76 protein-coding genes and 10 pseudogenes (1 of these 86 cut by a window edge) are annotated in these 88,958 nt (G+C 65.9%); 42 read left to right on the top strand and 44 right to left on the bottom strand.

From position 1 onward, the window contains the following. The first annotated feature begins 41 nt into the window (after window positions 1-41). The 5 genes and pseudogenes from MNOD_RS47605 (at window position 42) to MNOD_RS38485 (ending at window position 2,427) form a co-directional block, all read left to right on the top strand. A complete protein-coding gene (locus MNOD_RS47605) occupies window positions 42-182 on the top strand; it encodes a hypothetical protein (protein WP_015934339.1) in 141 nt (46 codons plus the stop codon). Window positions 183-271: 89 nt separating this feature from the next. After that, window positions 272-412, top strand: a pseudogene (locus tag MNOD_RS49710) (recombinase family protein); the annotation flags it as partial. A gap of 133 nt (window positions 413-545) precedes the next feature. Next, window positions 546-995 carry a hypothetical protein gene (locus tag MNOD_RS38495; protein ID WP_015934337.1) on the top strand — a complete coding sequence of 150 codons (450 nt, stop codon included), beginning with the start codon at window positions 546-548 and terminating at the stop codon, window positions 993-995. 121 nt (window positions 996-1,116) lie between these two features. Beyond that, window positions 1,117-1,548 (top strand): Ros/MucR family transcriptional regulator, encoded by a 432-nt coding sequence (locus MNOD_RS38490; protein WP_015934336.1) that lies wholly within the window; start codon window positions 1,117-1,119, stop codon window positions 1,546-1,548. 351 nt (window positions 1,549-1,899) lie between these two features. Then, window positions 1,900-2,427, top strand: coding sequence for a Ros/MucR family transcriptional regulator (locus MNOD_RS38485; RefSeq protein ID WP_015934335.1), 528 nt, complete (start codon window positions 1,900-1,902; stop codon window positions 2,425-2,427). 639 nt (window positions 2,428-3,066) lie between these two features. Here the strand turns inward: MNOD_RS38485 and MNOD_RS38480 are convergent. After that, the gene (locus MNOD_RS38480; protein ID WP_341874503.1) at window positions 3,067-3,312 is read right to left on the bottom strand and encodes a DUF4113 domain-containing protein; all 246 of its coding nucleotides are present in this window, start codon (window positions 3,310-3,312) and stop codon (window positions 3,067-3,069) included. 6 nt (window positions 3,313-3,318) lie between these two features. Between MNOD_RS38480 and MNOD_RS45050 the strand changes: the two genes are divergently transcribed. The 4 genes from MNOD_RS45050 to MNOD_RS38470 all read left to right on the top strand — a co-directional run bounded on the left by MNOD_RS45050 (window position 3,319) and on the right by MNOD_RS38470 (window position 4,768). Beyond that, entirely contained in the window at window positions 3,319-3,453 is a 135-nt protein-coding gene (locus MNOD_RS45050; protein ID WP_083786733.1) for a recombinase family protein, read from the top strand. Between the two features lie 12 nt (window positions 3,454-3,465). Then, window positions 3,466-4,248 carry a dienelactone hydrolase family protein gene (locus MNOD_RS38475; RefSeq protein WP_015934333.1) on the top strand — a complete coding sequence of 261 codons (783 nt, stop codon included), beginning with the start codon at window positions 3,466-3,468 and terminating at the stop codon, window positions 4,246-4,248. Window positions 4,249-4,281: 33 nt separating this feature from the next. Next, window positions 4,282-4,437 (top strand): recombinase family protein, encoded by a 156-nt coding sequence (locus MNOD_RS50205; RefSeq protein WP_015934332.1) that lies wholly within the window; start codon window positions 4,282-4,284, stop codon window positions 4,435-4,437. A gap of 100 nt (window positions 4,438-4,537) precedes the next feature. Continuing rightward, on the top strand, window positions 4,538-4,768 hold the full coding sequence (locus tag MNOD_RS38470) for a hypothetical protein (RefSeq protein WP_015934331.1): 231 nt from the start codon (window positions 4,538-4,540) through the stop codon (window positions 4,766-4,768). Window positions 4,769-5,181: 413 nt separating this feature from the next. On the opposite strand, the gene MNOD_RS38460 is transcribed toward MNOD_RS38470, so the two are convergent. Then, window positions 5,182-5,814 carry a hypothetical protein gene (locus MNOD_RS38460; protein ID WP_015934330.1) on the bottom strand — a complete coding sequence of 211 codons (633 nt, stop codon included), beginning with the start codon at window positions 5,812-5,814 and terminating at the stop codon, window positions 5,182-5,184. Between the two features lie 650 nt (window positions 5,815-6,464). Next, the gene (locus MNOD_RS48540; protein ID WP_198157691.1) at window positions 6,465-6,629 is read right to left on the bottom strand and encodes a hypothetical protein; all 165 of its coding nucleotides are present in this window, start codon (window positions 6,627-6,629) and stop codon (window positions 6,465-6,467) included. Between the two features lie 292 nt (window positions 6,630-6,921). Between MNOD_RS48540 and MNOD_RS50425 the strand changes: the two are divergent. Continuing rightward, a pseudogene (locus tag MNOD_RS50425) lies at window positions 6,922-7,005 on the top strand (DUF5681 domain-containing protein); the annotation flags it as partial. A 20-nt stretch (window positions 7,006-7,025) separates the two neighbouring features. Here MNOD_RS50425 and MNOD_RS50420 read toward each other — a convergent pair. The 3 genes from MNOD_RS50420 to MNOD_RS38445 all read right to left on the bottom strand — a co-directional run bounded on the left by MNOD_RS50420 (window position 7,026) and on the right by MNOD_RS38445 (window position 8,301). Next, window positions 7,026-7,376 carry a site-specific integrase gene (locus tag MNOD_RS50420; RefSeq protein ID WP_341874507.1) on the bottom strand — a complete coding sequence of 117 codons (351 nt, stop codon included), beginning with the start codon at window positions 7,374-7,376 and terminating at the stop codon, window positions 7,026-7,028. Between the two features lie 345 nt (window positions 7,377-7,721). Then, window positions 7,722-8,057 carry a hypothetical protein gene (locus MNOD_RS38450; RefSeq protein ID WP_015934328.1) on the bottom strand — a complete coding sequence of 112 codons (336 nt, stop codon included), beginning with the start codon at window positions 8,055-8,057 and terminating at the stop codon, window positions 7,722-7,724. A 22-nt stretch (window positions 8,058-8,079) separates the two neighbouring features. Continuing rightward, entirely contained in the window at window positions 8,080-8,301 is a 222-nt protein-coding gene (locus tag MNOD_RS38445; RefSeq protein ID WP_015934327.1) for a hypothetical protein, read from the bottom strand. Window positions 8,302-8,537: 236 nt separating this feature from the next. On the opposite strand from MNOD_RS38445, the gene MNOD_RS48535 reads away from it, so the two are divergent. Continuing rightward, complete coding sequence (locus MNOD_RS48535) at window positions 8,538-8,693, top strand: hypothetical protein (RefSeq protein WP_015934326.1); 156 nt, start codon at window positions 8,538-8,540, stop codon at window positions 8,691-8,693. An 881-nt stretch (window positions 8,694-9,574) separates the two neighbouring features. Here the strand turns inward: MNOD_RS48535 and MNOD_RS45030 are convergent. The 3 genes from MNOD_RS45030 to MNOD_RS38435 form a co-directional block, all read right to left on the bottom strand. Then, on the bottom strand, window positions 9,575-9,922 hold the full coding sequence (locus MNOD_RS45030) for a hypothetical protein (protein ID WP_015934324.1): 348 nt from the start codon (window positions 9,920-9,922) through the stop codon (window positions 9,575-9,577). A gap of 355 nt (window positions 9,923-10,277) precedes the next feature. Then, window positions 10,278-10,442, bottom strand: coding sequence for a hypothetical protein (locus tag MNOD_RS47600; protein ID WP_015934323.1), 165 nt, complete (start codon window positions 10,440-10,442; stop codon window positions 10,278-10,280). A 428-nt stretch (window positions 10,443-10,870) separates the two neighbouring features. Beyond that, window positions 10,871-11,128 (bottom strand): hypothetical protein, encoded by a 258-nt coding sequence (locus MNOD_RS38435; protein ID WP_015934322.1) that lies wholly within the window; start codon window positions 11,126-11,128, stop codon window positions 10,871-10,873. A 236-nt stretch (window positions 11,129-11,364) separates the two neighbouring features. Between MNOD_RS38435 and MNOD_RS38430 the strand changes: the two genes are divergently transcribed. Both MNOD_RS38430 and MNOD_RS38425 read left to right on the top strand, forming a co-directional pair. Next, window positions 11,365-11,574 carry a hypothetical protein gene (locus tag MNOD_RS38430; protein ID WP_043753655.1) on the top strand — a complete coding sequence of 70 codons (210 nt, stop codon included), beginning with the start codon at window positions 11,365-11,367 and terminating at the stop codon, window positions 11,572-11,574. 326 nt (window positions 11,575-11,900) lie between these two features. Continuing rightward, window positions 11,901-12,107, top strand: a complete 207-nt coding sequence (locus MNOD_RS38425) for a hypothetical protein (protein ID WP_015934321.1) — start codon at window positions 11,901-11,903, stop codon at window positions 12,105-12,107. A gap of 824 nt (window positions 12,108-12,931) precedes the next feature. Here MNOD_RS38425 and MNOD_RS38420 read toward each other — a convergent pair. Further along, complete coding sequence (locus MNOD_RS38420; RefSeq protein WP_015934319.1) at window positions 12,932-13,474, bottom strand: hypothetical protein; 543 nt, start codon at window positions 13,472-13,474, stop codon at window positions 12,932-12,934. Between the two features lie 218 nt (window positions 13,475-13,692). Beyond that, on the bottom strand, window positions 13,693-14,697 hold the full coding sequence (locus MNOD_RS45015; protein WP_157091812.1) for a hypothetical protein: 1,005 nt from the start codon (window positions 14,695-14,697) through the stop codon (window positions 13,693-13,695). A 320-nt stretch (window positions 14,698-15,017) separates the two neighbouring features. Here MNOD_RS45015 and MNOD_RS38405 point away from each other — a divergent pair, with 320 nt between their 5' ends. Next, window positions 15,018-15,503: a hypothetical protein gene (locus MNOD_RS38405; protein WP_157091811.1), complete on the top strand. Its 486-nt coding sequence runs from the start codon at window positions 15,018-15,020 to the stop codon at window positions 15,501-15,503. Between the two features lie 106 nt (window positions 15,504-15,609). Next, complete coding sequence (locus MNOD_RS38400) at window positions 15,610-16,890, top strand: IS66-like element ISMno2 family transposase (protein ID WP_012631399.1); 1,281 nt, start codon at window positions 15,610-15,612, stop codon at window positions 16,888-16,890. Window positions 16,891-17,217: 327 nt separating this feature from the next. On the opposite strand, the gene MNOD_RS38390 is transcribed toward MNOD_RS38400, so the two are convergent. Both MNOD_RS38390 and MNOD_RS38385 read right to left on the bottom strand, forming a co-directional pair. Next, the gene (locus tag MNOD_RS38390) at window positions 17,218-17,826 is read right to left on the bottom strand and encodes an NAD(P)-dependent oxidoreductase (RefSeq protein WP_015934316.1); all 609 of its coding nucleotides are present in this window, start codon (window positions 17,824-17,826) and stop codon (window positions 17,218-17,220) included. Window positions 17,827-17,858: 32 nt separating this feature from the next. Next, entirely contained in the window at window positions 17,859-18,524 is a 666-nt protein-coding gene (locus MNOD_RS38385) for a DsbA family protein (RefSeq protein ID WP_015934315.1), read from the bottom strand. Window positions 18,525-18,615: 91 nt separating this feature from the next. On the opposite strand from MNOD_RS38385, the gene MNOD_RS38380 reads away from it, so the two are divergent. Continuing rightward, window positions 18,616-19,530 carry a LysR family transcriptional regulator gene (locus tag MNOD_RS38380; RefSeq protein ID WP_015934314.1) on the top strand — a complete coding sequence of 305 codons (915 nt, stop codon included), beginning with the start codon at window positions 18,616-18,618 and terminating at the stop codon, window positions 19,528-19,530. Window positions 19,531-19,762: 232 nt separating this feature from the next. Here MNOD_RS38380 and MNOD_RS38375 read toward each other — a convergent pair whose 3' ends face one another. Further along, on the bottom strand, window positions 19,763-21,202 hold the full coding sequence (locus MNOD_RS38375) for an IS1182-like element ISMno15 family transposase (RefSeq protein ID WP_015934223.1): 1,440 nt from the start codon (window positions 21,200-21,202) through the stop codon (window positions 19,763-19,765). Window positions 21,203-21,376: 174 nt separating this feature from the next. Between MNOD_RS38375 and MNOD_RS38370 the strand changes: the two genes are divergently transcribed. The 3 genes from MNOD_RS38370 to MNOD_RS38360 all read left to right on the top strand — a co-directional run bounded on the left by MNOD_RS38370 (window position 21,377) and on the right by MNOD_RS38360 (window position 23,757). After that, window positions 21,377-21,589: a DUF2934 domain-containing protein gene (locus tag MNOD_RS38370; RefSeq protein WP_015934313.1), complete on the top strand. Its 213-nt coding sequence runs from the start codon at window positions 21,377-21,379 to the stop codon at window positions 21,587-21,589. Window positions 21,590-21,711: 122 nt separating this feature from the next. Beyond that, window positions 21,712-22,710 (top strand): alpha/beta fold hydrolase, encoded by a 999-nt coding sequence (locus MNOD_RS38365; protein WP_015934312.1) that lies wholly within the window; start codon window positions 21,712-21,714, stop codon window positions 22,708-22,710. Between the two features lie 858 nt (window positions 22,711-23,568). Then, window positions 23,569-23,757, top strand: a complete 189-nt coding sequence (locus MNOD_RS38360) for an SPW repeat protein (protein ID WP_015934311.1) — start codon at window positions 23,569-23,571, stop codon at window positions 23,755-23,757. A gap of 240 nt (window positions 23,758-23,997) precedes the next feature. Here MNOD_RS38360 and MNOD_RS38355 read toward each other — a convergent pair whose 3' ends face one another. From MNOD_RS38355 to MNOD_RS38340, 4 genes are all read right to left on the bottom strand, one after another. Beyond that, entirely contained in the window at window positions 23,998-26,286 is a 2,289-nt protein-coding gene (locus MNOD_RS38355; protein ID WP_015934309.1) for a glycoside hydrolase family 65 protein, read from the bottom strand. Next, on the bottom strand, window positions 26,283-27,011 hold the full coding sequence (locus MNOD_RS38350) for an HAD family hydrolase (protein WP_015934308.1): 729 nt from the start codon (window positions 27,009-27,011) through the stop codon (window positions 26,283-26,285). The genes MNOD_RS38355 and MNOD_RS38350 overlap by 4 nt, the downstream gene beginning before the upstream one ends. A 192-nt stretch (window positions 27,012-27,203) precedes the next feature. Beyond that, on the bottom strand, window positions 27,204-30,086 hold the full coding sequence (locus tag MNOD_RS38345) for a cation-translocating P-type ATPase (protein WP_015934307.1): 2,883 nt from the start codon (window positions 30,084-30,086) through the stop codon (window positions 27,204-27,206). A gap of 131 nt (window positions 30,087-30,217) precedes the next feature. Further along, window positions 30,218-32,548: a heavy metal translocating P-type ATPase gene (locus MNOD_RS38340; RefSeq protein WP_043753642.1), complete on the bottom strand. Its 2,331-nt coding sequence runs from the start codon at window positions 32,546-32,548 to the stop codon at window positions 30,218-30,220. 394 nt (window positions 32,549-32,942) lie between these two features. Here MNOD_RS38340 and MNOD_RS38335 point away from each other — a divergent pair, with 394 nt between their 5' ends. Further along, entirely contained in the window at window positions 32,943-33,785 is an 843-nt protein-coding gene (locus MNOD_RS38335; protein ID WP_015934305.1) for a universal stress protein, read from the top strand. Between the two features lie 109 nt (window positions 33,786-33,894). Beyond that, complete coding sequence (locus tag MNOD_RS38330; RefSeq protein WP_015934304.1) at window positions 33,895-36,396, top strand: phosphoketolase family protein; 2,502 nt, start codon at window positions 33,895-33,897, stop codon at window positions 36,394-36,396. Between the two features lie 309 nt (window positions 36,397-36,705). Here the strand turns inward: MNOD_RS38330 and MNOD_RS38325 are convergent, their stop codons facing one another. The 4 genes from MNOD_RS38325 to MNOD_RS38310 all read right to left on the bottom strand — a co-directional run bounded on the left by MNOD_RS38325 (window position 36,706) and on the right by MNOD_RS38310 (window position 41,867). Beyond that, a complete protein-coding gene (locus MNOD_RS38325; RefSeq protein WP_015934303.1) occupies window positions 36,706-36,918 on the bottom strand; it encodes a hypothetical protein in 213 nt (70 codons plus the stop codon). A 945-nt stretch (window positions 36,919-37,863) separates the two neighbouring features. Continuing rightward, a complete protein-coding gene (locus MNOD_RS38320; RefSeq protein ID WP_015934302.1) occupies window positions 37,864-40,032 on the bottom strand; it encodes an acetate--CoA ligase family protein in 2,169 nt (722 codons plus the stop codon). 168 nt (window positions 40,033-40,200) lie between these two features. Continuing rightward, complete coding sequence (gene frc, locus MNOD_RS38315; RefSeq protein ID WP_015934301.1) at window positions 40,201-41,478, bottom strand: formyl-CoA transferase; 1,278 nt, start codon at window positions 41,476-41,478, stop codon at window positions 40,201-40,203. Further along, window positions 41,475-41,867: a PAS domain S-box protein gene (locus MNOD_RS38310; protein ID WP_015934300.1), complete on the bottom strand. Its 393-nt coding sequence runs from the start codon at window positions 41,865-41,867 to the stop codon at window positions 41,475-41,477. The genes frc and MNOD_RS38310 overlap by 4 nt, the downstream gene beginning before the upstream one ends. A 456-nt stretch (window positions 41,868-42,323) precedes the next feature. Here MNOD_RS38310 and MNOD_RS38305 point away from each other — a divergent pair, with 456 nt between their 5' ends. Next, the gene (locus MNOD_RS38305) at window positions 42,324-42,863 is read left to right on the top strand and encodes a DUF2243 domain-containing protein (RefSeq protein ID WP_012631169.1); all 540 of its coding nucleotides are present in this window, start codon (window positions 42,324-42,326) and stop codon (window positions 42,861-42,863) included. Between the two features lie 121 nt (window positions 42,864-42,984). Here the strand turns inward: MNOD_RS38305 and MNOD_RS38300 are convergent, their stop codons facing one another. Then, the gene (locus MNOD_RS38300; protein WP_063748609.1) at window positions 42,985-43,236 is read right to left on the bottom strand and encodes a hypothetical protein; all 252 of its coding nucleotides are present in this window, start codon (window positions 43,234-43,236) and stop codon (window positions 42,985-42,987) included. 363 nt (window positions 43,237-43,599) lie between these two features. Then, on the bottom strand, window positions 43,600-43,995 hold the full coding sequence (locus MNOD_RS47595) for a hypothetical protein (RefSeq protein ID WP_043753634.1): 396 nt from the start codon (window positions 43,993-43,995) through the stop codon (window positions 43,600-43,602). A 251-nt stretch (window positions 43,996-44,246) separates the two neighbouring features. On the opposite strand from MNOD_RS47595, the pseudogene MNOD_RS38290 reads away from it, so the two are divergent. Then, a pseudogene (locus MNOD_RS38290) lies at window positions 44,247-44,837 on the top strand (helix-turn-helix domain-containing protein); the annotation flags it as partial. Between the two features lie 971 nt (window positions 44,838-45,808). Here the strand turns inward: MNOD_RS38290 and MNOD_RS38280 are convergent. From MNOD_RS38280 to MNOD_RS38255, 7 genes and pseudogenes are all read right to left on the bottom strand, one after another. Continuing rightward, window positions 45,809-46,281: pseudogene (locus tag MNOD_RS38280) on the bottom strand (IS6 family transposase); the annotation flags it as partial. Between the two features lie 143 nt (window positions 46,282-46,424). Then, the gene (locus tag MNOD_RS50875; protein WP_198157690.1) at window positions 46,425-46,856 is read right to left on the bottom strand and encodes a helix-turn-helix domain-containing protein; all 432 of its coding nucleotides are present in this window, start codon (window positions 46,854-46,856) and stop codon (window positions 46,425-46,427) included. Window positions 46,857-47,134: 278 nt separating this feature from the next. Next, complete coding sequence (gene repB / locus MNOD_RS38275; protein ID WP_015934296.1) at window positions 47,135-48,073, bottom strand: plasmid partitioning protein RepB; 939 nt, start codon at window positions 48,071-48,073, stop codon at window positions 47,135-47,137. Window positions 48,074-48,127: 54 nt separating this feature from the next. Next, entirely contained in the window at window positions 48,128-49,339 is a 1,212-nt protein-coding gene (gene repA, locus MNOD_RS38270) for a plasmid partitioning protein RepA (protein ID WP_015934295.1), read from the bottom strand. Between the two features lie 2,046 nt (window positions 49,340-51,385). Then, entirely contained in the window at window positions 51,386-52,015 is a 630-nt protein-coding gene (locus tag MNOD_RS50870; protein WP_425277531.1) for a zincin-like metallopeptidase domain-containing protein, read from the bottom strand. A gap of 331 nt (window positions 52,016-52,346) precedes the next feature. Then, the gene (gene repC, locus MNOD_RS38260) at window positions 52,347-53,492 is read right to left on the bottom strand and encodes a plasmid replication protein RepC (protein ID WP_015934293.1); all 1,146 of its coding nucleotides are present in this window, start codon (window positions 53,490-53,492) and stop codon (window positions 52,347-52,349) included. Window positions 53,493-53,679: 187 nt separating this feature from the next. After that, a complete protein-coding gene (locus MNOD_RS38255) occupies window positions 53,680-53,880 on the bottom strand; it encodes a hypothetical protein (RefSeq protein ID WP_015934292.1) in 201 nt (66 codons plus the stop codon). A gap of 1,099 nt (window positions 53,881-54,979) precedes the next feature. On the opposite strand from MNOD_RS38255, the gene MNOD_RS38250 reads away from it, so the two are divergent. Next, window positions 54,980-55,219 (top strand): hypothetical protein, encoded by a 240-nt coding sequence (locus tag MNOD_RS38250; protein ID WP_015934290.1) that lies wholly within the window; start codon window positions 54,980-54,982, stop codon window positions 55,217-55,219. Window positions 55,220-55,471: 252 nt separating this feature from the next. Here MNOD_RS38250 and MNOD_RS38245 read toward each other — a convergent pair whose 3' ends face one another. Next, window positions 55,472-56,419: an IS110-like element ISMno7 family transposase gene (locus MNOD_RS38245; protein WP_012631098.1), complete on the bottom strand. Its 948-nt coding sequence runs from the start codon at window positions 56,417-56,419 to the stop codon at window positions 55,472-55,474. 455 nt (window positions 56,420-56,874) lie between these two features. Next, window positions 56,875-57,628: pseudogene (locus MNOD_RS38240) on the bottom strand (IS6 family transposase). A 702-nt stretch (window positions 57,629-58,330) separates the two neighbouring features. Here MNOD_RS38240 and MNOD_RS38235 point away from each other — a divergent pair. Continuing rightward, window positions 58,331-59,353: a lytic transglycosylase domain-containing protein gene (locus MNOD_RS38235; protein WP_015934288.1), complete on the top strand. Its 1,023-nt coding sequence runs from the start codon at window positions 58,331-58,333 to the stop codon at window positions 59,351-59,353. A gap of 153 nt (window positions 59,354-59,506) precedes the next feature. Here the strand turns inward: MNOD_RS38235 and MNOD_RS38230 are convergent. Continuing rightward, window positions 59,507-60,494 (bottom strand): annotated as a pseudogene (locus MNOD_RS38230) (DDE-type integrase/transposase/recombinase). Between the two features lie 478 nt (window positions 60,495-60,972). Continuing rightward, a complete protein-coding gene (locus tag MNOD_RS38225; protein WP_157091595.1) occupies window positions 60,973-62,244 on the bottom strand; it encodes a glycosyltransferase family 4 protein in 1,272 nt (423 codons plus the stop codon). Window positions 62,245-62,640: 396 nt separating this feature from the next. Here MNOD_RS38225 and MNOD_RS38220 point away from each other — a divergent pair, with 396 nt between their 5' ends. The 3 genes from MNOD_RS38220 (at window position 62,641) to MNOD_RS38210 (ending at window position 65,896) form a co-directional block, all read left to right on the top strand. Next, entirely contained in the window at window positions 62,641-63,621 is a 981-nt protein-coding gene (locus MNOD_RS38220; RefSeq protein WP_015934286.1) for a phytanoyl-CoA dioxygenase family protein, read from the top strand. 139 nt (window positions 63,622-63,760) lie between these two features. Then, window positions 63,761-64,801 carry a phytanoyl-CoA dioxygenase family protein gene (locus MNOD_RS38215; protein WP_015934285.1) on the top strand — a complete coding sequence of 347 codons (1,041 nt, stop codon included), beginning with the start codon at window positions 63,761-63,763 and terminating at the stop codon, window positions 64,799-64,801. 30 nt (window positions 64,802-64,831) lie between these two features. Further along, window positions 64,832-65,896 (top strand): phytanoyl-CoA dioxygenase family protein, encoded by a 1,065-nt coding sequence (locus MNOD_RS38210; RefSeq protein ID WP_015934284.1) that lies wholly within the window; start codon window positions 64,832-64,834, stop codon window positions 65,894-65,896. Window positions 65,897-66,145: 249 nt separating this feature from the next. Here the strand turns inward: MNOD_RS38210 and MNOD_RS38205 are convergent, their stop codons facing one another. After that, window positions 66,146-66,379 (bottom strand): DUF6489 family protein, encoded by a 234-nt coding sequence (locus MNOD_RS38205; RefSeq protein WP_015934283.1) that lies wholly within the window; start codon window positions 66,377-66,379, stop codon window positions 66,146-66,148. Between the two features lie 502 nt (window positions 66,380-66,881). On the opposite strand from MNOD_RS38205, the pseudogene MNOD_RS38200 reads away from it, so the two are divergent. Continuing rightward, window positions 66,882-67,366, top strand: a pseudogene (locus tag MNOD_RS38200) (VOC family protein). A 255-nt stretch (window positions 67,367-67,621) separates the two neighbouring features. Here MNOD_RS38200 and MNOD_RS47590 read toward each other — a convergent pair. Continuing rightward, the gene (locus MNOD_RS47590) at window positions 67,622-67,777 is read right to left on the bottom strand and encodes a hypothetical protein (protein ID WP_244424848.1); all 156 of its coding nucleotides are present in this window, start codon (window positions 67,775-67,777) and stop codon (window positions 67,622-67,624) included. Window positions 67,778-67,981: 204 nt separating this feature from the next. On the opposite strand from MNOD_RS47590, the gene MNOD_RS38190 reads away from it, so the two are divergent. Continuing rightward, window positions 67,982-70,117, top strand: coding sequence for a hypothetical protein (locus MNOD_RS38190; protein ID WP_015934281.1), 2,136 nt, complete (start codon window positions 67,982-67,984; stop codon window positions 70,115-70,117). A gap of 363 nt (window positions 70,118-70,480) precedes the next feature. On the opposite strand, the gene MNOD_RS38185 is transcribed toward MNOD_RS38190, so the two are convergent. The 7 genes and pseudogenes from MNOD_RS38185 to MNOD_RS38160 form a co-directional block, all read right to left on the bottom strand. After that, complete coding sequence (locus tag MNOD_RS38185; protein ID WP_015934280.1) at window positions 70,481-71,059, bottom strand: peroxidase-related enzyme; 579 nt, start codon at window positions 71,057-71,059, stop codon at window positions 70,481-70,483. Between the two features lie 144 nt (window positions 71,060-71,203). Continuing rightward, a pseudogene (locus MNOD_RS50865) lies at window positions 71,204-71,425 on the bottom strand (PaaI family thioesterase); the annotation flags it as partial. A gap of 676 nt (window positions 71,426-72,101) precedes the next feature. After that, a complete protein-coding gene (locus MNOD_RS38180; RefSeq protein ID WP_015934278.1) occupies window positions 72,102-72,950 on the bottom strand; it encodes a nitroreductase family protein in 849 nt (282 codons plus the stop codon). Window positions 72,951-73,017: 67 nt separating this feature from the next. Further along, window positions 73,018-74,236: pseudogene (locus MNOD_RS38175) on the bottom strand (MFS transporter). Between the two features lie 237 nt (window positions 74,237-74,473). Further along, window positions 74,474-75,031, bottom strand: coding sequence for a c-type cytochrome (locus MNOD_RS38170; RefSeq protein ID WP_015934277.1), 558 nt, complete (start codon window positions 75,029-75,031; stop codon window positions 74,474-74,476). Further along, on the bottom strand, window positions 75,012-76,301 hold the full coding sequence (gene soxC / locus MNOD_RS38165) for a sulfite dehydrogenase (protein ID WP_015934276.1): 1,290 nt from the start codon (window positions 76,299-76,301) through the stop codon (window positions 75,012-75,014). The genes MNOD_RS38170 and soxC overlap by 20 nt, the downstream gene beginning before the upstream one ends. A 507-nt stretch (window positions 76,302-76,808) precedes the next feature. Further along, window positions 76,809-77,720, bottom strand: coding sequence for a LysR family transcriptional regulator (locus MNOD_RS38160; protein ID WP_015934275.1), 912 nt, complete (start codon window positions 77,718-77,720; stop codon window positions 76,809-76,811). Between the two features lie 122 nt (window positions 77,721-77,842). On the opposite strand from MNOD_RS38160, the pseudogene MNOD_RS38155 reads away from it, so the two are divergent. The 12 genes and pseudogenes from MNOD_RS38155 to sorA form a co-directional block, all read left to right on the top strand. Continuing rightward, a pseudogene (locus MNOD_RS38155) lies at window positions 77,843-78,070 on the top strand (aldehyde dehydrogenase family protein); the annotation flags it as partial. A gap of 381 nt (window positions 78,071-78,451) precedes the next feature. Then, window positions 78,452-79,372 (top strand): LysR family transcriptional regulator, encoded by a 921-nt coding sequence (locus MNOD_RS38150; RefSeq protein ID WP_015934274.1) that lies wholly within the window; start codon window positions 78,452-78,454, stop codon window positions 79,370-79,372. Between the two features lie 100 nt (window positions 79,373-79,472). Continuing rightward, a complete protein-coding gene (locus MNOD_RS38145; protein ID WP_015934273.1) occupies window positions 79,473-80,207 on the top strand; it encodes a succinate dehydrogenase/fumarate reductase iron-sulfur subunit in 735 nt (244 codons plus the stop codon). Next, window positions 80,204-80,533: a succinate dehydrogenase membrane anchor gene (locus tag MNOD_RS38140; protein ID WP_015934272.1), complete on the top strand. Its 330-nt coding sequence runs from the start codon at window positions 80,204-80,206 to the stop codon at window positions 80,531-80,533. Before MNOD_RS38145 ends, MNOD_RS38140 begins: the two co-directional genes overlap by 4 nt. Next, entirely contained in the window at window positions 80,530-80,877 is a 348-nt protein-coding gene (locus MNOD_RS38135) for a succinate dehydrogenase, cytochrome b556 subunit (RefSeq protein ID WP_015934271.1), read from the top strand. Before MNOD_RS38140 ends, MNOD_RS38135 begins: the two co-directional genes overlap by 4 nt. 8 nt (window positions 80,878-80,885) lie before the next feature. Then, entirely contained in the window at window positions 80,886-82,625 is a 1,740-nt protein-coding gene (locus MNOD_RS38130) for an L-aspartate oxidase (protein WP_015934270.1), read from the top strand. Between the two features lie 157 nt (window positions 82,626-82,782). Further along, the gene (locus tag MNOD_RS38125; protein WP_015934269.1) at window positions 82,783-83,742 is read left to right on the top strand and encodes a fumarate hydratase; all 960 of its coding nucleotides are present in this window, start codon (window positions 82,783-82,785) and stop codon (window positions 83,740-83,742) included. Window positions 83,743-83,747: 5 nt separating this feature from the next. Further along, window positions 83,748-84,419, top strand: coding sequence for a fumarate hydratase C-terminal domain-containing protein (locus MNOD_RS38120; protein WP_015934268.1), 672 nt, complete (start codon window positions 83,748-83,750; stop codon window positions 84,417-84,419). A gap of 156 nt (window positions 84,420-84,575) precedes the next feature. Continuing rightward, entirely contained in the window at window positions 84,576-85,415 is an 840-nt protein-coding gene (locus tag MNOD_RS38115) for an amidohydrolase family protein (RefSeq protein WP_015934267.1), read from the top strand. 164 nt (window positions 85,416-85,579) lie between these two features. Beyond that, complete coding sequence (locus tag MNOD_RS38110; RefSeq protein ID WP_015934266.1) at window positions 85,580-86,980, top strand: dicarboxylate/amino acid:cation symporter; 1,401 nt, start codon at window positions 85,580-85,582, stop codon at window positions 86,978-86,980. Between the two features lie 87 nt (window positions 86,981-87,067). Continuing rightward, a complete protein-coding gene (locus tag MNOD_RS38105) occupies window positions 87,068-88,150 on the top strand; it encodes a YeiH family protein (protein WP_015934265.1) in 1,083 nt (360 codons plus the stop codon). Window positions 88,151-88,209: 59 nt separating this feature from the next. Continuing rightward, a protein-coding gene (gene sorA / locus MNOD_RS38100) for a SorA family sulfite dehydrogenase catalytic subunit (RefSeq protein WP_015934264.1) crosses the window boundary here: on the top strand, window positions 88,210-88,958 show its 5' portion. The gene runs 457 nt beyond the window's last position; the window shows 749 of its 1,206 coding nt (coding positions 1-749); the start codon lies at window positions 88,210-88,212; its stop codon lies beyond the right edge, outside the window.

Below are 88,958 nucleotides of genomic sequence, written 5' to 3'. Positions count from 1 at the left end.
AGGAGCCTATTGCGAAACATCATCGGGTTGGGAGTACTGTCATGGGCCGTCTCGTCTTCGCGCTTTTACTTGTGCTCGTCTCGACCTGGGCCGGCGCCGAAACGGTCTATCCGGGGGAATTCAAGAAGCTGACGATCATCAGGCCGGGCTCGACAGGTGACGTATCGGTCATGTCCGTATAAGAGGCTTCCCCCCGCGCAGCACTTTCAGGGAGACGAGCCCAGGCGGCAGGTCGGGCAGGCGCGGCGCGTCTACGAGGTCGGGGAAGTGGCTCTGGAAGCTCGACCGCCTCGGTCGCTCTTTCATGGAGATGATGCGCACCATCGATGACCTGCGCCGGCAGAACGTCCACTTCCGCAGCGTCACCGAGCAGTTCGACAGCGACACCGCGCACGGGCGCTTCGCCCTGCAGACACGGTGCACCATCAGTTCGCTTAGGATGGTTCAGTGATCTTCGGTTCGCTTTGAATGGTCAAGTTGGCTGTAATGAACCAGTTCCGCGCTGGTTCGCCAGGGGCATATCCATCCTGAACTGACGCGGACGCATGACTGCCGCAGCCGAGGCCGACTTCCGCTGCCTCATTCAGGCTCCAGCTGGCGGCAAGCTCCACAACACCGCGCGGCCGTACAGGGCCGCCATGCCGATCACCAACGCGCCCACCGACCCCGCCGGCCTCGTCCAGGAATGGAGCCGCGGCCTCGCCTCTCTGTCAGCCGGCCAGCCGCCGTGCCCCGGGTTTAAGCCGGACGAGTGGATCGAGACGCTCACGAACGCCCGCCGCTTCGTGGAGGACTTCGGCCTGCAAGCCGCCGAGCTGGGCTGGGACCCCCTCACGCTGTTCGGGGTGGGGCCGACGACCGGAGCGATCCGGGCGGACTTCTGCCAGCGCTGTCACATGCTGCACGACCGATCGGAGCACCAGCGACGACGCCGGTTCACATTGCTCCGCAGGAAGGCCATGGGCGACCTATTCCACGGTCCATACTCACTCTGAGTATCCAATTCGCCGTGAACCGGCCATCTTGGGCCAAATTTCTAACCTGATGATCGGCTTACGTATTGACGCAGCTTTGATCACGCTTCAGGTATGCTGTCCTTCGAAATCAGGATCTTCAATGAGCGAAGAAACTGCGGCTGGCCACATCGAGTTGGTCAGCGACATCGTTTCGGCCTACGTGTCGAAGAACAGCGTACCGCCTAGCGAGCTGCCGGCCCTCATTCAGAGCGTCTACCAGAGCCTCGGCGCCCTCGGGAGACCCGCCGAGCCGGAGCCGGTGAAGCTCACGCCTCCCGTGCCGATCAAGAAGACCGTGACGCCGGATCACATCATCAGCCTGGAGGACGGCAAGCCGTACAAGTCACTCAAGCGCCATCTGACGACGCGCGGCCTGACGCCCCAGCAGTACCGCGTGAAATGGAGTCTGCCACCGGATTACCCGATGGTGGCGGCAAACTACGCGGCGCAGCGCTCGGAACTGGCCAAGAGCATCGGGCTTGGCCGGTCGCGGCAGCAGGCTGCGCGTCCTCGTAGGACCGCCTCGAAGTAGCGGCACGAGAGAACGCCGGCTCGAGCTGGTGAGAGTTGAGCCGGCGTCAAAACAGAAGACCCGTATCTGGCGGGCTGCTAATTTTGTGACCGCACGCTCCGGACTTGCAAAATCGGTGGGACTGGGTCGGCGTAGGTAATAAGCGATAGAAGATGCAGGGATGCGGTAACCGTTATGGTTGCCGTAGCTCACCGTCTAGCGGTGATGCAACTGCGTACGTAGTTTGATGCACTGCACCGAATGCAACCTCTGGATGAGAAAGTTGCAAAAAAAAGCTGTGGGTTGTTTTCAGATCGCATTGATCATGGCTGCGGTTATTAAGACACCTGCCTCACCGCGGAGGATATGTCCATGGGTGAAGAGGCAAAATCGATCACGCTCAAGCCCGAAACCGAGACGATAGGACTAACCGCCAACATCGTTTCTGCGTACGTATCAAACAATGTCGTGCCCGCAGCCGAATTGCCCGAACTGATCGCAATAGTTGACCGGGCACTTGATGAACTCAGCAAGCCCGCTACACCTGTTGTCGAGGAAGTGCTGAAGCCGACCGCCGCCCAGATCCGGAAGTCCATCACGCCAGACCACCTCATCAGCTTCATCGACGGCAAGCCGTACAAGTCGATGAAGCGGCACCTGACCAAGAACGGCCTGACCCCTGCCGAGTACCGCCAGCAGTACGGCTTGCCGGCCAACTACCCGATGGTGGCGCCGAACTATGCGGCCCAGCGCTCCGAACTCGCCAAGAGCCTTGGGCTGGGCCAGATGCGCCGTCAGCGTGCTGCTGAGAAGCGTGCTGACACTGACGCGAAGGTGAGTGCGCCTGCGGAGCCGAAGAAGGGGCGCGGACGGCCAAAGAAGGCTGCTGCGTCGGAGTAGGGCGCGTGAGGCTGGCAAGCCTTCGTCAAGGTTCGTTGCCCTGCCGTTCACTGCGCTTTTTAGCTGACGGTTCAAGGTTGCCGCCTACTCTGCCCTCATGACTTCGGGGCTGGGAGGCAGAACCCGAGGCAGCCGGGCAACGACCCGGATCGACAGAGATCAGTCATGGAGATGGCCTTCGTGCGCTCGGCACCGACCGGCGGCGGGGCCTTCTTCTTTGGCTCGCAGATGGCACTGACGGGACTGCGGCGAGGCAACCCCCGCCCGTACACCTGGAGCAGGTTCGCGATGCTCAGCCCCGGGCAGCAATAAGTTCCATAAATGCAACACCCGGTCGCATGCCACTTTGAGCCGATTGAGTTGTGCACTGCAACATGGCACAAAGCAGATGCACCGCCGCGATGGCGTCGCGGCCGTGCCTGCCCTCCTTTGGGCGCTTCCTCCCTAGACTTCGGGCCGTTCCGCAAGGGCGGCCTTTTTTGTGTCTAGGCGCGTCGTTGACAACGAAAAGCCCGCTTGCCTGCAACCTCGCCCCCGCCTCACGTATAATCGTGCCGGTTAGGCCGGAAACGACATTTTTCTATACGGCGGCATAAGCATTCTGGCCCGATAGACTGAGCTGGTATGCTAAGGCGCCGCTTACAGTTGTGCTGTCGCGACCGGCAGCTCGGCTAGCCTTGTGTAGCGCGGCGTGCGCATCTCGAACTTCGTCGACCAGGTGCGCTTGTCCACCAAGCCCGCCCGGGCCGGCACGACAGCGCCCCGGCCGAAGCGGGCGTTGCAGGCGTCCATCGCCGCCATCAGCGCTCCGCCACGCTCCCGGTCCAGCGAGCCGAACAGTGCCCGCGGCGCGTCCACGAGCGGCACGAGGTCAGTCGTGATCACGCGGATATGCAGGCATCCGGGGCGGCATCACTCCGGCAGATTGCGACGGGGCTAAACCAGCGGGGCATCCCAACCGCACGGGGCGGAGCCAAATGGACCCCGGTTCAGGTCGCCCGCGTTCTGGCGCGGCATCATGCTTAAGGGATGATTGCCATGCCCACGCTGCCAGACTTTACGACCTTCGCGTTCACGCACGCGGGTCGCGAGCGAACCATCTACCGAAAGGGCGAAGGTCCACCGGTGTTGATCATGCATGAGGTGCCCGGGATCTCGGCCGAGGTCGTGCGGTTCGCCCGGCGTGTCGTCGACGCAGGCTTCACTGTGTTCATGCCTCGCCTGTTCGGTCCGGTGGGGGTCAAGACGACACCGGTCAACCGTGTGGCGGAGCTGCTGAGGATCTGCATCAGCCGCGAGTTCCAGGTGCTTGCAGAAAATCGGTCGAGCCCGATTGCGGACTGGCTGCGCGCGCTTGCTCGCCACATCCATGACGAGATGGACGGCCGCGGCATCGGCGTAGTCGGCATGTGCGTCACCGGCAACTTCGCGCTGACGCTCACCCTCGATCCGTGGGTCCTGGCGCCGGTTATGGGGCATCCGTCGTTGCCGCTGCCGATTACGCGCGCCAAGGCTGCCGCTGTCCACGTCACGCCCGAGACGTTCGCCAATGCGCGCCGCCGGACGACCGAGGAGGGGCTGAAGGTGCTGGGTGTGCGCTTCCACGGCGACATGCTGTTCTGTCGAGCGGCGCGGTTCGAGACCTTGCGCCGCGAACTCGGCGACGGTTTCGAGGGGATTGAGCTTCCAGCTGCATCGGCAAAGCCTCAGTTTGAGCCGCCGCACAGTGTGCTCACCATTGGCCTGATCGATCGCGAGGGCGAGCCGACGCATGAGGCCGTTGAGCGTGTGCTGCGTTTTCTCTCAGAGAGGCTGCACTAACCGCAAACCTTCGTCTGCCTGTGACACAGGCCGATGACCCACAAGTCCGCCATCGCCTACGTCCGGGCGTCGGGAGCGTCGTCTTTTCGGCAGATTGCGGCGGGCCTCAACCAGCGTGGCATCCAGACCGCGCAGGGCGGGACGTGGACAGCGATGCAGGTTAAGTGGGTGCTGGAGCGGGCTCGCTGACACACGCGAGCTGTTCGGCAAGCCGGACCTGTGTGCGCTTCGAAGGCAACCCGCTCGTAACCTCCTCTGTTGACTTGGCATGAACGAGGGAGGGTTCATCATGGCAGGCTCAAAGAGCAGCAGTTCGGACCGCCAGGAAGCTCGCGCGGTCGACTACGTCAAAACGAGCCAGGAAGCCGAGGCGGCGTTGGAGAAGAGAGCCGCTGAGATAAAAGCGAAGAAGGCTTCGCGCCGCTCGGATGCGCCAGAGACTGATGATAGCCCCAAGCGGCAGGGCGATAAGCTGGAGCACGCCCGTGATGCGGCAGCCGGATCAGGCAAGCGCAAGTAGCGCGTAGGCCAAGTGTTTCGAGAACCAGCGCCCTCCGGGGCGCTTCTTTTTTCTGGCGACCGCGGCAGGGCTCGACCCTGCACCCCTCAGCTTCGAAGGCTGAGGCTCTCTCCGGTTGAGCTACGCGGCTGACTTCGTGCGCAGGGCCACGCCGGTCGAAGCGCCTGTCGGGAACTCGATCCCCGCTCATTCCAGCACGCCCCGGATCAAGCTCGCATGCGCCACCGTAATCGGCGGCTCACGCGCGCGTGGAGGGTGCGTACTTGTCCGCGTACCAAACCGCGAACCATGCCCGGCGGCTCCGTGCATAGAGGGTGGAAACCAGCGGAAACCAAGCCGCCTCGTGCGCGCAGAATGGCCTGAAACCGGCGCTGAAACCACGAGCGCTCTTCGAACCGTAGCGGGCCGCTGCTCTATGGTTCGAGCCGCGGATTGAGCTTTTTGAGCAGCTGCCAGGAGAGAGCCGTGACCGTGGCCTCAGCCGCGCCGACCTTCGCCATCTCGCGCTCGAAGGTGGCCCAGTGCATGCCCTTGGGTTTATCGATGTAGTCACCGATCCCGTCCTTGGCGCCAAGACGGTCGCGCAGTTTGAAAGCGCGGCTGATCGCGCGGTCCGTCGGCGTCTCCCGCTGAGAGCGATAGCCGAGCCTGTAGGCTTGGCGCGAAGCGAAGGTCGAAGCCCCGTTCGGGAGGTGAAGCTTGGTAACCCGCGCTCCCGTGTGCGGGCAGATGAACCACCAGCGCCGGCCGCCGAACGGCTGGGCCGTGGTCGTCAGCTTAACCCAGTAGTCCGCCCGCTGCTTCTCGCCGTTCCAGCGCGTCGTGGTGTAGTGCAGCCGCATCCAGCCGGGCTCAGTGCCGAGATGGGCTTCGTAGCCGATGGAGCCGACCGGCGTGCCGGTGCGCGAGTTGGTCCAGACCAACGACCCGGCCCGGCTCTGGCCCGGCTGGCAGAAGCCGTCGCGCAGGAGTTTGCCGAGGTTGAGGGTCAGTCCGCTCTCGACGGTCGGCCGTCCGCCCCATCGTCCACTGCCGGTCCCGCCCATGTGCGCACCTGCCTTTTTGTCCCTCAGGATTTTGCGAAATTTCGTGGCAGGTTTTGATTTCCACGCCGCCGCTCGAAGGGACGCGGTTGCCGGTTTCCAGGGCTACCAGGGTCAGGTCGTCGGGTGTTCCACCTAGCCAATCTGTCTGGTCCCTGATGGGATGGTGGGCTGGGGAGAGAGCATAGCTTCGCCTAGCAGGGGCGAAGCCTGACTGGCCTGACAGGACGGAGCCGCCGTACGAGCCGGTCACAGATCGATGGACGAAACCCTCATCGGGGAGGCCGGGGTCAGGCGGTCGGCCTTTACTCACCGCTTCACCTCTCGCGAGGTCTGACGCGGAACCACCGGGAGGCTCATCGATCGGCCGCCCGGCTGTCTGTGGGGTCGGGGCAACCCGTTCCCACTCCTGCGGCGCAGAGCGCCACTTGCTGCCGGTGCCCTCCGGCTTGTTCTACGGCTCCCCGGATCTGGCTTGGCTAACCACCCGGACCGCAGCTCCGTCGGGGAGCGGCTATCCCTTAAGCATAGCAGTTCTAGTTAGATTCTTAATATGGACTTTGTTTGTTCCCGTACGAGGGCTCCGCCGGTCGGTCCGAGCCCTTCTTGCTCGAAGAGCCGCTCGGCCACTCGCGCGCGCATTGGAGAGCCGCTCAGCCGATATAAGGCCAAGCCCGCAGGGGGCAGCTCTTCTCCGTTGAAGGCGCCTCGCTGGTCGTCTGCTCGACAGAGGATTCGATGGCCGACAGGGCGGGAACGACGTGGCTCCACACGACCAGAACGGCACCTGCGGCGATGATCCTGATGATGTTCAGCATGGCTCGGTCTCCCTTCGCGGTCGTTGATGACCATTCGCTGAAGCAGACGTCTAAAGCTGAGCCGTTGCAGAACGATTACGTGGAATATTGCTACGCTTGAGAGATGCCGGTGATGCCGGAACCCCTAACTGCGCTGGTACCGCGCTCGACTTCTCTGGAGATGGGCGCCCCAGGCTGTTTCCTGGCAGATATCAACAGCCAATGGCCTGCTGACCATGTTGTCTGCAGACGAGCCGCTGGCGGATGTTCTACGCGATCTACAATGAACATAGCGGAGTACGAGGGTTAGCTGATGCCGGCTTCAGGCAAGCCTTTCGAGAAGGGGCGGAGCGGCAACCCGGCCGGCCGCCCCAAGGGCTCGCGCAGCAAGGCGACGCTTGCGCTGGAGGCCATCTTTCAGGGCAAGGGCGAGCAGATCAGCCGCAAGGCCATCGAGCTGACGAAGGCGACACGGTCGCGTTGCGCCTCCGGCCCGCAGCGAGTGCGCCCCGAACAACGAGGCCTCGAGGCCACCCGCACCCGCAGACCCTCCAGATCCTCCTGCAGGTCCGCGACGTCGAGGGCGACGAGCTCAGAGCGGCGAAAGGCGCCCGCGAAGCCGAGCGCCAGCAGCGCGCGATCGCGCTGGCCGGCGAGCGTCTGGGGCGTGTGCACCAGCATGGCCGAGAGCACGTCGACCGTGGCAGCCGCCTTGCGGGTCGGGACCGTGCCGATCCTGCGGCGGATCCCCTTCACGGCCGCGCGCACAGCCTCGTCCTCGGTTGGGTCCGGCAGCGTGGTGAGCTTGTGCGCATAGCGGATGGCGGCGCAGCGCCGGCCAATCGTGGAGGCGGCCCGCCTCGGCCTCCGACCAGGAAGCCCGCCACGGCCTCGGGGCAGGCCGGCAGGGAGCGGAAGCCGTAGCGCGAGCACCAAGCCTCGAACACCGCAGCGTCGCCCCAGTAGCCCGCATGGTCGCATCCGCCTTGCTGGCGCGCTGATAGGCGTGGACGAGGGCCGCGGCCTCCACCGGCAGGGTGCCCTCATCCGGTAAGGGCGCCACCGTCGCGCGCTCCGGTGCCGGCAGGGCGAGGCGATCAGGGATCATCGGCATCACGCGTCCGCCCGCTCCACCAGCCGGTCGACGATCAGGGTGAGGGTATCGAGCCGGCGGGCCTCGCTCACATCGGACGCGATCGCGGCCAGGACCTTCGGGTCGCGCGGGATCTGCAGCCTGACCTGCGTGCGCACTGCACTCAGGAACCACGCGCCTTGGATCTTGCTCGGGAGTGCCCTCGCCCGCGCTCGGACCTCCGCGAGGTAGGTGTCGACACTCGCCGCGATATCGACGCTCGGCTGCGCCCGGTGCTGGGCGGCGAGTTCGAGCGCCCAGTTCACGTAGTGACCGATGAGGCCGGGAGAGACGGCGAGCGGATCGGGAGGGGGCATGCTGGAACCCTCGCGTAGGAGGTCAGGGGTTCTCCCGGCCGACCTGCCGGGTCAGGCGCTCGCGCCAGTTCTCGGGCAGGTCGACCCCCTTCATCCGCATCCGGGCTTCGACGGCGGCGAGCACGCGCTGCCAGTGCTCGGCCGGGAGCCCGGTGAGGTCGCGCCCGAAGCCGAGATTATGCGCGGCGGTGTCGGCGGCGTCCCGCCAATCCCGCGGCAGGGGCGACCCAAACTCCTCCGCCATGCGCCGCTCCGAAACCAGCGGGAACACCCGTTCTCGAAAGTTACGGCCGGTCACATGCGCGGGCAACAGCCCAGGCTGGCGCGGCGCCCGGTGGGTGGCCCGACCGGGTCGGCGGAGGGGACAGAGGGCCGGTCATACCAATGCTGCATGCCAGCCATCTGGTATTCCACATTCCAAAGCGCATTGTGCATTGCCATAGATGGTGCATCGCACAACGCCACACGGAACCGCCGCAGATGACCGCTCTCGTCCTCCTCAGCCTCGTCGCCGCCGCTGCCGTGAACGCGTCGCTCGTCCTGGGCGTTGCGGACCGGCTGACCCCGAAGGCTTCTGCGTCCACGCTGGTCGCCAGCAACGAGAACGAGATCCTGACCGCGAAGCTGGCTGCCTAAGCGGTTCCGCATCGGCTCAGCCCATCAACCCCGCCCAGCACGGCTGCGAGCGGGGTTTTGTTTTGCCTGCCGTCACCTCTTTCCAACCGCCACGTTTTCGCTAGGCTCCGGCTAAGCTGAGTTGCGGAGGGCCATTCCCATGAGCCTAGCAAGCACGCGGCGGGCGAAGCTCTCCGAGAGGCGCCCAGCACAAGGCGAGAGTGGTCATCGGGCATCCCTCGCCGCCTACAAGCTGCTGAGCGTGCCGCCGGCCGACCGCAGCCTTACTCCTCAAGAGCTGATCGCGATGGCGCGTGCGGCGCGGGCACGGACGAGCTGGCATTGACACAGCAGTGGGCCGGCGGCCGGGCCGACAGGTCGATCAACCCGGCCGCCAGCTACAGCGACCACTCCGCCTGGCCCTCGTGGCGGTCTGCCGGCCGCTGCCTTCGCCCGCTCTGGTACGCAACGCGAGCAGGCGGTCTCGGAAATTCAGGAGCGACGGCCCGGCGCTCTGCGAACGAGTTGATGCCGGGCCGCCGCCTTTGCCGGTTCGGGATCTCCGGGTCGGCTGTCGGCAGCCTGCGGCGGAATGGTTGACGAAATACTGCCTGCTGCCAACCGCCTGACAGGGTTCAGAACCTGCCCTGGCTCACTCGTGGATGCCGGGCCGCAGCGGCTGCGGTTGAAAGCCTCTCTAGCTCTCAGCCTTGCTTCAAGCGCAAGGGCCGCCCTCTCGGCGGGACCTGCTGGCGGAGAGCGGAGAGGGTGTCCCTGTGGCTCGCGGTGGTGAGTGGTCAGCCACGCAAGTGGCGAGGGTCCGCAATAAGATCGGTGGTGGGTCTCAGTGAGATGCACAGAGAAACGCCGGCCGAGGAGAGAGCCCGGACCGGCGCCTTCCGCTAATAAGGTGTCGGAGAGCCTGAAAGGTACTCGCTCGGATCAATGTCGAAGAGCGATGCAGCAGGGCCCGTCAGCTGGTCTGTGTGCTGGTAACTGCTGGAGTTGAAGTGGAGGACACCAACGTCTGTATGAGCCACAGCATTCAAGGTGTTGAAGCTTGGGTTATCATGCAGAATGAAGTTCACGGTCGCCTGAAAGCCTTCGTCAGTCGTGATCTGGCCCTGACCAACGGCATGAAATTGCGTCCCCGTGAGAACATTCAGATGAGCATCGGGCCCAAGGATATAATCGGTGACATTTGATGGAGAAGTAAAGTTCGTATCGTTGATGACGTTAGCGCGTGGCATGTCCATCATCTCCCTTATTGTTCGCCAGACGATAGGAGGTCGCCATCGAAACATGCAGCAATCGTGCATCCTGGATTGCCGACAAGCTTAGCGCCTACTTACCATCCAGGCAGCACATATTTCATCACATCGCCCTATGCTATGCAACGCTCATTTGAACCACACCAGCATCGTCAGCCCTCTTGCTGCTGCTCTCGTACGTGGCTCGATTGTGCTGGCATTCGGGCTACAGAGACTGAGCCCGCCAGCTTTGGCCGTGCAGGTCCCTTTCTTTTCTGAGCAGGCAGCCGCCGCTCCGGTGGTCTGCGCTGCTGACCCTGTCGGCCGGCGTGCACTCTCGGGTGCTGTCAGGTCCTCAGTTCAGGCGCGAGCGGAGTTGCTCAAGCGCTTCGATTGTGCCGGTCCCGTCCAGAATGGCGAAATACGCCCCGATCACAAGGAGCGTGAGGTTCACGACGATAAGACTGATGGCTCCGGCGCGACTAAAGCCCTGCTCGCGAAGGTGGTGGTAGAGGATCATCTCCTGCTCGGTGTGAGAACTGGTCCGGGTTGGAGAGCGGCGGCCGGGCCGGCGGGTTCAGACCACCCGGCCACCGATCATGGCACCCCGCCAGATCGGGAGATGGAGGAGCCATGATGGGGCAGGCCTATTTTGCCGCGCCAAGCAGGTTCAATAACAAATGAAAGCGCCCGGCCGGGGGTCTAGACCCGCCAAGTGTTCGCTTTGGAGCGACGGCTCTTGACCACAGGTGCAGTCCATTCAGGACCGCGCTCTTATAGCGTGCACTCAGCATGCCTTTATAGCGCCACGGTCTCTGTGTGGCGCAGACCGCGCCGGCCGTCCTTCACACAGGTTGAGCGGAACGGCAAAGGGCGGCGCTCACGTGCTTGTCAGGGGCAGGATCTCCCGGCCGTGCTCGTCGTAGGCTCGGCGGGGATTGCGACGTCTCATGTGGGCCTCGCCAGCAGCATCGAGGTCCGAACCAGAAGCCGCCGTGTGCTCTCTTCGAAGCTCTGTTCCGCTGCCAAGCCCTTGGCGGTCGAGTAGGCTTGGACAGCCGCCGCGATGTCGATTGTGACCCCATTGCCGATCTCTCTCGGGCCCGACGTCGGATCGGAGAGGTAGGCTTCGACAGCAGCGTCGAGTTGGTCGAAAGTCACAACGTTGCGCACGATCAGCGTGCTGATGGTGGGGTGGTCAGGCATCCCAGAGAACTAGCGCCCGAACTCCCAGACGGGGATGCTCCATATGGGTATGGGCTAGAGGACGAGATGACGGACAGGGTTCCGCCTCATCCGGGACGGCAGGAATTCTCAACGGCTCCAGGACAGCAACAGGCCCGTTTGCTCGGGGCGACAGGAGGCGTCTCAATCGAAGCCTGATCTTCGCCCTCACAGGTGGCCCCGGAGGTGCCACACTGCCGTGTGGCCAAGTACACGACATGGTGCCCTGGATCGGTGACCTTCACGCAGCAGATGCAACCGGCGCGACGCGTGGCGTTCTCGCCTTGCACCATGGCATCGAGAAGCTTATCCGCCTCGACCTGAGCGTCTTGGATCGACGCACAGTCCGTGCTGACAGCGATCTGCACGTCAGCGTCTGCCTGCAGGACGAACAAGAACTTGGCCATTCATACCAACTGCGTGTTTAATGCACGTATTCGTAGGCATTAAATATGCCATAATTGTGACGTTTCCAGTCCAATCGGCTTGAATACCTGAGAATCTGGACAGTAGAACTTCTGGACGAGGCTCTGATCTTGCCGGGCGCCTGAGCCCAAGCTTCGCGAAGACGCTCTAGCCGCGGAACAGACCTCACCGCCCCTCGATTGACTCATCGGGCCACTCGACCGTCTCTTACCGGTGGCCCGTTGGCACTGCCGGCCGGATCCACGCATCTCCGGCCGGCTTCTTTCTTGTCCGGCGAGTGACAGCGCGGCGGCAGGTTCATAGGCTCGGGCGCCTGCGAGGAGCCCCCATGCCGGATCAGCAGCCCTTCGACATCGTGGCCGAGTTCAACGCCCTCCTCTTCGAGGCCGGCAGCATCTGGGACGTGATCGACAGGCGCCAGGGCAACAAAGTGACCCTGACCCTCCTGACGGAGCACGAGGCCCGCGTCATCTGCGAGGAGTGGAACCGGCAGGAAGGCCGGGAGCGGTTCAAGGTCGTGAAGCGGGCGGCCTGAGGGCCCCGGAACCATCGCGGGCCGCCGCGCGCTGGATATACGCAAGCGATACCTCGACGTCGGCCGGGTTCCCCCACCCGAGCCGGCGGCTTTGTGCCGGAGGCGTAGAGGCCCCCAGTGAACGTACGGGTTGCGCGAGGGGGGAACTGCCGGCAACGAGCGGTGATTGACCTGCAGGGTTGCGATCTTTCCATCGCACCCTTGCGCATACTTGGCACCCCTTGCGCATACCTTGAGTGCCGGCCGGACCTCCCGCGCCGGCGTTCCTTTGCCCGGCCTCTCCCTGGTCCAGGCCGACATCATTGCCGGCGACAACGTGATTTTGTCGCCGACAATCCCGGCTTCGGCGCGCTGAAGACGCTGCCGCCGGAGCACTGGCAGAAGGTCGTCGCCAGCCTGGAGGCCAGGCTACGAATGAAGGGGATTGCGCCGCCCCCCCGATCAGCCGGCGCTGCGCCGCCATTCGCCGCGATCGTGAAGCGGTACGCCACGGCGGCCGGCCTCGACGCCTCGTCGTTCGGGGCACACTCGCTGCGCGCCGCTACATCACCACGGCCGCGGAGCGTGGCGCCGACATGGCCCGCATCATGGACCAGAGCGGGCACCGCGATCCGCGGACCGTGGTGGGCTACATTCGGAGGGCTAGAGCGCTCCCCGCCAAGCTGGAGGCCGGTTCGGCGCAAGGGAGCGCATGAAATCAAGACCTTAGAGCCGTGATCCGACCCAACCGGAGCGGGCACGGCTCTAATGCCTTCAAGGGGCACTCAGGGGCGGGGTTTCTCTGATTGTCCGAAAGAGTTGCCGCGGGTCGGCACGGAAGTTCGCTACCGCCGCAGCATGGTCGGGCACATGCTCGTCATCCGGCCGAAAGCGTTGCTCGCGTCGTAGCCGCCCAGCTTCGGATTCCAGGGGTTTAGGAGCCACAGGCCGCTGATCGTGTGCCCGTCCTTAATCTCCACAGTGATCGCGACGGACCGAAGGTCGTAGAGGCGGCGCAGCAGCTCCAAGAACTCCTTCTCCTCGAAGTTTTTGCTGCTGCCAACGAGGATGGTCTCACCTATGATGCTGCCGCTGGTATTGAAGGTCTGGTCGCGGGTCCGGAGCTCGATCTGGGCGCTACGGATCTTCTTGAAGTCGGCATCGCCGAGCGATTTGGGTCTCAGCGAAAACCCGATGTGGAAGCCGTCGGCTCCGCAGGAGATCTCCATCATTGAGAGCGACATGGCGTCGTCGCCAAAATTTGCCGAAGCCGTTAGTTTCAGCCCGTCGTGCTTCAGCGTCCATCCGTCGTCACGGATGCTGTATTGTGCCGATACGGAGGACGTCATCCCAATAAACACTGTAAGCAACGTTGCCTTGAGCTTCATCTAGCCCTCTACGTGTATAGCTTCTCCGAACTCCTAGAGAGGCCCAGGATGGCGACCGCGTGCTCGTGGGCAACGTGCTCCGGCGCAACTTTCACTTCGTGGTGCCCGTCACTGCCGGCGTGGTGCTCCACGTCGACCAAGACCGCGGCGTGGTCGCCGACGACCTGCCGACGCTCCGCTCAATCGGCTTCGCCTACAGTCGCCTGTTCCGCCGTCGCTCAGAACCGATAGCCCACCGCGCCCATGATCTCCGTCGTGTAGGAGGTGCTGCTGGTGGTCTGGGCGACCAGCGAGGGCGGCAGGTTGATGTAGAGATTGCCCTCCACGCGAGCGAAGACCGGGCCGAAGTTGCGCTCAATACCGAGTCCGACGACGGCGTAGGGCGAGACCAGTGCGTCGGAGAGCTTGATGACCTGCCCGGTGCTCACGACGCCGCATCCAACCACCGAGGAGGATCGCGCGCCCCCCGGTGTCGTGGCTACGCTGACAGTCGGATCGACGCATGTGACAGTTCCGCGGTTGTCGCGGGTCGTGACAGAGCGCAGCACATCTGCACCGGCACCGAACCGGCCATAGAACAGCCAATCATCCCAGATGAGACCTGCTCGCACGGCAGCGTCCCCGCTCACGATGCGGTTCAAGACGGCGCTACTGATCACGTTCTGTGACAGCGCGAAGTTGCCGAAGGAGGTAGGCACAGCAGCGTTCGGCCCGCAGCACGAGGTCGCGAACACGAAGGGCAGTGGGCGTGACGGCGCGGTTGAAGAGACTGTTGCGGTCGTCTGCCCGAATGCTGCCCGGACCCGCCCCTCGGCGCCAATAAGCAAGTCGCCGAAGGTCCGATTGTAGCCCAAAGCGGCACCGACCCGAGCGTCTGATAGCGCCGAGAGGCGCGAGGTGTTCTGGGACAAGGTGCCAGGGACCCCAAACGGCTGGGGAGCCGGCTTGGCGTCCGGGCCAAAGCCATACCCGGCCAGGAAGGCGGCATAGGGCCCAGCGAACCCGTTCACCGGTTCTGGTGCGACAGTGGCCGGCGCCAGAACTGCCTCAGAGGACTTTGAGACTACAACCCGAGTCGGCTCTGCCGATGTGACTGCTGCTCCGCGCGCCCGGCGCATCGCCCGCAGCTCCGCGCGCGCGGCTTGTGCCTCGGCCCGATCGCGGCGGGATCGCTCCTCCAGCGCCTCGACACGTGCTTGGAGAGTCTGGATCATCGCGGCCATCTGCTCCGGCGTGGGGCTCTGCGCATGAGCTGTCCCGAGCACACCAACCCCAGCGCAGGCAGCAATGCCTGCTCCCAGCACACGTCCGATCATCGTCGCCCCTGACCTGTTACGGCCATCAAAGCCGCACAGCTGGGCCGAGAGTCGAGTGTATCGTTGCCACAGTGTGACGTGAAACACGCATCGTGTGAGTTCGGCTGCCCGGCAGCCATAACACCAAGGAGGACGGCTGGCGCCCGGTCGAGGTGATCGAGGCGAGGTTCGAGCCCCGGTACGAGCTTGAGGAGCTAGAAGACTTCGCGGCCCGGCAGAGCCCGGTCATGCACAGGCGTGCGCCGGAGGCCCGCAAGGCCCTCCCGAAGCTCGATGACAACCCGTTCACCCGGGTCGCCGCGCAGTTCGGGCTCAAGATGCCGATGGACATCAACGCCCGGCTCGCCGCGATGACCTACCAGGGCGCGGGCTCGGACAGCATTCACGCGACACAGCTTGAGGTGTCGGCGGCCCTGATCAACCGCGGCCACTCGATCGATGAGGCAACCGAGATCCTCCTGACCGCGACGAAGGCCGCGGCCGGTGACTACGGCGCGCGCTGGAACTGGACCCGCGAGGAGCGGGCGATCCGCAAGCACCCGGAGGTGCTCGAACAGGAGGCCGAGGAAGCCATGGACGAGGCCGACGAGGGCGACGACGCACACGAGAGCATCGAGACCGCCGAGGAGCGCGCAGAGGCCGCTGAGGCGGCCCGGGAGCAGCGCCAGGGCGGCCCAAGGTGCACAGCCTCGCGGCAGAGCGCGCGAAGGTAATTACCCACGGGGTGCGCGCGAGCGCGGCGTGACCCACAAGCGAGGCCGCTAGAGGGAGTTCGCCGCGCCTCTTGCCGGGAGGCGATTTGGCTGATTCCCTCGTGGGATGGGCCGCAGCGAGCTGGAACGCCTGAGCAAGCAGGAGCTGATCGAGCTGGTGCTGCGGCTGCAGCGCCCCGAGAAGACCTCGCGCACCTCGTCCAAGCCGCCCTCGACCGACCGCAAGGAGCGGCGCGAGCAGGCCAAGCCCGGCGGCGCCAAGCCGGGTCACGAGGGACATAGCCGAACGCTCAGCCCCGATCCCGACGAGATCGTCGCTCACCGCCCGGGTCACTGCCCCTGCTGCGGAGGTGTTCTGGCTCCGGATCTGCCGGCCGAGATCGTCAGCGTGTGCGAGCAGATCGACTTGCCCGCGGTGGCACCGATGGTCACCCAGCATCAACGGCTCGCCGTCCGCTGCCCGGCTTGTGGCACGCGCGTCGTCGCTCCAGTGCCGCAGGCCGCACGCGGCACGCCGTTCGGCCCGCGCCTGCACGCGGTGGCGGTGTATCTGAAGACCTTCCAGGCTCTGTCCTACGAGCGGCTGCAGGCCGCGTTGTCGGACCTGTTCGGGCTCACCTTGAGCCAGGGCGGGCTGATGAACCTGCTGCGTCGGGCCCAGAGGCAGTTCCGTGCCGATCGCGAAGCTGCGGTCTCGGCGCTGCGCCGGGCCGCGGTAGTCGCCTCGGATGAGACCGGCGTGCGCATCGAGGGCAGCAACTCGTATCATTGGGTGTTCCGCTCGGACGCAGCGGTCGTTCATCACGCGGCCTCGACGCGGGCCGCCGCGGTGGTGCACGCGATGATGGACGGACACCGGCCGTCCGTGTGGCTGTCGGACCGCTACACCGCCCAGCAGGGCCACGGTGAGCATCACCAGACCTGCCTGGCGCATTTGGCCCGTGACGTCGCCTACGCGGTCGAGGTCAGCGACGACCCCGTGCCGCTGCGCCTACAACTCTGGCTGGGAAGCGTGTTCAGCCTGGCCGAGCGCGTCACCGACCTGGCCGCCTCGACGCTCTCGGCCAAGCGCCGGGCCCTGGATCGGCAGCTGTCCGCCATCCTCGCTGCACCAAGCCGCTGCGATCTGACCCGCGCTCTGCAAGCCAAGATCGGCCGAGCCCGCGACCAGCTCCTGGTCTTCCTCGACCATCCCGGCCGCGTGGCGGTCACCAACAACGCTTGCGAGCGCGCGCTGCGCCCGGCAGTGGTGCAGCGGAAGGTGACGAACGGCTATCGGGCCATGTGGGCGGCCGCGGGTGAGGCGGACGTGCGCACCGTCGTCGACACGGCCCGCCTCTCGGGGGCCGGCACCTTCGCCACTATCCTCAACATCATCCGCGCCTGATCCTACCGCCACGGGCGTGGGTAATTACGCGCGAAGCGCAAGGCCAAGGGCGGGGGCGAGAAGAAGGAGAAGAAGCCCAAGGCGTCGATCCATCAGGCGCTCGGCGCGGGCGTGCTGGAGGCGATCAAGGGCCGCGGCGAGGCAATCATGTTCATCGCTCATCTGCATACTATATGCAGTGCACTCGACGAGCGTTGGAGAGTTTTTCAACAGCATCGATCCTTTCCGGACGTTCGGACCGTCAGCTTTGGGGCGAGACGGCCATCCATCACCTGCTGTCCTCGCCGCGAGGATCCGTCGAGCCGACCTCGGGGGCTCCGCGACCCCTCAGTAGCCCACGGTGAAGCGCTGGCGAACGTGGCGCGGCTGCTCGATCTCGTCGGCGAGCGCGATGGCATAGTCCTCGAACGAGATGATGCTGCCGTTCTCGTTGGTGAGCAGCTGATCCGTGCCGAGACGAAACCGGCCAGTCCGCTCGCCTGCAGTGAACAGCGCCGAAGGCGAGAGGAAGGTCCATTCCAGCGTGTCGTTGCGGCGCAGCCTTTCGAGGAAGGCGACGCCGCCCAGGGCCTCGTCGCGATATTGCGCCGGGAAATCAGGGGTGTTGACCAGCAGCTGACCCGGCGCGACCTCAAGGCTCCCGGCCCCGCCAACAACCAGATAGCGGCGCACACCCGCACCCTCGACGGCAGCGATGAGCTTGTCGGGATCGCTCGCCGAGAAGTGGACCGCGCTGATCACGGCGTCATTGCCGCGCAGGATCGCGGACAGCTTCGCCACATCCGCGATGTCGACTGCAGCCGCGGTGACGCCGGGAGCGGTGGGGATTTTGGAGGTATCGCGGGCAATGGCCGTGACCTGATGCCCGCGCCGGGACAGCTCCGCCAGAATACGCGAGCCTGCGTTACCTGAGGCGCCGATGAGTGCGATTTTCATGGAATGATCCTTTCGACGGGGAGGGTGTGTGATCAGGATGCGAGGGACGCTTGCTCGACGGCGGCGAGTATCGCGTCGCGGCCCGCGTAGAGGGTCTGCCCGCTGACCGCGTGAGCCTTGCCGCCCACACGGACGAGGAGCTGCGGCACGCCGCCTCCCGGTAGCCCATGCATCTCGGCCTGCGCGGCCGTGATCCGGTCAGCGACCCGCTCGGCGAGCGCGGCATCATTCCGGAGCCGGGCGCCGAGCCCGTCTGGATCGAGCTTCAGTCCGGCCTCGGTCGCCACCGCAATGGCAACCGGGACGACCTCCGCGACCTGCGACGTATCGCGGCCCTCGACGTAGCGGGCGCGCTGCGCCGCATGAAGGAAGCGCGGTTCGAGAGCGGCATCGGTCTCGCCCAAGGCGGCCAGCGCCAGCGTGAGCGGACCCGAGGTGAACACGCCGTCCGGGGCCTGCAGCACGTTGCGGTGGTACGCTTCGCTGAACGGCTGGCCGGTCAGCCCGCCGATGCGCTGATCGTTCCGCCACGCATGGTCCGCGATCGCGCTGACTGGGCGGGGCTCGAAGAACAGCCCCACGGGCATCATGCGCAGCTGGCTGCCGTGTCGTTCAGCAAGCGCCGCCAGCGCCTCTGCGCTGGCATAGCACCAGCCGCACAAGGGGTCGAAGTAGTAGCGGAGTTCGAGATCCGACATGGCCGTCCCTTTCGACAGCCGATTTAACGTTGCACGAAACGAACATATAGAGCCATTATGTAGACACACTGTTGCACGGATCGAGCGTTTGATGGATCGCCTTACCGCCGCACAGGTTTTCGTGGAGACGGTCGAGCGCGGAAGCGCGACGGCGGCTGCCGATGCGCTCGGCATGTCGCGGGCCATGGCGTCGCGCCATCTCGGCGCACTCGAGGATTGGACCGGGACGCGCCTGCTCCACCGGACCACCCGGCGGCTGAGCCTCACGTTGGCGGGCGAGCGCGTGCTCGAACTCTCGCGCGAGATGGTGCGCCTTGCCGCCAACCTTCACGCCGTCGCGGGTGAGGGTGACAGCCCGAATGGCCTGCTCAGGATCGCTGCCGCGACGATCCTAAGCGAGGAGCAGCTTACCCCGCTGCTGGCAGACTTCCTGCGGGCGCATCCCCGGCTCTCCATCGACCTGCGCGCCTCGGACCGGCCGGTCGATTTGGTCGAAGACCGGATCGACGTTGCGATCCGCATAGGCAACCAGCTCGACCTGGGCTGTGTCGCTCGGAAGCTTGGAGAATGCCGCTCGGTCCTGTGCGCTTCGCCGCGCTACCTGGACGAACGCGGAACGCCGCTGCAGCCCTCTGAGCTGCACGCGCACGCCTGCCTCACCTACACCAACTTCGGCGCAGCCGAGTGGACGCTACAGGCTGGCGGCGAGAGTGTAACCGTGAAAGCGAACGGTCCTTTCCGCACGAACGAGGCCCTTGCCCTCAGGCGAGCGGCGCTCGCAGGCCTCGGGATCGCCATGCTCCCGGACTTCGCCGTAGTGGGCCACTTGGCCAGCGGTGCCCTCCGGGTCGTGCTTCCAGCCTGGAGGCCACCACCTCACCCCATCCACGCCCTCTATCTGTCGCGGGTCCATCTCCCGGCGGCCGCACGCGCCTTCATCGATTACCTGGCGAGGCGGTTGCTCCAGGAGGGTGCTGGCACCGCAGGCCAGGGACGCGCGGGGTGATGTTTTCCAGCGCAGAGCTGCGCCCGGAATGTCCGCTTGTGGGCCCAGCAGCAACGGCCGGTACCCACCTTGAGCGGCCATTCGGGCTCGCGGTCGTTTATGGGTATACCCATCCTGGACGCGGCGGTGAGACGCTTTTTGCGTCTCGTATGGGTGCAGGCTGTGTGAGAACGCGGGTTTTGTCGACGTGGCTCATGGGTGAGCCTTGGCGGCGGGCTCGCGCGTACGGGGCTTAGGCCCGGATCGCCGTGATCAGCGCTCCGACCCCGAAGATCTGGATCATCCGCTTCATGTTGTAGGCGAGAACCTGGAGGCTCATCTCGGTTCTGACCTTCGCTAGCGTTCGGGTCAGGAAGTGCGTAGCCCCCATCCAGGCCTTCAGCGTGCCGAATGGGTGCTCCACGGTCTGGCGGCGGACCTTCATCGCGTCCGGCATCCCATCAAGCCTCGCCTGCATCGCATCGAGCACGCCCTCGTGCACCCACCGCTTGATCCGCCGCGCCGCCTCCGTCGTGCAGCGAGGCTTGAGCGCGCAGGCCGGGCACGCCGTCCGGTTGCGATAATGGTCGATCTCGTCCCGACGATCGGATCGGGCGGGGGCCTTCGTCAGATGCTGACCGGCAGGACAGGTGTAGTGGTCCTTCTGAGCGTCGTAGATGAAGTCCTGCCCGGTGAAGAGCCCGCGTTTGACGTTGCCCGAAGTCAAGGTTTTGGGCACGCACGGCAGCACTCCGGTGCCCTCGCAGACCAGCACCTGATCGCCGTTGAGGTAGCCCCGGTCGGCCAGCACCGTAATCGGCTCGCAGCCGGTCGCCTCCTGCGCCAGGACCCCCATCGGGGCGAGCTGGGCCCGATCGCTGCCGACGTTGGTCACGGCGTGAGCCACGATCAGGTGGTGCTCGACATCGACCGCCGCCTGAACGTTGTAGCCGACGAGACCGGTTCCCTTGCCGCGGGTGGCCAGCGAGCGCGCGTCGGGATCGGTCAGCGCGACCTGCTGGTCGGGCGCCTCCTCGACCCGCTGCCGCATCGCCTGCAGATCCTGCATCTGCTCGCGCAGGGCTGCGATCTTCTCGGTGAGCCGTGCGGTCCGAGCCTCGGCCACATCGCTTGGCTCGCGGTCGGCCCGGTCCAGGGCGGCGAGGTAGCGGGCGACGCTCGCCTCGACCTGGGCCACACGGGCCTCGAGCTTGGCCACCGTGAAGTTCTTGTCGCGGTTGTTGACGGCCTTGAACTTGCTGCCATCGACCGCGACGATGGCCTTGCTGAACAGGTTCAGCCGACGGCACAGGACGACGAATTGCGCGCAGGTGGCCTGGATCGCGGGTCCATTGTTCTTGCGGAAGTCGGCCAGGGTCTTGAAGTCCGGCATCAGCCGGCCGGTCAGCCAGATCAGCTCGAGGTTGCGCGGGCTCTCGCGTTCCAAGCGGCGGCTCGACGGGATGCGGTTGAGGTAGCCGTACAGGTAGAGCTTGAGCAGCGTCGCCGGATCGTAGGCCGGACGGCCGGTCGCCTCCGGCACAGCTCCCGCACAGCCGAGAGCGGCGAGGTCGAGTTCGTCAACGAACGCCTCGGCGAGGCGGACCGGATTGTCCGCGGCGACGTAGTCGTCCAGGCAATCGGGAAGGAGCGTGACCTGCTGACGATCCTCACCTGCGATGAAGCGGGTCATCCCGACCTCCTCAGAGCGGTGACAAGCTTAGCAGATCAGGCGTTCTCACACAGCCTCGTGCAATGGCTGACCTTGCAGCCGGTAGAAACCAGCAGATTGGTGCTTGAGGGCCGCTGTGGTCATCCACCCCGCCTGATGGGCCCCTCTGATCGGCTCAAGAAGGAGCAACAACCGATGGAAGCTCCAGACGAGATCACGCCCGAGCAGATCCGCGAGCGCGCCTACGACCTCTGGGAGCGCAACCACCGGCCCGAGGGCTTCGAGATGCAGTTCTGGCTCATGGCCGAGCGGGAACTCAAGGCCGAGCGTGACAGGAAGCAGGCGCGGGTGAGGGCCGATGCGGCCAAGAGCCCGCCCACCGCGCCCGCGGTTCATGGGCGGGAGTAGGACCAGCACTCGCCATCGGGCGTGTCTGACGCTGCTCGCCCGCAAGGGCTTCTGCCGTCACCGTCCTCTCGGAACAAATCGCAGAACTTCGGCTTGACCCCGCTCGGACCAAGCGAGGATGTATGCACACCGACAGCACCCCCATCACGAAGCCGCACACCAACCGCCGGAAGTGGTTAGCTCCCGCCCTGATCGGGTCAGCGGCTGCCCTCGGCGCCTCGGCGCTGTACGCGGTCGCGAAAGCCCGGGAAGCCGAGCGGCGCCACCCGCCGGTCGGCCGCTTCATGACAGTTGATGGTGTGTGCCTGCACTACATGGAACGTGGGCGGGGCGAGCCCTTGGTGCTCATCCACGGCAACGGCACCCTGATCCAGGATTTCCTCGTCAGCGGCATCGTCGAGGAGCTCGCCAAACGTCACCGCGTCATCCTCATCGACCGGCCCGGCTACGGCTACAGCGCGCGCCCGCGGGCTCTCTGGACACCCAGGGCACACGCGACGCTGTTCCAGAAGGCGCTGGAGCGTCTTGGTGTGTCGCAGGCCGTTGTGCTCGGGCACTCGTGGGGCAGCTTGGTCGCTGTCGCCCTGGCGCTGCAGGCGCCGCAGCTCGTGCGCAGCCTCGTGCTCGCCTCGGGCTACTACTACCCGACGCTGCGGGCCGATGTGGCTGTGTTCTCGCCGCCGGCGATCCCGGTGCTCGGGGATGCGCTGCGCTACACTGTGTCGCCGCTGCTCTCTCGGCTCATCCTGCCGGGCTTGATCAAGGCCATGTTCGCGCCCGCTGACGTGCCGGAGCGCTTCGACGAGCAGATGCCGAAAGAGCTGATGCTCCGCCCCTCTCAGCTCCGCGCTGCGGCCGAGGATGCGGCGCTGATGACGCCCGTCACCATAGAGCTTCGGGAGCACTACCGCGACTTGAAGCTGCCGGTGGTGATCATCACGGGCGCGGACGACCAGATCGCGGATGTCGCGCGTCAGTCGGAGCGACTCCACCGCGAGTTGCCGCACAGCGAGTTTATCGTCGTTCCGGGACAGGGCCACATGATCCATCACTTGGCGCCAGATCAGGTCGTCAACGCCGTTGAGCGCGCGTCAGCGCGGTTTTACGCCAAGGCCGCCTGAGCGTGGGATGACACCTGGTTTGAGCTCCCGAAGGCCCAGCCGCTGGCTCGTGAAGGGCCGTGGGCCTTCATGTTCGGCCCGCCGCTTGGATGGGTCCTGTACTTCCCTGGGCAGCTTGTACATGGTCACGTTGCGAGGCGTGCAACATCCTGGATCAATGCCGCTAGTCTTGGTTCTGGACCAGCACGGCCGCCGCCTCGCTGCTGATCCGGTAACGCGGGTGAAGGCGCCGCGCCGGCCGGCGTGGTTGTCTGGCGCTCCTGCAATAGTGCCCTTCTCAGCCTGCCCGGCTCCCGCCGTGGCGCGCTTTTCTCGTCTGAGACGCGAGGGGCGATGGCCAGCCGGCGCTGATCCTCGGCGAGGTCTGCGCATGGCGCTGCGGCCATGGCGCCCCTCAGGAGGTCTCTCGTGCCCACGACCGGTGGGGGGCGGCCTGTCCGGAACCGGTCGTTTTCTGCGCACGTCCTGTTGCCGATAGTTCGCTCAAGCCTCAACCAGCAGGCGCGCGCTCCAGGCTGATCCACATCTGCCGAGGTTGGCGCCTCAGGATGCCGCCGCAGCGATGACCGCCCTCCAGTCGAGCCGGAGCACGGGACGACAGCTTTTGCGGTGTAGCCACGGCGATCGATCATCAAACAGACCTGCGGCTGGATCGCTCGCTGCCGCCATGATCCTCGTCAGACGCCTCGCAAGATCGCTCTGAAACGAGGTCTAGCTTACGAAACTTTCGGCCAGGTTCTGCGTTTCGCGCGCGAGTGAGCATGCGCTCGCTAAGTGAAAGACAGGTGCTCAACGAGGCCTGTCTAATGCGGTGTTTCACGCGCAGCAATGACCTTTGCTTTCTGAAGGAGGGTCATCATGACGAACGATAGAACACAGGCTCGGCTTCTGCCGTCCATTGTACGACTCAGCCTGGGCGCGCTCCTGATCATCTCGCCTTGGGTCTGGGGGTACGCCCAGCAGAGGATGCCGGCCGCAAGCGCCATCCTCAGCGGCACCATTATCGCTCGCCTCGGCTTGTCGGGTAACAGCCGGCTGCGCGAGTAAGCGTTCGGCGGCGCCATTCGCTTGATCCTGCAGGATGCGCGCGTCCGCTGCTTGATGAGCCACTGACGCGCAGACGGCGATCGTCCGCAAAGGCGCTGAGGAAGGTGGGTTGGCCCACATGCGGCTGCATGCATGGAGGTGGAAGGGAGCCTTCCCGGGGGTCGGGCAGCACGAACCCGCGAGGCCCGTTTCCCTGCCCGACATTCACCACGACGCCGTCTTCGCGGACCCGTACAATCTCTAAGGATCGAGCGGCACGGCGAGGGCTTCGTCGGCTGAAACCAGATACCGGCTTCCCCGCACGTAAACCGGCATGCCGGAGCCCGTCTCAAGGGCCACTCTGAAAACCCGCGCAGCAGGATCGATGGTGACGATCAGGTGCCGTCCTCTCCAGTGGAGGCGGAATTCGAGGCTGCGCCAAGCCTCAGGGAGTTGCGGGTCGAAGGCCAAGCCATCGGGGCGCAGCGACAGCCCGGCAATTCCGAAGATCGCGATCAGCCACACACCGCCAAGAGCCGCAATGTGAATACCGCCACTGATCGCCACATGAGTATCGGCAAGATCGATGGCTGCACTCTGGCGGAAGTATTGCAGCGCCGTCTCGGAGCGCCCGAGTCGTGCCGCAGCGATACCGTGCATGGCCCGGCTCAGCGAACTGCCGTGCCCGCACCGCGGTTCGTAATGGTCGAAGTTCGTTTCTGCGGCCCTCCCGGCGAACACCTCCGGCAGCAGCGCGAGGAGGGCGACCACATCGGCTTGCTTGATCACCTGCGTCAGTTGTGTCCGTTCGCGTCCGAGCACCACATCCATCGGAACCGAGCGTCCCGAATAGGCCGCCAGATCAATCTCCTCCAGGGCCGAGAAGCCCGCGAACTGCTCGAACAGGCCCGTTGCCGGGTCGAAACCGGTCACGATCGTCTGCGCAGCCTCGCGCCACTGAATCAACTCCGGTTCATCAAGACCGAGACGCTCTGATAAGCCGTCCCAGGTCTCGGGCCAAAGTTCTTGCAGCAGGGCTGCTACGTCGAGCCCCCGCTCGATGTTCCACCGGGCCATCATGTTGGTGAAGGCGTTGTCATCCACCGCCTCATGGTACTCGTCCGGCCCGATGATGCCGCGGATGTGGCGTAGGCCATCCGCCTCAGGTTCGGCTCGGGCTGCCCAAAACCGGGCCGTCTCCAGGATGATCTCGGCGCCTGCCTCCCGGAGGAAGGTCTCGTCCTCTGTCGCCCGCCAGTACTGCCAGACCGCATAGGCGACATCGGCGCTGATGTGCTGCTCTTGGCTACCGCAGAGAATGTCGAGGATCTTGCGGTCTGGGCCGACCGTTTGCTTAGGTGTGACTTCGTCCCCGATATCCGCAGATTCCCATGCATAGAGGGCTCCCCGCCAGCCCATCGCGGCAGCCTTGGCTCTAGCGGCATCCAACGTGCGAAAGCGGTACATCAGGAGCGTACGCGCCGCCTCCGGCCAGGTCAGCGTGTAGAAGGGCAGCAGGAAGATCTCGGTGTCCCAGAAGACATGGCCGCGGTAATCGTCGCCCGTGAGGGCGCGGGCCGCGACAGAGACCTGTGGGTCTGACGGGTTCACGGCTCCGTTCAGGTGGAAGATGGCGAACCGCAAGGCGGCCTGCGCAGCCGGGTCGCCCTCGACCCGGACGTCGCTGCAATGCCATCGTCCAGCCCAGGCCGCCTCATGCCGGGCGATGAGGCCTTGCCAGCCCAGCGTGCGTGCGGCGGCCAGTTCCTTGCGCGCCCTGGCGCCAGAGTGAACATCCACGGAATGGTGCCGCGTCACCGCGATGATGCGTTGGAAGCTTACGACCTGGCCCGGACTGGCTGTCCAACTCCAAGACCAGCTCAGGTCTCCGCGTGCAGTGGGCTGGCGCTCTGTGCCGTCGACCTGAAGCGAAGCCGCCGCCGCAATGGCAAGGCTCCTGCCGGACCGCCAAGTGCGCCAGGCCTTCAGATCGAGATCCGCTCGCTCCGGTGCGAGTTCGAAGTCTGTCGGTCCGAAGCTGGCTTCGAGCGTGAGGTCACTGACACCGTTCTCGATTTCCAGCTCGATCAACTGCATCCCAATGGCGCGTAAGTCCAACGAAACCAAGCGCAGCGTGCGGAGGCGAACATCGAGAGGGGCGTTGCAGGTTTGTCGCGCTTCCGTGAACAGCGTGCCGCGCCGCATGTCCAAGGTGAGCGCGCGCGAGGACCGGTTCGGGCAGCGCATCAGAGGACCGTCCGGCAGCAGGATGCGGACCTGCAGCCAGTCGGCGGCCGGCACGAGTTCCGGCACCGCACTGTCCGGGGTCGGCGTGTCGAACAGCCCGGCCACATAGGTGCGTGGCGGGATGGCCCGGCAGGCTCCGAGATGGGTCGCGAGCCCGCCCCGCACGCCCAGAAAGCCATTGCTGATGGCAAAGCGCGTCTCGAAGGTGCTTTCGCGCAGGAGTTCGTATCCTGTCTCGCGCAGGAGCCAGGACGGATCCGCGGTTGGTACGAGTGCCTGGGCTGTGGTGCCGGACACGATCATGCCGCTTCTCCGGAAGGCTGATGCAGGACGAGGTCGTCGATGCAGAGTTCGTCGAGGCTCGCCACGACGCGGTGGGCGCCGGCTGCCCACAATCCCGCTGCATCGCCGAGCCTGGCGACGCCAATCGCGGTCATATGGCCCGCGCGCGCGGCCTGGATGCCCGCAGGCGCATCCTCGAACACGATGCATCGCATCGGACCGACCTGCAATTCGGCGGCGGCCAGGAGGAAGATCTCCGGGTCGGGTTTGCCGTGCCGCAGGTCGCGACCGCAGACGGTCACCACGAAGGCATCGAGGAGCGTCCGGCCCTCGTGCAGGAGCACCAGCCGCATCATCCTCTCGGCATTCTTCGAGGATGAGGCTGCCGCCAACCGCCAGCCCCGCTCGGTGAGGGCTCGGACGAAGCGGAGGGCATCGGGAAATGCCGCGACGCCCTCGGCTGCGATGATCCTGTCCAGGCAACGCTGCTTTGCCTCGCCATATGCCGCCGCAAGGCGCTGCGCATCGGGTAAACCCAAGGCGGTCAGGCCCGCAAAGGCGCCGTCGAGCCGCGGCTTGCCGGCGACATAGGCCTGATACAGGGCGGTGGTGAAGCGCGATGGATCGGCGAAACCGCGGAGCGCCTCGCGCCACGCACGCTCGTGCGGGGAGGCAAGCAGGACACCATCGACGTCAAAGATGCAGGCCCTGTCGACGGCATCCGGCTTTGTCTTGGACGATGTCATCGTGACCTCCTCCAATGCGCGTGCTTGTCAATTGGCGATCCTTGTCCCTCTTCCCAACGCGGGCGTCCGGCTGACGAGAGCCGTGCCCGTTTCAACGGAAACGGGCACGGCTCCTAAGCCTTTTATTTTTCGTGCTCCCTCACGCCGAACCGGTATCCACTTCGGCGGGGAGCGCTCTAGTGTCGTCATCCTTCAGCTATTCATCGATCCTGCGCCCCTCAGTCGATCTGGTATGCAGCTGTGGCGCCTGTCCATCGCGCGGGTCACCACTTTACTCAGCTCGCGCAGTAACAGCACCGAGCTTGCGACAGCCGTACAGAACAACCAGTCACAGACGCTCAGGCTCACGGTCGAGAACGCCTTCTGAAGGAAGGGAATGTAGATGACCGCGATTTGCAGGAGGAGCGCCAATGCGATCGCGCCCCAGAGCCAGGCATTCCGATCAAGCCCCTCAAATGCGCTTCCCTCGTCCGAGCGCGCGTTGAACACGTTAAAAAGCTGAAACAACACGAGCGTCGTGAACGCCATCGTTTGGGCATAACGCAATGTGCCCGACCCTTCGACAAGCCCTCCGGGAAGAGAGGCATCGAGCACGAACAAGGTGCCGACCGCCGTCACCACACCAACAAAGATGATGCCTGCCCATGTCCGGGGGGTGAGTACTCCCTCTTCCCGCGGCCGAGGGGGCCGCCTCATCACCGCCGGATCCACAGGATCGACACCAAGGGCGAGAGCAGGTGCGCCGTCGGTGACGAAGTTGATCCAGAGGATCTGCGTGGCCAGCAGCGGAAGGACGACTTTGTCACCGCTCGCCCCGGATAGTCCGAGCGCCTCAATCAGCACGACTCCGAAGAACATGGTCATGACTTCACCGATGTTCGACGAAAGAAGGTATCGCAGAAACTTACGGATGTTCGAGAAGATTCCTCGGCCTTCCTCGACAGCTGCGACAATGGTTGCGAAGTTGTCGTCGGCAAGCACCATGTCGGCCGCTTCCTTGGACACATCGGTGCCGGTCATGCCCATGGCCACGCCGATATCAGCGGCTTTCAACGCGGGAGCATCATTCACTCCGTCTCCGGTCATGGCCACGGTCAGGCCGTTACGCTGCAGCGCCTGCACGATCCTCAGCTTGTGCTCGGGATTGACCCGCGCATAGACCGATACGTCGCGCACGGCATGGTCCAGCGCCTCGTCCGACATCCCTTCGAGTTGGGCACCCGTGACGGCGCGGGTGTCAGCCATGATGCCAAGTTCGACAGCGATCGCCGAAGCGGTTCTCGGATGATCGCCCGTGATCATGATGGGGCGAATGCCGGCCGCTCTCGCACGCGCGACCGCCTCACGTGCCTCCTCACGGGGCGGGTCGATCATGCCGATCAGGCCCAGGAAGACGAGATCCTGCTCGACGGCGTCGTCCGGAGCGGAGCTCCCGAAATTGTCCTTCGGGAGCGAGCGGGAGGCGACCGCGAGCGTCCGGAGTGCTTTGCCGGCCAGTTCCTCGTTCGTTGCCAAAATCTCGTTGCGACGCTCCTCCGTCAGCGCGCGCGGGTGCCGACCCACGAACTCGTGTGAACAGCGTGCGAGCAGAACATCCGGAGCGCCCTTCGTGGCGATGAAGACATGCTCTTGGTGTTCGGCATCGCTGTGAACCGTGCTCATCAGCTTGCGCTCGGATGAGAACGGAATCTCGGCTATGCGCACGAAGCGATTGCCGAGTGCCGCGGCCTCCAGGCCCGCCTTGCGCGCCGCAACGATCAGCGCACCTTCGGTCGGATCACCCTGCACGATCCAGCGCCCGTCGTGCTCCTGCAGGGCAGCATTGTTGGCCTGTTCAGCAGCGAAGAGAGCACACTCAACTTCGGACCGAAGCAATTCGTCGAGATCACCGCCATCGTCCCGGGTAAGCTGTCCCACGGGAGCGTAGCCGATACCGCTGACGGTGACGTGCCCGCTTGCCGTCGCGACGGCGCGCACGGTCATCTCGTTCTTGGTGAGCGTACCGGTCTTGTCGGTCGCGATGACTTCGGCCGAGCCGAGGGTCTCCACGGCCGCGAGGTGGCGCACGATGGCCTTCTTCTGGGCCATGCGTTGCACGCCCAGGGATAGCGCCGCGGTGACAATCGCCGGCAAACCTTCGGGAACCGCCGCGACCGCGAGCGCCACACCCAGGATGAGCACATCGAAGAGGGCGGAGACTCCCTGGATATCCTCGACGAAGAGGATCGCCGCGATCATCACGACGGCAATTGCAATGACGACGAGCCCGAGCAGCTTGCCAACGCGAGTGAGTTCCGTCTGCAGAGGCGTGGTCTCGTCCTGCGCAGCCCTCAGCATTCCCGCGATGCGCCCCATCTCGGTTCGCATTCCGGTTGCTGTCACGGCGGCCAGCCCACGCCCGTAGGTCACTGCAGTGCCGCTGTAGATCATGTTATGGCGGTCGCCGAGTTCCACCTCGCCAGTGACGGTCGCAGTGTCCTTGCGCACCGGCAGGCTCTCGCCTGTCAGGGCTGCTTCCGCGGTTTGCAGCGCGGTCGACTGGATGAGGCGTGCGTCGGCCGGAACGGTGTCGCCCTCTTCGAGAAGGATGATGTCACCCGGCACAAGTTCCGCTGCCGGAACGGTCTGGTGCACCGCGTCCCGAATGACCCTCGCCTGCGCGGCCGACATCTGCCGCAAGGCAGCGATGGCCTGCTCGGCACGTGCCTGCTGGCAGTAGCCCATCACCGCGTTGAGAAGCACGATGGCGAAGATCGCGATGGCTTCGTAGGGCAGAGCGGCATCGCGCTCGTACAGCCACAGCCCTGCGGAGACGACCGCAGCGACGAGGAGCAGCACGACGAGGACGTCCGTGAACTGGGCGAGGAACTTGCGCCATGCGGGCACGGGCTCTTCAGCGCGCAGTTCGTTCTTGCCGCAGCGCTCAAGGCGCGAGCGTGCTTCTCTCCGGCTCAGCCCAGCGCCTTTATCGACGCACAGGACCGTGAGGACCTCTTCCGTGCCGAGGCGATAGGGCTCTGCCGGTTGCTGCTCGAGATACTCGGTGCGGGCCTCCGGCGACCAGATCTCTGTCATTTCATTGCCCACCGAGGTGCTCAGTTGATCGGCCGGATTTGGACCGGGCGGAGTAAGAGGGCTTGCCCTAGCCCGGGGGGCCAGGATGACACCCGTAGTGTCAGCCGGCTTTAAGCCAAAGCCCGGCATTGTCAGGCAGGCGCCGCTTGGCTTTCGGGCCGGACGGCTTCGGTGCTGGCGAGGCCGTGGTACAGTTCGTCCTCCTGCGCAAAGTGGAGCCGCAGTATGGCGTCGAGCCCGTAGAGCACGCGCCGGAAGTCGTTCAGCGCAGGCAAGTCGATGCCTTCGGGTGGCAACTCCCCCACCATCCGGGTCAGCACGCTGCCCAGTTCCTGCACCTCGCGATGGGTTCGGTGCATCGCCGCGATCGGATCGTCGCCCCCGAGCGCCCGCTCGATGCGTGGATAGAGCTGAAGGTCATCCTCGCGCTCGTGCCGCAGAAGCCGTTCGCGCACGAGGTTCTCGACCTCCCTCAGCGCCACGGCCGCCTCGTCGGGCGGCAGTGTTGCCAGTTGGTCCGCGACCGCGCGCAGCCGGGCGAGAGGGCCGATGAGGCGCTCGTGCTCCTCCTTCAGGCGCGTGACCTCCGCAAGTGGAAGGCTGACCTGAGGACGCCCGGGAATGCGGACCCGCAGCACCCGGAGCGCGTTGAAAATGGCGGCGACGTCGATGGCCTCCTGCAGCAGAGCTCCGGCCACGGGCGGAAGGAGCCCGAGAGCAGCCACGACCATGGCTGCGATGGACAGTCCCATGCCGATCCACACGCTCCGGAGGGCAATTCGACGGGCCCCTTGAGCGATGGCAAGCGCGTCTGCCAAGCGATCGAGACGGTCGACCAGGAGGACGACGGACGCTGCCTCCGACGAGGCACCCGAGCCGCGCGCGCCCATGGCGATCCCGATATCGGCGGCGGCCAGAGCGGGAGCGTCGTTCACGCCGTCACCGACCATGGCGCAGATCCCCTGCGTCTTCGCCTCGGCAATGGCCGCGAGCTTGTCCTGCGGCTGCTGCTCGGCCCGGACCTCGTCCACGCCGAGAGCTGATCCGATCCGCTCGGCGGCGTCGTGCCGGTCGCCGGTCAGCATGACCACACGGCCGATGCCGGCCCGGCGCAGCAGGCGCAGAGCCCGGGCGGAATCCGCGCGGATCTCGTCGGCGAGCAGGATTGCGCCCAGCATCCGGCCCTCCGCGGCGACGAAGACGCCCGTTGCCCCTTCATAGCCCATGCGCCTCAGGAAGCGCCCGCTCCAATCGGACTGCCCGGCCCGGGCCGAGACGTAGGCGTAGCTCCCCACCGAAACGCACCGGCCCTCCAGGTTGCCTGTCAGACCCGCACCGGGCTCCTCTTCCACATTCGTCGGGAGGCACAACTCCAAGCCGCGGCGACGGGCCGCCGCGACAACAGCCTCGGCGATCACGTGCTGGGAGAGTTGGTCGAGGCTCGCAGCGACCCGCAGGACCTCGTCGCTCGCCACTCCCGTCTCCGTCTCGACGGCAACCACCCGGGCTTGGCCGCCGGTCAGCGTACCGGTCTTATCCAGGTACAGCGTCCGCAACCGCGCCAGTTGCTCCAGCGCACCGCCGCCCTTGACCAGCACGCCACGTCCGGCGCAACGCGACAGGCCCGAGACAATGGCGACGGGCACAGCGAGGATCAGCGGACAGGGCGTGGCAACGACCAGGACGGCGAGACCACGCACCGGGTCTCCGCTCCAGGCCCAGGCAGCGCCGGCGAGGGCGATCGCCAGCGGCGTGAACACGAAGGCGGCTCGATCGGCGAGGCGGGCCGACGGCGCTTTGGCTTCCTGCGCGGCTTGGACGAGGCGGACAATGCCGGCGAAGGTGCTGTCGGCCGCGCTGGACGTTGCGGCCATGTCGAACGGGGCGCCGGCATTGATGCTGCCGCTGCGCAGACGCTCGCTCCGGGCCCGCGTCACAGGCAGCGACTCACCCGTCAGAGCCGCCTCGTCGAGCACGGCCGTGCCTCCGCTCACGATGCCGTCGACGGGAACTGTCTCTCCCGCTCGCACGAGGAGGCGGTCCCCGGCTCGCACGCTCTCGAGCGGCACGGCCTTGAGCTGCTCTGCCTCGTAGAGGTTTGCCGTTCTCGGCACGCGAGCGAGGAGTGCGGACATTTCCCGGCGCGCCCGCGCATCGGCGAAATCCTCCAGTGCCCGGCCGCCCGAGAGCATCAGTCCGATGACGGCTGCGGCGACGTACTCGTGAAGCAGGAGGGCCCCGCCGATGGAGACGAGTGCGATGATGTCGAGCCCAACCTCTCGCCGCAGCAGGCTCGCGGCGCTGTCGGCTAGGACGGCGACGAGCACCGGCACGGTACCGGCCAGGAACAGCCAGGCTGCCCAGTCATCCTGGTGCAGCCCTCGTGCCACCAGTCCGGCGGCCAGTCCCGCAAGAGCGAAGGCCAGCAGTGCGAGATCCAGGATGCGCTTGTGCTCGGCCATGACCGGAGTTGGCTCCGCCTGACGGATGATCCCTGACCGCCCCCGCATCACCTCTTCCAGGCGCAAGTCCAGCGGCATCAATGCATCGCCGCCTTCCGCCACTGGCCTGCCGCTCCGATCGGGCTCCTTGCGGCAAACGTTAGGAGCTGCGATCGAAACGCAGCTTGATCTGGATCAGATCGCCGCCCCGGGCTCTTTGCTTCTGACGGATGCCTGGCTCCGGTCGGTTCGCACGTGTCTGGGCTGGGCGGACACGCGATAGCCACACTGCAACCCCTGTTTGGTGGGGCTTGCGCAGGATCAATGCCCGGCGCCGCGGACACGGCATCATCGCGGTCGGTGCGGGATATGGGCCCGTCGGAACGGGCGCCGTGCTGGGGAAGGCAGCGTCGCGATGATTGCATCGATCAAGAGCGTCCTCATCGGAGTGACGGAGGCCATCGGCACACAGGAACCCTCGGCGGCGCTCGCCTATGGCTTCTCCCTGGCTCTGCAGGCCGAGGCCCACGTCACCGTGCATGCGATGACGGTGGACATCGTCGTGCCGAATGCCTGGATCAGCGGCTTTGCGGCCTCGCTGGTGGCCGCCGAGAACCGCCGGCTGCGCAGCCTCGCCGCGGCGGCGGCGGAGCGGGCGCGGGCCGACGCGTCGGCGGCTGGCCTGCGCTGCACCACACGGGCGCGGCACCTCACCGCGAACGAGCTCTTCGGGAGCCTCGCCGCCCAGGCGCGCATCCACGACGTCACCGTGCTCGATGCGGAGCCGAATTTCGTTGCGGCGCGGCGCGGCCTGATCGAGGATCTGATCCTCTATTGCGGCCGCCCCCTGCTGGTCGTCCCGCCCGCCGCGGAGGCGTTCACGGCGGAGCGGATCGTGGTCGCCTGGGACGGCAGCGCCCCCGCGGCGCGCGCGGTCGGCGATGCGCTGCCCTTCCTGCGTGGGGCCCGCGAGGTCCACGTCGTGACGGTCACCGGAGAGAAGGACCTCTCGGAGACGGTTCCCGGCGCCGAACTCGGCCCCTATCTCGCGCGCCACGGCGTGCCCGTCACGGTCGTGGATCTGCCCATGGAGGAGGGGAGCGTCGCCGAGACGCTGCGGCGCCATGCGATCCTGTCCCGCGCCGACCTGATGGTGGCGGGAGGCTTCGTGCATGCCCGCCTGCGCGAGATGGTGCTCGGCGGGGTGACGGAGGCGCTCCTCACCGCCTGCCCGGTCCCCCTGCTCCTCTCGCACTGAGGTGCCCGATCGCCGCGGACGGTGATCCATCAAGACGGAAGCCGTCCCGACCATAAAACTTCCGGCTGAGGCCGCGCGACATTTGCCGGCCGGTGTGGTGGAGGACGACATGACAGTCCTGACAGGATCGCCTCGGAACGATGCGCACCCCGCGCAGCCGGATGCGCGCGACGACTTCGTGCCGGGTCCGCTCGGCCCCCAGGAGCTGGTGGGCCTCGATGCCTATTGGCGGGCCGCGAACTACCTGTCGGTCGGTCAGATCTACCTTCTCGACAACCCGCTCCTGCGCGAGCCGCTCGCCCCCGCGCATGTCAAGCCGCGGCTGCTCGGCCATTGGGGCACCACGCCCGGCCTCAACTTCATCTACGCCCACCTGAACCGGGTGATCCGGCGGCGCGACCTCGACATGATCGCGGTCTGGGGGCCGGGCCACGGGGCGCCGGGGCTTGTCGCCAACGCCTATCTCGAAGGAACCTACAGCGAGGTCTACCCCGACGTCGCGCCGGACGCGGAGGGAATGCGCCGGCTCTTCCGCCAGTTCTCGTTCCCGGGCGGGATTCCGAGCCACGCCTCGCCCGAACTGCCCGGCTCGATCCACGAGGGCGGAGAGCTCGGCTACTCGCTCGCCCATGCCTTCGGGGCCGCCCTGGACAATCCGGACCTGATCGTCGCCTGCGTGGTGGGCGACGGCGAGGCCGAGACGGGGGCGCTCGCCGCCTCCTGGCACTCGGCGAAGTTCCTCGACCCGCGGACGGACGGCACTGTCCTGCCGATCCTCCATCTCAACGGCTACAAGATCGCCAATCCGACGATCCTGGCACGCATGCCCGGGGCTGAGCTGACGAGCCTGCTCGTCGGCTACGGCTACGATCCAATCGTCGTCGCCGGCGAGGAGACGGCGCCGATGCATCAGGCGATGGCGGCGGCGCTCGACCGCGCGCTCGACCGCATCGCGCAAATCCGGCGCGAGGCCGGCTGCGAGCGGCCGCGCTGGCCCATGATCGTGCTGCGCAGCCCGAAAGGCTGGACCGGCCCGAAGGTCGTCGGCGGCCTGCCCGTCGAGGGGACGTGGCGCTCGCATCAGGTTCCAGTGGCCGCCATGCGCGACAACCCGGAGCACCTGGCGATCCTCGAGCGCTGGATGCGCTCCTACCATCCCGAGACCCTGTTCGACGCCGCGGGACGTCTTATGCCGGACCTGGCCGCCCTGGCGCCGGCGGGCGAGCGGCGGCTCTCCGCCAACCCGCAGGCGAATGGCGGGCGCCACGCCCAGCCGCTCCGCCGGCCCCCCATCGCCGCTCACGCGGTCGCGGTCGAGGCGCCCGGGGCCGCCACGGCCGAGGCGACGCGGGTGCTCGGCGCCTATCTGCGCGATGTCGTCACCCTCAACGCCGCGAGCCGGAACTTCCGGATCATGGGTCCCGACGAGACCGCCTCGAACCGCCTCGACGCCGTTCTGTCCGTGACGAACCGGGTCTGGCAGGAGGAGATCCTGCCGGGCGACGACCATCTCGCCCGGTCCGGGCGGGTCATGGAGATCTTGAGCGAGCAGCTCTGCGAGGGCTGGCTCGAAGGCTACCTGCTGACCGGCCGCCACGGCCTGTTCGCGAGCTACGAGGCCTTCATCCACGTGGTCGACTCGATGGTGAGCCAGCACGCCAAGTGGCTCAAATCCTCCCGCGCGCTGCCCTGGCGCCGGCCGGTCCCGTCGCTGAACCTCCTGCTGTCCTCCCATGTCTGGCGCCAGGACCACAACGGATTCAGCCATCAGGATCCCGGCTTCATCGACTTCATCGCCAACAAGCGCGGCGACACGGCTCGGGTCTACCTGCCGCCGGACGCCAATTGCCTGCTGTGGGTGATGAATCACTGCCTGGGCACGCATGACCGCATCAACGTGGTCGTGGCCGGCAAGCAGCCCGCGCCCCAATGGCTCGCTCTCGACGCAGCTTTGCGCCATTGCGAGGCGGGCATCGGCGTCTGGGACTGGGCCTCGTCCGAAGGGGAGGGCGAGCCCGACGTGGTGATGGCCTGCGCGGGCGACGTGCCCACGATGGAGACCCTGGCAGCGGTGGACTGGCTGCGCCGGGTCGTTCCCGATCTACGGGTGCGGGTGGTGAACGTCGTCGACCTGATGACGCTGCCCTCGCCCGACCTCCACCCGCACGGGCTCGACGATGCGACCTTCGACGGCCTGTTCACGCGGGACCGCCCGGTGGTGTTCGCCTATCACGGTTATCCCTGGCTGATCCATCGGCTGACCTACCGGCGCACCAACCACGCGAACCTGCATGTGCACGGTTTCATGGAGGAGGGCACGACGACGACGCCCTTCGACATGGCTGTGATGAACCGTCTCGACCGTCACCATCTCGCGATCGCAGCCTTGCGTCGGGTGCCGCGCCTCGGCGCCCGGGCGGACCGCGCCGAGCGCATGCTGCAGGAGCGGCTCGCCGTCCATCGCGCGCATGTCTGTCGGACCGGCGAGGACCTGCCGGAGATCCGGGACTGGCGCTGGCCGCAGCCGGGCATGGTGAAGCCGGACGAGGCGGGCGCCCGCGCAACCATGGGGCGGACCGGGGGGAGCACGAAGCCGGCTGGCAGTCCATGAGCTGACGGATCAGGCGAAGGGCCACGGCGTGTTACCGTTGAGGGCCTTCGCCGCCGGTATCCCGACGCTCAATGAGTCGAGGCTGCGTGAAAACGGCGCTTCGCCTGGACAGCATAGTAGGATGATTCCCAAGATGGCCGGTGCGTAGAAGTGCGCGCAGAAGTGTATGTGCTCTCGCCCTTCGCCATCGTCTCCCGCAAATGTTCGGCGCCGCTGCGGCCAAGCGGATGGTGGAAGCCTGAAGGGCAAGGCTTGAAGTCCTGGACGCCGACGCTGGTGCAGCCTGTGCTCGCCCGCCTCGCCGCCTCCTTAGTGGATGATGGGACGATCGGTGATCACCCAACGGGCGCTCTCGGCGTGGAGGAAGTCCATGATCTCCAGCGACGCGGCGAGCCGCGCGGCAGTCTCAAGAGGCAGCCCTGTCTGCGGGCGTCCGTTCAGCACAACGGGTTTGCCCGTATGTGAAACGTAGACGTCCCAGCCCTTACGCCCCTCACGAATATTGTATACCAACTTCTGCATGGCGCCCCTCCGATTGTCGTTTCTTACCGGCCTGAAGACGCCACTGTCGGCAACAAATGTCAGATCTGAGCGCTCACGCATGAATGGCGTTGCCAATTCGCGGTGTCTGGATGCGAAATCTCCTTAGCGTCATCTTGGACGTAGATCAGGAACGCCGACCGGGTCATCGGGTCGGAGATCAGGTGCGGCACCAGATCCCGCTCTGGCGCCGGCCCGCCACGCCGGTGGTGGTGTGCCAATGCCCGAAGGAGCAGCCGCGATCAGGCGCTGCCCCACCGGCGCCCAGCCCGACCGACGGGTCATCATGGTGGAAGCGGCGGTCTCGTCCAGGAACACGAAGCGAGCCAAGTCCATGAAGCGCTGCCAGACGCGAAAGCGGTGCCGATGGCGCGCGACGTCAGGCCGGTCCTGCTCGGCGGCGCGCAGGACTTGTTGTGTGACGCAGCCCCAGCCGGTTCACGGCCGCAGGAGCGGCGGTGAGCCCGACCACTAAGCCAAGACGGGTCTGCAGTTCCTGCCGGATGCTCGACGCGTGATGGGCCTCGTCTCGGCCAGAAGCGCCCGCAGGATCTGCTCGTGCGCCTCCAACGGCGAGCGGCGATGGCCGCCGCTCTGGCCGGGCTCAACGCTTCCAGTCTCAGCCACACGCGGCATCAGGCGCACCGCACTGGCGGGGCTGACCGCAAACCGCGCGGCGGCACGGCGCGAACTACCCGCCTGCACGCAGGCACGATCCGGCGACGCAGGTCGGCTGAGAGAGAGGCTGCCATCGTGAGTTCTCCCGCTCACCATCAGCTCCTCGGGAGCCAATCACCCGACTCCGCGCAACCCGAATTGGCTCTAGAGCAGGATCCGTTCACGTTGGGACGGATCCTGCTCCAGGTGTTTGATTGTGCCGCATTTTCTGCGACGAACCGGTATCCACTTCGTCGGTCGGAAAATGCTCTAGAGCAGGCCTGCGCCGCGCGCCCACCTGTACTTCGCCCCTAACACCTCGACGGGCAACTCGGTGGAGTAGGGATAGGACGGGATACCGTGGTCATAGAGGTACTGTGAGGCCTCCTCGACCTGCACGTCTCCGGCGAGCGAGGCAACGATCGGCTTCTCTATGCCCTTGGCGCGCATCTCATCGCGGACGTCCACGACATTCTTAGCAAACACCATCGGCGGCGTGATGATGGTGTGCCAGTAGCCCAGAATGAGCGCATGAATGCGCTCGTCCTCAAGCCCGAGGCGGATAGTGTTCTTGTAGGTAACCGGCGGCTCGCCGCCCGTGATGTCGACGGGGTTGCCAGCCGCTCCGAAGGGCGGGATGAATTTCCGAAACGCAGCATCGAGATCCTCGGGCATCGTCATCAGCGACAGGCCGTTGTCGACGACCGCATCGGACAGGAGCACGCCGGAGCCGCCCGCGCCCGTGATGATGACCACGTTCTCGCCTTTCGGGGTCGGCAGCACCGGCACGCCACGGGCGAATTCGAGAAGCTGGCGAAGCGAGCGGGCCCGGATGACGCCGCACTGCTTGAACACGTCCTCGTAGATCTTGTCGTTACCGGCTAGCGCTCCTGTGTGGGAACTCGCCGCCTTCGCACCCGCCGAGGTGCGGCCGGCCTTCAGCACGATAACGGGTTTCTTCTTCGAGACACGACGCGCGACCTCGGCAAAGCTGCGGCCATCCTTCAGATCCTCGCAGTGCTGAGCGATGACTTTGGTCGAGTCGTCCTGCTCGAAGAAGGCGAGCAGGTCGTCCTCGTCGATATCGGACTTGTTACCGAGGCCGACGATCGCCGAGACGCCCATCTTGGTCGAGCGCGAGAAGCCGATGATGGCCATGCCGATGCCGCCGGATTGAGACGACAGTGCCGCCTGGCCCTGCACGTCGAAGGGCGTGCAGAAGGTCGCGCAGAGATTTTTCGCCATGTAGTAGAAGCCGTAGATATTCGGCCCCATTAGGCGGATGTTGTAGCGGCGCCCGATCTCCTGGATCTCCTGCTGACCCGCCTCGTTGCCGGTCTCGGCAAACCCTGACGGGATGAGGACCGCGCCCGCCACACCCTTCTCGCCGCATTCCGTGAGCGCCGCGGCCACGAACTGGGCAGGGATCGCGAAGACGGCTACGTCGATGGGGCCCGGCACGTCCCTCACCGACCTGTAGGCCTTCAGGCCCAGGATCGTGTCGGCCTTTGGGTGAATTGGATAGATCGTGCCCTTATAGCCGCCACTGATGAGGTTCTTCATCACGGAATTGCCGATCTTGCCATCCTCGGCCGAGGCGCCGATCACCGCCACTGTTTCCGGGCGCATGATGCGGTTCATCCCGGCTACGATCTCATCTTGCGACCGCGTCTGAGACTTGGGCTTCTCCGAAAAATCCATGACGATGCGTACGTCCGCGGCAGTCGCACCGCGCGCTGAGGCGAAGACCGGGTTGAGGTCGAGCTCCGAGATCTCGGGAAAGTCTGTAACGAGTTGCGAGACCTTGACAATGACATCGACCAGCGCCGCGCGGTCGACGGGTTCGGAGCCGCGAACGCCTTTCAGCATTTCGGCGGCTTGAATGCCGTCGAGCATCGAAAGGGCGTCCTCACGAGTGGCGGGCGCGAGCCGGAAGGTGATGTCCTTCAGCGCCTCAACCAGTATACCGCCGAGGCCGAAAGCGACGAGCTTGCCGAAGGATCCGTCCGTGACCGCGCCAATGATGACCTCGGTGCCGCCCTTCAGCATCTGCTGAATCTGCACGCCATCAATGCGTGCGTCGGCTTTGTAGCGCTTTGCGTTCGCCAGGATGGTCTTGTAGCCGTCGGCCACGGCCTGCGCGGACGAGACGCCCACGATGACGCCGCCGGCTTCGGTCTTATGCAGGATGTCGGGCGAGACGATCTTGAGGACGACGGGGAAGCCCATTTCCTCCGCAGCCTGCACTGCGGCTTCGGCCGAGGTCGCGACAGCCTCCTTCGGCACCGGAATGCCATAGGCGTCGCAGACGAGGCGACCTTCGGGGGCAGTGAGCGAATCGCGGCTTTCCGCCTTCACACGATCCAAGATAGCGCGGACTTCGGCGTGGCCGTTAGCGTACACGTGCGGTGTCGGGTGCTTCCGAGCTACAAGGGCCATCGTCGTTCCTCCTGTATCGCAATCGTGCCGAGATCTCGGCCTCTTGTTTTGGGCCAAATACCGATACATCTGACGTCCATCACCGCATCATCGTCCAGGCAATGCGGGTCATCTTCCGCACAGGCGGGCGCTCTGAGCAGAGAAATGGTGCCGTTGGTGTTGCTGTTGTTACTCGGCGGCTGCCATCCTTACCACGCCGATCGCGCCGGAGCTGGAAATCTCCACGATTTCCTTGTCCGTGTACTTGAGAACGTCGCGCAGCACCTCGTCGGTGTGCTCGCCGAGCAGCGGCGAACGCTTCACCTCGGTCGGGCTGTCGGAGAGCTTGATCGGGTTGCCGACCGTCAGGTAGGGGCCGCGCACCGGGTGCTCGACCTCCACCACCGTGCCGGTCGCCCGCAGCGAGGGCTCCTCGGCCAGTTCCTTCATGGACAGGATCGGCCCGCACGGGATGTCGTACCGGTTCAGGATCTCCATCGCCTCGAACTTCGTCTTCGTCATCGTCCAGTGTTCGATGCGGTCGAAGATCTGGTTGAGGCGGGGCAGGCGGGCGGCCGGCTTGGCATAGTCCGGGTGCGTCTTCCAGTCCGGCTCGCCGATCACGTCGCAGATCTTCTCCCAGACCGGGGCCTGCGTGATGAAGTACAGGTAGGCGTTGGGGTCGGTCTCCCAGCCCTTGCACTTCAGGATCCGGCCGGGCTGGCCGCCGCCGGAATCGTTGCCGGCCCGCGGCACGGCATCGCCGAACGGAATGCCCTCGCCGTACTGGCTGTACTCCTTGAGCGGCCCATGGGCGAGGCGCTGCTGGTCGCGCAGCTTCACGCGGCAGAGATTGAGCACGCCGTCCTGCATGGCGCAGTCGACCCGCTGGCCGCGGCCGGTCCGGGTGCGCTGGTAGAGGGCCGTGACGATGCCGAGGGCGAGGTGCAGGCCGGTGCCCGAGTCGCCGATCTGCGCGCCGGTCACCAGCGGAAGCCCATCCCGGAAGCCGGTGGTGGAGGCCGCGCCGCCCGCGCATTGCGCCACGTTCTCGTAGACCTTGCACTCCTCGTAGGGCCCCGGGCCGAAGCCCTTCACCGAGGCGACGATCATGCGCGGGTTGAGCGTCTGGATGCGCTCCCAGGTCAGGCCCATGCGGGCGAGCGCGCCGGGCGCGAAGTTCTCGACCAGCACGTCGCAGGCGCGGACGAGATCCTCCAGGACCTCCATGCCCGTCCGGTTCTTGGTATCGAGCGTGATCGAACGCTTGTTCGAGTTCAGCATCGTGAAGTAGAGGCTGTCGGCATCCGGCACGTCCTGCAATTGCGTGCGGGTGATGTCGCCGACGCCCGGGCGTTCGATCTTGATGACGTCGGCCCCGAACCACGCGAGGAGCTGGGTGCAGGTCGGCCCGGACTGGACATGCGTGAAGTCCAGGATTCTCACACCTTCAAGTGCCTTGGTCATCGGGTGCTCTCAGCGCTTAGCGTTGCAGGACGTCCGGTGCAGTTCCGGCCGGTGCCGCCAAGCAGTCCCCATGGCGGCTTAGAGGTGGTGCGGACTTCGAGGGAGATTTGCCGGCGGCCCTTGCAGAGGTCCGGAACCGGCAGGTGCGCGCCCTCACCGTAACGGCTCTCTCGCGTTGTCATCGTGAGGTGAAAGCTCTCCCGGCGGCTGACCCCCGGTCGCTCTAGCGTAACAATGTCGAGTGAGTGCCCGACTACTTCTGCCTCGCTGTAGCCGAAGATTCCTACAGCACCCGGATTCTCGAGGCGGATGATACTGTCCTGACCTGCGGCGACCACGGCATCCGCCGAGGCAATCTGGACGATATCGGTGAAGCGAGAGAACTCCATTTGGTTCTCCAATCGGCTCAGAAGGTGCATACCCTAAGCACCTTTAGCGCTTTGAGCCGGAGGGCGCAAGCTTGGTATGCAGTATGCCTGATTTTGAGCCGCTATGCGGCTGACCCCTTCACCGGGCTTGTCATATTGGGAACCAGCGCGGCATGCGGGCGGGCCCGCATCGCCGTAGCCGGTCGGCATGACCCCGCCTGTTGCTGCTCTTCAGGCCCACCTTGCCTGACGCAGCCACGTCCGAACTCCCACACCGGCACACCACGATACTGCCCAGGCTTGTTCTTCCGGAGCGCCTCGGCGCCGATCCGGCCAGGGCACGTCCCGCCCGACCTGACACATGGTACCCGCTTTCAGAAGCCGTTCTCGAAATCCGCCATTGGGCATCCGGGAACACCCCTGCTGCACCACATGGTGTCAGGAAGGTCAGGTCGTCACCATCGTCGGGAGGGGGCCATGGATGGAAGCGGCAGCCGGCATTCGCGCGGTCCAACCGCGGCGGCCATTCTGTTCGGGCTGGGTCTCGGCGGCTTCTTCGATGGCAGCGTGCGGCACCAGATCCTGCACGGGCCCCACATGCTGACAAGCGCCGGCTACCCGGCCGACAGGGTTGGGAACTTGAAGGCTAACACGCTCGGGGACGGCCTCTTTCACGCCAGCACGTCTCTCGTCACATGGGCCGGCCTGTTCATCCTGTGGCGCGACGCCCGGCAGAACCACATCCGCTGGTCGGGGCTTCTCCTCCCGGGTGGGATCCTGATGGGCTTCGGGATCTTCAACCTCGTGGAGGGCACGGTCGATCATCACCTGCGTGGTCCTCACCAGGTGAACCAGACGGTCCCGCGCGAGACATGGATCTACTGGGATGGAGGCTTCTTGCTCTGGGGCGCTGCGATGCTGATCGGCGGATGGGCTATGCTCAGGCAGGGTCAAGCCAGCACGAGAGCAAAGGCGGCCTCCAAGCCCCTTTGGACTGCAAAGATCACGTCAGACTAGCTACCGCCGCGAAGCGCCGCCGGAGGCCGGTAGGCTGGCCTTCGACTGGCGGCCGGGAAGGCCTGCGCGAAATCTTGCGAACCCTGTCCGGAGGAGTTGCTTCGCGTTCCATAAAGCCGCCTTACGCGCCCCGCAACGCCTCACGCGCGCGAGGGCGAATGATGGTGTCCGGCATCGGGGCCAGCGCCTGGAGCCTGCGCCTCGCCAACCAGTCAGTCACGACTTCCTGCCGATACGCCTCCACCTCTTCACGGATGGCGCAGGAAGCGAGAGTTGTTTGCTGCGCGAGCGCTCGGATCCGCAGCGTGTTCTCGCAGAGGCGGCGGGCCTCTTCGATCGCCCGGTCTGACCGAGCAAACAGGTGGTTGGACATGGGCTCCTCCACACGGGATGGGAGGAATTCACTCATGTTAACACCCCAGAGGTCCGCGGTCCCGACCTTCAGCATCCTCTGTCCCTACCCTGCGTTGCTTTCGGGCGGCAACCCAAGCCACTCTGACTATATGCCACACCGATCTGTCTCGGCCGCAAGTAAGGCAAAGGCTGCGGCACCTGCCCCACTCCCGTGGGAGTGGGGCAGGACCGCCACGCTGGTTCTGCAATGCGGTGGGCCACACGGCCCGCCCTACTGCTGGTACTCTCGGAGGCCCAGTCGACGTGGGCATTTGTAATGGTGGCGTTCGGGCCGGTGCCGACCGTGCCACTTAGACCAAGTTGCGTGCCCGCTCGGCTGCTGTCAGAGTCGACGAAATCGGAATTCGTGGCCGAGAACGTCGTTCGGTCGTCGGCGCCGAAACTGTACCCGAAGGCCGCGGTGCCCGTCCGGGTCGGCCGAGTGGCCATGAAAGATCGGCACGTAGGTGACCAGGTGGAATGTCACCTGATCGCTCGTCTTGTCAGTATTGAAGACGTCTGTCTTGCGGATGACGAAGGCGATCGCGTCGAGACTCCCGTTGTCATCGCTGCCGTATTTGCCGATCACGGTATCGGCGCCATCCGCAACGAGCAGGATGCTTTTGCCATCGACGGTATCGAGCCCGCTGTCATCCGTTGCCGGATCGCCGGTGAGCGCGCCACCGGCCCCGTCGGTGAAGTTGATGCCAGTTAGCTGGGCGCCGGCCGACGCGGTCACGGTAACTGAGTTCGTCTGAGTCGCGGCAAAGATGCTGGTCGGGAATGTGCTGCTCAGCCCGAGCGTCGTCTCGAGGTAGCTCCGGAATGTCGCCGGCAGGGATGAGTATGCGACATCGGTATCTATGAAACTGCAGTAGTCAGGACTTGATCTGACGGACGGTGTCGCGAAGCTGAGGCGCGAGCCGAGGCCGGGCGCGCAGTGGTCGGGGTGCGCAGCGCCCGGCCTCGGCGTTCGAGAGGACACCGGCCCTGACGAAGGAGCGGAAGGTCATCCGGGCCAAGGTCGGCCTGCTGGAGCTGGCCAAGCAGCTCGGCAACGTCAGCCAAGCCTGCAAGCTGATGGGCTACTCGCGCGACAGCTTCTGCCGCTTCCGCGAGCTCTACGCGACCGGCGGCGAGGTGGCGCTGCAGGACCTGCGCCGGCGCAAGCCGCTCCTGAAGAACCGCCCCGCGCCGGAGGCGCTGATCGTCGAGCTCGCGCTGGAGCAGCCGGCCTTCGGGCGCGTGCGCGGGGTCTGGCAGCGCCATGATCTGGAAACGATGAAGAAGCGGCTCAGGGCGCTCAAGGCCAAGGTCGCCCAGGACGGGCTGGTCCTCACCGAGAGCCAACTGGCCGCCCTGGAGAAGGCCGAGACGGAGACCCACGGCGAGTTCGAGAGCGCGTGCCCGGGCGATTGCGGAGCGCAGGACACCTTCTACGCTGGCACGATGAAGGGGGGCGGGCGCAGCTATCAGCAGACCTTCCTCGACACCGACACCAAGGTGGCCGTTGCCCAGCTCTCCGACCGCAAGACGGCCCTGACCGCGGCCGACCTGCTCAATGATCGCGTGCTGCCGTTCTTACCGTGACGCCACCACCCGCAAGCGTGGGGCGGCGACCTGGCCGATCGGCGTGACGATCCCGGACGGGCGGCAGGTCTGGCTCCTGCGCGAGGACCTGGCCCAGGGTTGCACTCATGTCGCGACCGACCCGGAGTGGCACGCCCAGGCCATCGAGCGGCTCGTCTTCGGCGCCTGCCTCAACTGGCCCTGGTCATCCAGGACCCTGCCGCGCCGTTCTTGTGCTCCCGCCGCACCGCGCTGGCCGCCCCCTTCGGGCGCGACGCCGAGATCGCGGCCGTCGACCTCGCCGATCTGCTCACCCCGCCGCTCCGGATCACCGTCACGGCGATCGATGCGGCCCTGGCCGATCGCGGGGTTTCTGCACCGGCCCGGGCGCTCAACACCGCTCTCGCCCCGATCATCGCCATGCTCGGCCGCTGCTCCGACAGAGACCCCCCTCCCCTACTACTGGGGCCTGCTCCAGCCAGAGACCCTCAAGCATCTCTGGAGGGCGCTGCGCGGCTTGGTGCGATCGCGTCAGTCGCGCTGACGGGCACGTGCGAGACACCGGAGTTCGTGCCGGTCTCGAGGCGTGCCGCCTGTGCGTTCAGGTGCGTGACGCCGGCCGTAGCCCTGAGACCTTTCTGGAGTCGACCCTGAAGGACTGCCGGTTTGGTTTGGTCATCCAGCCCTTCGATCCCTGCTCCACTGCCGGGGATCCTGCCTCGGAGACATCCTCGTGAGCGGCTGTATCGCTCCGTCTCCCGTCCGGCGACAGGGCAAGCAGGTCAGACCGCGGCTGAACGCGACCATCCTGTCAGAACGCGATTCGCCGGACTTCCTGATGAGCCGTGGAACGGCTATGCGTACGCGATCGCTGCGCCGCTTCACAGCTACGTGGGGGGACGAGGAACAAGCGGGGCTTCGCGCGCGAGGGGCGTGTCGCAAACTCGGAGACAAGCCGCAGAAGGGGCTTTGCTGCCCCGCTTTCACGTTTTGTTCGCGATAGGAAGCCCAAAGCAGGAGGCCAGCAGCTGGTTCTGCTCGCGCATGGTCCATGCTCCGGCGAACCCGATGCCCTTGCGCAGCCACAACATCGCCTCGAAGCCCTGGATCGTGCGCTGCGCCGTGTTGAATGAGCGGAAGCCCCCGACCCGCGGCATCGGCGTTTTCACCCGGAAATGGTCGCTTTCGATCCCATGCTGCAGGGGCTTGGTCACGGAGTGCGTGGGCGCGCGGGGCAGCAGGCCCTCCTCATGGCTATCGGCGAGGGCCGGCGGGTCGAGACCAGCCCCGTCCGTGCCAATCCGGTCGGGGGCAAGCAGTGGCTCGGCCGAGAGCATCTTGCGGCAGAAGCGCTTGGCGGCGTCCAGGTCGCGGTGGGCGGTGAGGAGGAAGTCGACCGGCTCGCCGGGCTTGTCGATGGCCCAGCCAGGGAGCGCCACTGACCCCGGATCCGGATAAGCGCCTGCTGCTCCTGGTCGCGTACGGCGCGCCGTGTCGGGGCAGGCCGCCCCACCTGTCTCTCGGCCGTGCGATGCGCAAGCACTTCAGACGCATGCACGGGCACGCACGGTCAACCGCGATCAGCTTCGCGATGTTGCATTAGAGACGGGAGATCCGATCGCGGGCGAGTGGTGCGGTACGATGCCGACGACGCGCTTTGTCCGCGAGGTCTTCGTTCTCCTCCGCAGGTGACCAAGGGCGTCCGGTCAGGCCCGAACGTCTGCTCGATCTCCCCTCCCCTCCTCTGCCGCGCCGCACCGATCGCTGCCCGTTCGGGTTATCACGGCGAAGGACCAGTCCTGCCTGAACCAGGATCTGGGGATGCCGGCGCAGCGTCGCCTCGGACAGGCCGCGGCGCGCAGCGTCGGCTCTGCGCGCGACGCAAAACAGGTCAGATCGGGGCCGGGGATCAGTGGTATGTCCGGCAGGCAGGTCAGCAGGGCGTTCCGCACTGATAGGCGCGGTCGGTGAGCCCGAACTTGCCCCAGGCTTCTGTTGCTCACAGCAGCACCGTCCCCTGATGCGCGTCATGTCTGAAGGACTGGCCCGCCTTGCGCGGTGGGCGGCCACGGCGGCACGCGTATCGTTCGCCGTCTGAAGGGCGTCGGGTGGGTACGCCTGGTGCATCGTCGGTGCCGTCACGCGAGCAAAGCACATCCGCGCCGGATCGGCGTCCGACACTCGACGGCGACGGGCGGAAAATGTGCTCCCCCAGGTCGCCAATCACGAGAAAGGCTTCCAGGACGATCGATCTGGGGGCATTTGACCGATGCGTCGGCGCGGTGGCGAGGGACGATGCACGCCGCCGGTCAGCGCGCTTTCTCCTTCTTGAACGCGTCGTAGAGCTGTCCGAGCTGCGCCGCGAGATAGGCGCCAAACTCGCCGGCGTCGGCCGACGACAGCGAGAGGCTGAAGGTCTTTCCGGATTTGCGGAAGCGGGCCTGGATGCCCTCCCCGCTCCACCGTTCCGGCTCCGCCGGTTTGCGAGCGGCCCTCCGGCCGGATTTCACCTGAGCGCACAGATGAGTGAACCGCTCGGCCCCCTCTTTGCTCAGAAACACGTCGGACTGAATGACCTCCGCCGCAAGCGCCGCCTTCGCGGGATGCGCGAGCAGCTTTTTGAGCTCCTCCCACCGATCACGGCCGACCGTCCGTGCGGCGCCGATGGCCTCAAGGACGGGAGGCGGGATCGTCTCCACCACAGACAGCATGCGTGAGAGCAGCGTATCATCGAGGGTCAGCGCCGATTTGATGGTGGCCTTGGACTGCCCCATCGCGAGGAGCTTTTGGGCGAAGAGCGCCTTCTCGATGAAGGAGAGGTTCGCGCGCGCCGTGTTCTCCTGCCCCTGGGCCAGGATATGCGCGATCTCTTCGAGCTGCCGGACGACCGCCTTCACCGGCCGGCCGAGCTCCCGGGCGGCGCGCAGCCGTCGGTGCCCGAACACCACCATGTATCGACCGTTCTCGATGGGGCGCACCAGGATCGGGGTCGCCTGGCCATGGGCCTCGATCGCCGCTTTCAGCTGTGCGAACTCCACTTCGTCATCCGTCAGGCGGTCGGAGACGAAGGACGCGTCGATCAGGGATGGATCGAGGCTGACGATAACCTCGCCGTCGATCATCCGCTTGGCATTCTCCGCCATCTCATCGATCGACATCCGCATCGATCGGGACGCACCGCGCCGGGCATAATCGGTGCGCGGCTCGCTCGGCGTGTCGAGGACATTGGCTAGCAGGTTCTTGCGCACGCTAGGCTCCTAACGCGTTGTGAGAGCGATGGAAAATTCCATTCTGCACGGCTGTCAAACCCGGCGCCCCCAGGTCTGATGGATGAGGCTGGTAATCTCCTCGTTGACCGCATTCATGGACTCAAGGGCGCGGTCATAGGTGGAGCGGATCATCTGTCCCCGCTCCACCTCGTAGAGCGACTGGTTGGTGATGCCGGCGTCCGAGATGGCCGTGGACTTGAGCATCTGGTTTTTGAGCATCTGCTTGGGGAACAGGACATGCATGAAGCCGACCATCTGGGCCTGGGGGCCGTCGGTCGGCTCGTAGCGGGTGACGAGATACCGGAACCATTTCAGGTTCACTGCGGCGCCCGCATCGGTGATCGATTTGAGGATGCCACCCAGCATCAGGAGAAACTGCGCCATCGACATCACGTCCAGCATCTGCGGATGGATGGTGATGATGACCGAGGTCGACGCTGTCAGGGCGGTCAAGGTCAGGTAACCGAGCTGGGGCGGGCAGTCGATTACGACCACGTCATAGCGCTCATCGACCTCCTTGAGAGCATTGGTGATCCGCGTGAAAAACAGCTTGCCCTCGGGGTTGTTGTTCGATGCCTCGAGCGGGGTGTCGTACTCGTACTCTTGGAGTTCCAGATTGGCAGGAATAACGTCGAGCCCAGGAAAGTTGGTGGGCTGGATCACCTCGCTGATGGGTTTGCGCGCCGTGTCATATCGCAGCGCGTCGTAGATCGAGGGCACCTTGTCCAGCTCGGGCTGGATCCCGTGCAGGGCGGAGAGCGAGGCCTGCGGATCCAGGTCGATTGCCAAAACGCGATGCCCGGTCAGCGCAAGATGCTGGGCCAAGTGCGCGGCGGTCGTGGTTTTGCCGGAGCCGCCCTTGAAGTTGATGACGGAGACGACCTGGATCTTCTCGCCGGGGCGGCGATGCGGGACGTATTGCTTGACCTCGGCGCGGCCGTGGCGATCGAGATAGTGGCGCAGTTCCAACATTTGCGCGGCGGTGTAGGAGCGCCGACCGGACGGCGAGGTCGCGGGGGTCGGCCCCTTGCCCTCAAGGTGGAGTTTCTTGACGTTGGATTGCGTGACACCGAGAAAGTAGGCGACCTCGGCGAGCGAGAACGGCCGCAGCCCCTTCATGGCATTGGGCGGATAATGCTCCAGACGGAGCATGTTCAGCTTGTCCGAGATCAGTTCTCCCTGCTGGAGGATGGTCTCGTGGAAGCTGAAGGCCTCCCCGTCCCTGGCTGGCACCGACATGTCCATGCTGGCAATCCCGAATAACGCTTTTTGGGATCATTCCCGATTCCAAGCGGGAATTATGCCCGATTGCCAAGCTTGAGCAATTCGTTTTCCGTTAACAGACTCTTACCTCCGCGGGCGCTCCCGCGAGCGCGCCAGGTTCGTCCCTTACGCTCTGGCAAATCAGCAGTTTTTGCCCATCTGCACGGCTGTCAAAGTGCCGCCTACGACCCGTGGTGGCGCGCCGGCCCCTGCCCTGTGACACGCAATCAGTGACAGCGCCTCGCGCGTCGGCCATCCGGCGTGAGAAGCACACCATCCGGTGCCACATCGGCCGGATGGCGATTGTGGGCAAGGGATCGCGCCGGCGATCCCCTCGGGACGGAACGCGGCTGCGCGGCCCCGCGGTGGACCCAACCCGTCCCTCACGCCTGCGGACGTCCTGGATCAAAGCGGGTCCGAGGTGCGTGCTGCGCGCGGCCGGCGCGGCGCGTCACGCCGAAGGGGACGTCCATCGCCGGTGCGACCGGGCCGCCGCACTCCTGACCCGCGGTCGACATGTCTCTGAGGCAGGGGCGCGTGCCGGGACCGCAGCCCCGGCCGCGTGATCGCGCCGGGAGCGGCACCGGCATCGGCTCCTCGCCAGTGCCCCTGGTGCGCCCTCGCCGTCCCGGCGCTCCGGTTGGCGACGGCGCGACCCGGCAACATCCCGCTGCCGGCCGGAGGTCCGATCGGCACGGAACGAGCAACGGCTCCTGGGGGGAGCCTTGCACGCGGAACCGTGGCCTCGGCCGCTGTCTGATCCGCGACACTCATCATGGTCGACGCCTTTGCTGAAGCCGAGACAGGACCACGTCGCCGGCCCTCGAGCAGCTCCGCCCGTCGAGATCCGCCGCTCACGCAAGCAGGTCAGCAGGCCCCATGCGTGAGGACCAGCCCCGCTCGGGAGTCAATCGTACGGGCGGGATGCAGCCGGATGGGAGCCTATCCGCGTAGTCGGGACGTGGATCCCTATCCTGCGCAATGGGCCACGGCCACCGGTCGGCGACCGCGCAGGACAAGCGATCACTCCCGACCTCGCGCGCTTCGGCGCGAGCGGCCAGCGCAGGTCGATCTCGGGTGTTCGCGATCCGCCGGGCGCGCCCGAAGTCGAAGCTACTCGCCTCGACGCACGACACTGCCTCCCAGCTTTGGGCATCGAACGCCGATAGAGCGCGCAGCCCCCCGCCGCACGCGCGCGGGGGTCGCCAATGTGGGAGCCGCGTCGGCCCGGGCGCGTTGCGCCCCCGTCCATTGGGCCCGGACGGACCCAGACATAGCGGCAGACGCCGCCGGAGAGGACGCCGGATGAGGCTCGTCGCAGGCCCCGTCCTCAGCCCGTATCGCCTCCGCCGCGGTCTGCCTCATCTCCACCGTGAGCCACAGCAGGTCGCAGGTCGGCCAGGAGCACCCGGCCCGCATCGCCGAACAGCGCGCGGGTGACGGCACCATCGGTCTCGGTGCAGGCCGCGCGCCTGATAAAGCGGACGGGCTTGTCCGCCGTGGGCACGTGGTCGGACAGGAGCAGCGCGCGAACGCTGCGGGGTGACAGGCTGGGTCCGCCGCCTGCGCCCGTCCAAGCGGCTTCCGGCCGGGCAGGATCGTGCATGATGGCGAGGGAGGTGAGGCTGATCCAAGGTTGGCGCGCTGGCCCGGGACGTCCGGGCCGGGGCAGGGGAGACGGTGACACACCACGGGCGCGGCTTACCTGGGCGCAGTATTGCTCCAAGGCTCCGGGCCACCGCGGGCGGCCCGTGCCCGTACTCGGTCAAAGCCGCGAAGACCTCGGCCGCGGCGGCCGAAGGCTGCGACGGCCCGCACCACCGCCCGGCCTTGGCCCAGCGCACAAGCGCGGCGAGGTGGCGTCCGCCAGCCGGGTCCCCGTTGCGGTCCGCTCCGGCCGCAACCACACCAAGGGCCTGCAGGTGCCCCTCGGCCGCGGTGCTTCCGGTCGAGCCTTCGCCTCGTCTGTCCGGACGGAACGGCCGACGGTCTCGGGAACGACCGCGACCGGGGCGACCAGGATGATCGTCATCGCGGGCGCGTCGGTCGCGGCGGGGAGGGCGTCTCACCACAAGCGCTCATCGGATCAGCCCTTTTCAGGATCAGGCGACGGGGTGATGAGGATCGGATGAGGAGAGGCCGCCTCGGGCGGCAGCGTCGGGGGCGCGGCTGGATAGGCGTAGAGCGCCGGTCCGTTCGCGGTATGGGCCCGGCGGTTTCTGATCTCCCTTGAGGGCGCGCCAGGTTGCAGGCCGTGGAGTTCCTTGACCGTGCGGCAGGCACGGCAGCCGAAATGATCGCGCGTGTGTCGCCGCTCAGGACGGAGATCCAGGACGCGCTGTCGCGCACGGCTCCAGGGACAGATTGGCCTCGGCGCACCAGAACCACGGCCCCGCGGTCCGCCACACGCGCCGCGCGGGCGTGGCCCGCGTCACCGCAATGCTTGCGCCCGAAGGTTCTATCAAGCCGAGACGGTTGGCGGCTCCCGCGGACCGCCGCGTGGCCGAGCGTGGCATGGTCGCTCTCGGCAGCGTGGACCGCAGTGACCCGGGGCAGGCCGGCCGCATGGGTTGTCACGGCAGCGACGGCTCGCGCGGCCACGGACCGGATCCTGGCATCGCTCGCTTCGGGGCAGGGGACGGGAGGCTCACCTGGGATGTGACGAGCCGCGGGCCGGCCGCCGACCGGGGCGATCTTGAAAACGGCCTCGGTCGTCAGGACGCGAACGCCGAGCTCGGTCTCATCGCCCGTCGCGACCCAGATCGTTCGCCAGCGGACGCCGCTGAAGACGATCGTGCAGTCGATTCTGCGCGTGCATCTCGTGCCGCCCTGTTCGGACCGCGGGGCCGAGCCTGGCTCCCCGTAGGCTGCGCCCCCGAGATGCCACCAGAAGGTGGCCAGCCGCTCCCAATGGTCAAGGTGACGTACACAGGAAATCAACGACGCAGCACCATCACATATTGAACGATCTTTTCTGACATCATGGCCTCTATGTCAGGCGGCGTCGGCGCATGGCCAGGAGCTCAGCCTCGGGACTGTAGCGGTCTTCCGCAGCAAGGCGCACGAGACGCCGGAAGTAACCGCCTGGATTGCGAATCCGGTTCTGGCCCGACGAGACATCATCGTCGTGGAGCTGCGCAACGATGAGCACGAGGAGAGCCGCCTGATGTGGTCCCAGCGCCTTGCACGCCTCGACCCACGCGCTCTGGTGCGCCCCGATCGAGGCCCGCAGCTGCCGGCCGGCATCGAGAATGTCGTGCTCTTCGCGGATCTCCCCGCTCACCAGATCGCGCACCACAGGGCAGGCTTCCATCACCAGCGATGGCTGCAGACCCACGGTCGGCCGTTCGATGTAGCGGACGGCCCCAACCGTTCCCGGTGAGCTTTTGCTCCAAGACTCACTGGGGGATCCGTTGTTTGTTTCATTGTGGCGGCAGGGCTTGCCGTCATTGCCGGCTGCGTAGAAGCGTTCCTCGACCATCTGGCGCAGTTCGACCCAAGCCTCGAGCACGAACGTCGGATCGCCGCTGCCCCGGCGGCTGGGCGAGGACGCTTCGAGGCTTGCCCGGACCTCGGCGAGGTCGGCGATTGGCGTTTCGGGGTAGCGGCTCGCGAGCGCGCGCAGCGCCTCGGCGACGGCACGCTGGTGGATCGTCAGCAGATCGAAGGCGCGGCGGCGGCGCTCGAGTTCCTCGGCGCGCGCCTTGATCGCGGTCGCCCATTCACCCCGTCGCGCATAGAGCGGCGTCAGGTCGAACCCGAACGCGTCGACGATCGCGCCGTCTGGCGCCCGAATGGCGTAGCGCTTGCCGTTGGCGGAGTCCTTCGGCGTCATGAGCTCCAGGGCCACGAGATCGCGCAATGCGTAGCGCACGGCGCGCTCAGATAGCCCAGTCCGCGACACGAGGTACTCGTTCGAGGGCCACACGATCAGGCGCGACCACGCCTGCTCGCCCCACGCGGCGACGAGCTCGGAGAGCACCAGGCGCAACGCCGGGCGCAGGCTAAGCGCCTTGGCGGCCTCCCGGGCGGATGCAGACAACTCCCTGCGCGTCACCGTCCGCCCATCATCGAGGGCGCGTCTCCTCCCTGCGAGAGCGGCGCGCGTCAGCGGCCGGCTCCCGGTCTGAACCATCTCCACTCCACACCTCCTTGAGGGAGGCAAAGCGGGACCGTTCGCCCGAGTCGGGCGTCATTGACGATGCAGGAGGGAGGCGCTAGAAGGAGGGTGCTAATCCGGTCTTCTAGGTGCTCCCCAGCACCCTATGAGATCCAAAAGGCCTCGAGGTCCCCACCTCGGGGCCTTTTTGCTTTGCCGACGCCTACATGTCTCGCTCCGCAAAGGTCTGCTCCAAGGCGTGAATGATCGCCAGGCGCCGATTCGGGAACTGCCCCGCTTCAACAGCCCTGTCGATCGCGGCCTGGATGTGCGCCGGCACCCATACATTCGTCTCACGCTCGCCGAGGGCCTTGCGGGCCTCCCGCAGCTTCTTCACGCGCGCTTGAGACAGAGGGTCAGCCATACACATCCGCTCCACGACTCGTAGCGTTACGAGTCCTGTCATGAATCCGCCGGCAAGGGCAATGCCAAGCGGAAATTGGACGGTGGATGCAACCTTAGATCACTATGTACAGCACATAGCACAGCTTGCAGCTGCGCGCTTTTGTCTCGAAACGGGGCGAGACTCTGCTCCGATCAGATCCGTTATGGAATTCAACTGCGAATCTGAGCGAATCAACAGCGCCAAAGCGAATCGTGCTCCGGATTCGAGTCGAGCTAGACTCTGTACCGTCCGCAGTTTGTGAGACAGCTTTGTCACGCGAACCGGTGACGGGAAGTGCTAGTCGGGGTAGGGCAGGGGGCATACAGTTCCTATCGTAGCCCGCCACCAGTTTCCCGCCGAGATCATCCAGCACGCCGTGTGGATGATATCGGGCGGGAAGCGGCAGCCGGCGTACGAGAGCGCGTTCATCCGGACCGGCTACGGCGCTCGATCAGCCGTGGCAAGCCGGAACGCTGCCCAACGTGACAAGCCCTCGCAGCGGGCTTCTCCCGAAGGCCCCACCCATCCCTCAGCAAGCAGCGGTGTGAATGGAGATCACCAGCATGGGTCCCAAGGAGCCGACCCGTGCCGGTCGGTGCCCCGGCACGGGATCTCGGGATAGTCAGGCGGCCGTGCCGATGCGGTCGAACGCCCGCTCGTAGGCCGCAACTTCCAGTTCACCCACCGTCCGGTTCACGGCATCGCGCTCGGCGCGCGGGAGCCGGTGCAGGGCCTCAGCGAGCTCCTTCGGCGCCCCGCCTCGGGTAACCGGCGCCCACAGGCCGCGCGCCGACCCATTGCACCCACCCGGCCGTCCTCGACGTTGACTGAGAGCTCGCGGGTTGTCGCATCCCATAAGCAAAGCTCAGGCGGCGCTGCTCTGCTGATGGGGGCGAAGCACCTGCCCCGGGCCGAGGCGCCAGGATCTCCACTCGAAGCGGCCTTGGCCCGCTGGCACAACGCCATCGAGGGGTGCAGGGGGCATGTGTTGTGCTTCTGCCAGAGTCGAGAAATCAGCGCGCAGAGCTCTGGCGCATAACTATGGCTTGAAACACAATCAGGAACGGGAGGAGGGATCATGCTTGCAGTGAAGATCTGGAAGGATGGACAGAAGCCACCTGATCCAGGCAACGCCGTAATGGTCGTTGAGCATGACTATCAGGGATTCACGCCCAGGTATGAGGTCATCCTTACCAAGGATGGGACCGTTCACACCGGCATTGTCTTCAAGACGATCATTGAAGACGCAGTAGAGGCCGCTGGCGAGGATGCCGAGAGGCCAGGCATCGACACGACGGTATATCTGAAGCCGATCTAGGCCGGCTCCTCGGCCTTGAAGGCGCCCGCGATCACGGCATCATCATCCATCGGTGCGCTGGGTGGTCAGTCGTATCGATTGCCCTGGCTGCTCTCTGCCCCATCGTTGCCGCCGTCACGCTGCCCTTCGAGCCCCATCCAGCTGATGTTCAGTCCCGTTGTGTGGTGGTACGCCTGACCTAGCGTAAAGGGACGCGCTATGGGACAAATTCGCCACGGCAGCGCCACGACGACTGAGCGGCTGTGTTGAAGGTCAAGCGGCGAGTGGCCGCCAGGGCGTGCGTTCGCGGACGATGGCGTTGAGCGTCACCAGGAGCTTTCGCATTACGGCCACGAGGGCGACCTTCCTCGGCCGACCGCGCTGAGTGAGCCGCTCATAAAAGGGCCGGAAGGGAGAGCCTCGCCGGATCGCGGTCAGAGCGGCCATGTACAGCACGCCCCGCACTGACGTTCGCCCGCCCGCGATGGACCGGCGGCCTCGCATCAGGCCCGAGTCGCGGTTGATCGGAGCGATGCCGACGAGTGCTGCAAGCTGGTGGCGGCCAATGGTGCCGAGCTCAGGCAACTGAGCCAGAAGCGTGCGCGCGGTGACGTCACCGATCCCGGGGACGGACTTGAGCAACGCCTCGGTCTCGCACCAGACCGGAGAGGCCTTGATGGCTCGGTCGATGTCGCGGTCGAGCTCCACGAGCTCCCGCTCCAAGAAGGCGATGTGCCGGTCGACTCGCCGGATCAGTTGCTTGTCCACGGCTTGATCGCGACGGTTCGTCTCCATACCGATCATCCCGATGATCTGCCGCCGCCGGCTCACAAGCTCGGCAAAATGGCTTCTCTCCGGCTCCGGCAGGGGCCTGGCCGGTGGTCTGATGCGTTCAGCGAAGAGGGCAATGACCTCAGCGTCGAGCGTGTCGGTCTTCGCCAGACGACCCATGGCTCTGGCGAAATCGCGGATCTGGCGTGGGTTGACGATGCAGAGCGGCAGCCCGACCGCTGCCAACGCTGCAGCCACGCTCGCCTCGAAGCCGCCTGTGGCTTCAAGGACGACGAGAGCGACAGGGAGGCGGCCAAGACGGCGAGCGAGGGTATCCAGCCCTTTCGCGTCCCGTGGGACATGCAACGCCTCGTCCGAGGGTCTCAGATGAACGTCGAGGCGGTCCTTGGATACGTCGATGCCGACGAAGATGGTGCGGTGTTCGTCCATGACCCTACCTTGCAAATGCGGGCTCGGGCCCGAGCGGCTGTCCGGGTTCGGGACTGTGAAGGTGAGGGCCGCACCATGCTCTGTCGCGGGCTTGCAAGCCCAAGGCGAACGCGGGCTGACCCTCACCTTGTAGCCTCGCTGGCATCGCTCCAGCGGGCAACTCAGAGATACAAGGCTCACCGCTCGCGCAATCCAAGCTCGTCACGAGAGACACCCTGTGGTCCGTCCGGTCCTCCCGGCACCGGCTGTGCAACAGTCTCTCTTGAGCCCTCTTGAGGGGCGAGCGTGAGTGGCCGTCAAGGCAGATGCTCAGGCTGACGCACGCTACGCCAGCGGAGGCTCGCGTGCGCTGGCCGGAAAGTGCACCAATGAGCGTGAGGGCGCCGCCAAACGCTACGGCGGGGCTTGTCGCAAACTCGGAGCCGAGGCGCAGAAGGGGCTCCGCCGTCTCGCTTTCACGCTTTGTTCGCGACGGGAAGACCGAAGGAGGCGAGCAGCTGGTTCTGCTCGCGCACCGTCCACGCCCCCGCGAAGCCGAAGCCCGTGCGCAGCCACCGCATGGCCGCGAAGCCCTGGATCGGGCGCCGCGCTGACGCGAATGACTGGAAAGCCACCCACCCGCGGCATGGGCCGCTTGACCCGGAAGTGGTCGCTCGCGATCCCCTTGCTGCAGGGGCTTGGTGACATGGTGAGTGGGCGCGTGGGGCAGCAGGCCGTCCTCCCGGCTCGCGGCGAGGGCCGGCGGGTCGGGGCCGGCCCCATCCGTGCCGATCCGGTCCGGGGCGAGAAGCGGCTGATCGTGCAGCATGTTGCAGAAGAAGCGCTTGGCGGCATCGAGATCGCGGTGGGCGGTGAGGAGAAAATCGACCGGCTCGCCATGCTTGTCGATGGCCCGGTCCAGGGAGCGCCCCTGGCCGCGGATCCGGATGGAGGTCTCATCGACGCGCACGGATCCGCAGTGCGGCTTGTGGAAGCTGCGCAGGCGACGCCCGATGGTTGGGGCGTCGGCGAGCACCCAGCGGGTGATGGTGGAGTGGTCCACCTTCAGGCCGCGCTACACGAGCATCTCCTCGATGTCGCGGTCGCTCAGGGCATAGGGCACAGGGACCAGAAGACGGCCTGGACGATGAGCGTGGCCTCGACATGCCGACTCCGGAAGTCGCCACGGGCCTGCCGCTTCAGCTTGAGGGCGAGGGCGGTGAGGATCATGGGCCGGCTCCGGGGCGGAGGCGGCAAGCTGAGCGGATATGCCTAACGCTCCATGAACGCCGGCGCGTTCGCGTTTGCGACAGGCCCCTCCAAACCGGTGTCGCACCGACAGACCATCCTGGCCCGAAGAACCCATTCCGTCGTGGTCTCCAGACCGGAGCCGCCCCGGCAGGTCGCCCTGGTCCGGAGAACTCATCCCGTCGTGGCCTCCAGACCAGTGCCGCCCCGGTGGGCCGTCCTGACCCGAAGAACCTATGCCATTGGCGGGATCGACGACGTCGACCCATGGACGATCCGCCTACATCCCTGGGCGGGCGACATCGACTGCTCCAGCCCCAAAACCGTCGATGTCAGGCGTGGGCTGTGCCCCTTTATGTCCGCCCGAAACCCTGATCTGGGCGACGACGAGTAGCGTGGTTTCCTGGCGGTTGAGCCTCCGTGCTGCATTTGCCTCAGCCGCTACCCTCGGTTTGACCTCTCGCGCCAGCTATGCCCGCCAACGATGGCATGCAGACGCCGTTTCGCGCCCGTGCCGCTTTTCTCTCCAGAATGCGATGGCGACCTGCCTGGCGTATTTTGCTATCTGCACGCCAAACCGGAGCACTTCATCGAGAATGGGTGCGTTTCGGTACTGCGGTCACATTGCCCCGCAATCATGGTCCTTGTGTTGAACCGCGGGCTGCAGAGGCTAAAATCGGCCCAGTGACTGAGAAGCTTGCGCGTACGCTCCTCACCAGCGTGGTTGGGGCCTCGCTCGTTGCACCCGCGGCGCAAACCGCCCCCGGCACGGCTGCGACGGAGACCGTCGAGCAGGCGCTCTGCCGGATCGTCGAAAGCTCGGCTAGGGCCCAAGGGCTGCCGGTGTCCTTTCTCACGCGTCTGATCTGGCGAGAAAGTAGCTTCCGGGTGGGTGCCGTCAGCGCCGCGGGGGCGCAGGGAGTGGCTCAGTTCATGCCCGGCACCGCACGCGAGCGCGGCCTCGCCGATCCCTTCGACCCTGAGCAAGCCATTCCACACGCAGCACACCTCCTGGCTGACCTGCGCAAGCGGTTCGGCAATCTCGGTCTTGCCGCAGCCGCCTATAACGGCGGACCGGCCCGCGTGGCCAGCTGGATTGCCGGCTCGGGCAGCTTGCCTGCTGAGACCCGCGCCTACGTCTATGCGGTAACTGGGAGACCAGCGGAAGAGTGGCGGCCGGCCACGGCCGGGCAGCGACAGGCCGCCGTCACGGAGGGTCGCAGCTCGGCCTTCACCGGTAAAGGTGGTCGCGAAGACGCCGCAAGCGAGCCGGCAGAGGCTCACACCGCGAAGCCCGCCGCCGGTCCAGCCGGGCACATGGCCGCCTATCAGCGGGCAGAGGCTGCCCCGAATTGCCTGCAGGTCACGGCGGCCCTGCGTTTGCCTTCACGTCTTGAGCGTCCGACGCCCCCTGTGATTGACCGCGTCATCGTTCCGCCAGCTCCCCCGCCGTGGGGACCCTGGGGTGTTCAACTGGCCGGAAACTTTTCGAAGGCGCAGGCACTCGAGAGCTTCGCCCGTGCGCGCTCCACGTACGCGCAAGTGATCGGGCAGGCACGCCCGATGATCATTGGCACACGTCTACTGAACCGGGGTAGCGGGGCATTCTACAGGGTCCGCATCCCGGCCCAGAACCGGGAGCAAGCGGATGCACTCTGCACGAAAATCCGTGTGGCCGGCGGCGCATGTGTCGTCTTGAAGACCTGACCACATCGGAGAGCATCAGCGATACGCGTCGGCGCCGATGGCCAGCACGTCCCGGATCCACCTCAGCGGGAAGGCTCACCCAACGCGGTAGCTGAATGGGCGCGCCCAGCTTTCCCGAGCACCAAGCCGGGCGAGTATGAACCCCAAGGGCATCTATCTGTCTGGATGCGAAACCTCCTTGGTGGACGCAACAACCTGGAGCGCTTTGGGGAGCGCGTCCGGGTCAGGCGGCTTCGTGGTGGGTTTGGCCAACGCGGGTTTCGCCTTCAGGCGATCACGCAGCACCAGGTCCGGGGAGCGGCTCTTCAGGGCACGCTGACGACGGCCGTTGTCGGCCGTGTTCAAGCCGGCCAGCACCGTCTCAAGGTCACGATGGCGATAGAGCGTGATGCCCAAGACCTCGCGCGGCACCCGCCCGTTGAAGCGCTCCACCATCCCGAAGGTAGCGCGGCGTGGAGGGCCGGGTCGTGCGGTGCTCCACACCGTGCCGCCGGCAGGCCGTCTCGAACTCATCGGCGGTGAAGCAGGAGCTGCAGTCGGTCGGCATATGCGTGACCCGAAACGGCAGGGCCGCAAGCGCCTCCTCCAGGAAGGCGATCGCCGAGGCAGCCATCTCGTCGTCTTTGACGGCCAGACGCACGAAGCGCGCGGCACGGTCGATGGCGACCTAGAGGGAGCGCTTGCGGGTGATGCCGTCCCGATCCTGCAGCTTGGGCAGGTGTTTCACGTCCAGGTGCACGAAGCCGACCTCGTCCTCCTTGAACGCGCTGTGCGGCTTGCGGGTGCGGTCGGCAGGGGTGAGCCGGTTGAGGCCTGCGGCCTTGAGGATGCGGTAGACCGCGTCGCGGTTCAGATGCGGCAGAAAGTGGCTGACGATGAAGGTGAGATCATCGAGCGGGAAGCCGGTGGCGCGGCGGAGCGCGCACACGACGGCGCGCTCCGCCGCGCTGGCTTTCCAGGGCAGCTTGTGGGGTCGAGCGGAGCGGTCCTGGCAGTCGGCCGGGCCGCGCTTGCGCCATTTGCGGATGGTCTCGGTGGAGACGCCGAAGCGCTGGGCCAGCACCCCGGAGGGCTCGGGGGAGCGGGCGATTTCGGCGCGCACGGCCGGGGTGGTGCGGGCGTTCGGGTGGATCGCGAGCATCAGCGCGTCCTCCTGGAGGAGGAGCGCCGGGTCGGCTTGAAGCGCCAAGCCTGCTCCTCGATCGGCCAATATACCTGATCCCAGCGACGTTCCGCGACCAGACAGCTATAAAGCGTTCTGCTGCAAAGCTGCCGGTATGCTGAGCGCTGTTCCCACCCGTTCAAATTCGGTTCGGCCAATGGCTCAGATGCGCCACTTGTGGACCTTCGATCAGTGCCGTCGAATTGGCCGCTCGACACCCGAGAGCGGACCTGTCGAAACCCTTCGACTCGCACCTGCCGATCCTCATCCCATTCGCATAAGGGCGGCGTATGGAACCGACTACCCTCGGTTGGTAGAGAGGACGGTGCGGATCGTGGCCAGCTCCGGGATGGAGGCAGCACGCTGGGCGGGCATGCCTAACAGCCCGTGAACGCCGCTGCGTTAGCGACAGGCCTCGTGGGATCCCCTCACCCGCGCGCGAGGGAAGCCACGCGCATCATGCAAGATCCGCCAGCATCGGATCGACCCGCGCGAAATGGTCATCCCAGGTCGGCGGAGCGACGCCGACCAGGCGCTCCGCCAGGGTCCGGCGTAGCGGCGAGTGGGTTGCCATTAACTCCTCCACGACCCGCATCCAGCCCAATCCGTCGAGCGGGTGGATGAACGCGGCGAAGGCCTCCGCGACCTCCCGGTGCACCGGGATGTCTGAGGCCACGACCGGAAGGCCCGCGGCGGCCGCCTCGACCATGGGCAGGCCGTAGCCCTCCGCGAAGGAGGGCATCAGCAGGGCGGTGGCGCCCCGCATCAGCCGCACGAGACCCGCCGTCGAGAGCCCCGCGACCTCAACCACATGCCGGCGCACCGCCGGGCAGCGGTCGAGGAGGTCAATTACGTTCCGGCTCTTCCAGCCCCGGCGCCCGGCGATGACGAGGCGCGGCGTGCGCGGCCCGTGCCGGGCATCGAGCTCCCGCCAGAGGGTGAGAAGCCCGTAATGGTTCTTGACGGGCTGGATCGTCCCGCAGGCGATGAAGGTCGGGCGGTCCGGCGTGAGCGCCGGCCCCGTGCGGTCGGAGAACGCCGGCTCGATGCCGAGCGGGCCGATCGTGACGGGCGGGACGTGGAGGCGCCGCGCCGCGAGGTAAGCGGAGAACCGCGACCCGACATCGGCCGAGTTCACCACCACGGCGGCGGCGTGGCGCGAGACGGTCCGCATCCGCACCGCGTGGCGCACCGCTTCCCCGTCACCCCCGTATTCGGGATACTCGATCGGGATGATGTCGTGGACAAAGAAGACCGGCCGCACGTCGCAGCGCTCGTAGAGCCAGTCGAACCGGCGGGGCCGGTCGAGGCGCAGGTGCGAGGTGTGGAGATAGAGGGCGCCGCGCGGCAGCCCGCCGATCCCGGGGGCTCGGGCGACCCGCCACCGAATCGCCGCCTGGATCCGCCGGCGCCGGGGCGGAGGCGGCGCCAACGGAGCCGGAGCGACGCTGGTGCCGAGGCGCAACGCGAGGGCGCGGTAGACCGGGTCGGCCTCCGCAGTGCTGCCCTCGACCCAGCCCGAGGCGACCGCCTCCACGATCGCCGACGCTTCGCCCCGATCGAGGAGCTTGGGTCCGAAGGGCGTCGTGATCAGCCCGAACCGCGGCGCCTCCTGCCCGAGGTAGTGCCGCGCATAGGCGAGATCGACCCGGTCGATGCCGGTCGGGCTCGCATGGGCCAGACGAAGGACGAGGCGGGTGATGTCGAGGACGACGGGGCGATCTGTCATGCAGGACTGGTCGAGGAGGAAGCCGGGCCGGCCCATAGACGGCCTTGCCTGCGGAGGCCAGCGTCTGGGCGATGCCGCACATGGGCACCGCCCCAGCTTAAGCCGTGATGATTGATCCCCCTCGTCAGCGAACCGCCGCGTGTGGGGGCGAGGCGACGGCGCTCGGGCCCGGCGGTACTCGCGTCTGCGATGGACCCGCGGTAATCGTCCTGCTGACCACGTCGGGCTCGCGACGAATTTTCCCAGCAGAATAAACACAGGTTATCACTCGATTGCTGCCCAAAATATGTCACAATCCGTCCGAACACATCCATCTACGTTGTCGTTAAATCAACTACCGTTTCTGGCAGAACCGTTTCCGTTTGCACACATCAGCACAGTTGGGAGGAGGCGCGCATGCGCAGCTTAGTACATGTAGCCACTGCTCCGCTGTGGCCTCTGCAGCTCGCGACTGCTGCCAAGTCGTTCGAGCACAACCCCCTGATCGGAAGCCGCCAGCTCAACCGGTGGGGGCTGCACGCCAAGCGGGTCGAACTTGCGGCCCGCCTCGCAGCGGCTCGTCGCGCAAGGCTCGCGTCCAGAGTGTCGGGCGAAGACCGCGCCGCTTTCGACCGAGACGGCTTCGTGATCAAGCGTCGCTTTCTGCCTGATGATGCCTTCGCAAGACTGCGCGACGAGGTCCAGGCTTACAGAGGGCCCATCCGGGAAAAAGCCGAGGGGCGGACGGTTCTGCGCAAGGTGACGATTGGCAGTAAGCTGCTTGATCAGTTGCCGAGCTTGAAACAGGTTTGTGGATCAGAGACGTGGCAAGGGCTCATCCGTTACGTCGGCAGCCGGGACTCGGAACCGAGCATGTTCCTGCAAGCCGTTTTGCAGCAAGCCTCCGACGGTGAGGACGACCCGCAGACGGTGCTGCACGCTGATACGTTTCATCCTACGGTCAAGGCTTGGCTTTTTCTCACAGATGTTGAAGAGGACAGCGGTCCATTTACTTATGTCCGCGGCTCCCATCGACTCACTCCACAGCGCCTTGAGTGGGAACGGCGCATGAGCCTAACCGCAGTTTCCTCGGCTGATTTTGAGACGAGGCAAGGTTCCTTCCGGATCAGTGAGGCCGAGCTGGAGGATCTTGGTTTCCAGATGCCCATACCTATTGCCGTGCCGGCCAATACCCTTGTGGTTGCGGACACATTCGGCTTTCACGCCCGCGGCCGGAGCGCCCGTCCGTCGACGCGAGTTGAAGTCTGGGGAATCGGTCAGCGTAACCCGTTCCTCCCGTGGACGTCGCTCGATCGAGCCGTCGGGGCCCTGTCTTCGATCGGGCGCACCGGAAACGATTGGGAGGTGCGCACAGGCATTTCGATTTTTGACGAATAGCGGTTCCGGCCAATGCTCAAGCTATAAAGGCAGTTGCAATTTAGCAACACGCCTCAGATTAGAAATAGAAACAAAACACGGCCCCTTTCCGGCCCTGTTCGCGAAGTACCACGCGCGACTGTGTATTTGGTTGCCCGGTATGATCACCATGCTTTCGCGTGTGCTGCTCGCGCCCATCCACGCCGCTCAGATCCTGACCGGCGCCAAGTCCTTTCGGACTAATCCCATTCTCGGCAGTGCCCGCCTGAACCGGCGCGGGCTGCACGTCTGGCGCGTCAACACGGCTTCAGCGTTGACGGAGTGGCGGCGACGGCGGCTGGAGCATCTGGTGAGCGCTGAAGACCGCCGCCAGCTCGACGAGCAGGGCTACGTCGAGACGCGGGACTTCCTCTCGCCCGAGCACTTCGCGGAGTTGGTGCGCGAGGTCACCTCGGTCGCGCTGCCTGCCAAGCAGTTCCGGGAGGGCAACGCAATCACCCGGCGCGTGCCCCTGACGCCGGCCAATCTGCGCCACCTGCCGGCCTGCCGCCGCCTTCTCGCCCTGCCGGAGTTTCAGGGCCGGCTGCGCTACGTGGCGAGCTTCGACGTGGAGCCGGAGGTCTACATCCAGACCATCTTCTCCCAGCTCGACGGCCCCGCGGCCGATCCGCAGCTCGACCTGCACATGGACACCTTCCATCCCACCATGAAGGCGTGGCTCTTCCTGCACGACGTGCCGGCCGACGAGGGGCCGTTCACCTATGTGCGCGGCTCGGCGAGCCGGACCAAGCGGCGGCTCGCTTGGGAGCGGCGCCGGAGCATTGAGGCGTGCGATCCCGCCAAGGCGGTGGGCGGCGCTTTTCGGATCCGGCCAGACGAGCTGCCGCGTCTCGGCCTCTCGGAGCCCACTCAGTTCGCGGTGCCCGGCAACACCCTCGTTGTGGGGGACACCTGCGGCTTCCATGCTCGGGGAGCGACGGTCCGTCCGGGTATTCGCATCGAGATCTACGCCGCCAACCGTCGCAATCCGTTCCTGCCCTTCGTCGGCCTGGACCTGTGGTCGGCTCCGCTGCTCAAGCGCCGCAAGATCGCCCTGTTCTGGGCGGCGCTCGCGCTCTGGGAGCGCCTGGGGCTTGGCCGCAGCCAATGGCGCAACGGCGGGCAGGTCCGTGCAGGCGATCCGGTTCTGTCCGAGCCCTGAGACACGGCAGCACCACGGGGCAAACGCATCATGTCATTCACCCGCACAGCCGCCCGCGCAGCCGGAACCCTCGCGTCGATCGCCCGCGTGCCGATCTGGCTCGCGGGCGTCGCCGGGGCCGACAAGTCGTTCTCGAAGAACCCGATCCTCGGCAATCCGACGCTCAACCGCCTCGGCCTCCACGTGGCGCGCGTGCAACTGGCGGGCCGCATGGCAGAGCGCCGCCGCGCCCGCCTGGGCGCCCTGATCGATCCGGCGGATCGCGCCGCCTTCGATCGCGACGGCATCGTCATCAAGCGAGATTTCCTGGATCCCGAAGCCTTCCGGGCGCTCAAGGAGGAGGTCTTCGGGCGCTCCTTCCCGGCGCGGGAGCTGCGCCAGGGCCAGGCCGTCCAGCGGATGGTGCCGCTCGGGCGGGACAATCTTCCGGGGCTGCCGCAGCTCGCTGCGCTCACCCGGAACCCGACCCTGCGCGGCCTGACCTATTACGCCGCCTCCCGGGCCGGCGAGCCGGTCTATTACCTGCAGACCGTGGTGGCGGAGCCCGACGGCCCGAACGATCCCCAGACCGCGCTGCACGCCGACACCTTCCACGCCACCACCAAGGGCTGGTTCTTCCTGCATGACGTGGCGGAGGAGGACGGCCCCTTCGTGTACGTGCCGGGGTCGCACTGCGCGACCCCGGAGCGGCTCGCCTGGGAACGGGAGCAGAGCATCGCGGCGCGGAGCGCCGCCAACAGCCATCATGCCGCCGGGTCCTTCCGCATCCGCGAGGAGGAGCTCGGCGCGCTCGGCTACGGAAAGCCGGTCCGGGTGGCGGTGCCGGCCAACACGCTGGTGATCGCCGACACCTTCGGCTTCCATGCCCGCGCCCCGAGCCTGCGGGCGAGCACCCGCGTGACCGTGCACACCTATATCCGGCGCAACCCGTTCCTCCCCTGGACCGGGCTGGATCCCAAGGCGCTGCCGGGCCTGCGCGGTCGCGAATTGTCGCTCTACCTGGGCTTCCAGGATCTGAAGCGGCGGCTCACCGGGCACGGCGCGTCCTGGCGGCGGGTGGGGCCTGTTGCGATCGATGCCCCAGCGCAGATCTGACAGGTTAGGTGCAGCGCATGGATCTCGTGGAGGGGCTCGCGGTCTCGAGATCGCCACCTCGCGCGCGATGCTGCCGGATCGACCTCTCACTCAGGCTTGACCTGGCTCACCGATCGCGCTCGGTGCAGGGCGCCTAATTGAGACACTCGATCCCAGATGGGCATACTCATTCGAGGCGCCGCTGCGAGACGCTTGCCAGTACGTCTCGAAAGGTTGTTGCTGGGCTTCCGAGACGCTTTACGGCGTGGGTCAGGAGCCTTTTGGTACATCTCGCCTAGCGCCCGAGGCGCGAGCCGGCGGGTTCTGCCCAAAGAGTGACATCCAAGTCTTCATCAGGCGGTCCGGTGAGAAGCGGGCGAACTCCGCTAGCATCCGCTTCTCCATGTGAGCCATGACTGCGGCCTGAAGAGGCTGCACATCAGGGAAGCCCAAAAATACTCGAGCCTCCTCAGGGGTGCAGTCGATGTCTGCGGTGACTTTCATCGCGAAGCCCTCTTCATCCTGAGGAATGCTGGCCAACTTCGAACGATCCGTTGCTCCGAAACCTACCTGGCGGATCTTCCTCCGCCATGTTGGACGAAACTCGATATGTCAAAATAACGACGGTTTTCCATACACTTAAACCTGTAAGGATTGCGAGTCAGGAAATCAAACGGATGCTCCTGCGCGGTCGGCACGCATCCCTTGAGGCGGCGTCGCAACGAGGCGGCCTGCGGGGCCGACCGCGATGGGCACGCTACGAGGGGCAGCTCCCGACCTGTTGCGGACCTTCGCCTATCGTCCTGAGCGTCCGCTTTGGAGCGAACGGATGAACCCGCTGAACGGCCGAGATGGGCGCGAAGCCGTCACCCCCGCGGCGACCGCTGGATGTCGGCCGCCACCCTTTGCAGGCCTGACGCCTGATGGTTGGATGGACGTCATGCTGCGGCATCCATGCGGGTCGAAGGCGATGCCCGGTCGCCAGCAGCGTGAGGGAGGAGCCACCATGGTCGCCAAGAACACGATCTGCCTCTGGTACGACAAAGACGCCGAGGCTGCCGCCCGCTTCTACGTCGAGACTTTCCCAGAGAGCGCGATGGGGGCCGTCCACCGGGCGCCGGCCGACTACCCGTCGGGAAAGGCGGGCGACGTGCTGACGGTCGAGTTCACGGTGGCTGGCATCCCGTGCATCGGCCTGAACGGCGGGCCCGTCTTCCAGCACAACGAGGCCTTCTCGTTCCAGATCGCCACGGACGACCAAGCGGAGACGGATCGTCTGTGGAACGCGATCGTCGGCAACGGCGGACAGGAAAGCGCCTGCGGCTGGTGCAAGGATCGCTGGGGCATCTCGTGGCAGATCACGCCGCGCGTGCTCACCGCCGCGATGGCGGCTGGCGGCGAGGCGGCGAGGCGGCGAAACGCGCCTTCACGGCCATGATGACCATGCGCAAGATCGACGTCGCGGCGATCGAGGCGGCCCGGCGCGGATGACGATGCGTCGGCTGCGCTCCTCGCCCGACCTCGTGCAACTCTTCGCGGTCTGACCTGCCCCATGCCACCCGTCTCAGACCTTCGGCAGACGCTCACCGACGGATCGGAGTTGGTCGGGAGCGGACCGGCGGCTTCTGATGTGCCGAGCGGCGCCTCAGAAAAGGCCGCTTCGATCGCCTGGTGCGTCTCGCCTGCGGTCACCGCGCCTTTTCAGCCAAGTCCGCAGGGGAGATAAGCCGGCTCCAACCGACGTTATCAGGCGACGCCGAGCTTCCCGCGCTCCCCTTCACGAGGCGTCGAGCGCTCCTCAGGCATCAGAAACTCGGCCAGATCCGCCGCCTCGAAGAACGGCCGGATCTCAATCTCGCTCGGGCCCGGCACTGGCCCCGGTCGCATCACAGGGCGGATCACGCCTTCATCCGATAGAACCGGTTTGTTTGCTTGGCGAACAGGCATTCGACTTGGTCTGAGAAGTTGTCTAGCGTAGGCGGGCAAGTAAGCGCCCCTCCACACCATGGCCAAGGCGTCTTTTCCGTGAACTCGCAATCGCCAGCCGATCAGTCGTCACCAGGCGCGCCGAGACGATCGTGGCTCGCGTGGCTTTGGCGCGGTTATGTGCAGATCCTGCGCGCCGCCCTCGCGACGGGAGTCGGCGTGATCGTCCTGGCTCTCGGCCTCCTGTTCGTGAATTACGGCGTCCTCTCGACGCCGAAGGCGACAGCCTATCGCGACCTCGACCCGTCCGCGCCCGAATGCCGTGACGGGCTCACACGGGGCTGGACCATCCTGGCGGAGACCGGGCGCCCGCGGCTGATCGGGGCGGCCATGGTCGAGGATGGCGGTTGGCGCGATGCCAGCAACGACGAGAATGCCGCAGTCGCGAGCGATCCGAGTTGGAGCACCCGATTCCGCTGCGCCCTGCAGCGCCACATCGTCCCCGCCGAGCGCCCGGACAGCAAGCCGCTCGACTACACGCTGGGATTCTTGGAATTCCAGGAGGACGGTGAGCCCTACGCTCTCGTGTCCCGCAGCGGCGACCGCGACGTGCCCACCACCAGCGAGATGCTCAGCCAGGCCATGGAAAGCCAGATGAGCGCTCGCGGTGCGGATGCCACCGGCATCAGGCCGGTGATCACCCAGCTCGATGCGCTTAAGCATCACCTGTCGACCGGGTCGCACTACGTCCTGGTCTTCGTGCATGGTTGGCGCCACGACGCCCGCATCGGCGACAGCAACGTCGCCGACCTTCGTCTCTATGCGGCCCATGCCGCTCGCTTCCTGCAGCAGCGCTGCCCCACCGACCCGAAGGCCTGCGAGACGAAGGTCACTGGCATCTATGTCGGCTGGCGCGGTGCGCGCGTAGACGAGCGGGGCCTGCGCCAGCTGTTCGGCGACACTGTCGGGGGCTTCTTCGGCGACGTCTCGGCGGCGGCCACCCTGTTCGACCGCAAGCCGGTCAGCGAGGCGATCGCACCCGCCGCAATCTCGGCACTGCGTTCCATCGAATCGGTGCTGGCCGCCCGCCGTCCGGACGGCAGCGAGCGCAACAACCGCCTGATCGTGGCCGGACACAGCCTGGGCGGGAACATGCTCGCCACCGGCCTCAAGGACGATGTGCTGAAGGCCGTGCACCGTCACCGCTTCGGCGAGGTGCTGCCGCCGGTTCTCGGCAACCTCGTGGTGCTGATCAATCCGGCCTCCGAAGCGAGCAAGTGGACGGCGATCCAGCGGGCGGTCTGGCAGCGCATCGCGCTCCACGCCGACGAGCACACTCCTGCTGCCGATCTCGCCCGCGATACCGGCTTCTTCCCGCCCGAGCAGCGCCCCGTGGTGATGTCCCTGACGGCAGCGCTCGCGTTTCCCGCGGGCGGTCTCCGGCCGGGTGACTGCGCCTGGATCGGTCTGGAGGTCGACGACGGGTTCCAGGCCGCGCGGCGACGCATCAGAAAGCGGCTGGCGAACACCGACACCATGTTCAATTCCGGCGTCGACTACGATTGGGCGACACACGATCTGTTTCCGACCTTCAAGCTCGATTTCCGCCCCGCCGCGGGCTACCTCGATCGCGTCGCCGCCCGGTTCGAAGGCCGCCAGCCGCGCGGGATGAGCTGCGAGCCGCCCAGATCCGCCCGAACCTTCGATGCGCTCCTCACGCTGCCGTTGCGCGCCCTATCGGTCCTCGCCGAGACCTTCCCGTTCCAGGTGAGCCTGCGGGAGGAGTCGCACACCATCGGCAACCTCGATCCGCCGCGCCCGGCGGCTGGTGTGCTCGCAGACGCGCAGCCCTCCGCCGCCCCCTTCGGAACGACCCACGAACTGCTGGGATTGCACGATGCGGGCGTGGAGCGCCACCACCCCTACGCGACCCTCGCGGACGCCGCGATCGACTGCCCGCGCGCGGATCGCTGGCTGAGCCGGGCGCGGGCGCGCCAGCAGGGCCGATACGGAGCGTTTTGGGACAGCGAGGATCTCGCCCCGGTCGATGCCGCCGATCCGGGCCTCGGGAGGCCGGCGGCGCGCTTCCTGCACGGGCTCAACCTGACCGGCATCGCGCCGATCACCCTGGCCAACGATCCCTTCTGGAACGTGCGCGCGTTCGACAACGCGCTGTCGCGCCACGACGGGTACCGCCTGTCCTCCTTCATCTGCGCCATGAACCAGCTCGTGCTGGACGACATTACGGAGTCCGCGCCGCGCATGATCGACACGATGGGCGTTCCGGACCAACAAGACTTCGATGCAAGGCCCTGATCTCTCACCAGCAGAAGCTTGCGGCAAACTCAGACGCGCCGCTCAAATCTAGCAAGAGTGGTCCACCTCCTTGACGTTTTGCGCGATGTGAGGCGACGACAGCAGTGAAACTCAGAGATCAGGTGGAATTCCGCTCGCGTTAGCTTGTTCGCCTATGCGCCACTTCCGGACCTTCGATCGAGTTCAACGGAACGGCTGCTCCTCACCCGGCAGCGGACCTCTCGAAAGCCCACGGATCTCACCTACGGCCCTCATGCCATTCACATAAGGCCGGCGTATGGAACCAGTGCTCAGCGCCATGGAGCTTGTCCGTCCGACACGCGCCTGACCCACAGCTACAAGCGGAGCAGTATAGAAGAGAGCCTATCGGCCCAAGGTATAGAACTCGTCGTTGGGTCGCAGACTGGTGACGTTTGCCATTCGGTTCGACATCCCGAAGAAGGACGAGATCGCGGCAATATCCCAAGCATCTTCCGCGTCGAATCCGTGCTGCGCCAGCGTAGAGAAATCATCCTCACCGACTGCGTAAGCCTCGAGCGCCACCTTCATGGCGAAATCCAGCATCGCTTTTTGACGCGCTGTAATATCTGCTTTGCGGTAATTGACCGCAATCTGGTCGGCGATCAGAGAGTTCTTTGCCCGAATGCGCAGGATTGCGCCGTGTGCGACGACGCAATACTGGCACTGGTTCGCGTTGCTGGTCGCCACCACGATCATTTCACGCTCGGCCTTGGTCAGGTTACTGGGCTTGTCCATCAGCGCATCATGATAGGCAAAAAAGGCGCGGAACTCGTCCGGCCGGTGCGCAAAGACCAGAAATACGTTGGGAATGAAGCCGGACTTCTCCTGTACAGCAAGCAGCCGGTCGCGGATGTCTGCCGGCATGTCCGACAGCGTGGAAACAGGATAGCGGCCGATCGGGGCGTTGGTGCGTGAGTTCATAGTGTTCCTCCCATTGTCAAATGGAGCGAGTAGCGCATAAGCTCAGCAATAATGATACGATCACGACTTAAGTTCGACGGCGAGCATTTCACCCCGTGCGCATTCTTCGCCGCGCGCACTGAGTGACAGCAGAACAAGGGCCTTCTTGCCTTCCAGCGACTTAAGTTTACAAGTGATGAGCAGTTCTTCACCCAGAGGTGTCGGCTTGCGGAAGTTGACGTGCAGCGAGGCTGTGACAAATCTGATCGGTGGACCCTCGTCGCCCATCGCCCGTCCTCGGGCACGGTAGGCGAACGCCGCCGCCGAGGCCGTCCCATGGCAGTCCAGCAGCGAGGCAATCATCCCGCCGTAAACATTGTCCGGCACGCCCCCGCTGTAGCGCTGGTCTGGCGTGAAACGTGCTTCAGTATGATTGTCTAACAGGTAGCTTTTCAAGTGATGGCCAAAAGGATTTGCCGGTCCACATCCATAACAGTGAGCGAAGTTCGGTGGGTAATGGTCCTGGATTGCTTTCACGATCTATGCCTCCTTGACCGACATCAAGCAGATTTGTTGGCGAGAGCCGGAACCTTGTTAGAAGCGTCTCTGCCTTGATGTCATGAGGACAGCACTCGGTGAGCCTTGCAGAGACAACTTATCGCAAGGCCATCGAGGCCGGAACGAAAGTGAAGTCGCGCGACCGACCCATGCCGCTGCCCTCCGTCGAAGCTACGGCATACCAGAGCCGTCCGGGGCGCTGAACCGGCAGCGCCAAGTCCGCTTTCCACCAAGGCCGTGTGAAAACAGCGCATCGCCTGGATGGCATAGTAAGATCTTCCCCAATATGGCCGGCGTGTAGAAGTGTATGTGATCTCGCCTTGGCCATCGTTCGATGTGGAGGAGATCGTTCTACACGCTCCCCAGCGGCAGCCGTTTTCACATAGCCTCCACCCATAGCGGCCCTTATACAGCCAAGCTGATTGAGTTCAGACTCTAGTCTGCGCCGCGCGGGCCATCGCGTCGAGAGCGGCTCCGCCGCTGCCATTGAACCCAATCGGGTTCGTTAGTCCAAGTTGAAGCCGCTCCGTCGCACGAAGGCACCAAAATCGGCACGCTGCGGCTCGGCGTATTGTCTAGCCTTGTCCTCGGACCAGCCATACGCCTCCGCCACGCCCCACCGCGCCGTCTGGCGCTGCTCGGGATAGGGCAGGATCGCCTCGCGCCGTTCGTCATAGGCGGCGATCCCGGCCGCGAGGTCGCCTTCGTCGTAGCGGCTCTCGTGCAGGGTCATGGCAAGTGGCAGGCGCGGGCTGATCCGGCTCTCGCCGGCGGGCCAGCCAAGGCAGAGCCCTGCAAAGGGGATTACGCGCTCCGGCAGGTTGAGCCATGCGCTCACCTGAGCGGCATGGTTGCGGATCTCGCTGATCGGGCAGCCTCCGAGCCCAACGGCCTCCGCCGCGTGCAGGCAGGTCGTCAACGCAATGGCGGCGTCACCGACCGCATTGAAGAATAGGTCGAGGTGGTCATTCGGGAACGGCTTGTCCCGCAGAATCGAGATTTGGGGCAGGCGGCGACCGTTGGCACAGACCACCAGAAAGGCCGGTGCCACCCCCACCCAGGGCATGTGCGGCAGGAGTCCGGCGATGCGCCGGCGCAGGTCGGGGTCGCTGACGATCACGACGTCGCGCTGCTGGAGATCGCTCTTCGATGGGGCGGAGAGCGCGCAGGCGCAGAGCAGCCGCACGAGCGCCGGATCGACCGGGCGGTCGGCATAGCGGCGATGAACGTGATGCGCGGCGATCCGGTGGATCTCGGCGAGGCCGTTCAGACCGGGATCGGCCGCCACCTCATCCCCGAACCGCTCGCGGAACACGGCTGCTATCCGCGCCGCGGAGTAAGATGTCTCGCTCATGGGCTGCTCCGGTCTGTCGGGAACCCCGGCCATCGGCTGCCGCGCCATCCGGCGCATTCTCGAGTGGTCAGGACCGCAGGTGGTCGATGGAGGGAGAACGGAACGACGCAGTCATGACGAGCGTCACGGCTGCAAGGACCAGGGGCGGGAAGGTCACCCAGCAGATCATGGTCCAGCCATAGGACGTCAGCAGGCTGCCCGACGAGAAGGAGCCGAGGACCATCATCCCGAACACGATGAAGTCGTTGAGCGACTGCACGCGGGCTCGCTCCTCCGGCCGGTGACATTCCAGCACCAGTGCTGAAGCGCCGACGAAGCCGAAGTTCCAGCCGATGCCGAGCAGGATCAGCGTCAGCCAGAAATTCGCCATGTCCACGCCCGTCAGCCCGACCGCCGCGGACGCGGCCGTGAGCGCCAACCCGGCCAGGATGATCCACGGCGCACCGAGCCGCGCGATCAGCCGCCCTGTGACGAAGCTCGGCCCGTACATGGCGATCACGTGCCATTGGAGGCCCAGGTTCGACGCTTCCTGCGGCAGGCCGCAGAGCCGCATCGCCAGCGGCGCCGAGGTCATGACGAAGTTCATCAGCATGTACGAGACCGCCCCGCAGATCACCGCCGTGATGAAGCGGGGCTGGCGCGCGATCGCGATCAGCGGGCGGCCACCGGCACGATCGGCCGCCAACGGCATGGGCAGCCTGACGCCGGCGAGGACGATGGCGGACAGGACCGCCACGCCGGCCTGGGCGAGATAGGTGACCGCGAAGAGGTGAGGGGGCCACAGGTTCATGGTGGAGGTCACGAGCTGCGGCCCGATAACCCCAGCGGCGACGCCGCCCGCCATGACGGCCGAAAGCGCCCGCGGGCGCCGCGCCGGGGGCACGCAATCCGCCGCGGCGAAGCGCAAGGAGAGCACCACGGCGGCGTAGGCGCCGCCGAAGAATGTCGCGACGCAGAACAGCCAGAACGCGCCGAGCACGATCGCGGCAGCGGCCAGCAGGCCAACGAGCACCCCGCAGGCCGTCCCCGTCAGGAACGCGGCGCGCCGTCCGTACCGCTGGGCGACGAAGCCGGCTGGCAGCGTGCAGACCGCCATGCCGACCACGAAGATGGAGATCGGCAGGGTCGCGAGCGCTGGGCTCGTAGACGACGGTGGTGTTCGCGCCGGCAAGCGCCTGCGCGATGCCGAGCCGGACGATGTTGCTCCGCTCGTGGCTCGCATCCGCCGCACTGGTGAGGCCGGGTGCCGCTACGCAGGCGGCAGTACTGTTTCCTGGATATGCCATCGAATTGTCTCAAGCTGCGATCCCGAACCTCGGTGGGCGGCGAGCCATACCGCTCGACCTCCACCCCGGAGGTTTCCGAGATCCTCCACCGCCAGAGCGGCGCCCGACACCGGGAGGAGCACCGCCCCGCCTCATCCGGCGGCGGCTCCCGCGATCTGCGGGTTGCTGCTTTGCCGGCGCCGGCCTCCAGGGCCGGGACGACGAAACCGGGCCGCCCCCGATCGGGGGCGGCCTCTGTCATTTCGAGGCGTTCGATCGATGCACGTCCGGCCGAGGATCCGGCACGAACCCGTCGCGATTCGGCATCCTGATCCTCGCCAGGGACGCCGGATCGAGGACGGCGTCGTCCGGGACGAGGCCGTTCAGCTTGAGGATGTAGGCTGAGACTGCATAGACGTCATCATCGCTCAAGGATTGCGGCGCGTTCAGGGGCATGGCGCGCCGGATGTAGTCGAACAGCGTCGGTGCGTAGGGCCAGAAGCTGCCGACGGTCTTGACCGGCTTGCCCGAGGCGAGGCTGCCCTGACCGCCGACCAGCCGGTCTCCGATGCCGCCTTCCCCGCGCTCGCCGTGGCAGCTCGCGCACTGCGTGTCGAACACCTCACGGCCATGCGCGACGCTGCCGCGTCCGGGCGGAAGCTTCCGGCCGTCGCGGTCGATATCGATATCCCAGGCCGCGATCTCCGCCTGCGTCGCCGGGCGCCCGATGCCATAGCGCTCCCCCGCATCGGCCGCCGCGACGAGCGCGACCAGGGCGGCGGCGCAGGCGGACAGCCTATGCCTTGACGAAACCATTCGTGACCTCCCCGCTCGCCGTGATGCGCCAAGGTATGATGGCGTTGTTGTGGTAGAACGACTTCATCCCGCGCACCGCCGTCAGCTCGGCGAGGCTCGGCTGGAGGTAGCCGGTCTCGTCCGTCGCGCGGCTCAAGATCACCGTCGGTCGACCGTCCCAAGTCCAGGGAAAGCGGAAGCGCGTGAGCGCCCGGGTCAGGACCGGCTCCTGCAGCTGCGCAGCCTGCCAAGTCCTGCCGTCGTCGACTGAAACCTCGACCTGCGTGATTCGTCCATGACCGCTCCAGGCGAGGCCCGAGATCTCATTGAAACCCTTCTCGATCCGGTGCGTGCCGGAGGGGCGGGTGATAATGGATTTGGCCTCCATGTAGAAGGTGAACTGGCGCGCGGTACCGTCCGGCATCGAGTCGGTGTATTTCGAGGTTTCCTCACGCGAATACGCTGGTTCCGCCGTCACGTTGAGGCGGCGCAGCCATTTCACGTTCATGTTGCCCTCGAAGCCGGGCAGGACGATGCGCAGCGGATAACCTTGCTGCGGACGCAGCCGCTCGCCGTTCTGGCTGTAAACGAGCAGGGCATCGTCGAGGCATTTCTCGATGGGTATGCTCCGCGTGAGCGCGGCGGCATCCGCGCCTTCCGCAACGACCCATCGGGCATCCGGCTTGAGGCCGGCTTCCTCTAGAACGGTTTTGAGGCGGACGCCCGTCCATTCGGCGCAGCTGACGAGCCCGACGAGGTCCGACGCCGTCCGGCCGTTCATCGCTTCGAAACCCGGATTGCCGGAGCATTCGATGAAGTAGATGTGCGACTCAGACGGAAATCGGCGGATGTCGTTCATCGTCAGCAGCAGCGGTATCTCGACCAGGCCGTGGACCATCAGGCGATGCTGCGCCGGATCGATGTCCGGAATTCCCCCATGGTGTCTCTCGTAGAAGAGTCCATTTGGTGTGATGATGCCGTCGAATTCTTGCAGCGGCGCCCGGCTTGATGCGGAGGTGTACTGCTTGAGATTCCTGGCAAGATTTCTGACGACCTCCTTTTCGAAGCGCGACGGTGTTCCGTAGAGTTCGCTGCCAACATCGGCCCCCGGAGCCTTCATCCATTCCGGAACATTAGGCGGGGCGTTCGGAACCGGAGCGGTACGTTCGGCACGAGCGGTCCCGGCCGCAGCGCCTCCGGCCAGTGCTCCGCCCACGAGTGCCGCACCCTGACCAAGGAAGCGCCTTCGCGTCCGCGAGACAAGGTCATCGTCTCGGTCTGCATCCTTCATCGTCACGTATCCTCCGAAGCTTGCACCCTTGTTGGGACTTGCTGGCGATCATCCCCGAGGACGGGCGCCGTTTGTCCTCAGGCGCGAGTTCCACGTCACGAACACACAGTCCTGGCGATGACTGTGTGAGCTGCAGTCGCAGCGCGTCGGCGGCCGACGCAGCTACGACCATCCTGCTTGCAGCGCCTACGACATGCGCGGGTGCGGAAACGGCCGGCTTGCGGCGGGTCAGATCCACCGGAGACTAACCCGGCCTTGGGCAACATGCCGTCCCGCCGTAACGGCAGGAGAGCGGATGCGCTCGAGCGGGCACCATTGCGAGGGCGGACATGCGACAATCGCCTCAGATCGAGTGATCGTACCCCGTGGCCACCGTGAGGAAAAATGCGAATAATTCGTGCTTAGATCAAGGAATCCTCAATCAGCTCCTGCGCTGTGAGCCTTGTGGCGGCCGGGCGGTCTCATTCCTGTCTGGGAGGACGAGCAGCCCTCATGCCGAGACAGGCTTCATCCCTCGGGGTCGGCTGGTGGCGCAGGCATGCCGATGTCAGTGGCCGCGAGGCGGACGGCTTCCGCCAGAGCGCAGGCGAGCCGGTGCGCCGGCCGATCCTCGCGCTCCAGGAGGACGACCCAGCGGTGACGCTGCGGGTCGCCGAACGGAAGGCAGGTCAGGGGTCCGAGTGCCGCGCGTGCAACTTCCGACAAGGGCACGATGGCTACCCCGAGACCCGCGGCCACCATGCGCAGAATGCCCTCCCGGCTGTCGAGCTCGACGTCGCCGTCCACACGGAGGCGCATGCGACGCAGCTCCTGATCGATGATCCGCCCTGCCCAGACACGCCGGTCGAAGCGGATGAAGGGCCATTCCTGCAACAGGCGGCTTGCGTCTCGCTCCGTCGCGCCCGGCGGTGCCACGACCCAGAAACCTTCTTGGTAGAGGCGCATCGCCACCAGACCTGCCGGATGCGGCTTGACGGGCTCGGTGGTGATCGCCGCATCGATCTCTCCCATGTCGAGCCGCCCCGCCAGCTCGGCCGACATGCCGGAGGCGACGTGGATACGAAGCCGGGGATGGGCCGTGCGCAGGGTCGCCATAGCATCCGGCAAGGGACCGGCTAGAGCCGTTTGGATCGCCCCGATCCGCAGCCGGCCGGCCAACTCACCACCGTCCGCCAGTTCGGAGGCGATGCCGTCGTAGAGGGCCAGGATTTCCCGCGCCCGAACGACGGCCGTGCGTCCCGCATCGGTCAGCACGAGCTGGCGCCGGGACCGGTCGAACAGGCTTATCCTGAACTCCTGCTCTAGCGCACGAACGTGAAGACTGACCGCCGACTGCGTGAGCCCGACCGCCTCCGCGGCACGCCCGAGGGAGCCGCACTGCGCAATCGCAACCAGTGTTCTGAGGGCCCGGAGAGACATGCGGGTTTCGTAGCGCCAAAAGAACCGGGGCGCACCCTGCCGCGCCAAAATAGAGCAGGATGATCAGCCTCTCGAGGGCCGGGCCGAACCACGAAGCTCCTCGTCGCCGACGAACAATGACCGCGCGGCTCATCAACGAGCACGAGTTCGGCAACGGCACGGCGATCTTCACCCGCGACGGCGACGCGGCGCGCGAGTTCGCACACGCGATCCAGGTGGGCATGGTCGGCATCAACGTGCCGATCCCGGTGCCGATGGCCTTCCATTCCTTCGGCGGCTGGAAGGCCTCGCTGTTCGGCGACGACCACATGCACGGGCCCGAGGGCGTACGCTTCCATTATACGCGCCTCCCGATGGACCGAAGCGCGCCGGAGGAGAGGACAACCCATTGCCCGCTCCTTTTTTCCGGACGACTGGAGCGCCGGTCGAAACGGCTCCTGTGATCATCTCGGGAGGGGAAGTCGGACACCCTGTCACGAAGCAGGACGCATAAGCCGTCGCCCGGCCGGCGCACGCTCGTCCTGAACAGGATCGGCCTTAAGCCAGATCAGACCCGGCACTCAATCGTGACCGCGGCGTCCGCAAACTCAGCAGCCCCGGTTCAAATCGGACCAGTCTCAGAGTCCGCAAGCATCTTCCTCCGCAATCGAAGGTACCGCTGATCCCTGGACCGGCCTGGAGCGGCGCGGCATACGCGGTCGCTCGATCATTCAGTGGTTTCGGAGGACATCGTGGCCATTCGTGAGCTTCGGACCTTCTTGGCCGTCGCCGAAGGAGGCTCCTTCGCTGCGGCATCTCGGCAGGTGGGACGCACCCAGTCGGCGGTGACGGTCCAGATGAAGGCGCTTGAGGACGAGTTCGGCGTGACGCTCTTCGATCGGTCGAAGCGGCCGCCGAGCCTATCCGCGGCCGGTCGAGCCTTCCTTCCGCACGCGATCGAGGCCGTTGCGGCCTACGATCGCCTCTTCCAGGTCGCGTCCGACGCGCTTGTCGAAGGCCATCTGCGGCTCGGCGTCGTTCCAAGCGTCATCACCGGGCTGATGCCAAGGGCCTTGAAGGACTTACGCGAACGCTACCCCGCGCTTCACGTCGAATTGGCAATGGGCTTGTCGAAGGATCTCGTCGGCCGTGTCCAGCGGGGCGTGCTCGATGCGGCCGTCGTCAGCGACTTCACACTCACGGACTCGGGCCTGCGCTGGTCCCCCTATGCACGCGAGCCACTAATCCTGATCGCTCCGACTGACATGCCGGGGCGGAAGGCCGAGGAGTTGCTCGAAAGCCAGCCCTTCATCCGCTACTCGCGACAGGCGTGGGTCGGACAACTCATCGACGACTTCCTGAAGAGGCGCAATTTCAAGGTCCGGGAAATCATGGCGCTCGATACGTTGGAGGCCATCCGGACCATGGTCCACCACGGTCTCGGCGTCTCGGTCGTTCCGCAACGGGCGGGAGAGGACCCGAGCGAGTTGCCCGTCCGCACGTTGCGATTTTCCGGAACGCCCGCTCACCGAGTGGTCGGCGTGGTGCAGACCGAGGGACACACCAAAACGGCCCTCGTGAACGTCCTGCTCGACGTCCTGAAGCAGGAGGCCGGCGTCGTGGCACAGGTACGCCGACGACCGCGAGCCGGGCAGGGCACCGCCCTTGCTTGAGCAAAATTGAATAAATTCTTGATATTTATTCGATTGTATTCAACGAGAAGGATTGTTAGGAATGGTTCCAGCTGATAAGACCACTGGAGGAAAGCGCAAGATGTCGCACCAGGAGTCTGGCTCCTTGTCTGTGTCCATCTGGCGCGGTGGTCACGACGGTGCCTTCAAGACCTACACCGTCCCCAGTCGAGAGAATCAAACGGTCCTCGACGTGGTGACGCACGTGCAGCGTCACATCGATCCGACTTTGTCGTACCGGTTCGCCTGCCGTGTCGGCATGTGTGGCTCCTGCGGCATGACCGTGAACGGGCGCCCGCGGTGGACCTGTCGGACGCATGTCTCAAAGGTCGCCAAAGGCGGGACGCTCAAGATCGCTCCGCTCTCGAACCTGCCGATCATCAAGGATCTCGCCGCCGACATGCGGCCGTTCTTCGAGAAGTGGCAGAAGGCCGGAGGCGTGTTCGAGCCGTCCAGGACGCGCTGGGATCCCGTCGAGGCCATCCGCCCCGACGAGCCGGAACGCGCCGCCGCCGATGCTGGCATCGAGTGCATCAACTGCGGCGTGTGCTACGCCGGCTGCGATACCGTGCGCTGGAACAACGAATATCTCGGGCCCGCGGCCTTGAACCGGGCCTGGACGCTGATGAACGACCGGCGCGACAGTGGCCAGGAGCCCCGGCTCGCGGCCGTGGCGGCGAGCGGCGGCTGCCATGCCTGCCACTCGCACCAGTCCTGCCAGGAATTCTGTCCCCAGTCCCTCAACCCAACCGGGTCGATCTCGCTCCTGAAGCGAATGGCAACGAAGGCCTATCTGCGTGGCGAGCTGAAGTCATGAACGTCCGTCTCTACGTCTGGCAGCGCGGCACCGCGGCGCTGATGGCGCCGCTGGTCCTCATCCATATGGCCGTAATGTTCTACGCGACGCGGCACGGTCTTTCGGCGTCCGACATCCTAAGCCGGACGCGCGGCAGCATCGCCTGGGCCCTCTTCTACGGGACCTTCGTGGCCGCCGCGGCGATCCATGCCGCAATCGGCCTGCGCGGCATCCTGACCGAGTGGGTACCGATGCAACCACGCACGGCCTCCCTCGCCGCCTCGGCCTTCGGTGTCCTCCTCGTCGTGCTTGGCGCTCGGGCCGTCTTTGCCGTGGTGTTCGGATGAGTGCGCCTCGCTCCTACTGCCGGAACGCCCTCTGGATCGCCGCCATGGTGCACCGGATCTCCGGGCTCGGTCTCGCGGCCTTCCTGCCGTTCCACTTCCTCGCCCTCGGTCTCTCGCTGCAGGGCGCCTCCGAACTGGACGGCTTTCTGCACTGGACGGACACCCCGGTCGTGAAGATCGCCGAAGGCGGCTTGGTCTTCCTGCTCGCCGTCCATTTCTTGGGGGGATTGCGCGTTCTATTCGTGGAGAACTTCGACTGGCGCGTCAATCAACTGAGGCTGGCATCGGCTGCCGGCGCAACTGCCGCCGTGATCGCCTTCGCCTTCCTCGTGCGGGTTCTGTGAGGCCGACGATGATGATCGAACGCATCGAAACCGATATCCTAGTTCTTGGATCGGGTGGCGCCGGCCTCTTCGCGGCCCTTCATGCCTACGACCGCGATCCGACTCTCAGCGTGACGCTCGCGACCAAGGGGCTGCTCGGCAAGTGCGGCTGCACCCGCATGGTCCAGGGTGGCTACAACGTCGCCCTGCACAAGGGAGACTCCGTCGAGCGGCACTTCATGGACACGATCGAGGGCGGCAAGTGGCTGCCCAACCAGGAGCTCGCCTGGACGCTCGTGTCCACCGCCCCGGAGCGCGTGCGCGAACTGGAGAACGAGGTCGGCTGCTTTTTCGACCGCAACGCCGACGGCTCGCTGCATGGCAAGGCCTTCGCCGGCCAGACCTTCGACCGGACGGTGCACAAGGGCGACCTCACCGGCATCGAGATCATCAACCGCCTGATGGAGCAGGTGTGGAAGCGCAAGGCGATCCGCAAGCTCGAGGAGCACCGGGCCCTCGCCCTGATTCCTGACCGGAGCGGCACCGCCCTGTCCGGCGTGCTGATGATCGACGTACGCACCGGCGGCCTTCGCTTCGTCCAGGCCGGCGCCGTCCTGCTGGCGACGGGCGGCGGCCCGACGATGTACCGCTATCACACACCGTCCGGCGACAAGAGCATGGACGGCCTCGCCATGGCCCTGCGCGCCGGCCTGCCGTTGCGCGACATGGAGATGGTGCAGTTCCACCCGACGGGACTGCTCGCCGGCCCGGACACCCGCATGACCGGCACGGTCCTGGAGGAGGGCCTCAGAGGCGCGGGCGGCCATCTGCTCGACGGGGCCATGCGGCGGTTCATGGGCGACTACGATCCGCGCCTGGAGCGCGCCACCCGCGACATCGTGAGCCGCTCGATTTATTCCGAGATGCGCGCCGGCCGCACGAGTCCCAACGGCGGTGTCTTTATCCGGATGAGCCATCTCGGTCCGGACAAGGTCAGAAAACAGTTCAAGGGCATGGTTGATCGCTGCCGCGATTGCGGCTTCGACCTCGCGGGCGGCCTCGTCGAAGTCGTGCCGACTGCTCACTACTTTATGGGCGGTGTCGTCTGCCGTCCCGACACCTCGACCGAACTGCCCGGCCTGTTTGTGGCGGGAGAAGACGCCAGTGGCATGCACGGCGCAAACCGCCTTGGTGGCAATGGCGTCGCCAATTCGACTGTCTTCGGCGGAATCGCCGGCGACGTAATGCCCGGCTGGGTTCACGAGAACGGCCGCCGCCGCGTGCCCGACGAGGAGGTGCTCAAGGCGGAGGCGGCGCGGTGCCTGCACCCGTTCGGCCGCAAGCCCGGCGACGTCAATGCGTTGCGCGAGCGGCTGATGGATCTGATGTGGGATGATGTCGGCGTGGTCCGCGACGCTTCGGGTCTCGCCAGGGGCCTTGCGGGGTTGGACGAGATTGAGGGTGAACTCCTCGAGACCGGCATCCCGGATGGCGACCGGGCCTTCAACCTGACTTGGCACGACTGGATGAACCTGCAGTCGCTGGTTGAGACGAGTCGGGTCGTCGCGCTTGCGGCGCAGCGCCGGACAAATTCGCGCGGCGCCCATTTCCGGTCCGACTTCCCCGAGCCGGGCGATCTGGCGACCTCGACCTACACCGTCGTTCGCCGGAGCGGGGAGGGGCTGTCGATCTCCGACGAGCCAGTTCTCTTCACCCGTGTTCGGCCGGGCGAGAGTCTGCTCGAACCAACGCCCGTGGCGGCGGAATGATGAACTACCGCGCCGGCCGTGCGGCGAGTGTCACTCTGACGCAGCGGACGAGCTAATATCGCTCAGTACCTTTCAAAATCTGAGAATACGTGAAGAGATTGAGCAGACGAAGTGTTGTGTCGCCAGCACGACTCTGCCCATGGCGGAAGAGGCGATTATGATTTCTATTTCAAAAATCGAGAGCACGGCGGAGACCTTGATGGCGAAAGCTGCCATCGAGATCCCTGAGGACTACCTCGCCGGACTTCGCCGATGCGCGGATACCGAGAAGGGCGACCTGTCCTCTTTCGTGATCCAGGCGATGCTAGAGAACTACGAGGCCGCTAAGGAAGACAGGCGCGCCATGTGCGGTGATACCGGGGTTCCGCGCTGGTACGTCAAGTACGGCAACGACGCGCGGCCCGAAGGCGGTCCGATCGCCGTCGAGGGCGCGCTGCGGCGCGCCACGGCCACCGCGACCCGCACGGTACCGCTGCGCCCCAACCGCGTCCATCCGCTCTGGCGCACCGATCATGACAACAACGTCGGCATCAACGCTCCTGAGATCGAGTACGCTTTCCACCCGGACGCGGACTGGATCGACCTCACGACCGTTCACAAGGGCGGGCTGTTCGGCTCGGACTACCGGATGCTCTTTCCGGGCGACGGCCTGCAGGGGATCAAGCGCTTCTTCCTCGACACGCTCGTCGCCTTCGGCAAGCGCGGTCTCGCCTGCCAGCCAGCCATCATCGGCGTCGGTCTCGGCGGCTCGAAAGATGCCTGCATGGTGCTGGGCAAACAGGCCTCCTGCCTGCGCACGGTCGGCAGCCGCAACCCCGACCCCAAGATTGCCGAGTTGGAGATCGAACTCCGAGAGCTCGGCAACTCGATCGGCATGGGCGCCATGGGCTTCATGGGCTCCTCGATGGTCGTCGATTGCAACATCGAGGTCGGCTACTGCCATACCGGCGGCATGCCGATGAGCGTGCACATGTTCTGTCTCTCGTCGCGGCGGGCGACCGCCCGTATCCACGGCGACGGTCGTGTCGAATATCGCACCGATCCGGAGTGGTTCACCGACTACTCGCGCCGCGAGACGGTGGACTGGACCGCGCCTCTCTCCGTTGCAGCGGAGTAACGGCTATGACGAACACACTCAAGACCGTCGAACTCAAGCTGCCGGCCTCGACAGAGAATCTCCGTGCCCTCGAGATCGGAACAGTCGTCTACCTGACTGGACGGCTCTTCACGGCGCGGGAGGGTGTCTACAAGAGAGCCATCGAGGAAGGGGCCGGCATGCCGGCCGCGAACGTCGATCTCGGCACCGCCAATTTCCATTGCTCACCCGCTGCCACGATCGAACCTGACGGCCGCTTCACCATCGGGGCCGTCACCGCGACGGCGTCCTTCCGGTTCGCGAAATGGCTGGATGGCTGGTTCAAGTTGTCCGGCTGCAACATCATCATTGGTAAGGGAGGCATGACCTCCGAGATCTACCGGAGCATCTTTGTTCCGAACAACGCGATCTACCTCACCACGGTCGGCTACGGCACGGGAGCGCTACTCGGACGGGGCATCCGGGAGGTTCCGGGAGTCTACTGGCGCAACGAGCTCGGCCTTGCCCAGGCCGTCTGGGTGCTGGACGTTGAGAGGTTCGGACCGTTCATCGTTGAAAGCGATCTTGAGGGACGATCCCTGTTCGAGCGCGAGAACGACAAGATCACTCCCGGGCTCGCCAAACTCTATGAAGGCACCAAGCCGGCGACGCTGCGGCGGTATGGGGAGACGAGCGACAAGACGGAAGAAGTAATCTGATCATGATCGTCGAGGCCAGATCCGGCCGGTGCCTGCACGAAATTGTGTCTCTCGATGTCCGGAAAAAGACGGTCGCAGCTCATCGAATTTCCATTGCAACGAGCAGCGGCCGGCCCAGTGACAACTGACTCCCACAGCCGTGCCCGGAGCCATCACATGAAGATCATCGACTTCCGCATCAGACCACCGTTCAAGGATTTTCTCGGCACGGCGATGTATGCGGGAGCCGAGCGCCGGGACCGGATGACGCGATCCATCGGCTTCACGCCATCACTGGCGGCCCAGGAAAGGTCTATCGACCTGCTGATCCAGGAGATGGACCAGGCCGGCGTTACCCACGGCGTAGTCGTCGGACGTGAGTCCGGCAGCCTCGGCTCCGTGGACAACGCGGTCGTGAAGGAGTTCTGCGACACGCATAGCGGTCGGTTCATTCCGGTGGCCTCGATCGATCCGACGGATCGCCGAAAGGCCGCCACCGCCATCGATACCGCCATCGCAGCCGGCTTCAAAGCCTTCAACATCGAGCCCGGCGGTGCGACGGTTCCAATGCACACCGACGACCGCCGTCTCTATCCCATCTACGCGCATCTCGAAGACCGTGGCCTGCCACTGATCATCATGACAGGTGGCAATGCCGGTCCGGACATCAGTTTCACCTCGCCGGAGCACCTTGACCGGGTGCTCGCGGATTTTCCTGCGCTCCGGATCGTCTCCTCTCACGGAAACTGGCCGTGGGTCCACCAGATCCTGCACATCGCGTTCCGCCGACCAAACCTCTATCTCTCCCCCGATTATCTCCTCGCGAACCTTCCGGGCATGGATGACTACGTCCGTGCCGCCGACGGATGGCTGGCGGACCGGATCCTCTACGCCAGCGCCTTCCCGTTCGCGCCCGTGCATGACTATGCCAAGTGGTTCCAGAAGCTGCCGATCAAGCCAGAAAATCTTGAAATGATCATGTGGCGCAACGCCCGGGATCTTCTCAAGATCCTGTAGGGCGGCGGACGCATCAATCAGGTTGGTAATTGCTCACGTAATCAAGACGCGTCTTTTCGCGTCTGGGAACCCCGCAAAAGGGCGCCGGATCCAACCTGCGCTCTTCCGACAAGAATGGTGGTCCAGACGATTGCCACGCCAGTACAGGCAACAGGAGGAAAGTCATGGCTACGCTGAACGGCAGTTTGCACGACCCGCGACGATCGAGCGGTCCCGGCAGCGGAGACGCCGCGAAACGACCGGTCCCGATCTACAAGCGGCTCTATCCGCAGGTGCTCTTCGCCCTGGCGGCCGGGATTGCCCTGGGCCACTTCTATCCTGGACTGGCAGAGCAGATGAAGCCGTTCGGCGATGGCTTCATCAAAATGATAAAGATGATGATTGGCCCCGTCATCTTCATCACCGTCTCTGTCGGCATCGCGAAGATGGGTGACCTCAAGGAGGTCGGCCGGGTCGGCCTGAAGGCGCTGATCTACTTCGAGATTCTCACGACCCTGGCGCTCGTGATCGGCCTCGTCGTCGGCAACGTGCTCAAGCCTGGCGTCGGCATCAATGCAGATCCGGCCACGCTCGACGCATCGAGCATCACGGGTTTCGTGGCCAGCTCGCAGAAGCTGAGCACTGTCGATTTCCTTCTGCATATTATCCCAACTACCTTCTTCGACGCGTTCGCCAAGGGCGAGATCCTGCAAGTTCTGTTCGTCGCCGTGCTGTTCGGAGTTGCGCTCTCGCATTTCAGCCAGCACACCAAGCTGCTCGTGAAGATCCTTGAGGAGGCCTCGCATGGCCTGTTTGGGATCATCGGCTTCATCATGCGCATCGCGCCGCTCGGCGCCTTCGGCGCCATGGCCTTCACGGTCGGAAAGTATGGGATCGGCTCGCTCCAGCAGGTGTTCCTGCTGGTGGTCGGCGTTTACGTGACCTGCATCGCCTTCGTCTTCCTCGTGCTGGGCTTCGTGGCGCGGCTGACCGGATTCAGCCTCTGGCGCTTCCTTGTCTACATCAAGGAGGAGATCTTCGTCGTTATCGGCACTTCGTCGTCCGAGACGGTGCTGCCACGCATGCTCGTGAAGATGGAGAAGCTCGGCTGCGCCAAACCGGTGGTCGGGCTCGTGCTGCCGACGGGCTATTCGTTCAACCTCGACGGCACGTGCGTCTACTTGACGATGGCCGCTCTCTTCATCGCGCAGGCCTTCAACATCGATCTGACGCTCGGCGAGCAGCTCTCGATCTTGGGCGTCATGCTCCTGACCTCGAAGGGCGCTGCCGCGGTCTCGGGTGCAGCGTTCGTGACGCTGGCGGCCTCCATGTCCTCGATCCACCACCTGCCCGTGTCTGGTCTCGCGCTGCTGCTCGGCGTCGACCGGATCCTGGCGGAGGTGCGAGCGGTCACCAACCTGATCGGCAATGGGGTGGGCACGCTGGCGATCTCGAAGTGGGAAAACGCCTTGGATACCGCGCGTATGCAGCAGGTCCTGTCGGGGGAGGCCGCACCGACTGCGGAGGAGGCTGAGCAGGCTGAGAATACCGGGACCACAACCGGGGCCGCCGTGCCGGTGATCTGACGCGCCCAATGGAGGGCATCCGGCGGTGCAGACCGGCTGCCCCATGGCGCGCGGCGCTGGGCGGATGCATCAAACTACGAGGGAGTGATGACCGTGCTTCGGGACGGCAGGCCGTTGATCGACCACAGGCCCATACATGGCTTAAGGCGGCGCGTTGCCGACCTCGCTCCGGGCGTCGCTCTCTGCGCCGCCGTCACCCTCGTCGCCGTCGGTCTGCAGCAACTCGAGGAGCGTGCCTTTGCACACCCCTACGTCGAGGCGCTGGTGATCGCGATTTTGCTTGGAATGGCGGTCCGAACAATCTGGGAGCCGAGCCCGATCTGGCGGTCGGGTATCGCCTTCAGCGCCAAGCAGCTCCTCGAGGTTGCGGTGGTGCTGCTGGGCACGTCGATCAGCGTTGCGGCGATCATCTCCTCCGGTCCGGTGCTGTTCGCAGCCATCGTTGGCACCGTGATCGTCTCCATCCTGGCGAGCTTCGCGATCAGCCGGCTTCTCGGCCTTGCCACGCGCATCTCGATCCTGATCGCCTGCGGTAACTCGATCTGCGGCAACTCGGCGATTGCCGCGGTGGCGCCCGTGATCGGGGCGAGCAGCGACGACGTCGCCTCTTCGATCTCTTTCACGGCGATCCTCGGCGTGCTGATTGTCCTCGGTCTGCCGCTGCTGATCCCTCTCCTCAGCCTCGGCGCGAGCCAGTACGGCATCCTCGCCGGGCTCACCGTCTACGCCGTGCCGCAGGTCCTTGCCGCCACTGTTCCGGCCGGTCTCGTCGCGACGCAAGTCGGCACCCTGGTCAAGCTAGTGCGGGTGCTGATGCTCGGCCCCGTCGTGGTCGGCCTGTCGCTGCTGGCACCGCTTGTCCGCGAACGCGCGCCTAAGCCGGGCAAGGCGCGTAAGATTGATCCCTTCAAGCTGGTGCCGTGGTTCATCCTGGGCTTCCTCTGCCTCGCGGCCCTACGCTCGATCGGAGGGGTGCCGGACGTCGCGGTCGGGCCGATCACCCGGGTTGCGGGTTATCTCACGGTAATATCGATGGCGGCCTTAGGCCTCGGCGTCGACCTGCGGGTGATCGGCCGCGTGGGCGGCCGGGTCACGTTAGCCGTCACGCTCTCGCTCGTCCTGCTTCTGCTGATCAGCCTCGGATTGATTCATCTACTTCGTCTCGGCTGATACGGCGGCTTGCTCAGCGCATTGAGGCATTCGGCCTTGCCCCAACTGAGGAGACTTCCATGCTGCAACGACGCGATGTCCTGCGCGGCGCCGCTATGCTGGCCACGGCCGGCCCGTTTGCCACGCTGGCCCGCGCGGCGGCCCCAGAGAGCGTGACCCTGCCTTTCGGGAATGGCAAGCACCCTCTCGTCGCCTATCCGGGCAAGCGTCCTCTTATTCAGATGACGAGCCGGCCGCCACAACTGGAGACGCCCTTCTCCGTCTTCGACGAGGGCGTGATCACGCCCAACGACGCCTTCTTCGTGCGCTACCACCTCGCCGGCCTTCCCAACGAGATCGATCCTGAGAGCTTCCGCCTGGAGATCAAGGGCAAGGTCGACAGGCCGTTCTCGCTATCACTTACCGAACTGAAGACCCTCGAGACGGTCGAGGTCACGGCCGTCAACCAGTGCTCTGGCAATTCGCGCGGCTTCTTTGAGCCCCGCGTCGCCGGCGGGCAGCTCGCTAACGGCGCCATGGGATGCGCGCGGTGGCGTGGCGTGCCACTCAAGACCGTGCTCGACCGGGCGGGCGTCCAGGCTAGCGCGACGCAGGTGATGTTTGAGGGGCTCGACGGGCCGGTGCTCCCGGCCACACCCGACTTCGCCAAGGCGCTCGACCTCGACCACGCCCGCGACGGCGAGGTGCTGCTGGCCTATGCGATGAACGGCGAGGATCTGCCCTGGCTCAACGGCTACCCGCTGCGCCTCGTGGTTCCGGGCTATTACGGCACCTACTGGGTCAAGCACCTGAACCGCATCACGGTGCT

This window comes from Methylobacterium nodulans ORS 2060 (assembly GCF_000022085.1).
In the GTDB taxonomy this organism is placed as follows: Bacteria; Pseudomonadota; Alphaproteobacteria; order Rhizobiales; family Beijerinckiaceae; genus Methylobacterium; species Methylobacterium nodulans.
The sequence above is the reverse complement of the archived record's forward strand: the minus strand, read 5'-3'. Positions and strand labels throughout refer to the sequence as shown.

Bases quoted from the DNA above. Each gene is read 5' to 3' on its own strand.
- MNOD_RS38125 (WP_015934269.1), top strand. From the start codon at position 82,783: ATGATTTCTATTTCAAAAATCGAGAGCACGGCGGAGACCTTGATGGCG.
- frc (WP_015934301.1), bottom strand. From the start codon at position 41,478: ATGACCAAGGCACTTGAAGGTGTGAGAATCCTGGACTTCACGCATGTC.
- MNOD_RS38345 (WP_015934307.1), bottom strand. From the start codon at position 30,086: ATGACAGAGATCTGGTCGCCGGAGGCCCGCACCGAGTATCTCGAGCAG.
- MNOD_RS38380 (WP_015934314.1), top strand. From the start codon at position 18,616: ATGGATCGCCTTACCGCCGCACAGGTTTTCGTGGAGACGGTCGAGCGC.
- MNOD_RS38420 (WP_015934319.1), bottom strand. From the start codon at position 13,474: ATGAAGCTCAAGGCAACGTTGCTTACAGTGTTTATTGGGATGACGTCC.
- MNOD_RS38170 (WP_015934277.1), bottom strand. From the start codon at position 75,031: ATGGTTTCGTCAAGGCATAGGCTGTCCGCCTGCGCCGCCGCCCTGGTC.
- MNOD_RS38185 (WP_015934280.1), bottom strand. From the start codon at position 71,059: ATGAACTCACGCACCAACGCCCCGATCGGCCGCTATCCTGTTTCCACG.
- MNOD_RS38365 (WP_015934312.1), top strand. From the start codon at position 21,712: ATGCACACCGACAGCACCCCCATCACGAAGCCGCACACCAACCGCCGG.
- MNOD_RS38135 (WP_015934271.1), top strand. From the start codon at position 80,530: ATGAGTGCGCCTCGCTCCTACTGCCGGAACGCCCTCTGGATCGCCGCC.
- MNOD_RS38390 (WP_015934316.1), bottom strand. From the start codon at position 17,826: ATGAAAATCGCACTCATCGGCGCCTCAGGTAACGCAGGCTCGCGTATT.
- MNOD_RS38225 (WP_157091595.1), bottom strand. From the start codon at position 62,244: ATGACAGATCGCCCCGTCGTCCTCGACATCACCCGCCTCGTCCTTCGT.
- MNOD_RS38115 (WP_015934267.1), top strand. From the start codon at position 84,576: ATGAAGATCATCGACTTCCGCATCAGACCACCGTTCAAGGATTTTCTC.
- MNOD_RS38255 (WP_015934292.1), bottom strand. From the start codon at position 53,880: ATGGCTGACCCTCTGTCTCAAGCGCGCGTGAAGAAGCTGCGGGAGGCC.
- MNOD_RS38335 (WP_015934305.1), top strand. From the start codon at position 32,943: ATGATTGCATCGATCAAGAGCGTCCTCATCGGAGTGACGGAGGCCATC.
- MNOD_RS38490 (WP_015934336.1), top strand. From the start codon at position 1,117: ATGAGCGAAGAAACTGCGGCTGGCCACATCGAGTTGGTCAGCGACATC.
- MNOD_RS38460 (WP_015934330.1), bottom strand. From the start codon at position 5,814: ATGGGCGGGACCGGCAGTGGACGATGGGGCGGACGGCCGACCGTCGAG.
- MNOD_RS38385 (WP_015934315.1), bottom strand. From the start codon at position 18,524: ATGTCGGATCTCGAACTCCGCTACTACTTCGACCCCTTGTGCGGCTGG.
- MNOD_RS38320 (WP_015934302.1), bottom strand. From the start codon at position 40,032: ATGGCCCTTGTAGCTCGGAAGCACCCGACACCGCACGTGTACGCTAAC.
- repA (WP_015934295.1), bottom strand. From the start codon at position 49,339: ATGGACATGTCGGTGCCAGCCAGGGACGGGGAGGCCTTCAGCTTCCAC.
- MNOD_RS48540 (WP_198157691.1), bottom strand. From the start codon at position 6,629: ATGCTGAACATCATCAGGATCATCGCCGCAGGTGCCGTTCTGGTCGTG.
- MNOD_RS38120 (WP_015934268.1), top strand. From the start codon at position 83,748: ATGACGAACACACTCAAGACCGTCGAACTCAAGCTGCCGGCCTCGACA.
- MNOD_RS38475 (WP_015934333.1), top strand. From the start codon at position 3,466: ATGCCCACGCTGCCAGACTTTACGACCTTCGCGTTCACGCACGCGGGT.
- MNOD_RS38425 (WP_015934321.1), top strand. From the start codon at position 11,901: ATGCCGGATCAGCAGCCCTTCGACATCGTGGCCGAGTTCAACGCCCTC.
- MNOD_RS38250 (WP_015934290.1), top strand. From the start codon at position 54,980: ATGCTTGCAGTGAAGATCTGGAAGGATGGACAGAAGCCACCTGATCCA.
- MNOD_RS38145 (WP_015934273.1), top strand. From the start codon at position 79,473: ATGTCGCACCAGGAGTCTGGCTCCTTGTCTGTGTCCATCTGGCGCGGT.
- MNOD_RS48535 (WP_015934326.1), top strand. From the start codon at position 8,538: ATGACCGCTCTCGTCCTCCTCAGCCTCGTCGCCGCCGCTGCCGTGAAC.
- MNOD_RS38450 (WP_015934328.1), bottom strand. From the start codon at position 8,057: ATGCCCCCTCCCGATCCGCTCGCCGTCTCTCCCGGCCTCATCGGTCAC.
- MNOD_RS47600 (WP_015934323.1), bottom strand. From the start codon at position 10,442: ATGATCCTCTACCACCACCTTCGCGAGCAGGGCTTTAGTCGCGCCGGA.
- soxC (WP_015934276.1), bottom strand. From the start codon at position 76,301: ATGAAGGATGCAGACCGAGACGATGACCTTGTCTCGCGGACGCGAAGG.
- repC (WP_015934293.1), bottom strand. From the start codon at position 53,492: ATGGTTCAGACCGGGAGCCGGCCGCTGACGCGCGCCGCTCTCGCAGGG.
- MNOD_RS38245 (WP_012631098.1), bottom strand. From the start codon at position 56,419: ATGGACGAACACCGCACCATCTTCGTCGGCATCGACGTATCCAAGGAC.
- MNOD_RS45015 (WP_157091812.1), bottom strand. From the start codon at position 14,697: ATGGCCGCGATGATCCAGACTCTCCAAGCACGTGTCGAGGCGCTGGAG.
- MNOD_RS38370 (WP_015934313.1), top strand. From the start codon at position 21,377: ATGGAAGCTCCAGACGAGATCACGCCCGAGCAGATCCGCGAGCGCGCC.
- MNOD_RS38180 (WP_015934278.1), bottom strand. From the start codon at position 72,950: ATGAGCGAGACATCTTACTCCGCGGCGCGGATAGCAGCCGTGTTCCGC.
- MNOD_RS38495 (WP_015934337.1), top strand. From the start codon at position 546: ATGACTGCCGCAGCCGAGGCCGACTTCCGCTGCCTCATTCAGGCTCCA.
- MNOD_RS38350 (WP_015934308.1), bottom strand. From the start codon at position 27,011: ATGACATCGTCCAAGACAAAGCCGGATGCCGTCGACAGGGCCTGCATC.
- MNOD_RS38310 (WP_015934300.1), bottom strand. From the start codon at position 41,867: ATGGAGTTCTCTCGCTTCACCGATATCGTCCAGATTGCCTCGGCGGAT.
- MNOD_RS38305 (WP_012631169.1), top strand. From the start codon at position 42,324: ATGGATGGAAGCGGCAGCCGGCATTCGCGCGGTCCAACCGCGGCGGCC.
- MNOD_RS38375 (WP_015934223.1), bottom strand. From the start codon at position 21,202: ATGACCCGCTTCATCGCAGGTGAGGATCGTCAGCAGGTCACGCTCCTT.
- MNOD_RS38210 (WP_015934284.1), top strand. From the start codon at position 64,832: ATGTCATTCACCCGCACAGCCGCCCGCGCAGCCGGAACCCTCGCGTCG.
- MNOD_RS38160 (WP_015934275.1), bottom strand. From the start codon at position 77,720: ATGTCTCTCCGGGCCCTCAGAACACTGGTTGCGATTGCGCAGTGCGGC.
- MNOD_RS38215 (WP_015934285.1), top strand. From the start codon at position 63,761: ATGATCACCATGCTTTCGCGTGTGCTGCTCGCGCCCATCCACGCCGCT.
- MNOD_RS38140 (WP_015934272.1), top strand. From the start codon at position 80,204: ATGAACGTCCGTCTCTACGTCTGGCAGCGCGGCACCGCGGCGCTGATG.
- MNOD_RS38430 (WP_043753655.1), top strand. From the start codon at position 11,365: ATGGTGCCCTGGATCGGTGACCTTCACGCAGCAGATGCAACCGGCGCG.
- MNOD_RS38400 (WP_012631399.1), top strand. From the start codon at position 15,610: ATGGGCCGCAGCGAGCTGGAACGCCTGAGCAAGCAGGAGCTGATCGAG.
- MNOD_RS38405 (WP_157091811.1), top strand. From the start codon at position 15,018: ATGCACAGGCGTGCGCCGGAGGCCCGCAAGGCCCTCCCGAAGCTCGAT.
- MNOD_RS38445 (WP_015934327.1), bottom strand. From the start codon at position 8,301: ATGGCGGAGGAGTTTGGGTCGCCCCTGCCGCGGGATTGGCGGGACGCC.
- MNOD_RS38325 (WP_015934303.1), bottom strand. From the start codon at position 36,918: ATGCAGAAGTTGGTATACAATATTCGTGAGGGGCGTAAGGGCTGGGAC.
- MNOD_RS38220 (WP_015934286.1), top strand. From the start codon at position 62,641: ATGCGCAGCTTAGTACATGTAGCCACTGCTCCGCTGTGGCCTCTGCAG.
- MNOD_RS38105 (WP_015934265.1), top strand. From the start codon at position 87,068: ATGACCGTGCTTCGGGACGGCAGGCCGTTGATCGACCACAGGCCCATA.
- MNOD_RS38485 (WP_015934335.1), top strand. From the start codon at position 1,900: ATGGGTGAAGAGGCAAAATCGATCACGCTCAAGCCCGAAACCGAGACG.
- MNOD_RS45050 (WP_083786733.1), top strand. From the start codon at position 3,319: ATGCAGGCATCCGGGGCGGCATCACTCCGGCAGATTGCGACGGGGCTA.
- MNOD_RS38470 (WP_015934331.1), top strand. From the start codon at position 4,538: ATGGCAGGCTCAAAGAGCAGCAGTTCGGACCGCCAGGAAGCTCGCGCG.
- MNOD_RS50875 (WP_198157690.1), bottom strand. From the start codon at position 46,856: ATGACGCGCATCAGGGGACGGTGCTGCTGTGAGCAACAGAAGCCTGGG.
- MNOD_RS38110 (WP_015934266.1), top strand. From the start codon at position 85,580: ATGGCTACGCTGAACGGCAGTTTGCACGACCCGCGACGATCGAGCGGT.
- MNOD_RS38355 (WP_015934309.1), bottom strand. From the start codon at position 26,286: ATGATCGTGTCCGGCACCACAGCCCAGGCACTCGTACCAACCGCGGAT.
- MNOD_RS38205 (WP_015934283.1), bottom strand. From the start codon at position 66,379: ATGAAAGTCACCGCAGACATCGACTGCACCCCTGAGGAGGCTCGAGTA.
- MNOD_RS38300 (WP_063748609.1), bottom strand. From the start codon at position 43,236: ATGTCCAACCACCTGTTTGCTCGGTCAGACCGGGCGATCGAAGAGGCC.
- MNOD_RS38435 (WP_015934322.1), bottom strand. From the start codon at position 11,128: ATGCCTGACCACCCCACCATCAGCACGCTGATCGTGCGCAACGTTGTG.
- MNOD_RS38340 (WP_043753642.1), bottom strand. From the start codon at position 32,548: ATGGCCGAGCACAAGCGCATCCTGGATCTCGCACTGCTGGCCTTCGCT.
- MNOD_RS47605 (WP_015934339.1), top strand. From the start codon at position 42: ATGGGCCGTCTCGTCTTCGCGCTTTTACTTGTGCTCGTCTCGACCTGG.
- MNOD_RS38330 (WP_015934304.1), top strand. From the start codon at position 33,895: ATGACAGTCCTGACAGGATCGCCTCGGAACGATGCGCACCCCGCGCAG.
- MNOD_RS50205 (WP_015934332.1), top strand. From the start codon at position 4,282: ATGACCCACAAGTCCGCCATCGCCTACGTCCGGGCGTCGGGAGCGTCG.
- MNOD_RS38130 (WP_015934270.1), top strand. From the start codon at position 80,886: ATGATGATCGAACGCATCGAAACCGATATCCTAGTTCTTGGATCGGGT.
- MNOD_RS38360 (WP_015934311.1), top strand. From the start codon at position 23,569: ATGACGAACGATAGAACACAGGCTCGGCTTCTGCCGTCCATTGTACGA.
- MNOD_RS45030 (WP_015934324.1), bottom strand. From the start codon at position 9,922: ATGCCACGCGCTAACGTCATCAACGATACGAACTTTACTTCTCCATCA.